The following is a 112464-nucleotide window of genomic DNA, read 5'->3' as shown; positions in this document are numbered from 1 at the left end:
TCCATCATGTCAGTCCCGCAGCAGTTGTTGGTGCGGTGTTGATCTATCTGCTGGTCACGGGTGCCATGACCAAGAACGATCTGCAAAAAAATGTGGACTGGCCGATGATTGTTTTTCTCATCAGCACCGACTGCTTGATCAAGGTCATGGATTATCTGGGCCTGACGGCTGAACTGGCTCAGTCGCTTCGGGGAATGTCAGCATTCATTCATGGCGACACTTACCGCTTCATTGGATTGGCCCTATTTGTGGTCCTGCTCCTTCGTCTTTTCTTTCCGATCCCTGCAGGTATGCTTTTGTCCGCAGTCATCTTGTTGCCAATTGCGCAGAGCCAAGGAATACACCTGTGGTTGTGCATATTCGTCATTACAGTCTTCTCAGATATCTGGTTTTTCCGATACCAGATAACTCCCTACATGATCGCCGTCAACGCTGGTGTGACTTCTGTGATGGACGAGCGAGCCTTTTTGCGCCATAACTTACTGATGAACGGTGCTCGTTTGCTTGCAGTGTTGGGCTCTCTTCCCTTGTGGAGCTGGATGGGGTTGGTATGACCCCTCACTCAAGTCGATTGCTTCGTCAAACCCTGGTCGCTGTTTTCTTGGTCACGAGTTTGCTGCTTCTGACCATTTTCAACGCCACTAAGCCCCGTATCCTTGTGCTTCACTCTCTCAGCCAGGCATCATCATGGACTTCAGCCATGGACGCAGGCTTCAACAAGGTCTTGGCATCCAACCGCATGCCAGTGTCCGTTACGCGTGACTACCTGAACCTAGACATCCTCGCCGACGGGGTGGACACCCAGGTTCTGACTGCTGCAGTTGGTCGAAAAATCGAACAGTTTGATCCACATGTGCTGATTGCGGTGGATGATGAAACCAGTGAACTTGTGGCGCGGCATTACGTGGGCCGCAGGGACATGAAAATCCTTTACACCGGTCTAATGGATGAGCCCGTAAGCTACGGTTATAGCGCCAGCAGCGGCGTCGGGGGCATTCGCGAACAATTGCCCTTGCAGGCTATCAACAGGCTGCTCGAACAGACGAATCCCACAAAATCCCTAAATATTGCGGTAGTTGGTGTGGATGATCTGACGGGCCGCGCTGAAATGGAGCAGGTGTTGCGTTACGACTGGGGACGCCACCGCATCAGGGCACAGGCGCTGGTTGGTAACTTTGAGGCCTGGAGAGCCTTTGTGTCAGGACCTGCACGCGGCGCTGACATTCTATTGGTGCTGACGACAGACAAAATACCAGCTGTACCAGGGAGTCGGCGCATGGCACCAGAGGCTGATGTGACCGCTTGGACGGAACAGCACGCCGTGCCCTTGCCTATTGGTGTGCGTGCTTCGTACGTGCGCTTCGGTGGCGGATTGGCCGTTTCATCATCGCCAACTGAACTGGGAGCGAAGGCCATGGAAATGGCCCTCAGGCAACTCGCCAATCCCGAACAGCGGCCCTCTGCATCAAGTCAGGTTAACTCTTCATATGACATATCAATGCGCCGCTCCGCTTGGGTAAGACGTGGCTTTAAACCGCCAGAAATCTACCTTGAGGCGGCACGGGCTGCAGGACAACTGTATCCTTGAAGACCAGAGGTCATAAGACTGGGATTTCGCAAGCTTTACCGGTGACTTTTTCGACACAGCGAATCCGCGATGGGGGTGGTGTCAGAGGTGAGTTGGCGGTGAAGCGGGAGAGATAGGCCTGTAAGGCATCCATATCTGTGGCTGCAATATTCTGCAGGGAAATGCGCTGGTTGGTAAAAGCAGTGAAGTAGTCGCCGCCATAGACGGCCAAAAATTCCACTGTTACGACTTTGTAAATGGCATCGAGTACCAACGGTTTGCCATGAATTCGAACCGAATCAAGGTCGATCATCTTGCCTGTACCGCTCGCTTTGCCTTGGCCTTCTGGGCTAAAAGTCCACGTGTAGGTCAGGCTGTTGCTGGGTTGCAGTACCCGCCCGCAGATGCCCTTGTATCGCTTGCCAGTGCAGTTGGGCGCCTCCCATTGCTGTTCGAGCAATCGGATCAGGGATTCGCCAGTCATCTCGACCCTGTAAAGGGCATCCCCGAAGGGCGCGACACCGAACAGGGTTTCATAGTCGACCTTGCCACCTTCTAGCATGGGCAGGTAGTTTCGCAGCCCCCCGGGGTTGATGAAAGCCACATCCGCTGTTTGACCATCGGGTACGGGCATGGCAAGGAGTGCGTCGGCAAAGACCCGGCCAATGGGGTGGTCGGCTACATCTATCCTGGTTCCGCTGCTCACCACCTGCCCGGCGCCGTCGATGTCGGTACGCAAAATATTGCTGTTAATGAAGCCCAAAGCACGGGTTCTTAGCGGCCGGGTGAGTTGGTCGTAGAACTCCACCAAGCGAGAAACTTGCGGATCCGGTGAGAGGATGGAGTAGCCCTTCGGAGCGGTCGCAGTAAGGTCGTTGATGATGGGCACTGTTTTGCCTGATTTGGACGTCACGCCGCGACCTGGTCTGATGCTTAAGTTGATCTCGGTTGCCATGCGACCATAGGAGCCAGCCTGACTCAGCAAAATACCGTTGATCTCGCACAAGTAATCGAAGTGGGTGTGCGCACTGAGCACCACATCCACGGTTGGTGGTAGTGAAGAGACAATGGATTTGATTGGTCCAGCAAGATCAGCACAAGTCTGATCTCTTAGCGATGAGGTGCTGGTGGAGCCTCCTTCGTGGAGTAGCACCACCACAGCTTCCACCCCCTCTTGTTTGAGCCGTGCAGCATGTTCTCGTATCGTACTGACTTCATCGAGAAAGGTCAGGCCTTGCGCGCCCCGTGTGGACTGTGGTGTATCGCGAAGGGTCAGGCCAATAAAGCCGATGGATACTGACCCTACCCGACGCACGAATGTTGCTGGGAACAGGCTCTTTCCTGTGTCATGGTCGATCACATTAGCTGCCAGGTAGGGAAACCGCGCTCCTTCAAAAGCACCTGTGCGGGCGCAACTGAACTCCTGCGCACTGCTTGTCGGTACCCCTGTGGCGCAGCCGCCGTTCTGCAGTCTTTTGAGCTCGGCCTTGCCCCGGTCGAATTCGTGATTACCAACCGCACTGACCTCCAGTCCGATCAGGTTCATGGCTTCAATGGTGGCCTCGCCTGTTGTCCAAGTGGACAGTGCCGGTGAGCCTCCGACAAAATCGCCAACCCCGACAAAAAGAGTGTTCGGCGATTGCGCACGTGTTTGTCGGACAAGGCTGGCAAGGTAAGCAGCGCCTCCGACATTGACACGCACATCTGCACCGCCGTCGGGATCGGGTAGGCTCATGACCAGTTGCTTTTCTGGGAGCAGATAGCCGTGAAAGTCGTTCACAGCGAGTATTTTTACACTCACGGGAGCCTCATGACTGCTGCCACAACCTTGCAACAGCCAGACTGACAGCATGGCCAGCACGACGATTGATACATATCTCCCGATACGTGTTTTGTAGCCCAGTAAGGGTTCTGATTCAAATTGATGTATTGGTTTTCTCATACGCGATAGACATGAATATGACCCATTAGCGGAGTAACTCAATCTCAGCACTACTGCACCAAGACCTTGCGTCCGCCAAACCAAGGTTTTCTGAAATCCTCGCCAACGCCTCTTATGAAACATCCAAAATTGCTAGAAGTGACCGACTCATAAAGTAAAAGCTTCATGGATTCACGCTGTCACTGATCAATCGACGTTCAAGGGCAAGAGGAAAACTTAGGTGAATTGTGAGCCCCATGATTGATCGGCACCAGACGGCGTTGTCCAAAATTAAGTATTTAAGTGACTAAAAAAATCCAATGTCGGTATTTGTCGAATTTGTATTTTCAGAGTCGTGTACAGCTTGAGCTAGGATTTGATGGTCATTAGTGGGACCCTCGTTCCTCTTGGTGCAGGAGCAATCGTATGACCGGAAAATTGACAGAAAAAATGATGGGTCTACTGGCCATGACAGCTTTGCTTGTTGCGTGTGGCGGCAACACTCAGCCTGAGCCAGTAACTCCGCAATCTCCGTACATAGGTAAATGGGGCACCTGCGATGGCAAGGGTCGAATGGATTGGCTGCAGATCAGACCAGGGGCGGCTCAAGAGCAGATGCTGCTAGAGGTTGAAACTACTTTTCATACAAAACCCGATTGCTCTGGGAGTCCCGGCGCATATCTGACGCACTCTCAATCCAGCATCGTGGCTGAGAAAACCGGGCAGGTTATCGCGACGATTATGTTGTCCGATATCGCGCGCACCGTACAAGCAGCCGCTTTCAACACAACCACTAAAGCTGGCACCCTGCGTGTGCTCTCCAGCGGCATGACAGTTGACTACTCCCGACTCAATAATGCACCTGGCATTTGGTGTGTAAAAGGGGTGGGTGGATCGGAATACTGTTTCCAGGAAGACGACGAAACTTTGATTGAGGGCGACGCCCAATTGGCCTTTTACCGGGAAAATGACCTGCTTTATGCCTTTGTTCGCAACGACAAGGATGGAACCTATAAACGTCCAGAAGTTTTCCAGCGGTATTGACGCTTAGCTCGCCTAGGGCCGGAAATAAATGAAAACGCAAACAGATGACGCGCCAAGTGTGCTGTTGGTGGAAGACGAGCCGGACCTCCGCGACGCTGTGGTTAATTTCTTACGCCTCGACGGAATCGAGGTGGTAGGTGTGGGTAGTTTAGGGGAAGCACTTTCTTTCCTTGAGCAGCAACAATTCGACGTCATCCTTCTTGATCTGGGCCTACCCGATGGCGATGGCTTGGACTTACTCCAACAGCGTAAAGATTTGAAGGAAACTGGCCTCATTATTACGAGCGCTCGCATTTCTAAGGAACACCGGCTCAAGGGCATCCGATGTGGTGCCGATGCCTACTTCGTTAAGCCCTTTGATCTCGAAGAGCTTTCTCTGCAGGTGCGTAACCTCACTCGCCGTGTGCGACGACAACAATCGGGTGACTGGCGACTTGATGAAGTGCAATGGTCATTGGTCACACCTATGGGGCTGGCGGTCAAACTCACCCAATCCGAAATTAGATTTCTTAAGCCTCTCATGCGTGCTGCTGGCGTTCCAGTCGACAGGCAGGAGTTGGTAACGAGTCTGGGCCATAAACCTGACTATTACGATGCTCGCCGAATGGAAATCATGGTCCGCCGATTGCGAAAGAAAATTGATCAGATTGGTAGCGAAGCGTTGCCGTTGCAGACGGTTTATGGCTTTGGCTTTGCCTTCACAGGGTCGGCGACCGTGCAGTCTGAGCCAGATTAAGGTCTGCCGTAACCTATGATTTTGTACGATTGACTATGTCTGTTTTTATCAAATTGCTAATGGTGTTCGCGCTGCTGTTGAGCGGATTGTCAACATCGGCGGCCACCTTGACTACGACAGTTTTGAAGTTCAATCCACTTGCAGATGCCACCTTTCTGGAAGACCCAGCTGGTCAACTTACCTTCGAGCAGGTCAGAGCAGCAGACGCACAATTTAAACATTGGGCGGGGCCTGGGAAATTGTTAAATTTCGGATTTACCCCGTCGGCCTACTGGATCAAGCTGCCTCTTGCACGAGAGGCGGACGCGCCGCAGGACTGGCTGCTCGAGATCGACTACACCAAGCTGCAGGACCTGGACTTTTATGCGCCCGATGGAACTGTGGTGCAGACCGGTAGCGCTCGTGCTTTCTTAAGCAGGCCTGTCTTTGACCGCTTTTTCATTTTTCCATTGAAGCTGACACCGCAGACGCAACCTTATTACTTGCGGGTGACCTCACGCTACGCGTTGACCGTCCCCTTGACGGTTTGGACCCCCAATGCCTACCAGGCTTCCCAGCAACGGTTTCATGCGTTGCAGTTCATGTATTACGGTGTACTGGCGGTACTGGCCATTTATGGTTTGGTTATTTTTCTGTCGATTGGCGATGGCCTCTTTGCAATCTACAGCGCGTACATCATCTCGGCTGCACTGGGGGTGTTTGCCAGCAATGGTTATGGCCGTCTTTTTGTCTGGAACGACTTCATAAAATTTGACGAAATCTCGCAAAGCCTCTTTTTGAGTCTGACGGCTTTTTTTGCAGTCATGTTTGCGCGCAGGTTAGTCCGTCTGGATTCGCGCAGCTGGTTGGATCGTTCTTTATCGCTGAGTCAGTGGATGTTTGCTCTAGCCTTCTTGATGTCTCTGGGGCATTTGGTCTATTCACACCTGCTGTTCTTGACCAATCAGATGCTCATGCTTAACTCAATGCTGATGGGTTTACTGGTCACACTGGCAGGCTTCAAAGCCTATCGACTGGACCGAAGCGGCATACGGTATTTTCTGCTGGGGTGGGTGGTTTTGTGGCTGGGTGTCTGTGGTGCTGCCTTGCGTGCTTTTGGCCTGATCCCTACTAACGGATTGACTTCTTATTTGGTGCAGATCACAACGGCAGTGGAAATGCTGTTGGTGGCGCTTGCACTCGGTGAAATATTGCGCCAGAAGCATCTCGCCCATGTTGCTACACAAGCACTGGCGCTGGAGGCCAACCAGGCCTTACTGGATCAGTCTAAGGCGTCTGAAGAAAAACTCACCCGGATGGTCCAAGAGCGAACTAACCAACTTGAGTCATCCTGGCGTGAAGAAAAGAATCTGCGTGAGCAGTATGTGAGGATTGGCTCCATGATCTCGCATGAATTTCGCACACCGCTCAGTATCATCTACAGCCAAGCCATGCTCATGCGCAAGGAGTACGCCAATGGTCTTGACGAGGTGGTTAAGCGGTTGAGTGCCATTGAAGGGGCCTCATTGCGGCTTAAGAGCATGTTCGACAAGTGGCTTCACAGTGATTCCCTGAATGAAACGCTAGCCACACTTGTACTTGGGCCTATCGATCTGGAAGCCTGGGTGCAACAGCAGCTTCAGGTTCAGCAACATTTATTGACCCGGCATAACGTGCACATGAACATGCCACTTCAAGCCTCAAAAGTCCTGGCTGATAAATATCAGCTGGAACTGGTTCTGAGTAACTTGCTCGACAATGCCGCCAAATATTCTCCTGTCGGGTCCACCATCACGGTTGGTTTACAAGAAAAATCGGGCTTAGTCGGTGTGTCTGTCACAGATCAAGGGCCTGGCATTCCATTAATGGACCAGGACAAAATATTCCGAGAATTTTTCAGGGGCTCCGTCGATAGCCAAGTTCGGGGGATGGGGTTGGGCCTTTCGATAGTTCAGCGGATTGTCCAAGCACATGAGGGCCATATTGAACTTGTCAGCACGCTTGGCGCTGGTGCCACCTTCATTATCTGGCTCCCTTGCGTGTCCTGAACTTCAGTAGCCGAGATTGAATTGGAATAAATACATTCAGCTTTGTCTACGCGTGCCTTTAGGGCGACCACTTGAAGGTCTTTACGAAGCCTGGCGAGATCGTATTCTCGAGCTAGTCATGATGGTTGTTAAGTTCTGAGTGTCGGCGAGAGTAGGCAAAATAGAACACCATTCCCAATGTCATCCATACAAGGAATGCAAGCCAGGTTGCTGCGTCCAGGCCGGCAAGAATCACTGCAATCAGCACAAGTGCCAGCAGCGGTATGAGGGGATACAGTGGCATGCGAAACCCGATCTGCGTTCCCGAGCGTTGACGTCGTAACACCATCACGCCTACGTTGACTACTGCAAAGGCCCCCAGTGTGCCTATGCTCGTTGCTTCGGCCAGTTGCCCCATGGGTACCAGAGCAGCCGGAAGAGCAATCAGCAGTGTCACGATGAGAGTGTTGGTCACCGGTGTTTGTGTTCGTGCATGTACCTTGGCAAATATCTTCGGCAACAAACCATCGCGGGCCATCGCCATGAGAATGCGAGTCTGTCCGTACATCACGACCAGAACAACGCTGAAGATTGAGACAACAGCCCCTAGTGCAATGATATTTCCTGCCCAAGTTCCGCCGACGGCGCTATTAGCCACACTGGCCAGCGCCGCCTCAGCGCCCTTTGATGCAAAGCCTTCCCAGCCGTATGTTCCCACCGCTGCGAGTGCCACCAACAGATAGAGAATGGTTACTAGCAATACGCTGCCCACAATTGCAAACGGTAGGTCACGCTGGGGGTCATGGGCTTCTTCGGCCGCAGTCGATGCGGCATCAAAGCCAATGTATGAGAAAAATACTTGTCCGGCGGCAGCGACAATTCCGGCCACTCCCAAGGGCGCAAAAGGCGTAAGCTTGTTTGCATCAAAAGCCGTAGCGGCAACGCAGCAGAAAAAAATCAGGACGACGATCTTGAGAAACACCATGAGGGTGTTGATCATGGCTGACTCAGAGGCTCCTCTGATCAGCAACAGTCCACAGGCCAGTACGACTATGAAAGCTGGGGCATTGAAGACCCCCCCCTGACCTGGCGGATTCGCAAAGTCGGGCGGTATGGCCATGTTCACCGAAGCCAGCAGTACGTTCAGATACTCACCCCAGCCTACCGCCACCGCAGCAACGGCAACACCGTATTCCAACATCAGCATCCATCCGACGCTCCAGGCCACGATTTCACCTAATGTGACGTAGGCATAAGAATAAGAGGAGCCACTAGAAGGTATTTTGCTGGCCAGTTCCGCGTATGACAGGGCCGACAAAAGCGCTGCAAGAGCTGCTACGGCAAAAGAGACCAATACGGCAGGCCCAGCTTTCTCGATTGCTGCACCCAATATGACAAAGATGCCTGAGCCAATGATTGAGCCTGTGCTGAAGCACAGCAGAGTCCAGCGGCCCATAGACCTCTTGAGCCCAATTGGATGTTTGTTTGAATGAAGGGTTTGCGGCGAAATAGAGAGTTCATATTGGGGATCCTGTCGAGACAGCGAGTGGTGGGATCAGAGGTGTGTGCATCACATTTAGGCGTACATGCGCGGGTATCGATTCAAGCCGCTGGTACGCCTCGGCTTTATGGGTCGATCAGTACCGCCCCTCGTGTCCAATTGACGCTTTGGCCTTTGTCGATCTGAACTCCAAATTGCCAAGGTAGAAGGCCTAAACCTTGTGGTCCAAACACCAGGGCCTGCATAAAGGTTCCATTGGCGCAGGCGTTTTGAGCAAAGCGATTGCCCGGTGCCGTGCGTCCTAGAAAAGGAAGAACCTGATTCCCGTAAGCGTCAGGGCCCGTGCAATTGGCCTGTAGATGTGAGCCCAGCTTGCCCACATCGTCGGTCGCGCGCCAGTCCGTTAGTGCAAAGCTCACGGACGAGGCGCCCACCAGGGTTGATGCGGAAAAGCCAGGAACTGTTGTGACCTCCCTGACCCGCATGCCGCGCAGCTGTGCGTCATACAGCTCGCTACAGGCCGCGAAATCATAGCGACCAGAGTCGATGAACAAACCCTCGATGCCCACGTCAAAGGCCTGCAGGCCGCCGGCTTGGCCAGTGTTATCCGGGTAGCAAACGTTGTTTGTCAGGCCCGATCCTGACTGGTTTAGGCGGATCATCGACAGCCTGGCCTGGTCCTGACCAAGTCCAAGCCAGCTTTGGCTGAAGACTCTGTGGCTTTTTCCTTTGACTGACACGGATACCGCCCGATTGTCTTGTGCGGTGGTGGCAAAGGCTATTTGAGCAGATGCGCCGCCGACTTCAAGCAGACCCAAAGTGGCTTCTCGACCAGTCTTGAAATTGCCAGCGATTTCGTTCAGATCGATCCAGGCAAAAAGGCCTTCTTCGATTCCACTGAGAGTCCCGATACGGCCGAGTTTCAATCCTGAGCGAGCCAACGTTGAACGGACACTGTCATAAATAGCGGTAGCTGCGGCGGGGTTTCGGCCCTCCACCAGTCGCATACCGGCAGTGGCCAAAAAATGAACTTCGACCAACGCTGGCGACACCCCACTTACTTGCAAATTGGCAACAAGTTTGTCGAGCAGCGGCTTTACGCCCAATGGGCCTGCATCACCAGGGGTGCTTTCGAAACCAGATAACGCCAAGCCGCCACTGTCCGCAAAACGCTGTTCAACCTGTAACGCATCACCTCGGAACATGCGTTCATAAAGTACAACCCGCGAACCGCTGCTCCCCGCATCGATAACTGCGACATGTTGGATGTGAGGATTAGGGCTTGGGGAGCCGCCGCAACCCGAAAGTAGGAAGTTGGCAGTCAACATGATGACTGCTACCGCGGCTTTCAGCCATGACCGTTCAAGGGTCAAATGAGATTCTTTAAACCCTTGCAAGAAACCCAAAGGGGTTGAAGAAGTTGACATGATTGTTTTTTTGAAGCGGGATTTTTGTAGACAAAGTTTGATCTTTTGCAATTGGCGAACATCAAAAAATTCTTTAGATGCAGACCTGTATTAACTTTAAATTGAATATGCCATTCGAGGGGCAGCCTTGTGGCTCAGGCCTTCATCTGTCGGAATTTGTCGTCAGCTGATGACGCTTTTTCAATCCTAATCGCGCTAGTCTGAAAGCCAATCTAATCGCTTGGTTTTCAGTCGGTGACGAGCAATTGATGAACGAAGAAAGTGACTCTAAGATGATCAAATTGTTGTGTCTGATGGTGGGTGCATGCCTGATGGCAGGCTGCCATTTTTCTTCCGCTCGCCCCTCGGTGGCCACATCCTTAGGGGTTGTAGAAGGTGTTTTCAGAAACGGCGCCATTGAATACCGCGGAATTCCCTACAGCCAGCCCCTCTCAGCAAAAGACCGTTGGACGTCGGCCACCCCGGTGCAAGCCTGGTCGGATCGCCTGGATGGTGCAGCTTTTGGCGGAGCCTGTCCTCAAACCGCTCGATTTGACTTGACTGAAGAAAGTCTCGAAGAAAATTGCCTGACGCTCAATGTGTCATCGCCTGCAAATGCAAGTTCGAATGAGCGTTTGCCAGTCCTCGTTTGGCTCCCGGGAGGTGGCTTTGTCGGAGGAGGTTCAAATCTTTACCGACTGGACAAACTTTCCCGCGAAGGCCGCATGTTGGTGGTCTCAGTGAACTACCGCGTTGGTGCGCTCGGGTTCATGTCTCATCCGTCACAGAAAGATCAACCTTGGAACGGCAATATTGGTCTCGAGGACCAGCGGCTCGCCTTGAAATGGGTACAACAACACATTGCCAAATTTGGCGGCGATCCGCAACGCGTAACGCTGGCAGGTGAATCTGCTGGCGCTGCGTCGGTATGCTTGCACTTGTTAAGCGGCAAACAAACCAGCGGTCTTTTCCGTCAGGCCATGGCTGCCAGCTATGGTTGTTTGTACCAATGGCCAACGGTAGCCAAGACGATTGTTTATGACGCCGCAACTACCGTCGACTTCTTCAAACCCAGCTGGCAGTTAATGGCTGAAAAGACTGGTTGCTTTGACCCTTCGCAGCCAGGCAGTAGTGCTGAGCTCAACTGCATGCGTGCCAAACCGCTCAAGCAGATCCTGCAAGCGCAGGAGGCCGTTGCAGCCATCAAGCCCGTGTTTCCTTTTGGCCCCAAGATCGACAACGGTCCCAACGGTACAGTGCCCTTGCCTGGGTATTCCAATGCCTTGCTGGCTGAGCACTTCAACCGTGTGCCTTTGTTGTACGGTGGCACCCAAGAAGAGCTTCGTTTGTATGTGGCCTACGATGTCCTTGGGCCACACAAGTTGATCAAGGATCCAGGCAGGATCACACCGCAGGAGCTCAAGGCCTACTTCGGTATTTATTACGGCCTTGATCCCCAGCGGCCCCTTGGCAGTCCACAAGCATGGGGAGATGCCGATTATCAGAAAATCATCGACGAATATTTTCCGGGTCGCGATGCAACCGCAGACGAGGTCGGATCCCTTTTTTCAGACTACATCCCTATAGCAGGCCTTAACAATTGCGCAGCTTTGGCCGCAGGCTCCAAATTCAGCCAGTGGTCTGCCACGGTCTATCAGTGGGAGTTCGCGGATCCTGATGCCAGGGTGCTCGGTGTGGGGATAGCCCCTGGCAAAGACCCTGGCATGGCCTTGGGGGCCGTGCACTCTTCCGAGTTGAACTACTTGTTTCCGAATCTTTCAAATACATCATCAATCAACGCGCAAGATTTACCGCCAAAGTCACAGTTGTTGGCCAACACATTGGTGCGTGCCGTATCTGAATTTGTAAGGACAGGCAATCCGAATATCCCAGACATTCCTCTATGGTCTGCCTACCGGAGCGACGCCCCCGAGAGGGTCATGCGCTTTTCAAGCGATGGCATTGCCAGCTACAACGCACGGGCTCATCATCGTTGCGCCTTCTGGGAAAAATTGGACCCCAAACTGAAGATGGAGAATTGAATATGGGCTGATTCAAGTACGAGGTGCAACAAAGATGAACCCGATAATGAGTGGCTGCGGATGTCAAGGCAGCTTGGCCACTCAAACCACCAAGTCCAAGTTACCAGATGTACAAGCTCATCAGCCGCGAAGAGCGATATCAAATTCACAGCCTATTGAAAGCCAAACAGGCCATCAGCGAGATACCAAACCAAATTGAAGATCGCAAGCAAGTGGGCCACTGGGAAGGTGATACCGTCATTGGCGTGACTCACAAACAAGCCATCGTGACGATGGTGGGGCGCAAAAGCAGCTTTGCATTGTTGGTTAAGCCGTCTAACAAATCTGCTTATTTGGTGAGCCAGGCCAACCAAGCCAAGCTCAAGCCCTTGAACTCAGGGGTGAAGACCTTGACGGTGGACCACGGCAAGGAGTTTGCCGATCACCAAGCCATCGATCAAACCCTAGGTGTAGCATCCCGACTTACTTTGCCGATCCGTATTGCAGCTGGCAGCGCTGCAGAAAAGAGAATTTCAACGGACTGCTGCGTCAGTACACTTCAATAAAGCGGCGAATGGAAACTGTCACCGATGCGGAGTTGAGGAGGTATTTCACGCCCCATTAACCCGTGTTTCAGTTCGTAATTAAATCTGTCATTGGAAAAACGCGCCGAAATTGAAAGGTAGAGGTTTTTCAATTTGGAAGTGCGCCCCGAACAATCGTCATGTTCGGGGTTTCAGCGAATTTATAAGCAACGATCATCTGAAAGATCTACAACTGTTTTTAATCGCTGATCCTCTGTCCGGATCTTGTTCAGCTGGATAAACATGTCTACGTAGCTGCCACTGTAACTATTTACCCATTGACCAGAAACGTAATCGGGCAAGATCCAATCGTGTTGTGCGCGCGGATCTGCTCGGCCGGGTGCGTAATTGTCAACAATAACGATATTGGGACGGTTCCATTGCGATGAGTCTCCCTCCAGTCCCATCCTCAATCGCTTACCCAGCCACCCAGATGGACATGCCGGTGATATTTGTAAGAACTTGTTGAAGCTCTCGACATTGGATTTCAAGGTATGTGACCACTTCTCGGCATCGTCTTCGTTGTAGTTGTAGTTGAGCCTGCCGTTGATGCGAAGACTGGTCATGGTCAGGAGGTCAAACCCAAATCCCAACTTATTGTTATAAGCATTGCCCCAGCTCCCGACGAACCAGTTATTGGAGGGGCGAACGACCAGTTGCAGAACGCGCAATTTGCTGTTTTCCGTGGCGCTGCGGTAGGCATCGAAATACTCTTTGTCTTTCGCGTTGCCGCTGTTCATGGCGGCTACTAAGTTGAGTTGGGCATCCACAATCCTCGATTTGATGTCACGCGCCCAATCAAACTCCTCGTAGGCACTGATCAGAGAATCTCCGCGCAATGTGAAGTTTTGACGGTCAAAGTTTCCGCACGGACTCTGCTGATAGTTCGGGTCCAGATTACTGCTGGCACTGCTACCCAAGACAACCACCACACGTTGACCGTCATCGAACAATTGACTTAAGGTTTTCTTCTGCCATCCCGTCTTAGCCAAATAAGACCCAAGGCGCCGCTCGATCATGGATAGGAGGTTATCGCGGGCCCGTCCATCATCGTAATTTAGGGTGATGTCCTGAAAATCCAGTATCAGGAATTCCTTGGCGTTGGCAGGTTGTCCCAGGAATGCACTTATTTCGTCAAGCGCAGTCATCAGACGTGTCTCGCTCCGATACATTCCGTGATTGAACCACCAGACACTGTCATCGGCACAACCACGGTGTGTAGCTTCCTCGACACGGAAATCGAGATACCTAATGCCGTCACTCAGCTGAGTGCCAATACTGCCTGATTGCGTTCGTGCCGTATTCATGCCATAGCGACTGTCCATGAAGGCAGTGCCTGAATCATGCGTACCTGGGATGACCAATTGATCGAGTCTCTTATCTTTGATGGTGCCCCAAGTCCGAGCCATCCAACCTGAACCAATTGCGGTTGCAGGCGCAGTAAGTGCTGGCGAGTCTGTGGACTGCGTCAGCGTATCCTGCCCACCACCGCAACCAGAAAGCATGATTGCGGCGATGCCAAGTACAAATAAGTTGAGTTTTCTCATGGTAATTGTGTGAATTTAAATTTTGCCGAAATTACAGAATGATCGCAGCCATGTCTGGACCCGAAAAGAAGCATGTGTTGTTGGCTTACTGATCGTAAAAATCACCGATTCAAGCTTGCCCAGAAAAGGGCTCGCCGAGTAGATGCTGACAATCCATCTTTACATCCAAGTGTTTTTGGGTCGATGCGGCCACTCACTAGAACATTGAAGAATTGCTTTTTCTAACCGAGGTGTCTGACTGAAATAAATGATACGGTCCGTACGGTCATGGCACAACACTTCGCGGGTGGCGAAGTTGATGTGTCGCTATTCGTCGGTTTTGACCTGCCGATTTGAATTCTTGTTGATTAAAAATTTAACTGCGTCGCGATTGCAGGGCAGAGGCGTTTGTTGTCGGCACTAGCGCAATTGGAAGAAGACGGGGTGGAGACGGTTCAGAAAAGATCTTGACCCGCAGCCATTACGTGTGGGAACGGCTGCAGGGCATCTCAGGGGGCAATTGCATCAGCACAGTTGCAGCTCTGCACGGCTTGGTGTCATTAAATGTTGTGGGTCAAGCTGCTTCAGCAGTAAGGCAGCGACCGACCACAGCTCTTTATAGAAGTCGTATAGTTCGACACAGTAACGAACACACCCCATCGTGCTCAAGATCCATTCTCACGATGTACGATCTTTTTTCCCAAATATTCAGATCAAAATGACCATGAACCACATGTTTTTTCCCAAAATTTGCGGGCCTTTCACAATAAACTTGGCCGACAAGGCCTAACGCCCACACCCCCCGATCTCACCAACCAGAACCGCCAACACCATGACCGACGCCAGCACTTACACCCCACCCTCCGTCTGGACCTGGAACAAGGCCAGCGGCGGACGCTTTGCCAACATCAACCGCCCCATCTCGGGTGCGACGCACGAACAAGACCTGCCACGCGGCAAGCACCCGCTTCAGCTGTACTCGCTGGGCACGCCCAATGGCGTGAAGGTGACGGTGATGCTCGAAGAGTTGCTGGCTTTGGGGCACACGGGTGCCGAGTACGACGCTTGGCTGATCCGCATCCAAGAAGGCCAGCAGTTCAGCAGCGGCTTTGTGAGCGTGAACCCCAACTCCAAAATCCCTGCGCTGCTCGACTGCAGCAGCGAGCAGCCCGTGCGTGTGTTCGAGTCTGGTGCCATCTTGCTGTACTTGGCCGAAAAGTTTGGTACCTTGGTGCCCACCGATCCGGCCAAACGTGCCGAATGCATGTCATGGCTGTTTTGGCAAATGGGCAGCGCGCCTTATTTGGGCGGTGGCTTTGGCCATTTTTATGCCTATGCGCCCACCAAGATCGAATACGCCATCGACCGCTTTGCCATGGAAGTCAAACGCGAAATGGACGTATTGGACAAACGCTTGGCCCAGAGCCGCTTCATCGCGGGCGACGACTACACGATCGCCGACATTGCCATTTGGCCTTGGTACGGTGCACTGGCCAAAGGCCTGATGTACGAAGCGGGCGAATTTTTGCAGGTGCAGGAATACACCCATGTCCAGCGCTGGGCCGAAGAGCTGGCGCAACGACCCGCGGTGAAGCGCGGGCGCATGGTCAACCGCGTGATGGGTGCGCCAGAATCGCAATTGCACGAGCGCCACGACGCGGGTGACTTCGACACCCGCACGCAGGACAAACTGAACAAAGCTTAAGTTCAAGCTTTTATTGACGTTCTGGGGTCTAGCCCGCCGCCCACCGTGTTCAACGGGCCATGCAACTCGCTGGATCTTCGCTTTCAAGAACCTGGGCAGCCCACACGCCCAGCTTGGCGCAATCCGAGCGCAACACCTGTTGTTTGACCGACAAGATTTGCGAGGGGTGCATGGAAAAACTGCGCAGCCCCATGCCTAGCAGCAAACGGGTCATGGTCACATCACCCGCCATCTCACCACACACCGACACGCTTTTGCCTTGGCGGTGACCTTCGGCAATGGTGTCGGCAATCAGGCGCAACACGGCCGGGTGCATGGGGTCGTACAAATGGGCTACCGACTCGTCAGCGCGGTCAATGGCCAAGGTGTACTGGATCAAATCGTTGGTGCCAATCGACAAGAAGTCAAAGTATTTGAGAAACAGGCGCAAAGACAAAGCCGCTGCCGGAATCTCGATCATGGCCCCCAGGCGAACTGGGCCATAGGCCACGCCCCGGCGGTCCAGTTCGTGCCTGGCCTGATCGATCAGGGCGATGGTTTGGCGAATCTCGCTGCCATGCGCCAGCATGGGAATCAGCAAATTGACTTGGCCATGGGCTGCGGCACGCAAAATGGCCCGCAGTTGGGTCAAGAACATGGCCGGGTCGGCCAAGCACCAACGGATGGCCCGCAAGCCCAGTGCAGGGTTCAAGTGCGAGGCTTCGTGCCGTGAGTCGTCCAGCGGCTTGTCCGCCCCCACGTCCACGGTTCGGATGGTCACGGGCAAGCCGTTCATGCCATCCAAGGCGCGACGGTAGGCTTGGTATTGCGCCTCTTCGTCGGGCAAATGGCCCTGACGGCCCATGAACAAAAATTCGCTGCGAAACAAGCCCACACCCAATGCGCCTGCGGTGACCGCGGCCTGGGTGTCTTCGGGCATTTCAATGTTGGCGAGCAGCTCGATTTTTTGGCCGTCCAGCGTGACGGACGGCGTGTGGCGCAATCGGGCCAGGCGTTCGCGCTCCAAATCGCCCTGGCGCTGCTTGAAGCCGTAGTCGGCCAAGATGATGGGCGATGGGTCCACGATGACCACGCCCGCATCACCGTCGATGATGACCCAATCGTCTTGCTTGACAAGTTGGCTGGCGGTGCGTGCACCCACCACCGCCGGAATGTCCAAGCTGCGCGCCACGATGGCGGTGTGCGACGTCTTGCCGCCCACATCGGTCACAAAGCCCGTGAAAACACTTTGCTTGAACTGCAGCATGTCGGCGGGTGACAAATCGTGGGCCACCAGCACCAGTGGTACATCGATGTCGCCCAGTTGCAGCTCTTGCTGTGGGCGCTGGGGGCGTTTGGCCTGCGCCACCAAAGAGCCGGTGCCTTTGAGGCAATGCAAGACCCGCTCGCCAACTTGCTCCATGTCGGCTTTGCGCTCGCGAAGATAGGGGTCTTCCATTTCCTCAAACTGGCGAACAATAATCTCCAGCTGGCTGGTCAAAGCCCATTCGGCGTTGTACAGGCGCGTTTTGATCCAATGCACCACGCCCGACGTCAGTTCTTCGTCTTGCAACAGCATCAGGTGCACGTCCAGCAGTGCCGCCAGTTCATGTGGCGCATCTTTGGGCATGTCTTTTTGCAACCGCTGCAGCTCATCGACCACCGCGTCGCGGGCCACGCGCAAGCGCTGGATTTCAGCATTGACTTGGTCGGCCGCCACAAAGTAGTGCGCCACATCGACCCGACTGGAGGCCACCAGAACCGCACGGCCAATGGCGATGCCACGCGCCACCGCCAAGCCATGGATGCTGAAGGTCATGGCTTATTCACCTTCGCCAAATTTGTCGTTGATCAGCGCCAGCAGCGCTGTCAACGCCTCTTCGTCGCGCTCACCCGAGGTGTCAAGGACCACTTCGCTGCCCAAGCCTGCGGCCAACATCATCACGCCCATGATGCTTTTGGCATTGATGCGGCGCTCACCTTTGCTGAGCCAGACTTCGCACGGAAAACTGCCCGCCAGCTTGGTCAACTTGGCCGAAGCGCGGGCGTGCAAGCCCAATTTATTGCTGATGGTCACGGTGGCTTGGGGCATGTCTTTGTCCAGTTTGATTTTGGGGTGCGGTACTGCCCACGGGCATCACGCCTTGGGTGCCGCCCGCTTGGGCGCGTGCAGCCAAGGCCTCTAGGCTTTCGTGTCGGTAACACACACTGCGCAGCAGCATGGGCAAATTGGCACCCGCCACCAAGCGCGTGTTTTGACCATCACCCAGCTGCTGGGCCACGTTGCAAGGTGTGGCTCCAAACACATCGCTGAGCAGCAAGACCTCGGCCGTCCCGAGCGCGGCCATGGCTTCGCGTGCCAAGGCCAAGCTGTCTTCGGGCGCGTCGTCAGGCAGAACATCCAACGCTCGCACACCGTCTGCACAATCGGGGAAAACGTGCAAGGCACACTCGCGCAAGGCAGAGGCCAAAGGTGCGTGGGCAATGATGAAGATACCGATCATGATGGCTTTGATTATCGGGCTTGTACCGGCTTTTTCAGCATGAAAAAGACCCAGGAGGCCACCGAGCAGAGGCCAAAACAGGCCAAGGCCACCTGATAGGCTTGGGCGTTGACCAAGCCCAGGGCACGTCCGGCATCGACCAAGAGGCCAATGCCCCACTGCACCACAAAAATGCCCGCGAACACCACCAAGTTGTACGCCGACAGCGCCCGCCCTGCCAAATGCGATGGAAACGCCATGCCCACAGCGGGTTGCGCCAAGGCCACAAAACTGCTGGTCATGCACAGCAAGGCCAAGGCCACAGCAGCGCTGCCGCCTACGGCAGGGCCCGTCCAGACGAGCGTGCCCGTCACCACAAAACTCAATGGCAAGCCCCACGCGATCAGGCGTTCCACAGGAATGCCTTTGCGCGCCAGTCCCGGTGTGATCAAGCCCCACAACCAAAAGGTCACCAACATGGACAGATTGATCATGAACAGCCCGGACGCGGCTTCGGACGCTGTCCAACCGGCCACTTGGGTCATCCAAGGTCCTGCCCATAGGGTTTGAATGGCCACCATACCGCCGTAGCTGAAGAAGCCCATCGGGGTCATGCGCCAGAAATACGCGCTGCGCCAGATCTCGCGGTAGCTGCCATCGTCGTCGGGCGGCCGCTGCGGGGCGCCGAGTGCGGCTTTTTGCCAAACCGGGACCAGCAAAGCGATCAGCAGCATGGCGATGGCGATCATCGCGCCCAGCATGACAAAAATGGCGCGCCAACCCCAAATGGGCATGAGCCACTGCACCGGCAAGGTGGCGGCCAGCATGCCCAAAGAGCCCGTCATCAACATCCAAGAGTTGGTGCGCAGCTGGGTGCTGGCGTCAAACCAACGGCGGTAGCCCGTGAGCGGGGCCATCAGGCAGGCACTGACGCCCATGCCGCACAGCACGCGCGCGGCCAGCAGGCCCTGAAAACTGTCCGCCCAGGAAAAGGCCAAACAGCCCAGCACCGCCAAAGTCAAAAACGCCAAAATGACTTTTTTGGGGCCATGCTGGTCCAGCCAACGGCCCAAAGGCAACTGCGTGAGGGAAAAGCCCAAAAAGTAGCCCCCCGCCAACAGCCCCAAATCTTGCGCACTCAGGTTGAACTCGGTGGTCAGTGTGGGCGACAAAGTGGCGGTGATGGCCCGCACCAAGGCCGAAAAAAAGTAGGCCAGTGCAAAGGCCAGAAAGACCACGACCGCCATGCGGCGCGGCAAATGGTCGGCGTGCGGTGGCACAGTCGCACTCATGGCTTGATCCCGTCAAACAAGGTGTTGGCCATCTCTGGCTGAATTTTGGGGTCATACACCACGGCATGGACCACGCGAACACGGTCACCCTCGGCCACAGCGCCCCACACAGCGTCCATGCGCACGGGCTCTCCATTGGCGCGCAAACCCGGTGCCTGCAAGCGCACAGAAGCGCTCAGGGGCAACTGACCCGGACGGTGCCAAGCTGGCTGACCTGAAACCAAGGGTTGTTGCACTCGGGCGTTGTCCAAGGTGGCTTTTTGCCACCCGAGCAGGACCGTGTTGGCATCGGCGCCGGCAGGCAACAGCGCGGTCATCACCGCCACCATGGCCGTGCCACTCTCGCAGCCCACCACTTGCAAGTCAACCGGCACGCCACCCAGGGGCACGCTGCGGGTGGTTTTGTCGGGCTTGCAGGGCAATTGGGCTTTGAGAGGACTGCCCTCCAAACTGACATCGCGCCAGTTTTGGTCAGGACTACAAGCACTCAGATTCAAGGCGAATATCAAACTGGCCGATAGGGCCCAAAAATGGATTTGCATGGGGTGATTATCCTGATCAGCGGCGGCCTCTGGTTTTGGGGACAATGTGGCCCATGAATTCACTCGACGGCATCCGCGTTCTCGATCTCTCCCGCGTCTTGGCGGGCCCATGGTGTACACAGACTTTGGCCGACTTGGGGGCCGATGTCATCAAGATCGAGCGCCCGGGCACAGGCGACGACACCCGCACTTGGGGCCCCCCATTTTTGAAAGACGCTCAAGGCCAGGACACAGCCGAAGCGGCGTATTACCTCGGGGCCAACCGCAACAAACGTTCTTTGACCTGCGACATTGCCCAGCCCGAAGGCCAAGCCCTGATTCGCGAGTTGGTGCAACACTGCGACGTGTTTGTCGAAAACTTCAAGGTCGGTGACATGGCCCGCTATGGCCTGGACTACGCGAGCCTGAGCGCCCTGAACCCCAAACTGGTGTACTGCAGCGTGACCGGATTTGGGCAAACTGGACCTTACCGCGAACGCGCAGGTTACGACTATGCGGTGCAAGGCATTGGTGGCTTGATGAGCGTGACGGGCGAACGCGATGATTTGGGCGGCGGCCCCCAAAAAGTGGGCGTGGCCGTGGCCGATTTGTTCACCGGCATGTACGCCACGGTGGCGATTTTGGCGGCCTTGCGCCATGCCGAGCGCACTGGCCAAGGCCAACAGGTGGACATGGCCCTGCTCGACACCCAAGTCGCCATGCTGGCCAATTTGGGCTCGAACTACTTGGTCAGCGGCAAAGTACCTGGCCGGGCGGGCAATGCGCACCAGAACATCGTGCCTTACCAAGTGTTTGAGGTCATGCCACCCGAAGGCGCTGCGCCGGGCACCCGTGACCACCTGATTTTGGCCGTGGGCAATGACGGTCAGTTCGCCAAGTTCTGCGCCGTGGCTGGTCACCCCGAACTGGCCCAAGACCCTCGCTATGCACTCAACACCAACCGAGTCCGTCACCGCGCCGAGTTGGTGCCGCAATTGGAAGCCATCATGGCCACCCGGACCAAAGCCGTGTGGCTGAGTGCCTTGGAAGCGGCCAAGGTGCCTTGCGGGGCCATCAACACCCTGGGTGAAGTTTTTGCCGATCCGCACATCCAAGAGCGCGGCATGGTGAGCACTTGGTCACACCCGATTCAGTCCGAATTGAAACTGGTCTCCAGCCCCATCAAGATGAGCCTGACCCCTGTTCGCCAAGACCTGCCACCGCCCATGTTGGGCCAACACACGGCCGAGGTCTTGAGTGAAGTGTTGGGGTGGACGCCAGAACAACAAGGCTCCCTGCGTGGCAAAGGGGTGATCTGATGGCAAATTTTCTGCTCGTGCATGGGGCGTGGCACGGCGCTTGGTGCTGGCAGCGTGTGCTGCCCGGTTTGTTCAGCGCAGGACACCGCGCCCACGCTGTCACCCTCACAGGGGTGGGCGAGCGCGCCCATTTGCTCCAGCCGGGCATTGACTTGGAAACCCACATCCAGGATGTCATGGCCGCCATGGATGCCGAAGAGATGGACGATGTGGTTCTGGTGGTGCACTCTTACGCGGGCATGCTGGGCACCGCCGTCGCTGACCGCCGGCCAGAACGCCTGCGCCATTTGGTTTATTTGGATGCGGTGCTGCCCAAACCCGGCGAGAGCTGGAGCAGCACCCACGCCAGCGCCACCCGAAATGCCCGCATCGAGGGGGCCCAAGCCGATCCCTTGAATGCTTTTCCTGCGCCAGACCCCTCGGTTTTCGGCTTGAGCGATGCCGACCATGCCTGGGTGGCCCGCCGTCAAACACCGCACCCAGGCGGGCCTTATACCCAAGTGCTCAACTTTGACCCACAACGGGTGGCTTCTGTGCCCCGGACCTTCATCAACTGCACCCTGCCCCCACTGGGTACGATCGATGTCAGTCGAAGGCGCATGGTCGATCCTCAATTTTGGGATGGCGCTTGGCTGCCGGGCTCCAGCATTTTGGAAATGGCCACCGGTCATGATCCGATGGTCAGTGACCCCGATGGCCTTTTGAAGTGCTTGGTGTCCGTGCTTTAAGCCGCAGGGGCTTTGGTCAACGGATTAAACTTTCCCCAATGAACACACACCACCCTCGCTTTTGGCCTCAGCAGACCTTGGCCCATCGTTTTTGGATGTGCCTGACTGTGTTCGGCTTGTCATTCGCGCTTTGGGGTTGCGCTGGCGAACGCGCACCCGAATCGACTTTTGTACTGCTCGATGGGTCCAAGATCACGTCCAAGCAATTGCAAGGCAAGGTGTCTTTGGTCAATTTTTGGGCGACCAGCTGCACCACCTGTGTGGCCGAAATGCCTGAACTCATGGCCACGCACAACAAGTTCAAAGACCGTGGCTTTGAAACACTGGCCGTGGCCATGAGTTACGACCCACCCAGCTATGTCGTCAATTTCGCCCAATCGCGCCAATTGCCCTTCAAAGTGGCGATCGACAACACGGGCGCGGTGGCCCGCGAATGGGGCGACATCAAGCTCACGCCCACCACGTTTGTGGTGAACAAACAGGGCGTGATCGTGAAACGTTTTGTAGGGACGCCTGACTTTGTCGAACTGCACCAGTTGATCGACAAGCTTTTGGCCGAAACCTGATTTTTCAGGTCTTCACTGGCCATCGGCGGCTAACGCCAATCCGATGGTTGTGGACTGTCAGTCTTTGCGGAAGTTGTCGTGGCAAGCTTTACATGAAGCGGCTGCAGGGCCAAATGCGGCTTTCAGTGCATCCACATTGCCGGCTTTGGCTGCCGTGTTGAGCTTGGCGATTTCAGCCTGCATCTTGTCTGATGCTTCTTTGTATTTGGCCGCTTCTTTCCAAATTTCGGGTTTGGCTCGGGTTTCGCCCTTGTCGGTGCCCTCACCAAAAGCTGCCCATGGCAGTTTGCCCAAAGTGGCCACAATGTCTGCGTTTTCGGCTGCGGCCTTGGCATCGTAAGGTGCACGGCCGTTGGCCATGGCGCCCAGTCGCCCAAAGTGCGCCGCCATCACGGTGAAGCTGGCTTTGCGGTATTTGACCGCATCTTCGGGTTTGGCAAATTGGGCGTGTGCTGGCAGGCTCAAGGCCATAGCCACCAAAGCGGCCATCAGGCCGTAGTTTTGTTTCATGTTGGTCTCCGATCGGTTGAAACACAGGAAAAGATTTATCCTGTGACAGTCTGGCACAAGTTTTTGATTGCCGCAAAGCTGAAAGTGTTTATGTTCACCCTTCGCATCTGGGATTTGCCCACCCGACTGTTCCATTGGGCTTTGGCGGCCTGCGTGATGGGCTTGATCGTCACGGGCCTTTTGGGCGGCAACGCCATGTTCTGGCATTTTCGATTGGGGTATGTGGTTTTGGTTTTGGTGGTTTTTCGCCTGCTGTGGGGCTTTGTCGGCGGGTACTGGTCTCGCTGGTCGCAGCTGCCCTTGGCGCCTCGCCATGTGGGTGCCTATTTCAAAGGTGTTTCGGCTCACGTTTTTCCAGGTCACAACCCATTGGGGTCTTGGTCCATCTTGGCGATGTTGTTCATCTTGGGTTTTCAAGTGAGCACGGGCTTGGTCAGTGACGATGAAATTGCCAATGCTGGACCGCTCACTTCTTTGGTTTCTGGCAGTTGGGTGTCTTGGGCCACAAGCTGGCACAAGCTTTGGGGCAAATGGACCGTGATGTCCTTGGTGGCCTTGCACTTGCTGGCGCTGATTTGGTACCGCCTCAAGAAGCACCAATCCTTGGTGCCCGCCATGATCCATGGCGACAAGACCTTGTCCGTGGCCGTCACCGAAACCCAAGACCGAACCGCTCATCGTTTTTTGGCTTTGTTGTTGCTGGCCCTTTCCTCCATGGCTGTTTGGGCGCTTCTTTCTTTGGGCACCTGAGGCCGCATTAAACTGTTGCCCTACCCGTGCTTTTTGACTGATTTCCATGTCTGCTCATCCTCCCCTTGTTCAAATCACCCAAGTTGCCAGCTTGGCTGAGATGGACCAAACCCGTGCTATTTTTCAAGAGTACGCCGCTTCATTGACTGTGGACTTGTGCTTTCAGGGTTTTGAGCAGGAACTGCTAGATTTACCCGGTGAGTACGCGGGGCCTCGCGGCGCTCTTTTGTTGGCTTGGAAAGATGGCGTGGTGGCTGGCTGCTGCGCTTTACGCCCGCTGGATTCCTCTGACTATGCCAATGCCGCTGAGATGAAGCGCTTGTTTGTCCGGCCTGCTTGCCGAGGATTGGGTTTAGGCCGCTTGCTCACCGAGGCCATTTTGGATGCTGCCCGTGCGGCTGGTTTCAGATGCGTGTTGCTCGACACACTGGATGAGATGGAGTCGGCCCGGGCACTTTACGAAGACTTGGGCTTTGTGGAGATTCCACCCTACTATCACAACCCCCATGCTGGCGCGCATTACCTGAAAGTGGACATCGATTGACCATTGATCGTGATCGTGATCGTGATCGTGATCGTGATCGTGATCGTCATGTGTAACAAAAAAGGGACCCTCAGGTCCCTTTTTTGATGCGGCAAAGCGCAATCAGCCTTTCGCTTGTGCCAACAAGGTGGCTGCGTCGCTGACTTCAAATTTGCCAGGACCTTCCACGTTCAAGGTTGCCACTTTGCCGTCTTTGACTAGCATCGAGTAACGGTTGCTGCGAACACCCATGCCACGGCTGGTCAAGTCCAGAGTCAAGCCAGTGGCTTTGCTGAAATCGGCACTGCCATCGCCCAGCATGCGCACCTTGGCCTCTGTCTTCTGGTCACGGGCCCATGCGCCCATCACAAACGCGTCGTTCACGCTCACGCACCAGATTTCGTCGACGCCTGCTGCTTTGAATGCATCGAAATGCTCCACATAGCCGGGGACGTGTTTGGCTGAGCATGTCGGTGTGAAAGCACCCGGCAAAGCAAACAAGGCGATGGTTTTACCGGCTGTTGCTTTGGCGACGTCTACGGGGTTGGGGCCAATGCTGCAGCCGTTGCCTTCGACTTCAACGAATTCCATCAGCGTGGCTGCGGGCAGTGTGTCACCGACTTTGATCATGTTGTGCTCCTTGGGGTTTGTTTGGCGAATCAGGCCGAGGTAAAAAAAAACGACCCACCATTGTGGGTCGTTTTTAGAAAGTTTGCAGCAGTCTGGCTTTTGGGCTTAGACGGCAGCAGCTTTCTGAACCAGGCGCGTAGCGACCCAGTTTTTGGTCTTCGAAATCGGACGGCTTTCCGTGATTTCAATGGTGTCGCCCAGGTGGTATTCACCTGTTTCGTCGTGCGCGTGGTACTTGCTCGACTTGGCCACGATCTTGCCGTAAAGCGCGTGTTTCACACGGCGCTCCACCAGCACGGTCACGGTCTTGGCGCGTTTGTCGCTGACCACCTTGCCAATCAAGGTGCGCTTGAGGGATGTTTTAGCTTCCGTCATGGTCACTCCTTACTTGGCGGCTTGCTTTTGGGCAAGGATGGTTTTGGCACGGGCGATTGAGCGACGTGTTTCGCTCAAAGTTCCGGTGTTGCCGAGTTGTTGCGTGGCTTTTTGCATACGCAGACCAAAGTGGGCTTTTTGCAGCGCTTTGATCTCGTCTTTCACACCGGCAACGTCTTTTTGGCGCAATTCAGCAGCATTCATTTCTTATTTCTCCTGAATTATTGGCCAATCATGCGGGCCACAAAAGTGGTACGCAAGGGCAACTTGGCAGCGGCCAATTTGAAGGCTTCGCGGGCCAACTCTTCTGGCACGCCTACGATTTCGTAGAGCACCTTTCCGGGTTGGATCTCGGCCACGTAGTACTCGGGGTTACCTTTACCGTTACCCATACGCACTTCAGCAGGCTTGGTGGAAATCGGCTTGTCGGGGAACACACGAATCCAGATGCGACCACCACGTTTGACGTGACGGGAAATCGCACGGCGTGCGGCTTCGATCTGACGGGCCGTCAAACGGCCGCGGTCTGTGGACTTCAGGCCGAAGTCACCGAACGCTACCGTGTTGCCACGGGTAGCGACGCCGGTGTTGCGGCCTTTCTGTTCCTTGCGGAACTTTCTGCGAGCAGGTTGCAGCATGTAATTACTCCTTATTGACCGTCAGCTGCTGCAGCTGGCGCGGCGACTGTGCGTACGCGCTTAACGGCGGGTTTGGCATCACCACCTGCACCGGCGGGCTTGTCGCTACCGTCAGTGGGGGCTGTGTTGGTGCCTGCGGGACGACGTGGGCCACCACGGCGATCGCCTGCGGGGCGCTCACCAGGACGTGCATCACGGCGTGGACCACGTGGGCGGCGTTCTTCTTCGGCACGTGGCTCAGCCAGTGCAGGAGCGTCATTGCGACCCAAGGTGTCACCTTTGTAGACCCAGACCTTGACACCAATGATGCCGTAGGTGGTCTTGGCTTCGGAAGTGGCGTAGTCGATGTCAGCGCGCAGGGTGTGCAATGGCACACGGCCTTCGCGGTACCACTCGGTACGCGCAATTTCGATACCGTTCAAACGGCCAGCCGACATGATCTTGATGCCTTGGGCACCCAGACGCATGGCGTTTTGCATGGCGCGCTTCATGGCGCGGCGGAACATGATCCGCTTTTCGAGCTGTTGCGTGATGCTGTCAGCGATCAACTGAGCATCGATTTCAGGCTTGCGCACTTCTTCGATGTTCACGGCCACTGGCACGCCCAAGCGAGCAGAGAGTTCTTTCTTGAGCAACTCGATGTCTTCGCCTTTTTTGCCGATCACCACACCTGGACGAGCCGAGAAGATGGTGATGCGGGCGCTCTTGGCTGGACGCTCGATCAGCACGCGGGAAACCGCTGCGTTCTTGAGCTTGGCCTTGAGGTACTCACGCACCTTGATGTCTTCAGCCAGCATGCCGGCGAAGTCTTTGTTGCTGGCGTACCAACGGCTTGCCCAGTTACGGCTCACGGCCAAACGGAAGCCGGTAGGATGGATTTTTTGTCCCATGTTTCTTCCCTGGCTTAGTTGCCGACCGTCACATACACATGGCATGTGGGCTTGCTGATACGGTTGCCACGGCCTTTGGCGCGGGCGGTGAAACGCTTGAGCGTGGTGCCTTGCTCGACGTAGATGGTTTTCACCTTCAACTCGTCGATATCAGCACCGTCGTTGTGTTCAGCGTTGGCGATGGCGGACTCCAAAACTTTCTTGACGATGCCCGCAGCTTTTTTCTGCGTGAATGTCAGGATGTTCAGAGCTTGATCCACTTTTTTACCGCGAATCAAGTCGGCGACCAGGCGGCCTTTATCGACCGACAAACGGACGCCCCGGAGGACTGCACGTGTTTCCATGGTCTTTCCTTATTTCTTCTGGACTTTTTTGTCCGCAGGGTGACCCTTGAATGTCCGGGTCAATGCGAATTCGCCCAATTTGTGGCCAACCATTTGGTCGGTCACATAAACAGGAACGTGTTGCTTGCCGTTGTGAACGGCGATGGTCAGACCGATGAAATCGGGCAAAACCATGGAGCGACGCGACCATGTCTTGACGGGCTTTTTATCTTTGGTGGCAACGGCTTTTTCAACCTTGGCCAGCAAATGGTGGTCAACGAAGGGACCCTTTTTGAGAGAGCGTGTCATTGTCTAACCCTTACTTCTTGCGACGCGACACGATCATGACCTGTGTGCGCTTGTTGTTACGGGTACGGTAGCCCTTGGTGAGGTTGCCCCACGGGTCTACTGCATGACGGCCTTCGCCGGTACGGCCTTCGCCACCACCGTGCGGGTGATCCACAGGGTTCATGGCCACGCCACGAACTGTTGGGCGGATACCCATCCAGCGCTTGACACCGGCCTTGCCCAATTGGCGCAGGCTGTGTTCTTCGTTGGCGACTTCACCAATGGTTGCACGGCACTCGATGTGGATCTTGCGAACTTCACCGGAGCGCATACGCACCTGAGCGTAGATGCCTTCGCGAGCCAGCAAGGTTGCCGAAGCACCTGCCGAGCGAGCGATCTGAGCACCCGCACCGGGCTTGAGCTCGATGCAATGGATGGTCGAACCCACGGGGATGTTGCGGATCGGCAAGGTGTTACCAGCACGGATCGGGGCTTCTGCGCCCGACAACAGGGTTGCACCGGCTTCAATGCCACGGGGGGCAATGATGTAACGGCGCTCGCCATCGGCGTAGCACAGCAAAGCGATGTGCGCAGTACGGTTTGGATCGTACTCAATGCGCTCGACTTTCGCCGGGATCGCATCTTTGTTGCGCTTGAAATCGACCACGCGGTAGTGGTGCTTGTGACCACCGCCTTTGTGGCGCGTTGTGATGTGACCGTTGTTGTTACGGCCCGACTTCTGGTGCTGGGGTTCCAGCAACGGAGCGTAGCCTTCACCTTTGTGCAGGTGGTCACGGGTGACCTTCACCACGCCACGACGGCCTGGGGATGTCGGTTTGATCTTGATGACAGCCATGATTACGCGGCCTCCCCAGACAGGTTCAGCTCTTGACCTGGTTGCAGCGTGACATAAGCCTTGCGAATGTTGTCGCGACGGCCAATGGTCTTGCCAAAACGCTTGGTCTTGCCCTTGGTATTCACCACAGACACGCCTTTGACCTCAACCTTGAACATCAATTCCACAGCGGCTTTGATTTCAGGCTTGGTAGCGTCCTGCAGCACTTTGAAAGTCACAGCGTTGGATTTCTCAGCAACCATGGTGGCCTTTTCAGACACGATGGGAGCCACCAACACGGACATCAGACGACCTTCGTCGAACTTCACGGCGCTCATGCAAACATCTCCTTGAGTTTGTCCATAGCGCCTTTGGTCACGAGGACTTTCTTGAAGTTCACCAAAGACACGGGATCGGCGTAACGTGGCTCAACAATCAGGATGTTGATCAGGTTGCGCGATGCCAAGTACAGGTTTTCGTCGACTTCGTCAGCGATCACCAGCACATTGTCGAGACTCATGGCCTTGAACTTGGCAGCGAGCTGCTTTGTTTTAGGCGTCTCAACCTTGAAGGAGTCCACCACAGCCAGACGGCCTTCGCGGGCCAACTGGGAGAAGATCGAAGCCATACCAGCACGGTACATCTTCTTGTTGATCTTCTGCGTGAAGTTTTCGTCGGGCATGTTCGGGAAAATCCGACCACCGCCACGCCACAAAGGCGAGGAAGTCATACCAGCACGAGCGCGGCCAGTGCCTTTTTGTTTAAAAGGCTTCTTGGTGGAGTGGTGAACTTGTTCACGGTCCTTTTGAGCGCGGGTGCCTTGACGGGCGTTTGCCTGGTATGCCACCACGATTTGGTGGATCAGGGCTTCGTTGTATTCACGACCGAACACAGTCTCAGGCGCATCCACTTTGGAAGCGGCTTGACCTTGGTCATTCAGGAGTTCGAGCTGCATCAGATCGCTCCTTTAGCTTTGATGGCGGGACGCACTGTCACGAAACCACCCTTGGAACCAGGAATGGCACCCTTGACCATCAACAGGCCACGGGCTTCGTCAACGCGGATGACGGCCAGGTTCTGCGTGGTGCAAGTCACATCACCGAGGTGACCCGACATTTTTTTGCCTGGGAACACGCGGCCTGGATCTTGGGCCATCGAAATCGAACCGGGCACGTTGTGCGAACGGCTGTTACCGTGCGATGCGCGCTGCGATTTGAAGTTGTGACGCTTGATCGTGCCGGTGAAGCCTTTACCGATGGAGGTGCCTTGCACGTCCACTTTCTGGCCCACAGCAAACACGGCAGCCACGGGCACAGTGGCGCCTGCGGCGTACTGGGCAGCCGTGTCGGCGGTCACGCGGAATTCTTGAATGATTTCACCGGCTTCAACACCGGCTTTGGCCAGGTGACCAGCGATGGGCTTGGTCACGCGCGATGCCTTGCGGGCACCAAATGTCACTTGCAAAGCGACATAGCCATCGTTCTCTTGGGTTTTGACCTGGGATACACGGTTGTTAGACACATCTAACACTGTGACAGGAACTGAATCCCCATCATCAGTGAACAGACGCATCATGCCCACCTTGCGACCCAGCAACCCGAGGGAGTTGCTAAGACTCATTGTTTTTCTCCAAAACTTTCACCGAGGCCACTTCAATTGGCAGCCCCGTTTGGTGTGTGAAAGAGGGTTAATAATTCTCACCTCATTGAGATGAGCCTGAAATTATAGCCCGACTTGCCATTGCTGGCAAATCGGACCCCATTTCAAGTTTTTGGATGGCTTTTCAGCCACCCCAAACCGCATTACTGCAGCTTGATTTCGACGTCCACGCCTGCGGGCAGATCGAGTTTCATCAGGGCGTCAACGGTTTTGTCCGTTGGGTCCACGATGTCCATCAAACGCTGGTGCGTGCGGATTTCCAACTGGTCACGGCTGGTCTTGTTGACGTGCGGTGAACGCAAGATGTCAAAACGCTTCATGCGTGTTGGCAAAGGCACGGGGCCTTTGACAATCGCGCCTGTGCGCTTGGCGGTGTCAACGATCTCGGCAGCGGACTGGTCGATCAATTTGTAGTCAAACGCCTTCAGGCGAATGCGGATTTTTTGCTTGGATGACATGTCAATTCCTTGTGGTGAGTGTTCTGCTTGCTGCAGCGCAAAGGCTTGGCCTTTGCGCCACCGATCCACAAAGAATTAAGCAATGATCTTGGCAACAACGCCAGCGCCAACGGTACGACCGCCTTCGCGGATGGCGAAGCGCAAGCCTTCTTCCATCGCAATGGGGTTGATCAACTTCACAGTGATCGACACGTTGTCACCAGGCATCACCATCTCTTTGCCTTCTGGCAATTCGATCGCGCCGGTCACGTCAGTCGTACGGAAGTAGAACTGAGGACGGTAGTTGTTGAAGAAAGGCGTGTGACGGCCACCTTCGTCTTTGGACAAGACATAGATCTCGCCCGTGAAGTGGGTGTGCGGCTTGATCGAACCTGGCTTGCACAGCACTTGGCCGCGCTCGACGTCTTCGCGCTTGGTGCCGCGCAGCAAAATGCCGACGTTGTCGCCAGCTTGACCTTGGTCGAGCAACTTGCGGAACATCTCAACGCCTGTGCAAGTGGTCTTGACGGTGTCTTTGATACCCACGATTTCGATTTCTTCGCCGACTTTGACGATACCGCGCTCGATACGGCCAGTCACCACAGTGCCGCGACCGGAGATGGAGAACACGTCTTCCACGGGCATCAAGAATGCGCCGTCCACTGCACGCTCAGGTGTAGGGATGTAGTTGTCGAGTGCATCAGCCAACTTCATGATGGCTTCTTCGCCCAATGGGCCTTTGTCGCCTTCGAGGGCCAGCTTGGCTGAACCTTGAATGATCGGTGTGTCGTCGCCTGGGAAGTCGTACTTGGACAACAACTCGCGCACTTCCATCTCGACCAGTTCCAACAACTCAGCGTCGTCAACCATGTCGCACTTGTTCAAGAACACGATGATGTAAGGCACGCCAACCTGGCGGGCCAACAAGATGTGCTCGCGGGTCTGGGGCATAGGGCCGTCAGCAGCGGAGCAAACCAAGATAGCGCCATCCATCTGGGCAGCACCCGTGATCATGTTCTTCACATAGTCAGCGTGGCCTGGGCAGTCCACGTGGGCGTAGTGACGGTTTTCTGTTTCGTACTCGACGTGAGCGGTGTTGATCGTGATACCACGAGCCTTCTCTTCGGGAGCCGCGTCGATCTGGTCGTACGCTTTGGCCGAACCGCCGAACTTTTGAGCCAACACAGTCGTGATGGCAGCAGTCAGGGTGGTTTTGCCGTGGTCAACGTGACCGATCGTGCCCACGTTCACGTGGGGTTTGGTCCGTTCGAATTTTTCTTTAGCCATTTTTCAATCCTTAAAAAGAGCAATGCCCGTGTGTTGGTTTAATGTTTGCATCAGGTTGCTTGATCACTCCGCACGGGCACAGAGTGGCACTTGATCGCAGACAAGTTTTATTTTGCGCGCGAAGCGACAATGGCTTCAGCCACGTTACGTGGAGCCTCAGCGTAATGCTTGAATTCCATCGTGTAGGTAGCGCGACCTTGCGACATGGAGCGCAGGGTGGTCGAGTAACCGAACATTTCGGACAATGGCACTTCGGCCTTGATGGCTTTACCGCCACCGACCATGTCGTCCATGCCTTGAACCATACCGCGGCGTGAGGACAGATCGCCCATCACGTTACCGGCGTAGTCTTCTGGCGTTTCGACTTCCACAGCCATCATCGGCTCCAGAATCACGGGCTGGGCTTTGCGGCAACCTTCTTTGAAACCAAAGATGGCAGCCATCTTGAAAGCCATTTCGTTCGAGTCCACGTCGTGGTACGAACCGAAGTGCAGAGTGACTTTGACGTCAACGACTGGGTATCCAGCCAACACGCCTTGGCCCAGCGCTTCGATCACGCCTTTTTCCACTGCAGGGATGTATTCGCGAGGAACCACACCGCCCTTGATGGCGTCAACGAACTCAAAGCCTTTGCCTGGCTCTTGGGGCTCAACCTTCAGAACCACGTGGCCGTACTGACCCTTACCACCGGACTGACGCACAAACTTGCCTTCGGCTTCTTCGACGGTCTTGCGGATGGTTTCGCGGTAAGCCACTTGAGGCTTGCCCACGTTGGCTTCCACACCGAATTCGCGCTTCATGCGGTCAACGATGATTTCCAGGTGCAATTCGCCCTGACCACCAATGATGGTCTGGCCCGATTCTTCGTCGGTTTGAACGCGGAAAGATGGATCTTCAGCAGCCAAACGGGACAATGCGATGCCCATTTTTTCCTGGTCGGCTTTGGTCTTTGGCTCAACGGCTTGGCGGATCACGGAGTCAGGGAACACCATGCGCTCCAAAGTGATCACGTCGTTGGGATCGCACAAGGTTTCGCCGGTGGTCACGTCTTTCAAGCCCACGCAAGCGGCGATGTCGCCCGCACGGATCTCGTCGACTTCTTCACGGTTGTTGGCGTGCATCTGAACGATACGGCCAATGCGCTCTTTCTTACCGCGCACCGAGTTGAACACGGTGTCGCCTTTTTTCAGCACGCCGGAGTAAACACGCACGAAAGTCAGCTGACCCACAAACGGATCGGTCATCAACTTGAATGCCAATGCCGAGAACTTCTCGTTGTCATCGGCCTTGCGGGTGATTTCTTTTTCGTCTTCGTCAAAGCCCTTGATGGCTTTCACATCCAAAGGCGAAGGCATCAATTCGAGAACCGCGTCCAGCATGCGCTGCACGCCTTTGTTCTTGAACGCAGTACCGCACAACATGGGCTGGATTTCGCTGTTGATGGTGCGAACGCGCAGGCCGTGTGTGATTTCTTCTTCGGTCAAGTCACCTTCTTCGAGGTACTTGTTCATCAGCTCTTCAGAGGCTTCAGCAGCGGCTTCGACCATCTTCTCGCGCCACTCTTTGGCCACTTCGACCAAGTCGGCTGGAATTTCTTCGAAGGTGAACTTCATGCCCTGAGAAGCTTCGTCCCAGATGATGGCTTTCATCTTGCGCAGATCGACCACGCCAGTGAAGTTTTCTTCAGCGCCGATTGGGATCACGATTGGCACAGGGTTGGCCTTCAGGCGCAACTTCATTTGCTCCACGACTTTGAAGAAGTTGGCACCGGTACGGTCCATCTTGTTCACAAAAGCCAAACGTGGCACTTTGTACTTGTTCGCCTGACGCCACACGGTTTCAGACTGAGGCTGCACGCCGCCCACAGCACAGTAAACCATGCAAGCGCCGTCCAGAACACGCATGGAACGCTCAACTTCAATCGTGAAGTCAACGTGGCCGGGGGTGTCAATAATGTTGATGCGGTGGTCTTCGAAAGAGCCGTCCATGCCCTTCCAGAAGCAGGTGGTGGCAGCAGAGGTGATCGTGATGCCACGCTCTTGCTCTTGCTCCATCCAGTCCATGGTGGCTGCGCCGTCATGGACTTCACCAATTTTGTGGTTCACGCCCGTGTAAAACAGAATACGTTCGGTCGTGGTGGTCTTGCCAGCGTCAATGTGCGCCGAAATACCAATGTTGCGGTAACGCTCGATGGGGGTGATGCGAGCCATATATTTCTCCAATGATTAAGTACCAAAGCCCGCCACCCCTTTTGGGGCCAGCGGGCTGGCTTCTGACAGTGTCGGGCTTCTTTGTGAAACCCTTGTGAATCAGAAGCGGAAGTGCGAGAACGCCTTGTTGGCTTCGGCCATGCGGTGAACTTCGTCACGCTTTTTCATAGCACCACCACGGCCTTCGTTGGCCTCGAGCAATTCGTTGGCCAAACGCAGGGCCATCGACTTCTCACCGCGCTTGCGTGCGGCTTCTTTGATCCAGCGCATCGACAGAGCCAAGCGACGAACAGGGCGCACTTCAACAGGCACCTGGTAGTTCGCACCACCCACTCGGCGGGATTTCACTTCCACCATGGGCTTGACGTTGTTGATGGCGATAGAGAACAGCTCGACAGGGTCTTTGCCTGTTTTCTTTTCCATGTTTTCGAGGGCACCGTAAATGATGCGCTCGGCCACAGCTTTTTTGCCGCCTTCCATGATCACGTTCATGAACTTGGACAACTCGACATTACCGAACTTGGGATCCGGCAGGATTTCACGTTTAGGGACTTCGCGACGACGTGGCATATTTCACCTCATATTGCTTCAGTTGGCATCTTTTCAGACACCGCGAGCGTTATTCAAAACGACTCACTTACTCGACCCACCTGGACAATTCCAAGCTTCGGGTCACTTCGCTGGATCACCGCGCCACGCGGGAAACAGCACCGAAAAATTTCAACCCGCGAGGGCTTACTTGGCCTTTGGCTTCTTCGCGCCGTACTTGGAGCGAGACTGCTTGCGGTCTTTCACGCCTTGCAGGTCCAAAGAACCGCGGACGATGTGGTAACGCACACCTGGCAAGTCTTTGACACGACCACCGCGCACCAGAACAACAGAGTGCTCCTGCAGGTTGTGGCCTTCACCGCCGATGTAAGAGATGACCTCAAAACCGTTGGTCAAGCGCACTTTGGCAACTTTACGCAGAGCGGAGTTAGGCTTTTTAGGCGTTGTGGTGTACACACGGGTGCAGACACCACGACGCTGTGGAGAGTTTTGCATCGCAGGGCTTTTGGACTTGATCGTTTCGACCTCGCGCCCCTGACGCACCAATTGATTGATGGTTGGCATTGTTTGTAACGTCCCTAAACGTTGAATTTTGACAAAAGAAACTTCCCCGCCCCAAAAGCGGAAAAGCCCGCCAGTATAACCGCCTGGTGAGCCGAGGGCAAGTTATCCACAAATCAAGGGCGTTTGCGGAGCCAGAATCACTTGATCCACAGGCGCAAAGCATCCCAAGCGCGACCCAGAACGCCCGCTTGTTCAACGGGCTCCAAGGCGACCAAGGGCACCTCGAACAACAATTTGTCTGCGCGCATCACCTTCAAGCTGCCCACAGTTTGACCTTTGGCAAAAGGGGCAACCAGCGGATCGGGGCGAGCCACTTCGGTTTTGATCTGGGCTGCGGTGCCAGAAGGCACGGCCACCACCAAGGGCTGAAACGAGCCCAATTTCACAACAGGCGTCTTGCCTTGCCAAACGCTGGGGCTCAAAACGGGCTGGCCCGCTTCAAACAACTTGACCGCATCGAATGCGCTGTAACCCCAATTGAGCAACTTTTGGCTCTCGTTGGCCCTGGCGTTTTCACTGTCAGCCCCCAAAACCACCGACAGCAGGCGACGGGCGCCTACATTGGGGAAATCCCGCTTGGCAGTGGCCACCAGGCAATAACCCGCGGCTTTGGTCTGACCGGTACTCAAGCCGTCCACCGTGGCATCGCGAAACAACAAGAGGTTGCGGTTGCTGTCATTGGCCGCGGGCGTGCCTTCGTAGCGGTATTTTTTGATCGCGTAATAAGAGGCGTATTCAGGAAAGTCGCGCATCAAGCGGGTGGCCAACACACCAAGATCCCGCGCCGTGGTGGTATGGCCGGACTCGGTCAAACCATCTGGATTGCGGTAACTGGAGTTTTTCATGCCCAAGACTTTGGCCTGGTCGTTCATCATCTGAACAAAACGCTCGACACTGCCGGCCACCCCTTCGGCCAGTGCCACCGTGGCGTCGTTGCCCGATTGCACGACCATGCCTTTGATCAAATCCTCCACCGGCACCCGCATTTTGGGGTCAATGAACATGCGCGAGCCCGGCATCTTTGAGGCCCGTTCCGACACGGGCAAGGTTTGTTTCAGCTCGATTTTTCGGGATTTGAGGGCGTCAAACACCAAATAGGCCGTCATCAGCTTGGTCAAAGAGGCCGGCTCCACGGGCATGTCCGGGTCTTTGGCGGCCAAGACCTGGTTGGCGGTGACATCGATCAGCAGATAAGCCTTGGCAGCCATCTCTGGCGGTTGGGGCATTTGCGCCTGGACACCCCAGGTCAGCACCGCAAGAAAGGCCGCTACAAGGTTTTTCAAAAGTGGGTGCATGGGGTTTGAGGGTTGGGACCATGAGCCGCCCTTGCCGAGCGACTCGGAGAATCAGGCTCGAAGGTGGCGCGCCACCAAGCTTTTGAGCAGGGGCAATTGTCCGTGAAAGAAGTGCTCCACCCCTGGAATCACCGTGATAGGCAAGGACTGTGGGCGGGCCCAATCCATCACGCTGGCCAGTGGCACCGTGTCATCTTGCTCACCGTGCAACACCAATGTCCGGTCATGCAACTCTGGGGCAATGGGCGCGACCGCAAAACGTGAGGCGGCCGTGCCCACCAGCACCAATTTATCCAGTCGGCGCTCGGGCGGCAAAGCCTGGACCACATGGCTGGTGACAAAGGCCCCGAAGGAAAAACCCGCCAAGGCCAAGGGACCGGTGGGCGCAACCTGCTCAATCAGTGCCAACATGTCTGCGGCCTCGCCTTGGCCTTCGTCATAGACGCCTGCACTGGCACCCACGCCGCGAAAATTAAAACGAATGGCTCGCCAGCCACACTGCACAAAGGCCCGAGCCACGGTTTGCACCACCTTGTTTTGCATGGTGCCACCAAACAAAGGATGCGGGTGGGCAATCACGGCCGTGCCCAGAAGCGCCAAATCAACAGGGGTATCGCACACAACCTCCATGGCTCCGGCCTGCCCCTGAAAGCTCAAGGACTGGGTGGCGGCGTTCATCAGCGCCCCAAATGCTCGGGCGTGACCAAGCGCTCCACCACTCGACCGTTCTTCAGGTGGGACTCCACAATCTCATCGATGTCGGCTTTGTCCACATAGGTGTACCAAACTCCTTCGGGATAAACAACGGCCACCGGCCCTCCCGAACAGCGGTCAAGGCAACCCGCTTTGTTGACGCGGACCTCTCCGGGACCGGCCAACCCCAAAGCTTTCACCTGGGCTTTGCAGTGGTCAAAGGCCTCTTGCGCGCCTTGCTGGGCGCAGCAAGCCTCGTTGTTCTTGCGCTCGTTCAAGCAAAAGAAGATGTGGCGCTTGAAATAGGGGTTGGTGTTTTCAATGGTCATGGTGGAATTTTAGGTCGAACCCCCATCAAGCCTGACTCGCTTGGGGATTTGAAGACAGGCGGCTGACCAAATAAAAGAGCAAGGCATAAGGCCACAACCAACCCAGCCACTGGCTCAAACCATGAAAACGAATGAAACGGCCTTGCTCCCAAGTTTGCAAGGTCAGGGCAAAGTAGGCATCGGCCGAGGCATTGTTGAGCAGGCTCAGCTGCCAGACCAATGCGGCCAGCGCCAACACCCAGCACACCCGGGCAGTGCAAAAGGACAGGCTTGCCATGCCCAACACCGCCATGGCCAATCCCACCCAGACTTCGGGGGTGACCCAATCCCAGGTGTGGGCAGGGCCGTAGGTGAGCGCGGCCGACAAGGCGCTGGCCAAGAACCCGATCAGCACCAACAGCACGGCCATCGCCATGCGCTGACGCCTCCGGCGCAAAACACCGAAGGCCAACAAGCACGGCAGCAACAAGCCGATGGCCACGCACAGCACCTCGCTGACAGGCAACAAAGGCTGCAACTCCACCTCGCGCAAAGGGAGCCATTCGAGCATGGGGGAGTCTTCCAGCAAATAGGCCAAAAAAGCCTCGAACCGCTCCAGCACCTGCCCTAGGCCAAACGTGACCGGAGCGGGAAACAGCAGCGCCAGGGGCCAAACCGCCAATAAAGCCAGCGCACCACTCGAGTCGGGCACAAACCAGCGGTCACGAAAGCGGCTCCAACGGTCCATCAGACCTGCCCAGGCCAAGGCACGCGCCATCGAAGCCCCAGCCAAGGCCCCCATAATGTTCAAGGCGGCGTCCACATTCGAGGGCACGCGCACGGGCAAAAACATTTGGATGGCTTCCAAAGTCAAAGACAAGGCCGCAGCGGCCAAAGTCGCGACCCAAACCGTCGGCCATTCGGGTCGCGTGCGGTGCAGCGCCAAAGCCAACAAAAACCCCAATGGTGCGTAGCCCAGCACATTGGACAGCACATCGAAAGCGGTCCAATAACGAGGCAAAGGGGCTGTCAGGTACAGCCAGGGCGCAATGCCTTGCAAGCGCCATTGGTCAAACGGATAAAGACTGGCGTAAACAATCAGGATGGCATACACCCAAACCAGTGGCCAAGCCGCCGTTTTGCGCTGAGGGTCGGTGCGCATGCCCAGGCCTTAAAACGGCTTGACCACCACCAAAATGACCGCTGCAAGCATCATCAGCACGGGCGCCTCATTGAACCAACGGAACCAGACGTGGCTGCGCTGCATTTGGCCGTTTTCAAATTTGCGCAACAAAGCACCGCAGCTGTGGTGGTAGCCCAGCAAAGCCAACACGATCAACAACTTGGCATGCATCCAGCCTTGGCCAGGTCCCATGCCAATCCCGTAGTAAGCCCACAGCAACAGTCCAAAAGCCAAAGCCGGGATGGCCAAAATGGTCATGAAACGGTAAAGCTTGCGCGACATCAACAACAAGCGCTCGCGCTCGGCCACAGAACCGGGCTCCACCATCGCCAAATTGACAAAAATTCGGGGCAGGTAAAACAGACCGGCAAACCAGCTGGCGATGAACACGATGTGAAGGGCTTTGATCCAGAGCATGGCTCAAGTGTAGTCAGAGATGAGGGGCACCGCCGACCTCGGCTGCGCGGGCAAAAAAAACCCCCGGCCATGGGCCGAGGGTGGGAAGCCTGTCGGCGTGAGCGTCCAGGCCCCGCTCAGGGAGGAAAAGCGGGAGGCAGCAAGCTGCCCGGCGCTAATTTATCAAATAACAAAACTGCAAACAAGTTTAAATTTGTGTTTTGTGATGTTTTTGACAGTTGATGGCTTTTCTCAAGCGCTCAAGACCCATTGCGGACACCCGAGGCTTGGGCTTGGCACCGACTTCAGGCACAATTTTCAACATGAACCCTGTCGCCCCTTTCCCCTCCAACCGCCCACGGCGCCTGCGTCGTGACGACTTCACCCGCAACCTGGTACGCGAAAACCAAGTCACGCCGCATGACCTGATCTACCCCGTCTTCGTGTTGGACGGCCAGAACCAGCGCCAGCAAGTGGGCTCCATGCCCGGCGTTGAGCGCCTGTCGCTCGACCTGCTGCTGCCAGTGGCCGAAGACTGCGTCAAGCTCGGCATCCCGGTCATGGCGCTGTTCCCAGTGATCGACGCCAGCCTCAAGGACCCGACAGGCAGCGAAGCCATGAACCCGAACGGCCTGGTGCCCCGCGTGGTGCGCGAGCTGAAAAAACGCTTTCCTGAGCTGGGCGTGATGACCGATGTGGCGCTGGACCCTTTCACCAGCCACGGCCAGGACGGCCTGCTGGACGAGACCGGTTACATCTTGAACGACGACACCACCGCCGTGCTGGTGCAACAAGCCCTGACACAAGCCGAAGCCGGCGTGGACATGGTGGCCCCCAGCGACATGATGGACGGGCGTATCGGCGCGATCCGCAACGCGCTCGAAGCGCGTGGCCTGATTCACACCCGCATCATGGCCTACAGCGCCAAGTACGCCAGCGCGTTTTACGGCCCCTTCCGCGACGCGGTGGGCTCGGCAGGCAACTTGGGCAAGAGCAACAAAAAGGTCTACCAAATGGACCCCGGCAACAGCGACGAAGCCCTGCGCGAAGTCGCCATGGACCTGGCTGAAGGCGCCGACATGGTGATGGTCAAGCCCGGCATGCCTTACTTGGACATCGTGCGCCGCGTCAAAGACGAGTTCAAGGTGCCCACCTTTGCTTACCAGGTGTCGGGCGAATACGCCATGCTCAAAGCCGCTGCACAAAACGGCTGGCTGGACCACGACTTGGTCATGATGGAAAGCCTGTTGGCCTTCAAGCGCGCGGGCGCCGACGGCGTGTTGACCTACTTTGCACGAGACGCAGCACGGCTGATTCGCCAAGCCTGAAGGCCATGCGCGTCTTCACGGTTTCAGGCCAACACGTCCAAGCCGGGCTGGCGCTGCCCCGGCAATTGCCCGAGCATGGCTACGTTTGGATCGCTTGTTCTCGCGAGCGGTTTCAAGACGAATTGGCTTTGATTCAGGACAGCCTGCAACAACTCACTGGGCAAACCTTGGTCGACCTGCATGTGTCAGACCTTCTGAACGCCCAATTGCCCTCACGCTTTGACTACAGCTCGCATTACGACCTGATGGTGTTTCGCAGGCTGGCACAACGCCCAGGCAGCAGCGCCGCCGATCCGAACAACGGCCTGAAACTTCAAGGCGGCAAACGCTCTGGACCGCCGGTGTTGCAACGCATCGACACCAGCCCGGTGGGCTTTGCCGTGTTTGACCGGGTGCTGCTCAGCGTGCACCCCGCCGATTGCGCCGTGCGTGAAGCTTATGCCAGCCGACTGCTGGCCAGCACACAAGCCCTGGACGACCAGGAGCTGCGGCCCACAGCCGCACGCGGAGTGCCCAGCAGCCCGGCCGACATGATGCTGCGCATCGTCAGCCAGATGGTGGACAGCTACCTCGATTTGCGCCGCGAATTGAGCCGGCAACTGGACCACTGGCAAGCCGAATTGCTCAGCCCTCGCACCCGCTTCAACCGCTGGGACGCCTTGCTGCAAGCCCGGCTGGCTTTGCACCAGATCGAATCGCTCTGCGACGACCAACGCACCGCCGTTCAGGCTTGGACCGAATCGCTCAACAGCTGGGGCGTGAGCACCGACCACGACGCTGAGCACGAACACGAGTTGCTGAAAATCCGCAGCCGAGATGTGCTCGAGCACATTGATCGGGTGGTGCAACACGTCCGCCGACTGGAGCACAACACCGAGACCGCGGTGCAAATGCACTTCAGCGTCCAAGGCAACCGCACCAACGACACCATGCGCACTTTGACGGCCTTGACCGCCATCTTTTTGCCCTTGAACCTGATCGCGGGCATTTTTGGCATGAACTTTGAGTTCATGCCCTGGCTGCACAGGGCCAGTGGTTTTTGGTGGACGATGGGCGGTATGGGCCTGATTGCAGGCGGCATGGCGCTGTTTTTCTGGCGCAAACGTTACTTGGCCCACTCGGGCGAGTGACATCACCCCGTGGGCGCAAGCCCTATAAACGCGCTTTAGCCCAGGTGTTTGGCAAAAAACGCCAATGTGCGCTCCCGTGCCAACTGAGCCGAGGGCGCGTGCCAAGTACCGCGCTGGTCGCAGTTGAAGCCATGGTGCGCGGCGTAGGTGTGCACCTCGACTTCGGGGTGCGCCTTCTTGAATGCATCCACAGAATCCAGAGAAATCCATTTGTCTTCGTCGGCAAAATGGGCCAGCACAGGCACTGTCGGGTGGCGAGCCATTTCGGCTTCGGTCGTCACACCGCCGCCGTAATAAGGTGCGGCCGCGCTCAGGCCCGTCAAGGTGCAAGCGGCACGCCAGGTCAGCAAACCGCCCCAGCAATAACCCACAATCCCAACCTTGCCGCCTGAAGCCTTGGCAGCGTGGTCAATCGCGGCTTGAATGTCGGGCATCACCCCGGGGGCAGGCAAAGCCTCTACCGCCGTTTTGTAGCCAAAACCTTCGCCCATGTCGGCTTCGGCATAGCCCAGCTCCACGCCCGGTTTGGCGCGGTGAAACGCCGCAGGCGCCACGGCCAGGTAACCTTCGGCTGCATAGCCATCGGCTACGCTGCGGATGTGGCTGTTGACGCCAAAAATTTCCTGAATCACCACCACGGCGCCCTTGGGCGTGCCGGTAGGGCGGGCCTCATAAGCAGGCACCAGGGTGCCGTCTGCGCTTTTCAGTTCAATCATCGTTCCCATGTTCATTCCTTCATTGGTTTCAAAACATCAACGGGCCAATGCTCGCTCAACAAAGTCGAGACGGTCCTGGCCCCAAAAAATTTCGCCATCGATCACGTAACTCGGCGCGCCGAACACACCCGCGTCAATCGCCGCTTGGGTGTAACTCTCGTAACGCTCTTGCGCGGCCTGACTGTGCGATTGTTCCAGCAAAGCGGCGGGCAAATTCTGCTCTGCCAACAACGCCGCCAAGACTTTTTCATCGGCGATGTTGCGCTCTTGCGCCCAGCAAGCGCCCAAAATGGCGCCGGCCACCTTCATGGCCGCTGGGGCACCTTGTGCAAGATCGGCCGCAATGATCAGACGCGCCGCATCGTCACCGCCCACCGGAAAGTATTTGGGTTTGAGGTTGAGCGGCGCATTCAGGTGCTGGCTAAAGCGTTGCAGCTCCACCAAGCGGTACGCCTGGCGCTGCGGTGCGCGCTGTCCCAAAGGCAAGCCGCCCGAAATCGGAAACACCTTGCCGCCCAAGTCGATGGGCATGACACGAACGGTGGCCCCTGACTGCTGCACGATCTCGGCCAAACGCTGGTGACCCAAATAAGCCCAGGGGCTCTGGGGGGCGAGGTAATAGTCCACTGTGCGACCCATGCTGTCTCCTTGTGTGTTGTGTAATCTTTTCATCTGCGGTTGTAACCGCAACAAACCATTTTTGCAGGAGACACACGATGAACAAGGTCTTGTTGGTGACCGGCGGCAGCCGGGGAATCGGGGCCGCTACGGCCCTTTTGGCAGCCCAGCAGGGCTGGACGGTGGCGGTGAACTACACCGCCAACTCGCTCGCCGCCGACGAAGTGGTGCGGCAGATCCGCGCATCGGGCGGCAATGCTATCGCGGTGCAGGCCGATGTGGCCGACGAAACGCAGGTCCTGCGCATGTACGAGCACATCGACGCCAAACTGGGCCGACTGTCAGGCTTGGTGAACAACGCGGGCGTGGTGGATGTGTATGCCCGGGTGGCCGACATGAGTGTGGCCCGCTTGAAACGCATGTTCGACATCAACGTGATTGGCAGCCTGGTCTGCGCCCGCGAGGCCGTGCGCCGCATGAGCACCCGCTACGGAGGTGAAGGCGGCAGCATCGTCAACGTGTCGAGTGCCGCGTCCCGCCTGGGCTCGCCCGGCCAGTACGTGGACTACGCCTCGGCCAAAGGGGCGATTGACGCCTTCACACTGGGTCTGGCCAAAGAAGTCGCGGCTGAAGGCGTGCGCGTCAACGCCGTGCGCCCTGGCCTGATCGACACCGAAATCCACGCCTCGGGCGGCCTGCCAGACCGCGTCAAGGACCTGCAGCACCTGGTACCCATGCAGCGTGGCGGCACCGCCGACGAGGTGGCGCAAAGCATCGTCTGGCTCTTGTCCGACGCCGCGAGCTACACCACCATGAGTTTGATCGACGTCTCCGGAGGCCGCTGATGGCTGAGTTCAAGTATTACTGGGAAGACTTTGCCCCCGGCCAGGTCCGCGACCTGGGCACCATCACGCCCACCCGCGAAGAAATCCTCGCCTTTGCCCAACAGTTTGACCCGCAACCCTTTCACCTGAACGACGAGGCGGCCAAGGCCTCGGTCTTTGGGGCCCTGTCGGCCAGCGGCTGGCACACCTGCTCCATGGCCATGCGGCTGATGGTGACGAACTTTCTGAACGACACCTCCAGCCTCGGCTCGCCGGGCCTGGAAGGCATCAAGTGGCTCAAGCCCGTCTACCCCGGCGATACCCTGCGGCTGCAAAGCACCATGCTCGAGACCAAACCCATGAGCAAGCGGCCGGACGTGGGCATGACGCGCAACCTGTGGGAAATGTTCAACCAGCACGGCGACAAGGTGCTGCACATGGAAGGCTGGGGCATGTTCAGAAGGCGTACGCCGGCAACTTGATGCGGCGCACAATCGGGTGATGGACTTCAAACCACTCATCACCCTGCTGGCTATCGTCAACCCTTTGGCCATCGTTCCTTTTTTCATCCACTACACCCAAGGCTTCAGCCCGGCCCAGCGCAAGAAAACGATTTGGGTGTCGTCCTTTTCTGCCTTTGTGGTGATCGCAGCCAGCGCCCTGCTCGGTTTGCAAATCTTGGAGTTTTTCGGCATCTCGCTGGCGAGCTTTCAAGTGGGCGGCGGCATGCTGCTGCTCACCGCCGCGCTGTCGATGCTGAACGCTCAACCCGCTGAAGCCCGCGCCAATGCCGATGAGGTGCATGACGCTGAGGCCAAAGCCGCCATGGGCGCCAGCATCGCCGTGGTGCCGCTGACCATCCCGCTGCTGACCGGACCGGCCACCATGTCCACCGTGGTGATTTACGCCGAAAAAGCCAAGAACTTCGCCCAACTGGGCACCTTGGTCGGCTATGGCGTGGTCATTGCACTGGCCACAGCGCTGTGTTTCTCGCTGGCCACCCCGATTGCCCGCATTTTGGGCAAAACCGGTATCAACGTCATGACGCGGCTGATGGGTTTGATCCTGGCTGCGCTGGCTGTGGAAGTGATGGCGGACGGGCTGCACAAGCTGTTTCCGGTGCTCGCCGGTCGCTGAACTGCGCCTTCGCTGCGAGGTTCAGACGCCGAACCCGCCCTCCAACCTTGTCCTCAAATGCGCCACCAACGCCGTCACCGCCCTGGGCACATGCGGTGCATACGGGCGGATGGCGTAAATGGTTTCGGCAAAAGCGCCCACCGGCTTCCAGCCCGGCAGCACGCGCACCAACTGGCCCTTGCGCAGTTCGGCCTGGGCGCTGAAGTCGGGCATCAGGGCAATGCCTGCACCCGTGAGCGCGGCTTCACGCAGGGCTTCGCTGTTGTTGGCGGCGAAATTGCCGCTCACCGGCACCGTGATCCGTTCGCCCCCGTCTGAAGGCTGGCGCGGCTCGAAGGTCCACGCCGGGGTGTCTTGCGAGCGGGGGTAATGCAAGCAGTTGTGGGCTTGCAGGTCACCAGGGACTTGTGGTTCACCCTGTTTGCGCAAATAAGCGCGGGTGGCCACCAGCACCGATTCGGTGGGGCACAGTGCCCAAGCCACATGGGTGTCGGGGGGACGGGCAGTGTGTCGGATCGCCAGATCGAAGCCTTCGGTGGCCAGTGCGCTCAGCCGGTCAGACAGGTCCAGCTCGATCCGCACGTCGGGGTAGTCCTTCAGAAATTCGGCCAACAAAGGCACGAGTTGCTGGCGCGCAAAGGCGACCGGCGCGGTCAGGCGCAGCAAGCCGCTGGGCTGCTCGGCCAAATCACGCACCTGGGCAAAACTTTGCTCAATCTGCTCAAACGAGGCGCGGGTTTCATCGACCAGCCGCTGCCCGGCCTCGGTCAAGCGAAGACTGCGGGTGGTGCGCTGCACCAGGGTGACTTTGGCCGCACGCTCCAACTCGGCAATGCGCTGGCTCATGGCGGCCTTGCTCACGCCCAGCCGGGCGGCAGCGGCCGTGTAACTGCCTTGCTGGGCGAGCACGCTCAGCCAATGCAGGTGCGTCCAAAGGGTGTTGATTTTTTGCTCTTCCATGAATGTATTGTTCATTATTTTGAACAATCAATTCAGTTTTAGGGGCTTGTAGGGCATGGCGAGGGTGCCTAAACTGCCCACACTGCACAAAACATTCGCGCGCAGGAGCGCGCACCCACATTCCAAAAGAAAGTCCCACATGAGCATTTCCAACATCGGCCATTTCATTGGTGGCCAAGCCGCCGCAGGCACTTCGGGCCGCAGCCAGCCCGTGACCAACCCCGCCACCGGCGCTGTGACCGGCAACGTGGCCCTGGCCAACAGCGCCGAAGTGGCCAAGGCCGTGGCCGCTGCGCAAGCGGCCTTCCCCGCTTGGGCAGACACGCCCCCCCTGCGCCGCGCCCGCGTGATGTTCAAGTTCCTCGAACTGCTGAACACCCACAAAGACGAACTGGCCCACATGATCACCGCCGAGCACGGCAAGGTGTTCACCGACGCGCAGGGCGAAGTGAGCCGTGGCATCGACATCGTCGAATTTGCCACCGGCATCCCGCAGTTGCTCAAGGGCGACTTCACCGACCAAGTCTCTACAGGCATCGACAACTGGACCTTGCGCCAGCCGCTGGGTGTGGTCGCGGGCATCACGCCCTTCAACTTCCCGGTCATGGTGCCCATGTGGATGTTCCCCGTCGCCATTGCGGCGGGCAACACCTTCATCTTGAAACCCAGCCCGACCGATCCGACACCGTCACTGTTCATGGCCGAGTTGCTCAAAAAAGCCGGTTTGCCCGACGGTGTGTTCAACGTGGTGCAAGGTGACAAAGAAGCCGTGGACGCACTGCTGGAGCACCCGGACGTGAAAGCCATCAGCTTTGTGGGCTCCACACCGATCGCCAATTACATCTACGAAACGGGTGCCCACCACGGCAAGCGCGTGCAAGCCCTGGGTGGTGCGAAGAACCACTTGGTGGTCATGCCCGACGCCGACATCGACCAGACTGTGGACGCGCTGATTGGCGCAGGCTACGGCTCGGCAGGCGAGCGTTGCATGGCGATCTCGGTCGCTGTGCTGGTGGGCGATGTGGCAGACAAAATTTTGCCAAAGTTGATCGAACGCACCAAGGCGCTGCAAGTGCTCAACGGCGAAAACCTGGCCGCCGAGATGGGCCCCATCGTGACCGACGCGGCGCGTCAGCGCATCAAGGGTTACATCGACGCGGGCGTGGCCGAAGGCGCACAGCTGCTGGTGGACGGCCGCGAGTTTGACGGCGCGAAAGCCGGTGCCGGTTGCGAGCAAGGCTTCTGGCTGGGCGGCACGCTGTTCGACAACGTGACCACCGACATGAAGATCTACAAAGAGGAAATCTTTGGCCCGGTCTTGAGCTGCGTGCGCGTGCCCGACTTTGCCACCGCCGTGCAAATCATCAACGACCACGAGTTCGGCAACGGCGTGAGCTGCTTCACCCGCGACGGCAACGTGGCACGCGAATTCAGCCGCCGCATTCAGGTGGGCATGGTCGGCATCAACGTGCCAATCCCTGTGCCCATGGCCTGGCACGGCTTTGGCGGCTGGAAGCGTTCGCTGTTTGGCGACATGCACGCCTACGGCGAAGAGGGTGTGCGCTTCTATACGAAGCAAAAATCCATCATGCAGCGCTGGCCCGAGAGCATTGGCAAGGGTGCTGAGTTTGTGATGCCAACCGCCAAATAATCGAAGGCTCAGGCTCAGACCCAGAACGGGTCAAGCTGACGGGCAAAGGCCGGCAGGTCTTCAAAATAGGGGAGCGCGCCGCCCTCTATAGCGTGGAATTGCCAGTTGCTGCGGTCGGCCACCGTCGTCCGGCCCTGGTAGTCGGTGAAGTCGCCGCGGGTGGCCATCGACACCCAGACAGGGACAGTCAGTGCTTCGAACAGGCTGTTGATGTCGGCGCTGAACATTTGGGCTGACACAAAATACAGGGGTGCGAAGCGGGCTCCGGGCTGCCGCGTGGTCAGCTGGTCGTAGCGCCACAAGGCTTCGTCAATCGCGTCAGAACCCCAGGTGCGCACCAGAAAATAGCGGATCACGGCCGGCAAGGTCAGCGTGCGGTACACGCCCTCTGACCAACGCGGCCAACGCAGCAGCCGAAGCAGCCACGGTGGACCGACAACCGAGCCCGCTGGCCCATAACGGCGCTTCTTGCCGCTGAAACCGGTGGGGCTGACCATGGCGAGGCGTCGGATCAGCTGCGGCGTTTCACCACTGACGCGGGCCGCGAATTCGCATGACAGGGACACCGCCACCACATCGGCAGCAACGCCACCCGACTCCGCCTGAATGGCCGTCAAGGCCAACTGAAGGGCATCCGTCATCAGACGCACGGTGTAGGGCCGGTCACTGCGGTCCGAAAAACCGAAACCCGGCAATTCCAGCGCATACACGACCCGCTGCTGACGGTAATGGGCAAACAGGGGCGCCACTTCGGCGGCCGATGCGGACGCGTTGATGCTGTGCAGCAAGAGCAAGGGTGGCAAGGATGCGCTCGAATCTGAGCTCCCGCGGTCATCCTCAGGCCCGGCACGGTACAGGCTGAGCGAGCCACACGGCGTGGCCAGGTCGCGACGTTCGGCCGGTAAGGCCAGTGGCAGCGGCACTGTTGGGGGCAATAGGGAGGTCATGCCCCATGGTAAGGGCAATTGGGGGCACTCACTCTGACCCGAGGGGGGAGGGATTTACCCCCGAATCGGGAAATCCCTGAGTACAAGTGCGCTGCCAGTCCCTTATATTTCACCCACTCGATGCAAAGCAGTATCTGCATCCCGAGGGCCGAGGAGACACTCAAGCCTAAAAACTCGAACAGCATCGAACATCCAAACGAGGTGTGATTTTTCTAAGCGTCGCGCAAGCGGCGCTTTTTTTTGCCTGTTTTTGCGCCACAGCGTGACAGGTCCAAGGCCCAGCGGGTGCCACAATCAACTGCATGGAATTACTGATTGTTTCGCTGGCCTCGCTGCTGGCCGGCCTGATCGACGCGATCGTTGGGGGCGGTGGCCTGATCTTGTTGCCGGCGCTGTTTGCCACCTTCCCCGGTGCAGCACCCGCCACTTTGTTTGGCACCAACAAAAGCGCGTCCATTTGGGGCACCGCGTTTGCCACCGTGCAATACAGCCGCAAAGTGGTCATGCCTTGGCGCTCACTGATCCCAGCGGCGGGTGCGGGGTTGGTCGGCTCTTTGGCTGGTGCTTGGGTGGTGACGCATGTGGACCCCACCCTGTTTCGAAAAGCCCTGCCGATCATGTTGACAGTGCTGCTGGTCTACACCGTGGCCAAAAAAGACCTAGGCCGCAGCCATGCACCTCGGTTTACCGGTCGCCAAGAGGCCTGGATGGCCGCAGGGATTGGCCTGGTGATCGGGTTTTACGACGGTTTTTTTGGGCCAGGCACGGGCAGCTTTTTGGTGTTTGCCTATGTGCGGCTCATGGGCTATGACTTCTTGAACGCTTCGGCCTCGGCCAAACTGATCAACGTGGCCACCAACTTTTCAGCATTGGTGCTGTTTGCCGTGCAAGGGCATGTCTGGTGGCACTTGGCTTTGGCCATGGCGGTTTCCAACATTGTGGGCAGCCTGATCGGCACGCGCTTGGCCCTGAAACACGGCTCGGGTTTTGTGCGCCACGTTTTCATTGTGGTCGTGTTGGCCCTGATCTGCAAAACCGCTTACGACACTTGGCTGCGTTAGCCCTTCAGCGCAAACGCCATTTGATTTGCCCGGCATACTGCGCCAGCGCCACGCCCAACAAGGTTACGCCAGCTCCGGCAATTTTGATCCAGGTGTAGTGCTCACCCGACAGCGCCCAAGCAAACAGGCCTGCCATGGGGGGCATCAAGTACATCAAAGGGGCTGTGCGGGCCACCCCGCGCACATTGTTGATCCAGCCCCAAGCCAACCAGCCCACAAAAGCCGAAACCAGGATCGACCAGAACAAGCCCACCCAAGCCCAAAAGTCGAGTACCGACCAGTTGGCAGCCATGCCGGCAGGCACCGACAAGAGCATCACCGGCAAACCACCGAGCAATGTGGCGTAACCCATGGTCAGCACCGGACCATGCTTTTGCATCACGGGTTTGACCGCCACGGTGTAGTAAGAAAAGAATCCTGCCGCCACCAACAACACCAGGTCACCTCCGCCCGCACGCCAGTTGCCACCCAGCAATTTGTCAGACAGGAACATCAACACGCCGCAAAAGGCCACCGACACCCCTGCAATTTGAGGCCAACTGAGGCGCTCCAAGCCCTGCTTGTGCAAGATCAGCAAGGTAAAAATGGGCCCACACGCCAAAATGACCGAACTGGAAAACGCCGTGGACCAATGGATGCCATAGGTCACCAAGCCCACATGCAATGAATGCCCAATGAAGCCCAACCAGGCCATCTGCATCCAGTCTTGACGCGGCAACGGCGGCAGCCAGCGGCCAAAACGCCAGCGCATCAACAGCAATGCACAAGCCGGCATGAGCAGGTAACGCGCCCACAAGAAGCCACCCGGTGTGATCAGGTCAAACAGGTACTTTTGCAGCGTGAAGTTGCCACCCCAAATGACCACCAGCACCAGAGCGATGAGCAAAGCATGCTGGTCATGGCGGTGTAAGTGAGTCTGGTGGGGCATGCAGCGATTGTGGTGCCAGCTGGCAGCATCCTCTGTCTCGCTCGCAGCAAGAAGGCCACAGGGACAGATTCAAGCGCCCCAAGTCGGGGTCATGGGCTGAACAAAGAACACAAACGCCTGGCCAACGAAGGGCGTTGGCCAGGTAATTACTTCACTTCTTGCGAGCAGCGACAGCGGCTTCGGCCTCTTTCACCAGGGCAGGGCCCACAGTGTTTTTCCACTTGTCGTACACCGGACGGGTGGCTTTGACGAAGGCCTCGCGCTCTTCGGCGGAGAGCGATGTCACCGTCACGCCCATGGCGGCGATGTCCTTGAGCACAGGCTTGTCGGCTTCGACCAGGCCTTTACGGGCGATGGCGATTTCGGCTTTGCCAGCGTCCACAGCCGCCTGGCGCACGATGGCCTGGTCAGCGGGTGTCCACGATGCCCAGATGTCCTTGTTGACCACAAAGATCAGCGGATCGGCCACGTAGCCCCAAGTGGTCACGAATTTCTGGCCCACGGTGTGCATTTTCAGCACAGTGAACAGAAACAAGGGGTTTTCCTGGCCATCCACAGCACCGCTGGACAGCGCAGGCTGTGCATCGGCCCAGCTCATTTGTGTGGGGTTGGCGCCCATGGCCGAGAACATGTCTGAGTAAATGGGTGAGCCCACCACACGGATTTTCATGCCCTTCAGGTCGGCGGGGGACTTGATAGGGCGCTTGGAGTTGGTCAGTTCACGGAAGCCGTTCTCGCCCCAGGCCAGAGGCACCACGCCCGATTTGTCCAGGGTCTGGAAAATCTTCTGACCCACGCCGCCTTGCGTCAGCGCGTCAATGGCCGCGTAGTCGGGCATCAAAAAGGGCAGCGAGAACAGGTTCAGTTCCTTGACCTGAGGTGACCAGTTGATGGTCGAGCCCACGGCCATGTCAATCACGCCTTGACGCAGTGCGCTGAATTCGCGGGTCTGATCGCCCTGAATCAAGGACACGCCGGGGTACAACTTGATGTTGATGCGCCCCTGGGTGCGTTCCTTGACCATGTCGGCCCACATCTTGCCGGCCTGTCCCCAAGGTGTGGGCGGTCCCAACACCAGCGACATGCGGTATTCGGCCTTGTAATCGGCAGCCAGGGTCGGTGCGGTGAAAGCGCTCAAACCAGCCGCAACAGCCAGCAGGCTGAGCAAATGACGACGAAGTTTCATGGTTGTCTCCTTGTTGAAAAATGAAAATCAGTAACCCAGATAACGCGGCAGCCACAAGGCCAACTCGGGCCAAGCGATGACGGCCAGCATGACCAAGAACATCGAAAACAGCATCCAGCCGACCCAGCGCACGGTCTCTTCCATGCGCACCCCGGCGATGCGGCAAGACACCATCAAGTTCACGGCCAGCGGCGGGGTGAACTGGCCCAGCGCCACTTTGAGCGTGAGGATCACCCCAAACCAGACCGGGTCCCATTTGTAGTACTGAACGATGGGCCAGAGGAGTGGCACAAAGATCAAGAAGATGGACACGCCATCCAGGAACATGCCTACGGTGATCAGCATCAAGATGAGCAGCGCCAGCACGCCGTATTCACCCAGGCCCGAGTTGACGATGGCGTTGGTCACCGGGTCGATCACCCCCAGTGTGGACAGCGAAAAGGCAAAAATGCCCGCCAGCGACACCACCAGCAAAATCACGGCCGACAACTCGCCCGACTCGCGCAAGATAAGAAACAGATCACGCACCTTGATCGTGCGGTAAATGACCATGCCCACAAACAAGCCATAGAACACCGCCACCACCGCCGCCTCGGTCGGCGTGAACCAACCGGCGCGCATGCCACCCAAAATCAAAATGGGCGCGGCCAGGCCCCAGGTGGCCTCCACAAAACTTTTCCACAACTCGGGACGCGGCAAGCTCGCTTCGAGCGCACCCATCTTGTGCTTACGGGCCATCCACACGGTGGGCACGATCAGGGCGATGCCCGCCAAAATGCCCGGAATCATCCCCGCCGCAAACAGCGCAGGCACCGAGGCCCCGGGCACCAGCACCGAATACACGATGAAGGCCACCGAAGGCGGAATCAAGATATCCGTGGCCGCTGCTGCCCCGACCACGCTGGCAGAAAACGCCGCGGGGTAACCAGCACGCGACATAGCTGCGATCATCACCGCACCCACAGCCGCCGCATTGGCCGGGCCTGAGCCGGAAATACCACCCAAAAACATGGCCACCACAATAGCCACCAACGGCAGCATGCCGGGACCACGGCCCACGATGGCGACTGCAAAGTTGACCAACCGCAGCGCCACACCCGAGCGGTCAAAAATGGAGCCCACCAACACGAACATGGGAATGGCCAGCAACGGGTATTTGCCCAGACCGGCATAAAAGTTTTGCGGCACAGCCAAAAGGCCAAACCACTGCGCATCCGAATTGGCCAAGGCAATGCAAGCGGCACCAGCCAAACCCAAAGCGGCGCCGATGGGCACGCCCATGAGCATCATGACCACAAAGGCCACAAACAGGAGGGTCGGGATCATGGCTGACGCCCCCGACGGATGAACAAGCCCAATGCGCGGCCAGCAATGGCCACCGACAAGACCGGCAGCCAGATGGTGTACCACCACTGCGGCACGCCAATGCCCGGCGAGGTTTCGCCAAAGCGGAAATCGTCCCAAACCACGCGCACGCTCAGCACCGCGATCAAAGCAAACAGCACAAACACCATCAGGGCACCAAAACGGGCCAGCGCCCGCTGGCGCTTTTCTGAGCCGCTGTCGGCAAAGTATTCAATGCGGATTTGCCGGTTGCGGGCGACCGATGCTGAACCCGCCACCAGCGCCAGCACAATCATCAAAAACACCGAAAACTCTTCCGTCCAGGCAAAGGACTGGTCGGTGAAATAGCGCACCAGCACGTTGGCAAACGTGATGAGCGAGAGCAGCCCCATCACGATGACCGTGAGCCAGTCTTCAATTTTCAGAGGAACGGCGGTTTCTTCATCGGGTTCAGCAGCAGCCACCTCAGGTGGCTCTTGCTCGTGCAAATGGGTCATAGGTCTCAAGCCAAATTTAAAATTCACTTTACCATGGCGCTCTTGGCCACAAGCCTCACGAACGGGCTCCAAAGCGCCCCGGAGACACAGGGATTACCCCATGAAAAAGCCAGCAGCGTGCAAGTGCAAGCTGATCGCAAACATGAGGACAACATCACTCACCGAGTGACGGGCTTCAGGCAGTTCTGGGCTGCGGCCACGATTTGATCAGCCGACACGCGGGCCACCGCTTCCAACACGGGGGCGTAACCCACCGGGATGCGCGGTGCACCCAGGCGCTTGACGCGGACACCCAAAGTTTCGGCCACGGTGGCGGCGATTTCAGCGCCAAAGCCTGCGGCCTGAATCGCTTCGTGCACCACCAGCAGATGGCCTGTTTTGGCCGCAGACTTGAGCACAGTTTCCCGATCCCAAGGCCACAGAGTGCGCAAATCAATCAGCTCGACCTGAACGCCCAAAGCCGCCAATTGATCGCAAGCCGTTTGGCACACCTGCACCTGACGGCTCCAGCTGACCATCGTCAGGTGGTCACCCGGACGCAGCACAGCCGCTTGGCCCAAGGGCACTTGCACGCTCTCGTCTACCGCACCCTCCAGGCCCCACAGGGTCTTGTGCTCCATATAGACCACAGGGTCGCCGCACTGCATGGCCGCGCGCAGCAAGGAATAGTTGTCTTGCACCGAGCCCGGACACACGACCACCAAGCCGGGCATGTGGGCAAACCAGGCTTCGAGGGACTGAGAATGTTGCGCGGCCGAGGCATCCCAAATGCCAATGGGCATGCGGGCCACCAAGGGCACACGGCCCTGACCGCCAAACATGTAACGGTTCTTGGCGGCCTGGTTGATGATTTCGTCCATGCCGCACAGGGCAAAGTCGACCACGCGCATCTCCACCAACGGGCGCATGCCCGCCAGTGCCATGCCCACACCGCCGCCCATGATGGCCGCTTCGCTGATGGGTGTGTCGATGATGCGGTGTGCGCCAAAGGTTTGTTGCAGGCCTTTGTACTGGCCAAAGATACCTCCCCGGCCCACGTCTTCGCCCAAGACCACCACGCGCTCGTCGGCTTCCATTTCGCGCTGCACGGCCAGCACAGCGGCCTGGCTGTAACTCATCGTGTTCAAAACCATTGACCTTCTCCTGTGGTCTGGATGTCGGTGTAAGCGGCGGACACATCGGGCCAAGGTGCCTGATCGGCCGCCTGCATGGCCGCCTGCACTTCGGCTTGGGCTTGCTGGTCCAGCTGGTCGCATGCGGCATCGGTGCTGCCCAACGCCAGCAGGGCACGGCGGGCGTTCTGGATCGGATCGTTTTTGAGGGCTTCTTCAACTTCGCGGGGGTCGCGGTAAGCGGCCAAATCCACCGACACATGGCCTTTGACGCGGTAAGTGCTGGCATGCAACAGTCGCGGCCCTTGGCCGGAACGAATGGCCCGCACCAGCTCAGCCGCCTTCTCGTACACGGCCCACACATCGTTGCCATCGACCTGGTGCGCTGCAATACCCAGGCTTTCACTGCGGGCCGAAGCACCGGGCCCGGCGATCATGGGACCACTGGCCGTGGTGGCGCTCCAGCGGTTGTCTTCGCACACAAAAAGAACCGGCAAGCGGTGCACCTGCGCCCAGTTGAGGGCTTCCAGAAACGGCCCCCGGTTGGTGGCGCCGTCGCCAAAAAAGCAGACGGTGATGTCGCTGCGACCCTGCAGTTTTTGCGCGTGTGCAGCGCCCACGGCAATGGGCAGACCCGCGGCCACCACGCCGTTGGCTCCCAACATGCCGACCGAAAAATCAGCGATGTGCATGGAGCCGCCTTTGCCGCCGTTAAAACCTGTGGCTTTGCCATACAGCTCGCACATCATGCGGCCCAGGTCTGCCCCCTTGGCAAGGGTGTGGCCGTGGCCACGGTGGGTGGAGGTGAGGTAGTCGCTGGGCGTGAGGTGGGCGCACACGCCAGCAGCCACGCCTTCTTGCCCGGTGGACAGGTGCAAGGGGCCGCGCACTTTGGCGCTGCCGTCGGCGGTTTTGTTGTAAGCGCTGACGCCGCCTTGGCTCAGGATTTCTGCGGCATTTTCAAACGCCCTAATGCGGGCCATGCACAGGTACAAAGCGGCCAAAGTCGCTTGAGAGGAAGGATTGGGCAATCGAAGTCTCCTGTCATGAGGTTGCCCCGGACAGCAACTTCTCCTAGGGCCATGCCACTCTAATGACATTCAACTTTTGCGCCTGCACGCAGGTGACAGCGCCTGTTGGACTTTTGGGTGGGGTTTTTTGGGGTGAGGGTTTAGACCGCCACCACGGGCACGCGCTGCGCCAACGCACACATGAGCTCATAGCCCACAGTGCCCGCGGCTTGGGCCACCTCGTCGATGCCTAGCACTGCGCCGTTGGCCGATTGGCCCCACAGCGTGACCGTGCTGCCCACCTCCGCTTGCGGGAAGGGGTCCAGGTCCACCGTCAACATGTCCATGCTGACGCGGCCCACCGTGCGGCCGCGAACGCCGTCCACCAGTACCGGCGTGCCCGTGGGGCAAATGCGCGGGTAACCGTCGGCATAACCGCAAGCCACAACGCCGATCCGCATGGGGTGTTCTGCCACAAAACTGGAGCCATAACCCACGCTGTCGCCCGCCTGCAGGTGCTGCACCGCAATGATCTGCGCGTTCAGGCTCATGGCGGGCTGCAATTGCCAATCGGCGGCCGAGTTCGAGGGGAAATCTGGCGAACTGCCATACAAAGCAATGCCGGGGCGAATCCAGTCGGCTTTCACAGCCGCATCTTGGGCGTGGCGCAAACTGGCAGCGCTGTTGCTCAAGGTGCGCTCGCCAGGCAAGTCGCGGGTGGCTTCTTCAAAGCGGGCCATTTGCTCGGTGATGCCTTTGGGGCCATCGGCATCGCTGAAATGGGTCATGAGCGAAATCTCGTCCACCTGGGGCAAGGCATTGAGCCGTGTCCAGACCGATCGAAAGCGCTGCGGCGCAAAGCCCAGCCGGTTCATGCCCGAGTTCATTTTCAGAAACACCCGGTGAGGCTCGTTGGTCTTGTGCAGCGCCAACATGTCAATTTGCTCATCGCAATGGACCGTGTGCCACAGGTGCAGGCGCGAACACAGCTCCAAGTCACGCGCCTCAAACGCGCCTTCCAGCAGCAAAATCGGGCCGCGCCAGCCCAAAGCGCGCACGCGTTCGGCTTCCGTCAGATCCAGCAATGCAAAGCCATCGGCACCGCGCAAACCCTCAAACACCCGCTCGATGCCGTGGCCATAGGCATTGGCTTTGACCACCGCCCAAGCCTGGGCATCGGGCGCGGCCTGCCGGACGCGGGCCAGATTGTGGCGCAAAGCAGTGGTGTGGATGGTGGCTTGTAGGGGGCGGGGCATGGGATTCAAGTGCAACAAAAGGCTGAACGAGTATGCCAGCATCATTCCGCCTGAACGGCTTATCAGAGCAAGTCTGTCGATGCCCAATTTTGGGCGCAAAGGTTCGGGTCCACACAGGCTTTCCCCTGTACGGAAGGGGCTTACAAATGCTTTACACTGGCCCGCTGCCTGTTAACCCCGCGCATTCCGCCTGAAACGCTCAGGCGTTGGCTGAACCTTGTAATCCATGGACGTTTTTCAGTTTTTGATGCCCATCTTCACCGAATACGGTTATCTGGCCGTGTTTGTGATGCTCTTGATTTGCGGATTTGGCGTTCCAGTTCCAGAAGACGTGACCCTGGTCACGGGCGGTGTGATTGCTGGCCTGGGTCATGCCGATGTGAACACCATGTTCGCTGTGGGCATGGCGGGTGTCTTGGTGGGTGACGGACTCATGTTCACCTTGGGCCGTTTGTATGGCCAACGCATTTCGCAACTGCCCGGTTTTCGCAAAATCCTCACGCCCGAACGCTTTGCCAGCGCGCAAGACGCTTTTGAAAAATACGGCAAGTGGGTCATGTTTGTGGCCCGCTTTTTGCCCGGTCTTCGCACCCCGGTGTTTTTCTCGGCTGGCATGAGCCATCGTGTCAGCTTTGCCACTTGGTTTTTCATGGACGGCTTTGCCGCCTTGATCAGCGTGCCCATCTGGGTTTACCTGGGTTACTTTGGCGCCCAAAACTGGGACTGGATGTTTGCAGTTCTGCGCCAGTTTCAGCATGGTATTTTTGCCTTGCTGGGCATGGGTGTGGCCTGGCTGGGTTGGCGCTGGTGGCGCAAGCGCCAAGCCACTGCAGCCGCCAAAGCCTCCGGCGACGCCTCCTGATCCGCCCTCGCATGGGCCACACCTCCCCCAAAAGCCTGGCGGTTGCCGGGCTCCTGTTCAACGCATTGGTCTGGGGCGTCTGCTGGTGGCCCTTCAAACAACTCGAGGCCCTTGGCCTGCACCCGCTCTGGGCCACGGCTTTGGTTTATGCCTTTGTCTTTGCTTCTATCGCCTTGTGGCTGTGGCGCAGCGGGCAACTTCAGGGCTGGCGCGGCCACCCCGGGCTGTGGCTCTTGTTGCTGGCCTCGGGCCTGACCAACGTGGGCTTCAACTGGGCTGTCACGGTGGGCGACGTGGTGCGCGTGGTGCTGCTGTTTTACCTGATGCCCGCATGGTCGGTGCTGGTGGCCTGGTGCTTGCTGGGTGACAAGCCCACCCCCATGGCTTTGCTGCGCCTGTTGCTGGCGCTGGTCGGCTTGTTCATCGTGCTCAAAACCCCCGAGACCCCTTGGCCTGTGCCCGAGAGTTTGGCCGACGTGCTGGCCCTGATGGGTGGCCTGACCTTTGCCATCACCAACGCTCTGCTGCTCAAACTCAAAGACGCCCCCAGCGCGTCGCGCACCCTGGCCATGTTTGGCGGCGGCGCTGTCATGGCCACATTGGCGGCCGTAGTGGGTTTGGCCACGGGCGTGGTGGCGGTCGGTGATGCCCCCGCTTGGACTTGGTTGCCCTTGGTGGCGCTGCTGGCCATCTCGTTTTTGTTGGGCAACCTGGCGCTGCAATACGGCGCGGCGCGCCTGGCCGCCCACACCACGGCACTGGTCATGTTGTCCGAAGTGCTGTTTGCCAGCGTATCTTCCGTTTTGCTGGGTGCTGCACAATGGGAAAACCGAACGCTGTGGGGTGGTTCGCTGATTTTGCTGGCGGCACTGCTGTCGGTGACGGACACCTCACGAAAAGACTGAACCACGCCAACGGAGCCCATCCATGAGCCTTTATGACTTTGAAGCCCAAAGCATCGACAACCAACCCGTGGCCCTTTCACGTTACAAAGGCCAAGTGATGCTGATCGTCAACACCGCCAGCGCCTGCGGCTTTACGCCTCAGTTCACGGGGCTGGAAAAGTTGCACAAAGCCTACGGCGATCAAGGCCTGGCCGTGCTGGGCTTTCCTTGTAACCAATTTGCCAGCCAAGACCCGGGCGACGACGTACAAATCGCCAACTTCTGCCAAAAGAACTACGGCGTGAGCTTTCAGATGATGAGCAAGATCAAGGTCAACGGCGACGGCGCTCACCCGCTGTACCAATGGCTCACAGCGGAGGCCCCCGGCATTTTGGGCAGCAAGGGCATCAAATGGAACTTCACCAAGTTTTTGGTGGGGCGCGACGGTCGCGTGGTCAAGCGCTATGCGCCACAAGACTCGCCTGAGAAGATCGCCAAGGACATTGAAGCGGCGCTGGCAGCCTGAAAGTTGAGGTCTATGGAGCCGTGCTTGACAGGGGGTGCAAGCCGGCTCAAGTCTTCCAAGTCAGCACAGCCAACCACAACAACATCGCCGCGCCACCCCAAACCAACACTCTCGTGCGCAGGCGCAGCACTTCCACAGCGCTGACCAAGCGCGCATTTTGTTCAGCCAACTCGGCCAATGTTTCCGTCAGCTCGCGCTGAGTCTGAGCTTGGCGTTCGATCTGACCTTGAGCGGCGATCAAGGCGTTTTTGAGTTCACCCAGGCTGGGCACCGCACTGACGGGCTCCGTCGTGGCAGGTGGGCCTGCTTGGCCAGGTGGCTGACGGTCCATCAACTTGCGGGCAGCTTTGAGCACCGAAGGCGCGTGCTCGATCACATCCCCCCAGGGAATCACTTTCAGAGCAGCCAACCAAGGTATGGCCATCGCAGGATCCTTTATTTGCAGTGTGACATCACGTTGGCCAATGCTACCCCGTTGAACCGTTTGGCGTGTCCTGCCTCAGGCCTTTTCAGATTGGCAAAAGGACTTTGTTTGGGTTGTTGAGATGGGACGCATTGGCCGTGTCCATCACATCACGACCGTAAAACATTCTGTTTTTTACGAACTTAAAGTATTTAATAATCTGCTTTTTCCATAAGTTGACTGCCCCTACCATCGGATTTCTTGTTGATTCACGGAATCCCTCATGCGCCAAACATCATCTGCAAAAAGGCCGACCTCAAGCCGCAGCCAATTCAGGCTCACCCAAACGTCCGCCGCTTTGGGTGGGTGCCTGATCCTGTTGTCATGCGCCGCCACAGCACAAATCACCACGTCGAACTCAGGCCAACCAGCAACGGCTTCCATCCAAAGTGACAGCTCACAACATGCGGCACCCGAGTTGAGCGCAGAACAACTTATCCCTGTCATATTGACCCACAACCCACAGCTGCGCGCAGCGCAAAGTGCCCGCAACGCAGCCCGCGCGGGCACCAAGTCAGCGCAAGCTCTGCCCAACCCTCGAATCGATTGGAACCAAGGACGCAACACCGCCCGCATCGCGGGTGTAACGCCAGGGAGTGTGCAAAGCTGGAGCATCAGCCAACCGATCGACAATCCTGGCGTTCGCAAGGCACGCATGGATGCGGCCAGTGCCACAGAACTGGAAAGCACCCACCTGATCGGTATGACCCGCAACGAACTGGTGAGTCAGACTCGCGTGCGCATTTATCAGGGCTTGCTTTACCAAGCCAAGGCAGACGCAGCGGCAGAAGATGTGCAACTGCTGGAACAAGTGCGAGAACGTGTGCGTCTAAGGGTCGAAAGCGGAGAGGCCGCACGCTATGAAATCATCAAAGCCGATGCCGAAATCATCACCGCACGCGAACGGCTGCAAACCAACCGCTTGATGGTCGAGCAAAGCAAGGTCCAGCTCAACCAGCTGGCCGCAGGTCAACTGCCCACACAGTGGAAACTTCTGGGCGATCTGAAAGAGGCACATGAGTTGCTGGATCTGAACCAGCTGCATGAGCTGGTCACCAAGAACAACCCTGAGTTGAGGCTGCTTCAAGCCGAAGTGAACAAAGCTCAAGCCCAGCTGCGCGGGGCTGAATCCAGCCGATGGCCTGGTTTGGAGTTGCGATACAGCCAAAGCCAAGACCCCGAATTTCGCCAGGGTCAGTGGGGCGTCGGGATTCAAATTCCTCTGTTGGACAACCGCAGCGGCCCCATTGCTCAAGCCAACGCCGAGTTGGAGCGTGCCCAAATTCGTCTGGAGGGACGACAAGCAGAGCTCCAACAGGAGATTTTGCAAACTTGGAAATCCCTGGAAATGGCACGCCTGCGGATTGAGGCGTTGAGTCTGGGCTCGGTGCGAGAAGCCGAGGCCGCCTTGCGTGTCGCACAAGCGGCCTACCGCTTTGGCGAGCGCGGCATTCTGGATGTGCTGGATGCACAACGCGTTTTGCGCAGCGTACGTGCCGACCTGATCGAGGCTCGCTACCAGCTGCAAGAGGCCCGCGTGCTGCTGGATCGCTTGACCGGCCAGCACATCGAACCGTCCACTTATTGATCTTTTGCAGGACCATGCAATGACATCCCAAACTCTGACTTTTAAACGTACCACGCTGGCCCTTTTGGTGGGCTCTTGCGCGCTGCTTTTGCCCGCTTGTGGTGACAAGAAATCCACGCCGCCTTCTGCTGCCGAAGCCGTTGCTGCTGACCCGATGGAAGTGGTGATCAAGCCCGACATGGCAGCCCAGTTCAAGGTCAGCAAGCTGACGGTGCAAGACATCACACCCTGGCTGGAGATATCGGGTCGGATTGAGGCCAATGACCGCCTGGTCACGCGCATCGGCGCCGCAGTAACAGGACGGGTGACCGAAGTGCTTGCAGAAGTGGGCGACCGGGTTCAACTCGGACAGTCTCTGGCCCGAGTGGCCAGTAGCGAACTGACCACCGCACAAATGGGTTACCTCAAAGCACACTCCGCCGCATCGCAAGCAGAGCGGGCGGTTGAAAGAGCACGGCAACTCATCTTGGCGGATGTGATCGGCTCGGCAGAAATGCAGCGGCGTGAATCCGAATTGACCATCGCGCGGGCCGAGTTTCGCGCCGCGGGCGACCAGCTGCGACTGATGGGATTGCCCAATTTCGCCATCGAACGCTTGAAAGACCAAGGCACACTGCACCCGGTCACTTCGGTCAGTGCCACGCTGGCTGGTGTGGTCATCGAGCGCAATATCAGCCAAGGACAGGTGGCGCAACCGGGCGACCCCTTGTTCACGGTAGCAGATCTGGGCAACGTCTGGGTGGTGGGCGCACTGCCCGAACAAGTCGCGCGGTCTGTGCAGGTCGGCCAAACGGTCAACATCGACGTTCCTGCACTGGGCAACCGTTCCTTGTCAGGCAAGATCGTTTTCGTCGGCGACACTGTCTCGCCAGAAACCCGAAGCGTCACCATCCGAACCCAGGTGGACAACGTCCAACGGGATCTGAAGCCTCAAATGCTGGCGACCATGCGTGTGCGATCGGCCACACAACAAACTCTGGCCTTGCCTGCACAAGCTGTGGTGCGCGAAAACGACCGCGACCATGTGTTCATCAAGAACGCCAATTTGCGCTTCAAGCTCACCCCTGTTGAACTGGGCCCCGCTCAGGACGATCTGCGTCCGGTCCTCAAAGGGTTGTCAGAGGGCACTGAAGTGGTCACACAAGGCGCCTTCCACATGAACAACGAGCGCAAACGCGCAGAGCTGGAGTAAAGCATGCTCACCTCCTTGATCCGCACAGCGCTGAGCCAGCGACTCATCGTTGTGGTCCTTGCATTGGTGCTGTGTGCTTTCGGTCTGCGCGAAGCCACGCGCTTGTCGGTTGATGCTTTTCCGGACGTGACCAACGTCCAGGTTCAAATCGCGACAGAAGCGCCGGGGCGTTCACCCGAAGAAATCGAACGCTTTGTGACTGTGCCGCTGGAAATTTCCATGACCGGCCTGCCTGGTTTGGTGGAGATGCGCTCGCTCAACAAAAGCGGTCTGTCCATCATCACCTTGGTCTTCACCGACAAGACCGACGTTTATTTCGCCAGACAACTGGTCACCGAGCGCCTGATCGAAGTCACCCCGCGCATGCCAGCAGGTATTGCGCCGGTGCTGGGGCCTGTCTCCACAGGTTTGGGCGAGGTCTACCAGTACACGCTGGAGCGGCCAGATGATGGGCAACGCGCACTCACCCCGCAAGAGCTGACCGAACGCCGCACCGTGCAGGACTGGGTGGTTCGCCCGCTGCTGCGCTCCATTCCAGGGGTGGCCGAGATCAACTCACAAGGCGGTTACGTCAAGCAATACCAGGCTCTGGTCGACCCAGGGCGCCTGCGGCATTACAACCTGTCTGTTCAGCAAATCGTGCAAGCCATTGCGGCCAACAACTCCAACGCCAGCGGCGGCATCTTGCCCCAGGTCAATGAGCAATATTTGATCCGAGGCGTGGGTCTGATCCGATCACTGGAGGACATCGGCAACATCGTGATCAAGGAGCAAGCCGGCGTGCCCGTTTTTGTGCGCGATGTGGCACAAGTCGAAATCGGCAGCGAAGTGCGCCAAGGCGCCATCATCAAAGGTGGTTACACAGAAGGTGTTTCCGGCATTGTGCTGATGATGCGTGGCGGCAACGCCAAGGAGGTTGTCTCCCGCATCAAAAAACGCGTCGAAGAGATCAACAGTCAGAACATGCTGCCCGATGGCCTGAAGATCGTCCCGTTCTACGATCGCACCGAGCTGGTCGACTCCGCTCTGTGGACGGTCGGCAAAGTGCTGATTGAAGGCATCTTCCTGGTTGTGGTCGTGCTGTTTGTCTTTTTGGGTGATGTGCGCTCGAGCCTGATCGTGGTCGCCACGCTGATCATCGTGCCGTTGTGCACTTTTATCATGATGAACCGTTATGGCATCTCTGCCAATCTGATGTCTTTGGGAGGACTGGCCATCGCCATCGGCCTGATGGTCGACGCCACCGTGGTGGTGGTTGAGAACGTGTACCACCGACTGGGGCATGCAGGTCAAAGCATTGGCGAGCGTGTGCGCACAGTTCTGGCCGCCACCATCGAAGTGGCCACGCCCACCATCTTTGGCATCGCCATCATCATCCTCGTGTTCCTGCCTTTGATGACTTTGCAAGGCATTGAAGGCAAGATGTTCGCGCCCCTGGCCCTGACCATCGCCATTTCCTTGGCCTTGTCACTGCTCGTCTCGCTGTTCCTGTCGCCCGTGCTGTGCTCTTACTTTCTCAAGGGTGGATCGGGCGAAGACACGCGCTTGATCGCTTTCCTCAAGAGCCGCTATTTGCGCTTGTTAGATGCCGCTACAGCCAAAAACCGACTGACCTTGGGCGTTGCCGTTGGCCTGTTATTGGGCTCTTTGGCGCTGTTCCCCATGCTGGGAAAGTCTTTCATGCCCACCATGAAAGAAGGTGCCCTCACGCCTCAGATCAATCGGGTCCCCAGCATTTCGCTGGACGAGTCCATTCGCATGGAAATGGCGGCCATGAAAACCATCGCCGAGGTGCCAGGTGTGCGAATGGTGGTGTCCAAATTAGGCCGTGGTGAATCGCCAGCCGACCCTGCTGGCCCGAACGAATCGGACCCGATCGTCCTGCTCGATCCCAAATCCGACAGGACACAAGATGAGATCGACGAAGACATCCGCCAGCGCTTGTCGAGCATTCCGGGCGTTCAGATCGTCTTGTCGCAGCCCATCTCAGAGCGCGTCGACGAGATGGTCACAGGTGTGAGATCACAAGTGGCCATCAAGATTTTTGGCGATGAACTGAACGAGCTCAAAGATCTTTCAGAAAAAGTCGCACGCATCCTCAAAAGCGTATTGGGCAGCCGAGACATCCGCATCGAACGTTTGTCAGGTCAGCAAGCCTTGACCGTGGACATTGACCGCAAAGCCATTGCCCGCCATGGCCTGAACGTGTCCGATGTGCAAAGCATCATCGAAACCGCCATCGGTGGCAAGGACGTCACCACACTTTATGAAGGCGAACGCCGCTACAGCGTTGTGGTGCGTTTCCCGCCTCAAGTGCGCCAGTCGGCCGAAGCCATTGGCAACACCTTGCTGCCCACCCCCGGTGGTGCTCAGGTCTCTTTGTCAAGTCTGGCCAGCATTCAACTGGTGGATGGCCCGGCACAAATCAGCCGCGAAAGTGGCAAACGCCGCGTGGTGGTAGGGGCCAACGTAGAGGGCCGCGATCTGGCGGGCTTTGTGACCGAAGTACAGCAACGCATTGACCAGGAAGTGAAGTTGCCCGAAGGCTATTACTTTGTGTACGGTGGCCAGTTCGAAAACATGGAGCGCGCGATGGGCACGCTGGCCATCATCGTCCCGCTGACCATTGCCGCGATCTTCTTCTTGCTGTTCATCCTGTTCCGCTCGGTAAAGCTGGCCGCACTGATCATTTTGGTGCTGCCATTCGCATCCATCGGGGGTCTGGTCGGTCTGTTTGTGTCCGGTGAATACGTGAGCGTGCCGGCATCTGTGGGCTTCATTGCCTTGTGGGGCATCGCTGTGCTCAACGGCGTGGTGTTGGTCACCTGCATCCGTCGCCTGCGCGAAGACGGCATGGACGTCGCCAGCGCCGTCAGAGAAGGCTGCGTGCAGCGTTTCCGACCCGTGATGATGACCGCCACCGTGGCCTTGCTCGGCCTGGTGCCCTTCCTGTTTGCCACAGGTCCGGGCTCGGAAGTTCAGCGCCCCTTGGCCATCGTGGTCATCGGCGGCCTGATCTCTTCAACCCTGCTCACGCTCGTGGTACTGCCCACTCTGTACCGCTGGTTTGACGACAACCCCAGCGAAGCCTGAACCCCAAGGATTAACCATGAAAGAAATTCGCGCCATTGTTCGCCCCAACCGACTGCCTCGCTTGCGTGATGCTTTGCGTGCCATTCCCAATTTTCCGGGTGTAACCATCTTCAAAGCTGAGGGCTTCACGGCCCCAGCATCCGTGACGAAACGAACGGTCAAAGATGAACTGACTGACTTCACAGACAAATTGATGGTTTGCGTGTTGGTCGAATCGGACATGGTCGAGCCTGTTCGCCGTGCCATTCTGGAGGCCAGTTACACCGGGCAGATCGGCGACGGCTTGGTGTGGGTGGTCGACATCGAAAGCATGCACCGCATCCGCGATCAGCAATTGATGAAATGAGCCAGCGAAAACACTACAACAGCGACGCGTCCAGCAACTCCACCCAATGCCGCACCGGCAGACCACTGCCGCTTTGCAGGTGGGTGATGCAGCCGATGTTGGCGCTGATCACGCCTTGTGGCTCCAGCGCGTTCAGGTGGCCCAGCTTGCGGTCACGCAGTTGCTTGGACAACTCGGGATTGAGCACGCTGTAAGTGCCCGCCGAGCCGCAGCACAAGTGGGACTCGTTGGCTGTGACCTTGATCTGAAAGCCCAGATCGCCCAAGTGCTTTTCCACGCCGCCTTTGAGTTGCTGGCCGTGTTGCAGCGTGCAAGGCGGGTGGTAAGCCTGCAGGCCTGCCGCTTGCAGGGCTTCAGGGTTCAGCTTAGCCTTGAGCAGCGGCACCAACTCGGGCAGCAACTCGCTCAGGTCGCGCGTCAGCGCGCCGATACGAGCAGCTTTGTCGGCGTACTGCGGGTCGTCTTTGAGCACATGGCCGTAGTCCTTGACCATGACACCGCAGCCTGAAGCGTTCATGACGATGGCTTCGACCTCGCCGCTTTCGATCAGCGGCCACCAAGCATCGATGTTGGCGCGCATGTGGTCTTTGCCGCCATCGTGGTCGTTCAGGTGGAACTTGACCGCGCCGCAGCAACCGGCCTTGGGGGCGGTCACGGCCTGGATGCCTGCGGCGTCCAGTACACGGGCGGTGGCGGTGTTGATGTTGGGGCTCATGCTGGGCTGCACGCAACCGGCCAGCATCAGCACCTTGCGGGCGTGCTGGCGGGTGGGCCAAGCGCCGGCGTTTTGCGGCGCAGGCACTTTGGCCTTGAGGCTTTCGGGCAGCAGGCCGCGCACCATCTGGCCCACCTTCATGGCAGGCGCAAACAAGGGCGACGGCAGGCCTTCTTTCAGTGCCCAGCGCACCAGCTTTTCGCTGGCGGGGCGCTCGACTTTGGCGTCGACCAGCTTGCGGCCAATGTCCACCAGGTGGCCGTATTGCACGCCGCTCGGGCATGTGCTTTCGCAATTGCGGCAGGTCAGGCACCGGTCCAGGTGCATCTGGGTTTTGCGGGTGGGCGTTTCGCCCTCCAGCACCTGCTTCATCAGGTAAATGCGGCCACGCGGGCCGTCCAGCTCGTCGCCCAGCAGTTGGTAGGTGGGGCAAGTGGCGGTGCAAAAACCGCAGTGCACACACTTGCGCAAAATGGCTTCTGCTTCCAGGCCTTCGGGCGTGTTTTGGTATTCGGGGGCGAGGTTGGTTTGCATGAAGGTTCGTCCCGAGATCAGACGGCTGGCGTGAGGGGATGCAAACGACCTGTGGCGAACACGCCTTTCGGGTCAAACTGCTTTTGCAATTGCTGTTGTATGCGTTGCTGCACGGCGGCGAGCGGGGTGTTCACACCGACCACTTTGTCCACGAGGGCATGGCCCGCACTGGTGCGGAACAAAGTGGCGTGGCCACCCAAAGACTGCGCCAACTCGCGCAAGGCCACTGCTGCCGAGGCGGGCGCCCACAGCCAGCGCTGGGCACCCTGCCATTCAATATAAGGGGAGGGATGGGCCAGGCCAGGTATTTCCAATTCCGGTGCGGTTTGTGGCAATGACAAACGCCACAGGCACACATCGGGGCTGGGTGCATCAAAAAATTGCAGGGTTTGCTCACCACTGGCAAGCCAGTCTTGCGCAGCCTCCACGTTGTCCATGGCCAGCACTTGCGCGCCCAGTGCCGCGGCATCAGCGCTCATTTTGGCGATGGCAGATTGCACCGCCGCCACCGCACCACGCAGACGCACAAACAAGTAGTCAGACACCGGTTGGGCGGTGGGGTCACGCACCCAAGCACTGGCATTGAGCGGCAAGGGTTGCCCGCCCCAACGGTGCAACAAACTCAATGCCGGACCTTGGGCCAATCCAGCGATCATCAAGGTCGCCTCGGCCGGGGCCACCGGCAAGACCTTGAGGCTGACCTCGGTGATCAAACCCAGTGTGCCCCAACTGCCAGCCATCAAACGGCTCACGTCGTAACCGGCCACGTTTTTCATGACCTGGCCGCCGAACGTCAAGTGCTCGCCCAGACCGTTGATGAAACGCGCACCCAAAACGTAGTCGCGCACAGCGCCAGCAGTCGCGCGCGCCGGGCCGCTCAGCCCTGCGGCCACCATGCCGCCCACTGTTGCGCCTTGGCCAAAGTGCGGCGGCTCGAAAGCCAGGCACTGGCCTTTTTCGGCCAATACAGCTTCCAACTCGGCCAATGGCGTGCCGCAGCGCACCGTGACCACCAACTCACTGGGCTCGTAGCTGACGATGCCCCGGTAAGCGCGGGTGTCGAGCACATCGCCCGAGAGGCTTTGGCCCCAAAAGTCTTTGGTGCCGCCGCCGCGCAGCCGCAGCACGCGGCCATCCGAACCGGCTTGGCGCACGGCATCGATCAGGTCATTGAGTTGAGCTTCCATGGGTCAAGATGGTAACCCCCGGCCTCAGGGGGAAGCGTGAATTTTTTGAATCAAAACCGTGTTGAAAATGAGGCCCCTCAGGATCGGTGATGGTTCACCGGCAAACCCGGCACATCCACCCGTATGCCAAAAATGCAACCTGATGGAGGGTACAAAGCCAACTCTGCTGCACTTCGGCCTTGACGGGCGGTCGTGATGAACAGGGTTTTCAGATCCGCACCGCCAAAACAGGGCATGGTGGGGCAAAACGCGGGAGTGGACACTTCGGCCAGCACCTCCCCTTTTGGCGACATGCGCAGCAAACGCCCGCCTTCGTATTGGGCGCTCCAATAGCAGCCCTCGGCGTCGACGGCCGCGCCGTCGGGCCGTCCGCCGTAAGGCGCATCGCTGCCCCAGGCCCAGCCTGCAGGTTTGGGGGTGGCTTGGTAGAACACGCGGCTGTTGGTGAGTTGGCCGCTGACGGCGTCAAAGTCAAAAGAGCGCACCTGATGCGCGGCGGTGTCAGCCCAGTAGGCGGTGCGGCTATCGGGTGACCAGGCGAGGCCATTGGCGGTCACAACACCATGCTCCACGCCATCCTTCACACCGCCCACCATGGCGTGCAGGCCTTGGTCGTCCAGCATGTACAACACACCTTGCGCCTGGCCTTTGGGTTCGTAAAGGCTACCGGCCCAAAAGCGGCCTTGGGCGTCGCACTTGCCGTCGTTGAAGCGCAGCTTGCTGGTGTCGTAAGGCGCTGCGGCCAGCTGTTGCAGGTCGCCGCCCCAAGTGCGTGCCCGATAAATGCCATCTCGCAAAGCCACGATCAAGCCGCCGCCTTGCACCGGGGCGATGCAGCCGGGTTCTTGCGTCAAGGGCCAATACTCAAGAGGGCCTCGGGCTTGCATGCCATCAACGGCCAAACGCCCAAGTCGCTGCCCGGGGATGTCCACCCAATACAGGCGCTGCTCCTGCGGGTGCCAAAACGGCGACTCACCCAGGCCGTCGGGCTCGGTGGTGATGGGGGTCCAAGTGGGTTTCAACAAGGCGGGTGCATTCATGAAATCCATTGTGCCCGAGCACTCGCACAGACCGTTGGGCGCACTTCCCCAAAAAGAAACAGCCCGCAGGGCCAAAGCACTGCGGGCTGAAAAGGGGGTGGCTTGCGCCACCATTTGCAATGAAACTTGTTTTACTGGCTATTAGCCGTGATATGCCGACTCACCGTGTGAAGAGATGTCCAGACCTTCGCGCTCTTCTTCTTCGGTGACACGCAGACCAATGGTCAGGTCAACGATCTTGAAGGCGACCAGAGAAACCACACCCGACCAGACAATGGTCAGCAGCACGGCCTTGGCCTGGATCCACACTTGTGCAGCGATGGAGTAAACGTCGGGTGTGACCATGGTCATCGTAACCCAGTCGCCCATGGCGCTCGGGCCACCCAAAGCTGGCGAGTTGAAAACACCGGTCAACAAGGCACCGACGATACCGCCGACACCGTGCACGCCGAACACGTCCAAGGAGTCGTCTGCACCCAGCATCTTCTTCAGACCGTTCACACCCCACAGGCAAGCGAAGCCGCCGATGAAGCCGATGATCAAAGCACCACCCAGACCCACGTTACCTGCTGCTGGCGTAATCGCCACCAAACCGGCGACAGCACCCGAAGCGGCACCCAACATGGAGGCTTTGCCGCGCATCAGCGCTTCACCCACACACCAAGCCAACACAGCACCGGCTGTGGCGATCAAGGTGTTGATGAAGGCCAAAGCTGCGAAACCGTTGGCTTCCAGAGCAGAGCCGGCGTTGAAACCGAACCAACCCACCCACAGCAAGGAGGCGCCCACCATGGTCAATGTCAGGCTGTGAGGGGCCATCGATTCACGGCCATAACCCACACGCTTGCCCACCATGAAGGCACCGACCAAGCCTGCGACAGCGGCGTTGATGTGCACCACAGTGCCACCAGCGAAGTCCAGAGCACCCCACTGCCACAACAGACCGGCTTTGGATGTCATTTCGTCGGCCACTTCTTTAGAAGCGTAAGCGTCAGGACCCATCCAGAACCAGACCATGTGTGCCACAGGCAGGTAGCTGAAGGTGAACCACAGCACCATGAAAGCCAGCACCGCAGAGAACTTGATACGCTCAGCGAATGCACCGACGATCAAGGCGCAAGTGATGCCTGCGAACGTAGCCTGGAAGGCTGCGAACGAAATTTCAGGAATCACAACACCTTTGCTGAAAGTGGCGGCGTTGGCAAAAGTGCCGGCGACGTTGTCCCAGATGCCCTTCATGAACAGGCGGTCAAAACCACCGATGTAGGCATTGCCTTCGGTGAAGGCCAAGCTGTAGCCGTAGATGAACCACAACACGGTGATGAGCGAGAAGGTAACCACGACCTGCATCAGCACGGACAGCATGTTTTTGCTGCGCACCAAGCCGCCGTAGAACAGGGCCAAGCCCGGAATCACCATCAAAATCACCAAAATGGTGGACAGCATCATCCAGCCGGTGTCGCCCTTGTTGGGCACCAAAACAGGAGCGGCTTCGGCTGCAGCGGGGGCTGCGGCCGCTGGCGCGGCAGGTGCAGGGGCTGCATCGGCCTTCGCATCAGCTGCAGGTGCCGTGACGGCGGCAGGTGCGGTCTGAGCGGTGGCGACAGAAGCCGTACCGAACACACCGAAACCCAAACTCAGGCCTAAGGCCAGGGTAGCGAGTAGTTTTTTCATTTCTTGACTCTCTTTCTGGTCGATCAAAGGGCTTCAGCGCCGGTTTCACCGGTGCGGATGCGAACCACTTGTTCGAGGTCGTACACAAAAACCTTGCCGTCTCCAATCTTGCCGGTGCGAGCACCCGCTTCGATGGCTTCGATCACGCGCTCGACGAGTTCGTCAGAGACAGCGGCTTCGATCTTCACTTTGGGCAAAAAGTCGACCACGTATTCCGCGCCGCGGTACAGCTCAGTGTGGCCCTTTTGACGGCCGAAGCCTTTGACTTCGGTCACGGTGATGCCTTGCACGCCGATGCCCGAAAGTGCTTCACGCACTTCGTCCAGCTTGAAGGGTTTGATGATGGCGGTCACCAGTTTCATGATGCTTCCTTGGTTGGAATGAGGGAAATCAGAAGGCGTATTTCAGGCCGAGAACCGCACCGGACTTGCCGTTGTACTTGTTGAGCAAGGTGTAGAAAGGCTCGTTGGCGTTGGTGCCCACCAAAGCAGCGCTGGCCGTCAGACCGTTGCCCAGGTCTTTGTTCAGGGTAAGTGCGTAATCGCTGTAAGAAGCATTGACCACGTTTTTGACTTTCTGGTAGCCGTAGTGCGGCACCAAGGTGAAGCCGTTGCCCAAGTCAAAGTTGGCGCTCAGGTCCACGTAGTAGCTGTTCTTGCTGTTGGGGTTGCCAAACAGGTTGGAGATCGCGTGCGAGTACTTGGCCGTGACCAAACCGTAGGTCACCGCACCGTACACCTCGTTGGTGTTGGCGTTGGCAAAGCCACTGACCTTGGCCAAGTTGTTGCCCGAGTACTCATAACGCAGGAAACCCACGTCGTAGGCCGCATCGCCCACAGCGCCTTTGTAACCACCGTACAGGTCGATTTCAACCGGGCCCTTGATGCCGCCCACGCCCACGGTGGTGCCTGTGTCCTTGATCCACTGGATGGTGGAACCCCAAGCACCCACATAAAAACCACTCTTGTCCGCGTAATCCACACCGCCTTGCAGTGCTGGCTTCAGACGCGACTGCGAAATACCGCGGTAACGGTAGTCAGTCACAACGCCCACGTTGTAGGACAAAGTGCTTTCTGGCTCAGCAGGTGCTGTCTGGGCTTGGGCCACAGAAGTCAAAGAACCGATGGCCAAAGCGATCAATGAAGGAACGAGGATTTTTTTCATGAGGGACTCCAATAAAAATGAACGATGACCTTAAGTTCAAGCAGGGAGCGTGCCAACCTCTAGATCCTTGTCGACTCGGGCAATTACCAGTGCTTTATAGCTCTTTATGTGTTTGAATCGTTTTCAAATCAATTCGGTGTACCCATAACGGGCATCACCACACACGCCATGCACCAGCATGGGGCATGGAGGGGTTATGAGTCTCAGTTTGGTGCACAGCCGTGCATTGGTGGGTCTTCAGGCACCAGCAGTGACCGTTGAGGTGCATTTGGTCAACGGTTTGCCCAGCTTCACGCTGGTGGGCTTGGCCGATGTCGAAGTCAAAGAGGCGCGAGAACGGGTGCGCTCAGCGCTGCAAAACAGCGGCCTCGAGTTTCCACACAACAAACGGATCACCGTCAACCTGGCTCCAGCCGATCTGCCCAAAGATTCGGGGAGGCTCGATTTGCCGATTGCGCTGGGCATCTTGGCGGCCAGTGGACAAATTGACGCCAGCAAACTGGCGGGGCATGAATTCGCGGGCGAGTTGTCGCTTTCTGGCGAGTTGCGCCCCGTGCGCGGCGCATTGGCCATGGGCCTGGTGCTGCGCCAGCAGCAAGTTCACACGCGCTTGGTGCTGCCGCCGGGCAGCGCCGAAGAAGCGGCCTTGGTGCCCGGCGCAGAAGTCTTCCGGGCCAAACATTTGCTGGATGTGGTGCAGCAGTTTTTACCGCCGTCTAACGAGCCGCCGCCCGAGCCCAGCGACGGCTGGGCACGCATGGTGGCCACTACACCCAGCGCACCACCACGTTACGCTGACTTGTCGGATGTGAAGGGCCAAGCGGGCGTGAAGCGGGTGCTGGAAATCGCCGCAGCTGGAGGCCATTCGCTGCTGATGGTGGGTCCGCCCGGTTCGGGCAAATCCATGTTGGCACAACGCTTTGCAGGTTTGCTACCGCCCATGTCGGTGGAGGACGCGCTCGAATCGGCTGCCCTCGCCAGCCTGGCCGGGCGTTTCGACTTGGCGCGCTGGGCACAGCGGCCAACGGGCCAGCCACACCACTCGGCCAGTGCGGTGGCCTTGGTGGGGGGTGGCTCACCTCCAAGACCTGGTGAAATTTCTCTCGCCCACCACGGCGTTTTGTTTTTAGACGAGTTACCGGAATTCCCAAGGGCGGCATTAGAGGCCCTGCGCGAACCCCTGGAGACCGGCACCATCACCATCGCCCGCGCTGCCAGGCGAGCCGAGTTTCCGGCCCGGTTTCAGTTGATCGCGGCCATGAACCCCTGTCCTTGTGGCTATTTGGGCAGCACCACGCGAACTTGCCGATGCTCCCCCGACCAGGTCAGCCGCTACCAAGGCAAACTCAGCGGTCCCTTGCTCGACCGCATCGATTTGCACATTGAAGTGCCCAGCCTGCCCGCCATGGACTTGTTGAACTCAAACCCTGGCGAAAACACCGAAACCATTGCCGCGCGCAGTTTGGTCGCCCGTGAGCGTGCCCTGGCTCGCCAAGGCTGCGCCAACGCCGACCTGCAAGGTCAAACCATCGATGCGCAGGCGCAATTGACAGAGGCGGCCACCCGCTTGCTGCAAAAAGCCGCCGCCCAACTCGGCTGGAGCGGCCGCAGCATCCACCGCAGCCTGAAAGTGGCCCGCACCATCGCCGACTTGGCCGGCAGCGACACCATTGAAGCCGCGCATGTGGCCGAAGCGGTGCAGTACCGGCGGGTGCTCAAGGAGCATTGAAGCGATCTGATCAAGAGGGACGACCTGCCCAGACCCATGCCTCACACCAAAGACAAACCACCGTCCATCATCAAGGTGTGCCCGGTGACCAAGCCCGAGGCCGATGAAGCCAGAAACATCACCGCGTGCACGATGTCTTCTTCGGTGCCTGTGCGTTGGAGTGGAATGCTTTGCGTCTTGTTGCGAACGTAATCCGGGTTGGCAAACAGGTCTTTCGTCATGCCAGACGGAATGGCCGTGGGGGCCAGCGCGTTCACGCGCACCAACGGTGCCCACTCCACCGCCAGCACCTTGGTCATGTGAGAGACGGCAGCCTTCTGAATACCGTAAGGCGTGCCCTTGCCTGACACCACCACCCCATTGACACTGCCGATGTTCACAATCGCCCCACCGCGCATGCGCATGGGCTCACCAAACACCTGACAGCTGCGGTAAACGCCATTCAGGTTCACATCGGTCAAGGTCATCCAAGTCTCTTCATCGCAACCCGCAAAATCCGAACGGATCTGCAGGCCGTGCGCATTCACCAGAACATCCAGGCCTTCGGTCTGTGCCACTTCAGCCTGCACCGCATGAAGCGAGGCCCGGTCACGCACATCGGCCACCCGATGCGCAATGTGCGGGTGCTGCTCGCCACCTTCAACGGGAGACTGGTCCACACTCCAAACCTGCGCGCCCAAAGACGCAAAGCCCCTGCAAATTGCTGCGCCCAAGGTGCCGCGTCCGCCGGTTACCAGCACGCGTGCACCCACCAGATCCCGATAGGGAAACGCGTAATCGCCAATTGGCGCAAAGTTGCCCAAAGCGGCCATGGCTCAGTCCACCATCGCACCGGAGATCTTCACACCCTCAGCCCACATCTCGATCTGGCGGGTCACAAACTGGCGAAACTCGTCAGGCTTGTTGCCCACCACAGTACTGCCCAATTCATTCATCTTTTGCACGACATCAGGCTGTTTGAGGGCGTCGGCCAAGTCCTGAGCCAGCTTGTCCACCACTGGCTTGGGTGTGCCCTTGGGCGCAAAAAACCCAGCCCATGGCGCAGCGTTGAAGTTGGCAAAGCCTTGCTCGGCCACCGTTTTGTAATCGGGTGTACCGGGGGCTCTTTGGAGCGTGGTGATGGCGATCATCTTGAGCTTACCCGCCTTCAAATGCTGTTGTACCGCAGGCAAACCGGTCACGCCTACCATCAAGGTACCACCCAGCAAATCAGTGATCATGGGGGTGCTGCCCTTGTAAGGGATATGGGTCAGCTGCACATTGGCTTTGGCTTTCAGGACTTCCATGCCCAGGTGCGAAGCGGTGCCATTGCCGTCCGAGCCGTATGAAAATTTACCCGGCTCTTTTTTGAGCAAGGCGATCAGCTCGGGCAGGCTGTTGGCAGGCACCTGCGGGTTCACCACAATCGCGTTCGGGTAAATCGTGGCCTGCGTCAAGGGCTCGAAATCATTCAGCGGGTGGTATGGCATCTTTTTGTACAAGGAGATGTTGATCGCATGTGATCCGGTCACGCCCAGAACGATGTTGTGGCCGTCCGGTGCCGATTTGGCCACCAGGTCCGAACCCACGTTGCCGCCTGCGCCCGCCTTGTTGTCGATGACCACCGGTTGACCCCATTTGGTGCTGAGTTTTTCGGCCACCACGCGGGCTGTGATGTCGGTGGCGCCACCCGGCGGGAAAGGCACCACGATGCGCACCGGCTTGTTCGGAAAATCGGTGGTCTGCGCTGCCAAAGGTCCGGCCAGCCAAGTCGTGGCCAGCACAGCGGTAATGGCAAGGGTTTTCTTCAACATGGTGTGTTCTCCTGAGGTGCATTCCAAAATGGAAAAGGATGCGCATCGGCTGAAGCCGACAACAATTGATGGGCCCAATTTTGGGCCGCGGCAGAGGACATACTGCCTTCGCAATAGCCTAAAAATTTATCCAGCAAGGCGTTTTCAGTGAAAGGCATTTGCGCATCTCCGGGCACGGCCGTCACTTCATGTTCGTGCCGACTGCCGTCTTTGCAAACAATCAACAGCCTTGCGCCGCGCTGGCCCTGCTGCGTCCACAGTGCATCAACTTGCACCTGCACCTTGGCCTCCAGTGCACGCAGCGCAGGGTCCTGAAACTGAGGTTCGCGGTAAATCCAAGGGTCCAGTCGACCCCAGCGCAACATGGCGGCCAGCCCAAAGCTGAGTGAAAACTGCGCCTGCAAAGGCGTTTGGGGTGAGCGGTTGCCACAGTAAATGGTGGCCTCTTCATAAATCTGGAGCACCACACTGTCCACCATGTCCAGATTGATCGCGGCCCGCAACGTATCGGCTGCCAAGGCTCCGTAATGGACATGTCGCACCGCTGCATAGGGCTTGAAATAGGCCTTCAACAATTGAAAGTCCTCCGCATCGTCAAAGACCAAAGGCGGCTTGCCCAAACCAACACGCGCGTATTCCGCCACCGATCCGGTGGGTGCAGTGATACCGCTGGCCACAGCCAGCGCAGCACTTTGTCCCAGTTGCGCCGAATGCCCCAAGTAGGTGTTGCGTGCGGTGTCACCCGAACGCACCGGCCAATACAAGCTCATGGGCAATTGGCAAGCGACCACATTCACTGCTTGAACGATTTGGGCGGGTGTCAAGCCCAGTGCATGGGCCACCGCAGCTGCCGCGCCCAAAGCAGGCCAGTTGCCGTCCACATGCATGCCGGGGTTGATGCGCAGGCTGGCCCCCATGCGGGCACCGATTTCGTAACCCACCACAAATGATTTCAGGAACTGCCCGTAGGTCAGCCTGGACGCCATGGGCAACAGCGCTGCCAAAGCCGCCACACCCGGTCGGCCGTGCGCGCCTGCATGGCCCTCACAGGCTTCGTCCCAGCATGCCGCCATGGCGAGCACCAGCGCAGCATTGCCCGCAGACAAGCCGGCGGCATCGGGGATCAGGCGAAAGCTGCCTGGATCGATCGCCGCTGCCCGATGCGCCAATTCGGCCACGGGCGCGGCGCGCAATCCCGCCATGATGCAGCCCAAAGTGTCCACGACCAACCAGCGGGCATGGGTTTGCAAGGCAGGGTGTGTATCCAGATCGACCGCGTGCAAACGCTGCAAAACCGAGAGCAATTGAGCATCCATATTTTGTCCACTTTTGACGCACTCTAATGCGTGTTGAACCTCGAACGCTGCACCGAAGCGACAGCTTTTTGACCTGATGCACGCAAGCTGACGACCCGGCGTGTGACCAGTTCACGATAATGAGCCCATGCGGTATTCACCTCGCGACTCGATGAGAACTTTAGATTTGGGCCCCTTCAGCTTCTGGCTGTCGCTGCCCCAGCTCATCACTTGGGGCAGTGTTTTCTACACCTTCTCGCTGCTGATGACACCGCTCGAGGCCGAGTTGGGCATGACGCGCGCCGAGTCGTCTTTGGCCTTCAGCATGGCGCTGCTGGCCGAGGGTTTGATGGCCTATGGGGTGGGGCGCTGGATCGATGCGGGGCGCGAGCGCTGGGTCATGACGGCGGGCTCCTTGTGGATTGGCGTGGGCCTGGTGGGGCACAGTTTTGTCACCACGGTCGCGGGGTTTTATGTCGCCTGGATCTGGCTGGGCCTGGGCACGGCAGCCACTTTTTACACGCCAGCTTTTGCCGTGGTCACGCGTCGTTTTCCGCAAGACTTTCGGCGGGCCATCATCACGCTGACTTTTTTGGGCGGGCTGGCCAGCACGGTTTTCATTCCGCTGTTCGCCTGGTGGATGGATCTGTGGGGTTGGCGTCAAGCCCTTTGGGCGCTGGCAGCGCTGCAATTTTTGATTTGTGCGCCCTTGCACGCCTGGTTGCTGCAAGGCGCGCCGCGCACCGTGCGCGAGCCCTCGGCTTCGACCGACATGCCCCCACTGACCTCCGTGCGCGAACACCTGCGCCACGCGCCGTTTTGGCTGTTGGCCCTGTTCATGGTGCTGATGATGTCGGTCACCTCGGCTCTGCCTGCGCACATGATCGCCTTGCTGCAAGAGTCGGGCTTGTCACCCGCCTGGGTGATCGCCATTCCGGCGGCCATTGGGGTGATCCAGGTGCTGGGGCGCTTGGTTCTGTTTGTGTTTGAGCGTTACTGGGACGTGCACGCCGCCAACCGCTGGATTCCCACGCTGATCCCGGCGGGCGTGCTGGCCTTGCTGATCGGTGGGCTCAGCCCTGTCGCCTCGCTGGTGTTTGTGCTGTTGTATGGCCTGGGCAATGGCATGAACACCATCGTCAAGGGCACTGCCATGGCGCAATACGTCAGCCGCGTCCACGTCGGGCGGCTCAACGGCCTGCTGGGCTTGCCCATCGCGCTGGCCCGCGCCGCCGCGCCTTTGACGCTGGGCCTGCTGTGGTCTCCCCAACACGGCTACACCCTGGCCTTGTGGTGGTTGTTGTTGGCCAGCTTGCTGGGCACAGCCGCGCTGTGGGGGGCGCAAAGCTACGCCCGCGCTGCACGGCACTGAACGCTCACATCAACACATCAACGCTTCAGCGGGTGAGCCAACGCCGCGCCGCAAAACTCAGCGCGTCCACGCAGGCCACCATCAGCAGCATGGCCGCCAAAATGGTGGCGGTCTTGTTCATGTGGAACAGGCCCATGTGGAATGACAGCAACTGCCCCAAACCACCCGCGCCCACCACGCCCAACACGGCGGCGGCGCGGATGTTGTTTTCCCAGCGGTACAGCGTGTAGCTCATCAACTGCGGCAAGACCTGGGGCAAGGTAGAATAAAAGAACACACGCAGCGGCCCCACACCTTGGGTGCGCAAAGCGTCACCGGGGCCAGTAGGCACGTTTTCCATGGCCTCGGCAAACAAGCGGCCCAGCACGCCACTGGTGTGCAGCGCCAGCGCCAACGTGCCCGCCATGGGCCCTAGCCCAGCCGAGATCAACAACAACGCAGCCCACACCAGTTCAGGAATGGCGCGCAGCGCATTGAGCAACCAACGCGTGGGGGTGCGAGCCCATGCGGGGTCTTGGCTTGACATGCGGCTGGCCGGTACGGCCAGCGCCAAGCCCAGCACCGCCGCAATGGCGGTGCCCAGCGCCGACATGGCCAGGGTTTCCCAAGCGGCCCAGGCCACTTTGCGCACAAACACGGACGACAAATCGGGCGGAAAAAATTCGGCCACAAAGCGGCCCATGCTGCGCGCCGCTTCCATCGATGCAAAAGCGGCCCAATCGAGCTCCAGCGACACAAAGCTGGCCACCACCAACACCAGCAAGCCTGCTGTGAACCAGCAGGCGCGGCAGCGGGCATTGAACAGGGGCGGCGGCAGTTTCCAGGGTGGGTTGGCCGCTTCGCGTGAAAAAGACTTCATGCCAAAGCCTTTCGAAGCCAAGCACTCACGCGATCGGCCAAGGCCACCAGCGCAATGAACACCAGCAACAAAGTGGCCACTTCGCCGCCGTTGAACATCTTCATCGAGTTGTCCAGTTGCTGGCCCAAGCCCCCCGCGCCCACAAAGCCCAGCACCACCGAAGAGCGGATCGCGCATTCCCAGCGGTACACGGTGTACGAAGCCAGCTCGGCCGCATGGCTGGGCAGTAGCGCGTAAACAAAGGCTTGCAGCCGGCCACTGCCATTGCGCATCAGGCTCTGGGTGGCGTGGCTTTCACCGCTCTCCAAAATCTCGGCGTACACCTTGCCCAGCATGCCGCCATAGGTCAGCGCAATCGCCAGCACGCCCGCGGTGGGGCCCAGGCCGACCACTCGGACAAACACCAGTGCCCAGATCAATTCAGGAATGCTGCGCAACACAATCAATGTGGCCCGCACGCACCAGCGCATAACGGCTGGCCAGCGGTCCATGCGGCCGGACAAAGCCGAGAGTGACAACACCCGCGTGGCCAACAAACTCAAAGGCACGGCCAGTACCAGCGCCAGCGTGACGCCAGCGGTGGCCATGGCCACGGTGCGCCAGGTTTCGCGCACCACCATCTGCAGAAATTCGGCGTTGTGCACCAAGGGCCAAAAGCTGCGCAGAAAGTTGGCAGTGACTTTGCGGTTCTCGGGTTCCCAGAGCACCCACAAACGGAATTCGGTGGCCACACCCAGAGGCCACAAAAGGACCAGCGCGAGACTCAACCAGAACACGCGTGCGGCAAAAGCCGGGTCGCGTGCAGGTGCTTGCATGTTCGGACGAACAGGCGGCAAACCGGATGAACGGTCTGCAGACGAAGGGGAGACAGCGAGCGACATCTGCGGGGCCAGTGACTTCAAGGAACTGACCGCGTCAGCGGCAGTGCATCACCACGGGCGCGGGCGCTTCGGGTGTGGCCTCTTGCAACGCCACGGGCAGCGCCTCACCACGCAACTCGTGTTCATACTGGTCGTACAAATGCGCCAGACGCTCGGGCGTGACCTGCTCTGCGGGCAAATCAAATACCACCTGCCCGTCGCGCAGCCCGATGATGCGTGGAAAGTGCGCCAACGCCATGTCCACCTGGTGCAGCGTGGCCACCAGTGTGGTCTGCCGTTCACGCGCCAGACCCACCAACGCGGACATGGCCATGCGGGAGCGCATCGGGTCGAGCGCTGACAAAGGCTCATCGATCAGCCACAGGCTGGCCGGGGCCAACAAGGCGCGGGCCAGGCCCACGCGCTGGCGTTCGCCACCTGACAAGCGGTCGACGCGTTCAAACAACTTGTCGCCCAAGTCAAAGTGCACCAGCGCGGCATAAGCGGCCGGAATGTCGGACGGGTAAAACAGCGAGCGCAAACTGGCCCACAACCCCATGGCGGGCAAACGCCCGGCCAGCACCGAGGTGACCACGCGTTGGCGGGGGGGAAGTGGTGGCACCTGTGGGGCCAGAAACAACTGACCACGCAAACGGCGCAGGGCCCGTGCGGGCAAAGTCCAAGGGTTCACACCAGCCAACTGCAGCTGACCTTTTGTGGGCGGCTGTGCGCAGGCCAGCACCTGCAACAAGGTGGTCTTGCCCGCGCCAGAAGGGCCAATGATGGCCACTTGCTCCCCCGCGGCGAGCTGCAGGTTCAATGCACGCAAGGCCGCAGGAGCACCCGGCAGCGCTGCCGGATGCCTGGCTTCCAGGGCTTGAAGGTCGATGTTCACCGCGCTGCCGCTCAGGTTTTAGAGCAAGTTGGCACTGCGAGCGGCCGACTCCAGGCCTTTGTAGTTCTCAGGCGTGGTGGGCACGTAGCGTGTGGCACGGTTGAGCTTCAAAATTTCGGCTTGCTCGGCGTTGGCGGGGTTCAGCGCCAACAAAGCGGCTTTGATTTTTTCGCGCAAGTCGGCAGGCATGTCAGCGTGCACCGACCAGTTGTAATTGAAATAAGGCGGCGTGGTGTAGAACACGTTCACATCCTTGGTGTCGACCTTGTTCTCGGCCACAAACTTTTTCCAAACGGTGATGTCGAGCGCGGCGGCATCGACCTTGCCGCTGACCACCGAAGCGATGGTTGCATCGTGTGCGCCGCTGTAGGCGATGCGCTTGAAGTCTTTTTCAGGTTCGATGTTGGCTTGCAACAAGAAGCTGCGCGGCATCAGGTGGCCCGAGGTGCTGCTTTGCGAACCGAAAGAGACTTGCTTGCCCTTCATGTCGGCCAAGGTCTTGATGCCCGAATCGGTCTTGGCAATAAAAACCGACTGGAAACGCGTGTCTTCTTCGCGCTGCGCCAATGGCACGATCTTGCCGCCCGAGCGGATGCTGGCTTGCACAAAGGTGAAGCCCCCAAACCAGACCAGGTCAACCTTCTTGTTGACCAAGGACTCCACGGCGGCCGGGTAATCGGTCACGGGGGTGAATTGCACCTTCATGCCCAGCTGCTTTTCCAAATATGTGGCCAAAGGCGTGAACTTGCGCACCTGCTCGGTGGCGGCCTCTTCAGGGATGGTGGTCACGCGCAGCGTGGTTTGGACTTGGGCTGTCGACGCAAAAGTGGCCGACAGGGCGAGCAGACCTATGCAAGCACTGGACAGGATTTTCGATAAAAAGGCGTTAGACATTGAGGGCTTCCGATAAAAACAAACAACCGAGATTAAAACCTGAATTCAAGACACCAAGCCTCAAAGGAAAAAAAGAGCACCCAATCGAAGTGTCCGTGCGGCAAATCCAAGGTCTTGCCCACACGGGTCCACGCGCCATGAGCGCCTGCCCTAACATGCCGCATGTCCACGCCCCAATTCATCCAGCTGTACCAGCACAACGCCGCCGCCGTAGCGCAAGAACTCTTGGCGGGCCTGAGCGCCCCGCAGGCCTTCACATCGCCTAAATACCTGTACGACGCTCTAGGCTCACGCCTGTTCGAGGCCATCACCGAACTGCCTGAATACGATCTGACCCGAACCGAGGCCCAATTGATGCAGTTGCACAGCGCCGACATGGCGCGGCACTTGCCGACAGGCGCTTGTTGGATCGACTTGGGTGCAGGCAACTGCGAAAAAGCCGGGCGGCTGCTTGGCCCCATGGCCGCCGGGCGCTACGTGGCCGTGGACATTTCGGTGGACTTTGTGCGGCAAGCCCTGGATGTGCTGCAACGACAGCACCCCGGCTTGCCCATGGCCGGCTTGGGCACCGACTTTTCGGGTGGCCTCGATTTGCCCGACGCGTTGGACTTGGACCCGGCACAGCCGCGCGTGCTGTTTTACCCGGGTTCGAGCATCGGCAATTTCACACCCGAGCAAGCGCTGGGCTTTTTGCGAAGCTTGCACCAAGCGTGTGGAACGGCAGCCGGCAGTGGCTTGCTGATCGGGGTGGACTTGCTCAAAGAACCCGCCGAACTGGAAGCCGCTTACGACGACGCGTTGGGCGTGACCGCCGCTTTTGACCTGAACCTGCTGCTGCACATCAACCGGCTGGTGGGCAGTGACTTTGCCGTGCGCGATTGGCAGCACCTGTCACGCTTCAACAAGCAGGCATCGCGTGTGGAAATGCACTTGAAAGCACGCCAAGCGGTTCGCGTGCAATGGCCGGGTGGCGAGCGGCTTTTTGCCGCAGGCGAGACCATCCACACCGAAAACGCATGCAAATGGGTGGTGCCAAATTTTGAGGCTTTGCTTCGTTCTGCGGGCTTTGCCTCCACCCGCGTTTGGACCGATCCGGAAAAGCGTTTTGCAGTGGTGTGGGCTGTGGCCTGAACGTGCTTTAAAGGGCCACAGAGCGAAAGCCCGCAAAAATATCGCGCCGTTCGGGCACAAAGAAGTTGCGGTAGCGCACGTCCACCACATGCGCTGAAGTGGCAGCGCTGGCCCCGCGCAATACGCGGTGGCCGCCCCACCATGGCGCTGAGTAGTCACGGTAGGGGTGCACCTCAAAGCCCGGGTACGGCAAAAAGTCGCTGGACATCCACTCCCACACCTGGCCCCAAGCAAAGTCGGGGTGCTGCGCCGCACCCTCCCATTCGGCCTCCGTGGGCAAACGCCTTCCGGCCCACTGGCACCAAGCCTGGGCATCGTGCGCATTCAGGTGCACTGCAGGCGCCTGCAGGTCCAGCGCTTGCCACTGGCCAAACTTCTGGACTTGCCAAACGCCCTGTTCACACCGCACATGCGGTGGCAGGGCATGGCCCGTGGCCTGCACAAACGGTAAGTAGCGCGCCCAAGACACGGCGGCAGCATCTATCTCAAAAGCCTCCAGCGCCACTGGATGGGCCAAACGTTCGTTGTCAAAAGCAAAACCCGGCCCCGTGTGGCCCAGGGTGTGAACTTGAGCGGGCACCCAGATGGACGGGCTCAAATCTGTTGTCACTTCATGGCCATCGGGGTGGCCAAGGGCCTCTGCGCGCGCGCAAAGCCTTTCTGGCAAAACCAGACCCAAGGCTTGCGCCATGTAAACCGAGGCCTCGTTGTGCATGTCTTCGTGCTGGAGCACCAAGCGCCAGAAATACAAGGCTTCGTCGCTCACCCCAGCCGGGTTGTCTTGCAAAACCTGCAAGTGGGCCAAACTGCGCTGCAGCACCTGCGCCAAATAGGCCTGCGTCCCCGAAAAATCGGGCAAAGGCAAATCCCAACGGCTGTCGTGCGCGACTTCGCTGGAGTTGTAAAGGGCATCGGCATCGGGAAGCAAAGAGGCATCAAACGACTCAGCGCTGCTGGCACTGCGCGTGCCCCAATGGCGCTGGCGGTTGCGCACGGTCCACCACTCCTGAAACCAAGCGATGTGACCCCACTCCCACAAAGGGGGGTTCATGCCGGGCAAGGGCGTGACCGACAAGTCGGGCATGGCGTTTTGCCAAGCCTGTATCAGGCCCAGTGTGCGGGCGCGGGTGGTTTGCAGGGCTTGGGCCAAAGCCTCTGGACCAGCGGTGCGTACGGCGCTGACAACCGGCCCACGGCAGTCGGTGGGGAAAGCGCTGAAAGGGCCAGCCCAAGCCGCTTCTGAAGGGGTCTGCCCTGCCCCCACCGTGTTACTGCCATTCATGTATAAACCGCCCATGCAAAAACTTCGTGTGGTCATTGTCAGCCCTGCTTTGGCCGATGCCAACAACGGCAACTGGCAAACAGCACGACGCTGGCAGCGTTTGTTATTGGGGCATGACGTGCGCATCGTACGGCAATGGCCTGATCCCCAAGCCCACCAAGACGATGTCATGCTGGCCCTGCACGCCCGACGCTCAGCCGAGTCTGTTCAAGCCTGGCACGCCCAACACGGCCAGCGCGGCTTGGGCGTGGTACTCACTGGCACCGACCTCTACCGCGACATCGGGCACGACCCCTTGGCGCAACAGTCTTTGTCGCTGGCCCATTCACTGGTGGTGCTGCAAGAATTGGGTATCAAGGCTTTGCCTCCCGCACACAACGCCAAGGCGCGGGTCGTCTTTCAGTCCACCGGCACGCGCCAGACTTTGCCCAAGACCACTCGGCATGTGCGCGCCGTGATGGTGGGCCATTTGCGCCAAGAAAAAGACCCTCTGACGTTGATGGCCGCTGCGCGCCTGTTACCCGAAGGCGCTGGCGTTTTCATTGACCACATCGGTGCCGCGCTCGACCCGGCTCTGGGCCAAGCCGCACAAGACACACAGGCGCAGTGTCCACATTACCGCTGGCTGGGGGCTGTGCCCCACGCGCAAACCCTGCAGCGCATTCAACGCGCCCACCTGCTGGTGCACTGCAGCCGCATGGAAGGCGGCGCACATGTGCTGATGGAGGCGATGTGCAGCGGCACGCCAGTGTTGGCCTCGCGCATCGACGGCAATATGGGCCTGTTGGGCGAAGATTACGCCGGTCTGTTTGAGCCGGGCAACGCCCAAGCTTTGGCCGATTTGCTGCTGGCATGCCGATCGCCACAAACCGGTCATGCCCTGGTGGCACACTTGCAGCATCAGTGCGCTTTGCGTGCACCTTTGTTTGAACCGAGCGCCGAGCGCGCTGCCTTGCACCGCTGGGTGCAAGACCTCTGGACCCTTTGAATGCAATCTTCCCATCAACCCGTGCTGCGCGACTTGGTGCTGGTCGGCGGCGGCCACAGCCATGTGGGCGTGCTGCGCATGTTCGCCATGAAGCCAGAGCCCGGTGTGCGCATCACCGTGATCTGCACCGACATCGACACGCCATATTCGGGCATGTTGCCCGGTTACATCGCGGGCCACTACAGCTTTGACGAAGTGCACATCGACCTGGGCCGACTGTGCGCCTTTGCAGGGGCACGCCTTTACCAAGACGCAGCCGTCGGCATCGACCGACAAAACCAAAGGGTCATTTGCAAAAACCGCCCCCCTGTGCCTTACGACCTGTTGTCGGTCAACATTGGTTCAACCCCGCAGGTGCAAAACGTGAAAGGTGCACAAGCGTTGGCGGTGCCGGTCAAGCCGATTGCGCAGTTCAACCAACGCTGGCTGGCACTGATGGACAAAGCGCGCCAGTGGCCCACTTACCGGGGGGGCATGACCGTTGCCGTTATCGGTGGGGGAGCGGGCGGCGTGGAGTTGGTGCTGTCCATGCAACACCGATTGCGCAACGAATTCAAAGCCATGGGGCGCAACCCCGAAGACCTGAAGTTTGTTCTCCTGACCTCCGGCGATTCGGTCTTGCCCACCCACAACCCTGGCGTGCGCCAGCGTTTCGCCCAAGTGCTGCAAGAGCGCAACGTGGAGGTGCATACCCATGCCGAGGTGGTGCAGGTTTCGCCAGGCTGCCTGCACACACGCGACGGCCGCACCTTTGATGCCGACGAAACGATGTGGGTCACGCAAGCGGGTGGTCCGGCTTGGCTGCAAAGCTCGGGCCTGACACTCGACGACAAAGGCTTCATTTTGGTGAATCCCCAGTTGCAAAGTCTGAACGATCCACTGGTTTTTGCGGCCGGCGATATCGCCTCCTTTGCCGAGCGCCCGCTGGAAAAAGCAGGTGTATTTGCCGTGCGCATGGGCAAGCCACTGGCCGACAATTTGCGCCGCAGCCTGCGCGGTCAAAAACTCGTGGCCTACAAGCCGCAACGTCACTGGTTGGCTTTGATCTCAACTGGCAACCGCTACGCTGTGGGCTCACGCGGGTCTTGGGGCTTTGGTGGCGATTGGGTTTGGCGTTGGAAAGACCGGATTGACCGTGAATTCATGCGCCGCTTCACAGAACTGCCCACCATGGACGCCAACGCACCGGGCACGCATTTGCGCACCGCCATTCGGGCGATGGGCCAGCTGCTGAGAGACATTCTGGTCCAAGGCAAAGCGCCCACCACGCGTTTGAGTTTGAGCTCTGAAGAGTCTCTGCAAGCCATCTCGGCCATCGCCATGCGCTGCGGTGGTTGCGGTGCCAAAGTGGGCGCCAATGTGTTGTCGCGTGCCTTGGGTCAATTGCAACCGGTGGAGCGTGCCGATGTGTTGATCGGCCTGCATTCTCCGGACGATGCGGCCGTGGTGCGCGTGCCGCCAGGCATGGCCGTGGTCCAGACGGTGGATTTTTTCCGCGCCTTCATCGACGACCCTTATTTGTTCGGCAAAGTGGCCGCCAACCACGCGCTGGGCGATATTTTCGCCATGGGGGCCGAGCCCCAAACGGCCACCGCCGTCGTCACCGTACCGCCGGGGCTGGAGAGCAAAGTCGAAGACCTGCTGACCCAAATGATGGGCGGTGCGATCGAGGTGCTCAACGCCGCAGGTTGCGCCTTGGTGGGTGGCCACACCGGAGAGGGTGCGGAACTGGCTCTGGGCTTTGCCATCAACGGTTTGATCGACGAGAAAATGGACGGCGTGATGCGCAAGGGCGGCATGCAAGCGGGCGATGTGCTGCTGCTGACCAAGCCGATGGGCACTGGGACCTTGTTCGCCGCGCACGCACGCCATGCGGCCAAGGGCCGCTGGATCGCGGCGGCCTTGCAGTCGATGGTGCAGTCCAACCAAACAGGTGCCAAAATTTTGCACAGCCATGGGGCCACCGCCTGCACCGACCTGACCGGCTTTGGCCTGCTGGGCCACTTGGTCGAGATGACGCGACCATCCGGCGTGGATGCCGAACTGACCATGAGCACCCTGCCCCTGCTGGACGGCGCGGTGGACTGCGTCAAGGCGGGCATTGTGAGCTCTTTGCAACCCGCCAATGTGCGCCTGCGCCGCGCGCTGCGCAACGCCGACGAGTTTGTGAACGACCCCCGCTACCCCTTGCTGTTTGACCCGCAAACCGCAGGCGGCCTGCTGGCCAGCGTGCCTGCTGTGCAAGCTGCGGCTTGTGTGCAAGCCCTGAAAACGGCAGGCTATGCGCACACCGCCATCATTGGCCGCATCACCGCGCAAGGTGATGCGATCGAGCCTGTGCTGCTCAAAACCTAAACACTCCCCCTACCGTATGCTCGCTGACCACATCACTCTCAACGCCGACCTGACCCAACGCTGCGTCGTGCACAGCCCATCCCTCGATTGGGTGAACTCCCCCGCCTCAGGCGTGTCACGCCGATTGCTTGAGCGCGATGGCGGCGAAGTGGCGCGGGCCACGTCCATCGTGCGCTATGCGCCCGGCTCGGCCTTTGCCAGCCACTCACACGGCGAAGGCGAAGAAATTTTGGTGCTCGAAGGCACGCTGCAAGACGAACAAGGCGTGTACGGCCCCGGCACCTACATCCAAAACCCGGTGGGCTCATCGCATGCGCCCGCATCACCCGAGGGCTGCACTTTGTTCGTCAAGCTGCGCCATCTGGACGCGCGCGACGAGGAACGTGTGGTCATCGACACGCACCGCAGCACATGGCGTCAGGGCATGGCGGAGGGCCTGAAGGTCTTGCCGCTGCACACCTTCGAAACCCAAAACACCGCCTTGGTGCGCTGGGCACCCGAGACCTATTTCAGTCCACACCGGCATTGGGGCGGCGAAGAAATTTTTGTGGTCGAAGGCGTTTTCTCGGACGAGCACGGCGACTACCCCGCCGGCAGCTGGCTGCGCAGCCCGCACATGAGCCAGCACCAACCCTTCAGCCGCGAAGGCTGTTTGATTCTGGTGAAAACCGGGCACCTGACCTGAACACGCCCAACGGGGTGCCAAGGTCCGGTGGTAAATTGATGTTTGATTTTTCAACCCATAAGACAAGCCGATGACCTCCAGCAAAACCGACCGTCTGCCCGAAATGCCCCGCGAACAAATGACCGATGCACAACGTGCAGCGGTCGACGAACTGGTCAGCGGACCACGCGGAAAACTCTCTGGTCCCTTTGTGCCCTTGATGCGCAGCCCCGAGTTGATGCGCCGCCTGCAAAAAGTGGGGGAATACCTGCGCTACGACAACACCGTGGGTTTGCACAATTCAGAATTTGCGGTGCTGGTGGTAGCGCGCCACTGGTCCCAACCAGTGGAGTGGCACATCCACAAACCCATCGCCATGAAAGCTGGCGTGAGCGAAGAGACTTGTGACGCGATTGCCGAAGGCCGCCGCCCGCCGAACATGACGGCCGAAGAAACCGTGGTGTACGACTTCTTGCAAGAACTGCTGCACAACCAGTCGGTGAGCGACGTGACTTGGGCAGCTGCGCAAAAGATGTTTGGCGATCAGGGCGTTATCGACATGACGGCACACTGCGGCTACTACAGCTTGCTGGCCATGGTCATGAACACCACGCGCCGCGGCTTGCCAGACAACGCCGCACCGGGCATTGCACCGTTTCCACACTGATCCCGGATTTCAGGCGTCGGTGAGCGGCAATCCGATCAACGCTGACAGCTCTTCAAGCCCCAGACCCTCCACGGTATCGATCACCACCAAACCGTTGGGCGTGCAAGCCAACGTGGCCAAGTCGGTGTAGACCCGCTTGACACAAGCAATGCCCGTCAGCGGATAAGTGCAAGCCTGAACCAGTTTGCTTTGGCCTTGCTTGGTCAGCAGGTCCATCATCACCCAGGTTTGCTTGGCCCCAATGGCCAAGTCCATGGCACCGCCAACAGCCGGAATGGCATCGGCCTCTCCGGTGTGCCAGTTGGCCAGGTCACCTTTGGCGCTGACCTGAAAAGCACCCAACACGCAGATGTCCAGGTGCCCACCGCGCATCATGGCGAAACTGTCGGCATGGTGGAAATAAGCGCCACCGGGCAGCAAAGTCACTGGCTGCTTGCCTGCGTTGATCAGGTCGTAATCTTCGAGGCCCTTGGCCGGGGCAGGGCCCATGCCCAAGATGCCGTTTTCACTGTGCAAGAGCACCTCGCGCGAAGCGGGAATGTGGTTGGCCACCAAGGTGGGTTGGCCAATGCCCAAGTTCACGGTCGCGCCTTCGGGGATGTCTTGGGCCACTCGGGCGGCCAGCTCGTCTTTGGTGCGTCGGGTGTAGCTCATGCCTTGATGCCTCCGGCCTGCGTGGCCACACGGTCAATCTTGACCACTGCTTGAACAAAAATGCCGGGGGTGACTACGGTCTCGGGGTCCAGCTCGCCCAGGGTCACTTGCTCGTGCACGGTGGCCACCGTTTTGCGGGCCGCCATCGCCATGATGGGGCCAAAGTTGCGCGCCGCTTTGCGGTAAGTGAGGTTGCCCCAGCGGTCGCCGCGCTCGGCCTTGATGAGGGCCAGATCGGCATGGATGGGCGTTTCGTAAACGTACATGCGCCCATCGATTTCGCGGGTTTCTTTAAGTGAGCCATCCGGGTTTTTGGCCAACTCGGTGCCAAAGCCGGTGGGGGTGAAAAACCCACCAATGCCTGCACCCGCTGCGCGGATGCGCTCGGCCAAATTGCCCTGCGGCACCAACTCCAGCTCGAGCTTGCCCGAGCGGTACAAACCATCGAACACTTGGGAGTCGGCCTGTCTTGGGAAACTGCAAATGATTTTGCGCACTCGCCCTGTTTTGAGCAAAGCCGCCAGGCCCTGCTCACCATTGCCCGCGTTGTTGTTGACCAGCGTGAGGTCACGCGCACCTTGCGCGATCAAGCCCTCGATCAGCTCTTCAGGAATACCCGCTGTGCCGAAGCCGCCGATCAGGACGGTGGAGCCATCGGCGGTATCGGCCAGCGCTTGGCTGACCGTGTCCACAAACTTGTTGATCATGCTGTTTTACTTTTGTGAATTGGCAAACATTTTTTACTTGTTGAGATTGTCGCCATCCATGGGCGGCAGAGTTGGAACATCGGTGACGATCCAACCTTCCAACGGTCGGTGAATACCCTGTGGCACTTCTGACCGTGAAGTGCTTCAATCCCACAATCTTGACAATTTCACCCATCTTAAGGAGTGTTGCCCCATGACCACCCGTCGCCAACTGATGCAAGGCGCTGCCGCCAGCATGCTGGGCTTGGCCCATCTGCCCAACTTTGCGCAAACTCGCCTCGAAAATCTGCGCATCATTGTGGGCTTTCCGCCCGGTGGCACGACCGATGCATTTGCCCGCCGAATCGCTGAGAAGATGCGTGGCACCTATGCCAACAACGTCATCGTGGACAACAAACCCGGCGCTGGTGGCCAAATCGGCGTCACCACCCTAAAGTCTGCAGCGGCTGACGGCGCGCACATCCTGTATTCGCCAGCCTCCATGCTGACGATTTACCCGCACTCTTACACCCGGCTCAGTTACGCTCAGTCCGATGTGACCCCCATCGGCATTGGGCACTCGACTGACCACGCTTTTGTGGTCGGACCTGCTGTGCCCGACTCGGTCAAGAACATCAAAGACTTCGTTGAATGGGCCAAGGCCAATCCAGGCAGAGCCAGCATCGGCAACCCTGCTGCGGGCTCCATGCCTCACTTGCTGGCAGGTCGCTTGGCCATGCTGGGCGGCTTTCAAATCACCAACATCCCTTTCGCAGGCTCTGGCCCCGCCATTCCGCAAGTCATGGGCGGGCAGCTCGCGGGCATGTCATCGCCACTGGGCGATTGGGTGCAGCACCACAAAGGCGGCAAGATCCGAATTTTGGCCACCTCAGGCCCCGATCGGGCAGTTTTCACGCCCGATGTGGCCACTTACCGCGAGCAAGGCTTTGGCGAATTGCTGGTGCGCGAGTGGTTTGGTTTCTTCGCTCCTGCAGGGGTCAGCGAAGCGGTCAAGCAAAACCTGAATGCGGCGCTGCGCCAGGCCATGGGCCAACAAGACATCCGCGATTTTGTGACGCCATTGGCCGCCAACTTGGAAGCCAGCACCACGGCCGAACACACACGCCGCTTGGCAGATGACTCGGAAATGGCGCGTCGTTTGGTGACAGCCCTCGCCTTCAAAGCCGACTCTTGATGGGCCGGGTCAAGCGCGACGTTTCCAGTCGTGGTACTTCTTGACCCAAGCCAATAACTTTTCGGGCGCGTGCGCCCGCTTCCACTCACCCGCCGCATATTTGTTGGCCTCGGACATCGTGGGGTAGGTGTGGATGGTGCCCAAAATCTTGTTCAAGCCCAGGCCATGCTTCATGGCCAGCACGTATTCGGCCAGCAAGTCACCCGCGTGGGCGCCCACGATGGTCACGCCCAAAATGCGGTCTTTGCCTGGCACGGTTAGCACCTTCACAAAGCCATGCGCCTCACTGTCTGCAATGGCCCGGTCCAGGTCGTCGATGCCGTACTTCGTGACCTCGTACGCGATGCCTTGGGCTTTGGCCTCTTGTTCGTTCAGACCTACACGCGCCACCTCGGGGTCGATGAAGGTGGCCCAAGGGATCACGCGGTAATCGACCTTGAAGGATTTGAAGTCGCCAAACAGCGCGTTGACTGCCGCATACCAAGCCTGGTGCGCGGCCGTGTGGGTGAACTGGTAAGGCCCGGCCACATCGCCTGCGGCGTAGATGTTGGGGTAGAGCGTTTGCAAATACTCGTTGGTCTCGACGGTGCGGTGCGTGGGCACGCCAATATCTTCGAGGCCATAACCTTGCAGGCGTGCCACACGACCCACGGCGCAGACCAGCGCGTCAAACACGATCTCCACTTCTTGCCCCTGTGTGGAGGCCACCAAAATTTTGTCCTTACCCCGGCGCTCACAGCGCAGCGCCTTGTGTCCTGTGAGCACCTGCACGCCGTCGGCCTTCAATGCGTCGCGTGCCAGCGCAGACACCTCTTCGTCCTCGCGCACCATGATGCGCTCGCCCATCTCGACCTGCGTGACCTGCGCACCCAGGCGGGCAAAACTTTGTGACAGCTCGCAGCCAATCGGCCCGCCGCCCAGCACCACGATGCGCTTCGGAATGTCGTCGAGCTTGGCAAACTCGTCCCACAGCGTGTCGCTGGTGACGTAGCCCACGTCATCGAGGCCCGGCAAAGGCGGCACCATGGGGCGTGCGCCCGCCGCAATCACGATGCTCCGCGCGGTCAGGCGCTGCACCTGGCCATCGTTCAAAGTCACTTCCACGGTCCACGGGTTCAGCAACTTGCCGTAGCCCTGCAACACCTCCACGCCCAAGCCGGTGTAACGCTCGATGCTGTCGTGCGGCTCGATGGCTTTGATCACGTCGTGCACGCGCTGCATCACCGCTTTGAAGCTGAAGCTCGGTGCCGCATCGCTCAGGCCGTAGTTCGACGCGTGGCGCATTTGGTGTGCCAGCTTGGCGCTTTTGATCAGCGCCTTGCTTGGTACACAGCCATAGTTCAAGCAGTCGCCGCCCATCTTGTGCGCCTCTATCAGCGTGACCTTGGCCTTCACGGCTGCCGCGATGTAGGCGCTGACCAAACCGCCCGCGCCGCCGCCGATGACGATCAGGTTGCGATCAAAAGTCTTGGGGCGCTGGTCGGCCCAGCGGGCGTAGACCTTGCGCTTTTGCACAGCGGCCACAATGCGGCGAGCGATCAGCGGAAAGATGCCCAGCAGCACAAAGCTGCCCAAAAGTGCAGGGCTCAAGATGCCCTTCACCGAATCGAGTTGCGCCAACTGCGTGCCCGCATTCACATACACCGCCGTGCCCGCCAGCATGCCCAGCTGGCTCACCCAGCAATACGTCCAGGTCTTCATGCGCGTCAGGCCCATGAGCAGGTTGATCAGGAAAAACGGCACCACCGGAATCAGGCGCAAAGTGAAGAGGTAAAACGCGCCCTCTTTGTCCACACCCGCGTTGATGTCGGCCAAGCGCTGCCCAAAACGCGCTTCGACCCATTCGCGCAGCACAAAGCGCGAAGCCAAAAAAGCCAAAGTGGCACCAAGCGTGGAAGCAAACGACACCAGCAGCAAGCCCTGCCACAGGCCAAACACGGCACCGCCGCCCAAAGTGATGATGACCGCGCCCGGAATCGACAGCGCCGTGGCCAAGACGTACATCCCAAAGTAAGCGGCGGCCACCATCAAAGGCTGCTGTGCATAGAGCTGGTCAAAACTGGCTTGGCTGGCCTTGAGCTGCTCAAAGCTGAGATAACGCCCCAAGTCCAGCGCCACAAATGCACCGATGGCCAGCGCCAGCAAGAGCAGCAAAACAATTTGACGAAGACGCATTTAAGGGGAACTCCTGATGGGGCGATCACTTGGTAGATGGTGCGAGATGTGCACTGCCCAAGACCGTGAACGATAACGCTGATGAACTGACAGTTCGGTGCTGCTGGGCAAAAAGTTACAGTTGATCGCCACCACCCGAGCAAACCAACTGCCAAGCCAGGTATTCAGAGCGGCGCAGCCGGTAGCGGGCCACGCTGCCTTCGTGCAACTGGTGCAGCGCCTCGGCCAACATGCGGGTGAACGCATCTTGGTCTGCTGCGGGCACCTTCATGCGCGCCGCCACAGGGGCCAGCGCGTCTGGGCTGGGCGCTTGCAGGCCCTTGACCACCGCCTGCACGGCCTGAATCAACGCTTCGCGGTATTTGATTTTGAAGGGGTCCGGCTCGACCATGGTTTGGGTGATGGCCAGATAACGCTGGCACGAACGTTCATACGCCCACACAAACACGTCGCGCAACAAATCGACCTCATTGAGCTCATACACCCCCAAAGTGCCTTCGATGTAAGCCCGCACGGGCACGTCGATGAACGACAAGGGGCACAGCTTGTGCTGGATCTGCGGCATGTTGGCGGCAATACGCGACACGCGTTTGTTCACATCTTCAAACGGCTGCAAATACGGCAGCTGCACCATGAGGAAAAACGCCTGCTCAAACGGATCGGGAATGGCGGCAGCTTTGCCAAGCAGCAGCTCAAAACAGTCCTCAATCACCTGGGGCATGGCGACGGGGTGAAACACCGTGCCCGAAATCTCCACCACGCGCCGACGCAGACGGCCACTGGCCTGCGGGTCGCGCATCAGGTCTTGCGACAAGACGGCATGCAGATTTTTGAACGTGAAGGCATCAAAGCCCACCTCGTCCGTGTCCTCAATGAGCATTTCGATGGCGGCTTTGTGATTCAGGATCATCTGCGTTTCGATGGCGTCCTTGCCCTGCGCGGCCTGACCATGCTCGATCAGGTTTTGTGTGTCCAAGCGGCTGTAAGTGTTGCCCTCCAGCCTCGATGAAGCCCACGACAAATCCACCAGCAACCGGCTCAAGATGTCCCGGGCGTAGGTGCCTGCGGGCCGTTCATGGGCAGGCGTGCGGCCCATCTCGTGCAGCTGGCTGCGCAGCTCGGCTGGTAAATAAAACGTGACACCCGGCTGATACGCCTCTAAAAACTCACGCCGATAACCGACCGGCCGGCGATGCATCAGCGGCTGCCGGACCCGATCACGGATGCTGGCACCTGCGGGTGAGACCGGCAGATCGGGTTCCGGCTCGGCCACACCCACTGTGGCAGTGACGCCCCGGTCACCGCCCCCGCCCGCAAGCTGCGCCCAAGCCAGCGCCTCCGGCTTGTAGACCAGCGCAATGCTCTGCCCCTCAGACGCGATCCGCTGCGCATCGATCAGTTTGAGCAAGCGGCGTTGCAAAGTGCGACGGTTCAGCGCCCCGCCCTGACGCTGCACCATGGCCGCCTCAATCTCGGCAATGCCGATCCCGCCTGGGTGAGCGGCCACGATGGATTCGATCAGTTGCAATTCGTCGGCGGGGGTGATGCGGGGCATGGGGTGGCCTTTTAGGGCAATTTGTCGCGCTTAAGGGCCAAAGCACAACTTAGAGCGACAGTATTGATGGCCATTATGTCGCTCAATGTGTCGCGCTTGCAAGCGATAGTGTCGTTCAATCAGCTTATGAAGGCGCTGAGGCGTCATTTTTCACCGCAAAAAATGCTGCGAATAAGCCGCATATTCGCCGCAATCGCACATACCAGTTTGTGCTTGGGGTGGGTTTGAGGGTCTTATGGGGGTTTACACGTAAACGTGTTTTGTAGTTAATTTTTCGTATTTATTTGGGTATAGTTGGGCTTTTCATGCTTGCTGCGCTGGATGGTGCGGGAAGGAAGTTGCAAGGGGTTGAATGACGGGTTTGGTCTTCAAATTTATACCTGCATGTACATACAGCATCTGGCCCGAAACCCATGGCGGAAGCAACTTGCAACGATTTCAACAAAAGGATGTAACGACACGAGCCGGGTGTCTCAACCTGGTTTTGTGGTCTACATCACGTTAGAGCAAAAGAAGTGAATATTTTTTAACTACCTAAGGGGTATCACAGTGAAAGTCAGCATTAAAGATCTAGCCGTCAACATGGATCTCGGAAACAACGGCGTCACATTCGACGTTTATGACAACGAAGGAAAGTTTCTAGGAGACCTGCGCCTGGGAAAAGGCACTGTGGAGTGGTGCAAGGGAAAAACCCAAGCTGGCAACGGCGTCAAAGTAAAGTGGACTGAACTAATCAACCATTTTGAAGAAGACAAAGCTCCTAAAAAGCCAGCTAAAAAGGCGCCGAAAAAGAAGCCCGTGCCCTAACTGGTTGCTCGTCACGGACACGCAGCCGCATGTTGCCGCTTCGCGGCACGGGCTGCGCGCCGGACAGCGCCAACGTTATACCCAATCACCCAATGGAGAACTTCTAATGTCATTCGTCGGCGAAACAACCGCGCTTAATATAAAAACTTCCATCGGCAAGACATTCAGAATATTTATAACAGAACAAGTTGGTGGCTATTGGATAGCAACAATTCTGTATGCAGCCAATAGTGTAATTAGCGCCCAGAATGAGCTTGCAAATAGCCGTGAAGAGGCATACAGAAAAGCCTCCGAATGGACTCGTAATAATATTGATGCCAAAGCCGATATAGATTCCCTTTAAACATCAGTTCTCGGCATAACAATTCGTTCAAGGCTGCGAATGGAATCGGTGTGGCGCTCGATCAAGAGCCCAATCATTCAGTCTGAAATTTACAAAACATTTATTGATGCCGACGCTCGAATACCATCTTATCGAACCAAGTTCATCAAGCCCTCACAGGTTGACCTTTTTCAACCTGAGCTATCAGCGAGGGAAATGCTTGAAAAAGGTCTTGCTGAGCGTCCGTCTATAGAAATGCGGCAAAACAATGTTTGGCACGTTGGCAACGTTGAATATTTCAGTGACGGAGGCGGAAGATTTGCCATTGGTCGCACAACACTCACAACTGTTGAAAAATTCGATGAAACGACCGGGAATTTCACTGAACTAATTGATGATTCAGGCCCATATACCTTAGTCTATTTCGACAGCAAATTGGGCCTGCTTGGCATTGGAAAAAAGACCAAAGTTGCTGCAGATGTCAGATCAATAGCAAGAAAAGTTCAGAAACTGCTTTCATCAACTGTATTGGTAAAACGCAACAAAATTGAAGTACGAGTTGAATTCATACGTGACCCCGAAGGTTTCCTGCAAAAGCTCTTTGCGGCTTATACAATTAAACGATTCAAGGCTACATTTACTGGCCCAAACCCAATTGATGCAGACGATCTCTTTCAAAAGCCCATGTCATATTACTGCCAACAGTTAGAAGCTGAACAGGGCAGCGTAACAGTTACTGGAGAATCTCTGAATGAAAATGCCGTTGCAGCTGTTGCAAAATCTACCGCGGCAACAGCAAACGATGCTATGGCAGTTATACAAAACGCCAAAGGGGAACGACCAGTAAGTATTTCATTCAAAGGTGACGCAAAAAAAGTTATTGTCGAGCAAGATACTAAAAAGGAGGAAGTGCTTCGGATAATAAAAAACACTTACAAAGAGGTGCGGCAATGATCTATGACCTGTTAGTCAACTCAATAGATGAGTTAATTCGATCACTAAATAGTCTACCAAATAACTTTGTATTTCGTGGTCAGTCGGATGCGTCTTGGGGTCTTCAATCAACTCTAGAGCGAACCATCGGTACGAAATGGAATGCCCGAAATGCGCGGAAATTCGAGGACTACTCGCTAGATGTATTTAAGTCTAAGTATCACATTTATAGCGGTACTGAACACATTCCAAAATCTAAACTGTCATGGTTGTCTGTGATGCAGCATTACGGTGTTCCAACAAGACTCATTGACTTTACAACAAGCCCATACATAGCACTATATTTTGCCTTAGAAACTTACGATCCACAGTCCAAGAAAGACTTGTCTATTTATTGCCTAGATTATTCCGCGATAATGGAAAAATCTATTGAGTACATCAAAGAAAAGGACAAATTGTTTAATGAGACCAGATTCTCAATCCAAGGAAAACAAGACTTGGTATTTGAAAGCACAGTGGACCGCTACTCATACGACATTGCATGGATCACAGAGCCTATTGAACTAAACGCCAGAATAGATCGACAATCCGGCACATTTCTTATATCTGGGAACCTTGAGAGCACAATCGACTCTGTAATAAATTCGCCGCTTTACGACTCAAGCAAACTCAAAAAAATAATAATCCCAGCAAGCCTCTACGAAGGTATATATGTAGCACTAAGGAAGATGAGTATCAACTCAAAATCCATATACGGCGATCTGACTGGCTTGGCAAAGTCAATTCGAATGGAGCTGCAAGCTTACACACAATAAATGAATTTCTAACTGACGTTTTAAAACGAACGTCAATTCTTCGCATTGATTTAGGATAAAGTGGATTTTTGAAATTACTAAGAGGCATGCTGAATTCAAACCATATAAACAAAAATAGTGCTTCGATTTAGCTACACCCCAACCGCCAATACCCCCACCCAATCCGCATACCCGTCGTCACCGCACACAACACCGCAAACCCATAAGCCAACACCCCAAAGTGTTCAGGCCAGATGCACATGACAGCAAACACAGTGATGGTCTCGGTGGCTTCGGTAAGCCCCCCCAAGAAGTAAAAGCTTTTGCCCGGTAAGGCGGTGTCCGTCAGGCCGCGTTTTTCGGCCAGCGCGGCGAATGCCAAAAAGCTGCTGCCGGTACCGATGAAGCTGGCCAGCAGGGCTGCGGCGGGCAGGGCGTTGGTGGCGGGGTTGGCCACCGCAAAGGCAAAGGGGATCGCCGCGTAAAACACGAAGTCCAGCGCGATGTCCAGGAAGCCGCCCGCGTCGGTGGGTTGGGTCAGGCGGGCCACGCTGCCGTCCAGGCCGTCGAGCAAGCGCGAGGCCAGCAGCAGCGCCAAGCCCCACCACCACGCTTGCAGCGCAATGGCCACGGCGGCGGCCATGCCGATGGCAAAGCCCAGCCAGGTCAGCGCGTCGGCGCTGATGCCTGCGCGCACCAAGCCGCGTGCGGCGGCGTTCAGCGCGGGGCGCAAAAGGGTTTGGGCGTGACGGTCAAACATGGCTTGGGCTTTCTTCGGTGGCGCGCAAGTGCACCACGCGCTGCGGGTCGGCCACGTCTTGTTCGTCGTGCGTGACCAGCACCACCGGGATGCGCCGCTCGCGCACATGCGCAAACACCCACGGGCGCAGCTGGGCGCGCAAGGCGGCGTCGAGTTTGGAAAACGGCTCGTCCAGCAGCAGCGCTTGCGGCTCGGCCAGCAAGGCGCGCATGAGCGCCACACGCGCACGTTGCCCGCCCGAGAGCGTGGACGGGTCGCGCTCGCCCATGCCAGTCAGCTCGGCTTCTTGCAGCGCTTGCTGCACACGCGCCTGGCGCTGTGCAGGCGGCAAGGCGCGGGGGACCGCAAACAGCAGGTTTTCGGCCACCGTCATGTGGGCAAACAGCAAAGCATCCTGAAACACCAAGCCGATACCGCGCTGGTGCGTGGGCAAGGTGGTGAGGTCACGGCCGTTCAGCTGCACGCGGCCGTCAAACTGCAAAGGCTGCAAACCTTCGGACACGCTGGCCAGCGTGCCCGCAGTGGCGGCCAGCACCGAGCTTTTTCCGCAACCACTCGGCCCCATGAGCGTGAGGATCTCGCCTGCGGGCACCTGAAGGTGCAGGTCTTGCACCAAGGTCTGCGCCGCAGTGCCCAAGCGTTCGATGTCGATCTGAAGTCCCGCGTTCATGTGTTGTCTTTCATCGACCCGATCTTCTCAAATTGGCGTGGCCTGCCCAAGTAAGCGGCCAAAGCAAAGGCCAACACGGGCAAGAGCATCTGCAAAGCCGCATAAGCGCTCATGAGCGAGCGCTGCGCGCCAGACGCCAGCGTCACGGCCTCGGTGGTCACGGTGGCAAAGCGCCCCGCCCCCACATACAAGGTGGGCAAATACTGCGCCACACTGACCGCAAAACCCACCGCCCAGGCCGAGGCGATGGTACGCTTGAGCAGTGGCCATTTGATGTGCAGCAATTCAGTCCATCGGCCCTGACCCAAGCTGGCCACCACAGCCGATTGACGCGGATCGACCGCCAAATAGGCGGGCTCCAAGGCCAGCAGCACATAAGGCAGCACCATTACCGCATGCGCCAAAAGCAGGCCCAGCCACTGCCCCTCCAGTCGCCACTGCAGCGCCACGCTGTAGAGGCCCACCACCCACAGCACCGAGGGCAACACCAGCGGCAGCAACCACCAGGGCCGCAAAGCCTGTTGCCAGCGGCGCGTTGTCAGCTCCAACCAGGCCACCGACCAAACCAGGCACACACTGGCAGAGGCCGCCGCCAAACCCAAGGTGGTCCACACCGTGGGGGCACTGGCGACTACCTGCAACCAAGCATCACCCGTCCACAGCGATGGCCAAATCTGCGGAAAAGGCCAGACGCCCGACACACTGCCCACCGCCAAGGCCCACCAAACGGCCAGATAAGCCCCGCCGATGGCCCAACCCACCCAGGGCGAATCACCCTGCATCAACAGAGTGCTGCTCGCGCCTCTGCGCAGACGCGCCCATGCGCGCAGCACCATGACGGTCACCGCCGCCAAGATGGCCACACTGACCGTGAGACAACCTGCCGCTGCCGCGCCTTGCGCCTGCATGGCCGCATCGGCATCACCCAGCCATTGCCAGGCCAGCACCGCCAAAGTAGGTGGCGTCGCAGGTCCGATGATGAGCGCCATGTCCACCACCGTGAGGCCATAGGCCAACACCGCCAGCAGCGGCCAGCGCAAACGCGGGGCCAGCTGCGGCCAGACCACTTGGGCAAAGGCGGTGGCGGGCGTGTGGCCCAAAGTTTGGGCCAGTGCAAATTCAGCTTGCCATCGTCGGCGCAGGTCTTCGCGTTGCAGTTGCGTAGCCGCCACCCAGAGCAAAAACGGCACTTCTTTGAGCCAAAGTGCCAAAATCAATCCCAAACCCCACGGGTCTTGTGTGGTCAACCAAGGCGGTGGTGCATCAAAACCCGACAGGCCCGGCGACACCAGGCGCAAAGCCCAGCCGCTGGGTGCGAGCCACAGCACCAAACCAATGGCCATGGCCGCGTGCGGCGTGGCCAGCAAGGCAGGCACATGGGTGAGCCAGCGGGCCAATTGCTGCCGAATGAAACCATGGGCCAACAAACGCGCCACAGTCCACCACACCAGCACCGTGGAGGCCAGCCCGGTCCACAGCGTCATGCCCCAAGCACGCAGCGTTTGCGGATCGGCCCACAAGGCCTGCCAAGCGCTGACGTCCAGCGCTTGCGAAGCAGCCGCCCACAGCGCCCAGCCCATGGGCACGGCAGCGATCAAGGCCAGCAAGAAAGCGGGCAAGAAGCTCACACGCCGTAACGGCGAGTCCACTCTTTTTCGATTGCATCCACCCAAGACGCATGCGGCTCGGGCAGCACGGGGGCCGTCACGGCCACTTGCCCGGGTCGCGATGCCGATTGAAACCGCGCACGCTCAGCCGCAGGCAAGCGGGCCACATCCAGCACCGTCGGGTCGCCCCAGACATCGATGTCGGCCTTGCGCGCTTGGGCGGCGGGCGAGAGCAAAAAGTTGGCGACCAGCTGCGCACCCGCTTTGCTGGGCGCGTTGTACGGGATGGCCACAAAGTGGGTGTTGCCAATCGTGCCCTTGGCGAACTGCCAGCTCTGCACCGTAGCGGGCAGGCGCTTGGCGGCGATTTCGTTGGCCGCTTCATTGGGGTTGAACGTCAAAGCCATCACCAATTCACCGTCGGCCATCATCTGGCGCACAGCGGCAGAGTTTTGCGGGAACTGTTTGCCGCCGCGCCACAAGTGCGGGTGCAGCGCATCCAAAAAGCGCCACAGCGGCGCGGTTTGCGCCGCCAAAGCCGCAGGCGTCACAGGCAGGGCCAACGCTTTCACGTCCGGCGCGTGTTCGATCAAGGCCTGCTTGATGAAGGTGGTGCCATGGAACTCGGGCGGGCGCGGGTAGGTGATGCGCCCCGGCTGGCTGCGGGCCAAGGCCAGCAGCTCGGCCATGCTTTGCGGGGGCTTGGCCAGACGCTTGGCATCGGCAAAAAACGTCAGCTGCGCCATGCCCCAAGGTGATTCCAGTCCGTCGGTGGGCACCGAAAAATCCACCAGCGTGGTGGGCTTGCCCACCGTGTCCACCCACTGGAAATTCGGCAATGTTTCTGCGAAGGGCGCAGACAACAAGCCATCATGTTTCATGGCGGCAAAGTTTTCACCGTTGATCCAGACCAAGTCCACCGTGCCTTCGGTGTCTTTGCGCCCGGCTTGCTTTTCGGCACGCACACGCTTGATCACATCGGCCGCATCGCTGATCTTGACGTGCTGCAGCTTGACGCCAAAGTCGCGCTGCAACTCGCCCGCCGCCCATTGCAAATAAGCGTTGATGCGTTCGCTGCCTGCCCAAGCATTGAAGTACACGGTTTGGCCGCGTGCGGCGCGCAGAGTATCAGCCCAAGCAGTGCTTGCAACTTGCGCCGCCGCAGGGCGCACAGCCAAAGTGGCGGGCAATACCGAAACCGCGCCCAAAGCAGCCAAGGTTTGACGTCGATTCCACCGCCGCTGCGGAGTTTCGCTTTGGGAAGATGTCTGGTGTGTCATGTCAGCTGTGGATTGATCGTCCCGTGAATGGCGCCTAAGGCATCACTTGCCTTGAATGCCCAGCAACTCCACTTCAAACAACAGCGTGGCGTTGGGCGGCACCGCGCTGCCCGCACCTCGCGCACCGTAAGCGATTTCAGGCGGACAGGTCAACTTGGCTTTGCCGCCCACTTTCATGCGCTGCACGCCTTCGGTCCAACACGCAATGACGCGGTTGAGGGGAAAGTCGATGGGCTGGCCGCGTTTGTAAGAGCTGTCAAATTCGCGTCCGTCCGGGAAGGTGCCTTTGTAGTGCACCGTCACTTTGTCGCTGGCCGTGGGGCTGGCACCGCTGCCGTCTTTCAGGCTTCGGTAGATCAGTCCACTGGGCGTCGCCACAGCGCCTTCTTCTTTGGCTGCGGCTGTGGTCACCGCGTTTTGCGCCATGGCCACTTGGGCCAACAGAGTCAGGTTGAGGGCGAAGGCGAGACACGAAAGGCGAAGGGAAGTTTTCATGGTGCGCTGGTTAGTTTAGAGAGAACAAAACCTGAGCGAAACACGCTCAGGCAGAGAGGGTTAAGGGCAAATTGAGCAACAGGTTTTGCGGTTTGAGTTTGAGCAAGCCCTGCTCGTTCATGGCCAAGCCCAAATACACCGGCTTGCCCTGCACGTCGGCGCGCATGTCTTGCGGATTGTCAAAGCGCAACTTGAACAGGCTGATGAGTTGTTGTTGACGCCCAGCTTCCAACTCGACACCTTGGTACAAATCATTGAGCAAAGCGGTGGCCGTGACGTCCAGGCCCACATGCCAGCGCCAGGCGGGGTCGTCCACTTTTTGCACCGGCTCGATGCTGACCGACACCCCCAAGAAATGTTGCACCCAACCCGCCAGCACCACCGACAAGGCCTTGAGACCCGAGCGGGCGTTGACCATTTTCAAGATCAAACCGTGCGGCAGCTCGTTCTGGATTTCGTGCGTCATGTCGAGCAAGAAGGCGTAGCGCCCCAGGCCTTCGCGCTGCGACAGGTAACGCTCTTCGTTGTCTTTGTGCAGCACCTTCACATCAACCGCTTTGAGCGCAGCACCGCCCTCCATCAACAAGCGGCCCATCTCGCCCAAACCGCCTGTGGCTTGCAAGTTGTCGAGTGTGTCGCTGTCGCCTGACAGCACACGGCCATCGCGCACGGTGATGCGTTGGCGTCTGAACAGCAGCTCGGCCGCACGCCAGACCCAAGCGTCATCGATGCCTGTCAGCACATTGCACACGATGGCCTGCACCACCAAGTCGATAAACAGCGGCGGCAGCTGGATGTTGCCGCTCTGGATCCAGCCCATGTAGGCCGCTTCCAGAGAACCCGCGCTTTCCACTTCATCGCGAAAACGCAGAAACAGTTTGTAGTTTTCGCGGACATCGTCGTCCTTGAAATGTTTGCAGTCTGCAGGCGTGACCTGCATGTTGGGCGATTCGGTCAGGGCGGCATGCAAACGCTTTTCGGCTTTGCACGATTCGGGCACCAGCGCCATTTCGGGCCGCTGCAGCCACAGCCGCCAATAGTCTGGGCTCGCTACCAGCCAACCCCGCTCGTTGCGCGTCAGGTGTTGGTGGCCACAAGCCGTCCAGAAATTTGTCATTTGGTTCAAAGGTTGGGGGCCAACAAGCGCTGCAGGTCTTTGACTTGCACACCGCTGCGCTGCGCAAGGTCTTGCACTTGGTCGTCGCTTACTTTGCCCACGTTGAAATACTGCGCCTCGGGGTGCGCAATATAGAAACCGCTCACGCTGGCCGCAGGCGTCATGGCCAGGCTCTCGGTCAGGCCCATGCCAATGTCTTGGCATTGCAGCAAGTCAAACATCGCTTTTTTGGCGCTGTGGTCGGGGCAAGCGGGGTAGCCGGGTGCAGGGCGGATGCCCTGGTACTTTTCAGCAATCAACTCTTCGTTGCTCAGCGCCTCGGCGGCGGCGTAACCCCACAGGTCGGTGCGCACTTTTTTGTGCAGGCACTCGGCCAGCGCTTCGGCCAGGCGGTCGGCCAGTGACTTGAGAATGATGGCGCTGTAGTCGTCGTGCGCTGCTTCAAAAGCCTCTGCGCGCTTATCGGCCCCAATGCCTGCGGTGACGGCGAACACGCCCACATGGTCTGGCGCTGTGCCTTGCGGCGCGACGAAGTCGGCTAAGCAACGGCTGGGGCGCATCACGCCTTCAATGCGCTGCTTTTCGGTTTGTTGACGCAGGCCGCGCCATGTCATGGCCACTTGCTTTCGGGACTCGTCGGTGTACAGTGCGATGTCGTCGTCATTCACGCTGTTGGCGGGGTAAAGGCCCAGCACCGCATTGGCCGTGACCCAGCGGCCGTCGATGATTTTTTGCAACATGGCTTGGCCATCTGCCAAGACTTTGCGGGCTTGTTCGCCCACCACTTCGTCATCGAGGATGGCGGGGTAAGGTCCGGCCAAATCCCAAGTCTGGAAGAACGGGCCCCAGTCGATGTACTGGGCAATCTCGGCCAGGTCGTAGTTCTTGAACACGCGGCGGCCGATGAATTTCGGCGCGGCGTGCACACCATGCGACCAGTCGATCGGCGTCTTGTTGGCGCGGGCCTGCGCCAGCGTCCACATGGGGGTTTGCTTTTTGTTGGCGTGTTGCTCGCGCACCTTGTCGTAGTCGGTGTTCAAGTCGGCGATGAATTTGGCCGCTTGCTCAGACAGCAAGCCTTGCGCCACACCCACGCTGCGCGAGGCATCGGGCACATAGACCACGGGGCCTGAGTAATTGGGCGCGATTTTCACAGCCGTGTGCACACGGCTGCAGGTGGCGCCGCCAATGAGCAAGGGCATCTGGCGATCCCGGAAGTACGGGTCTTTTTCCATCTCGGCGGCCACGTACTGCATCTCTTCCAAGCTGGGCGTGATCAGGCCCGACAAGCCAATGATGTCGGCGTTTTCTTCTTTGGCCTTAGCCAAAATTTCGTGGCAGGGCACCATCACCCCCATGTTGACCACTTCGAAGTTGTTGCACTGCAAAACCACGGTGACGATGTTCTTGCCGATGTCGTGCACATCCCCCTTGACGGTGGCGATCACGATCTTTCCCTTGGCTTTCACGTCTTCGCCTGCGGCTTCTTGCGCCAATTTTTCGGCTTCGATGTAGGGCAGCAAATGCGCCACGGCCTGCTTCATCACGCGGGCGCTCTTGACCACTTGCGGCAAGAACATCTTGCCCTGGCCAAACAGGTCACCGACCACGTTCATGCCGTCCATCAGCGGGCCTTCGATCACATGCAAGGGGCGTCCGCCTTTGGCCAGAATCTCTTGGTAGGCCTCTTCGGTGTCGTCGCTGATGAAGTCGGTGATGCCGTGCACCAGCGAATGGCTCAGGCGCTGCGCCACGTTCACGGGCGCATCGGGCGTGCCGCGCCAGGCCAGCTTGGTGCTCTCGTCTTTGGCCGCGCCCTTGGCGCTGTCGGCCACTTCGACCAAACGCTCGCCTGCGTCCGGGCGGCGGTTCAGCACCACGTCTTCGACACGCTCGCGCAGCGTGGGCTCCAGGTCGTCATAGACGCCGACCATGCCCGCGTTGACGATGCCCATGTCCATGCCCGCCTGGATGGCGTGGTACAGGAACACGGTGTGGATCGCTTCGCGCACCGGGTCGTTGCCCCGGAATGAGAAACTCACGTTGGACACACCGCCCGACACTTTGGCACCCGGCAGGTTCTGCTTGATCCAGCGCGTGGCTTCGATGAAGTCCACCGCGTAGTTGTTGTGCTCTTCGATGCCGGTGGCGATCGCAAAAATGTTGGGGTCAAAAATGATGTCTTCGGGCGGAAAGTTCACCTCGTCGACCAGCACGCGGTAAGCGCGTTCGCAAATTTCGATCTTGCGTTCGTAGGTGTCGGCTTGGCCTTTTTCGTCGAACGCCATCACCACGGCCGCTGCGCCATAGCGCTTGACCAGCTTGGCCTGGCGCTTGAACTCTTCCACGCCCTCTTTCATGCTGATCGAATTGACGATCCCCTTGCCCTGGATGCAGCGCAGACCGGCTTCGATCACGGTCCACTTGCTCGAATCCACCATCACCGGCACGCGGGCGATGTCGGGCTCACCGGCCATCAGGTTCAAAAACCGCACCATGGCCGCCTGGCTGTCGAGCATGGCTTCATCCATGTTCACGTCGATGACCTGCGCGCCGTTTTCGACCTGCTGGCGCGCCACGGCCAGGGCCTGCTCGTACTCGCCATTCAAAATCATGCGGGCAAAGGCCTTGGAACCGGTCACGTTGGTGCGCTCACCCACGTTGACAAACAGCGCCCCCGTGCCGATGGAGACAGGCTCCAGACCGGACAACTTCATGGGGGGCACAGAAACAGTTTTAGATGCGACAACAGACACAGGCTCACCTTGGGCTTACAGGTGAGCGTCGTTGTGCAAGATCATTCAGACATTGAACGGCCCCAAGCCTGACCTGCTGCGCCTTGACGGCGGCGGGCTGCAACGCTCCTTGGGGAAGGGGGGATTTTAAGCCCTTCTAATTCTCAACTCTCAAATGACAAGGTAGAGTCGCTTGAAAGCAGCTATTCAGAGCCATTCGTTCATGACCACCAACACAAGCCCCAGCAAAGTGGCCTCACCGCCTCGCGGCAAATCCGTCGTCATCATGACGCCCGATGAACGCATTGCCGACATGCAAGCTTTTGGGGGTGAGATTCGTAAATCCCAAAAAACCGCTCAAGAATTCCTCATCCGAGCGGGCATCCTGAACAAGAAAGGTCAACTGGCCAAACCCTATCGCGGTTGATGACAACTCAAGATGAACAGCCTGAGACTTGCTGTTTTCTTGTCTAGTCATTTCAGATTTGAACGTTTAGACATCAATGAAATCAGTCACTTAGCCGCGAAAGACCCGCTTTCTTAGCTGAAGCCAAATCTAATTTTTCAGCCTTATACAAGCACCAGACGGTTGCTGAACGGGTGCGCAGTCAGGGCAATGTGAGATGTTGCGTTGGCATTCGCAACCCATTCAGCGCCAGCAATCTCGGCTGTTGGCCCAAATTCGGCATTCGCCACTCACAGTTCGCAGCCAGTAATAAGGCGTACCAGTATGCCCAAGGGCGTATGTCGTGGCTTTCAATTTCTTAAAGGCCGGTGTCTCAAGCTGGCATGTTGGATGGGCATGGGCTCTTTCAGATGGCGTCAAAGATAACAACTAATTACGCAAGTCATTGAATTATTTGGATTTTTCCCGGCTGGACGGGTTATTTTCTCATGCTCCAGATAACAAACAGAGGGCTTTTCAAAGGCCGATTTTGGATATCCACTGGCGGTTTTGGTAAACTACTCACAACACGGCCCCCTTCGGCAAAGCGCTTCGGCGTCATGCTGCTTGGGGGTTTTTCTTTGGCCGCTCACCAAGCTCGCTGTTCCCAAGAGGCATCGACGCCCATGCCGTTCAGCGTCAGTCCTACGTGACGCAAGTCCGGGAAATCTTGTTGCAGCAAGCTCACCAAACGCTGCCCCCAGCCTGACGATGGGTTGATCACCGTCATCAAATGTTGGCAAATGCAAAGCAACACAAACGGACGGGCACGCAAACTGGCGTTCGGGTTGCCCTGAAAACCATCCAGTGTTGGCACCTCGCCCACGGCAGGCAATTTGGGCTGGTCCACCACGTTGCGGTTCCATAAGCGGCTGTGGTGCGCACACACATTGCGCAAATAGTTCAAGCTGCGCAACCAGCTGGCAAACACCCGACCATCACTCACGCCATAAGCGGCTGCAATGTTGTCTTGCATCTCGGTGGTCAAGCCAGCAAACAAGGTAGACATGCAGCCGAAGTCCCACACCTCGCAAGCCACCCAAATGGGCAAAGGCAAGCCGTATTTCTGTTTGTTGTGTTTGATGAACTCTTCGCGAGACCGATTGATCAACTTCGCGTGTTTGACCAACCATTCGTGGTGCTTGGTCAAACCCGACTCCAGACTGACATCGCTGGCAAAGGTGTTGTGAAAAATCGCTGGGTTCATGTACGCAAAGCGGTCCACCTTGCCTAAACAATGCGACAAGTCCACCCGCAAAGCAATCTCGATGCGCTCCAGCGCGTCCATCGTCAGCAAGCGCAGCTTTTTGTCGAAAACATACAAGTCCACCGCATCCTGAAAGCGCGTGCCGGGTTTGAACGCATCCAACACGGGGCGCTCAATCACCACCTTTTTGGGCTTGCTGCCTGTCTTGGGGTCCAAGGGGGAAAACGGCACATCGCGCACCCGCATGTCATACCAATACCCGCTGAGCCGGTAATAACCAATGCGCTCCAAGTAATCGCGGGCTTTGGCTGGGTCGCTGATGGCCATGCCCCGATCCACCAACTGAACGAGTTGGTCGTCCACACTCAACCAAGGTTTTTCGTTGCGTGAAGCCATAGCTTGGTTGCGCGCCTTAACCAGTCACCAAGGCATCCGCCAAATGCGACTGCACGGTTTGCCCGGCTGCTAGGCGTTGGCGTAAATCAGCGCAAAGGCTGCGGAGTTCGTTGACATGGATGACGATGCGAGATTGTTCAGCGATCGGCGGAAGTGGAACTGGCAAATCATTGATGTTCTGCAAGTTAAGTCCCGGCTTTGCCCCATAGCTACTCATCAAAAGTAGTTTTCTGCCCTCGCCTTCACTCACAAGCCACAGATGCAAAAAGTCCACTAACCGAGTATCGCAAAGCCTTACAAGTGCAACATGCTGGCTTACATACGCTTCATCCATCGACTGAGCGACTACAGCTGCCTTGCCTACATTTGCACCAGTAATAGTGATCAATACATCGTGAAGGCGGACCTGTGTTCGGACGCCCTCAGTGCCAATTGGCAATTTCACATACGCACGCTCATCGAACTCTAGGCGGTCGTACTTGATATCTTGGGAGCGGATAAAAGTTGCCCCTTCAGCTGAATAAAAGTCTTTCCAGCTTCTAGATCCGCTTGTGACAAATGACGTCAACAAGCCCAACGAAACCCACTCCCACCCCTGCGGCAACTCAAACGGTTTTTCTTCGTCGGTGATGGGTAGCAAGGGTTTGTCGCGTTTGATCTTGCCTTGGGCGATGAGGTGGTCTTTTTCGGTGCGGATTTTTTGCAGTAGGACGCTGGCGGGTTCGTCGGTGGGGTCTTGGGGGACGAGGAGGCCGCGCACTGCGAGTTGGAGGATGGTTTGTTCGAGGGCGTCCACGGCTTCGGGGCGGTCGAGCAGCACGTCGAAGTGGGTGGCGATGCGTTGCCAGTTGTCGGCCAGTGCCTCGGGCGATTCGCTTTGGGTGAGCGTGCCAAGCAAGGTGTTGACGAGTTGGGTGTGTTGCTGCGCTTCGAGTCGGCCGCTGGCTTCGAGGGCGTCGCAGAGTTGCATCAACTCTTCGACGCGGGTGACTATGCGGGATTGCTCGGCCAGTGGTGGTAACGGAATATCAAGCCCGAGGAGTGATGTCCCCTTGAGGTTATTGATTCCAATGCCTGCTGAGGCTGCCGAAACAGTATCCCGATACAGCGGGCTTGAAAGGTAAATTGCGAGAAAGTCCATTTCAGATAACGGACGAATTACCCCGCAAAAAGCGCCAAACGTGCAAGCTACATCTGAGGTGAAAGGTGCAGCCTTACCTACAAGCTTTTTGCTGCCACTAGCCAAGCACACAAGGTAGTCACCTTTGCGTAAGCACTGGTCATCCGAGACCAAATGCCTTGGAACATATACAAGACCATCGAGGTTGATAGTTGCTTGAATATTATTGGCTCGCAGCAGTGGGAGGTGTTCTTCGACAAATGTTTCGCGTGCATCAGTTTTTTGATAAGTCACACCACGAATCACGTTGAATATTTCGCGACCTTTGCACCATGACCAATTTGTAGGCAACTCAAAGGGCTTTTCTTCATCAGTAATTTCGGCGAACGGCTTGTCCCGCTTGATCTTGCCTTCTGCAATCAGTCGGTCTTTCTCAACCCTGATTTTCTCGAGCAGTTCACTCGCCGGTTCATCGTTCGGGTCTTGCGGCACCAACTTGCCTTGCACGGCCAACGTCAAGATGAGTTCGCGCAGGCGGGCCACGCCGCCGGGGGCTTGGGCGATCAAGTCAAAATGCCGTACCAGTGGGGGCTGCAAATTCACCAGGTATTTGGCGCTGGGTTCTTGCGCCGTCAGCTCTGCGCTCACGCTGGGGCTCCCAGCGATTGGGCGAGGATGCTTTTGAGTTGGTCGCGCAGGCTTTGCGCCTCGGTTTGCAGGCGGGCGTAGTCGGCCAGCAGTTGCTCGGGGTCGTGGCTCACCACTTCGGCGGCATGCGGATTCTTTTGGTCGAGGTTGTAGTTGGCGGCTTTGATCTGGTCGATGCTCACCTTCCAAGCGCGTTCGTTTTCCACGCGGGCGGCAAAGCCATCGGCCTCGGTGCCCCACCAGGCTTTTTCAGCGTCGAATTCTTCGATGCGGATGGGCTTGGTTTTGTTGTAGTTCTTCACGCCCGCTGGGTAGGGGTGCTCGTAGTACCAAACGTGTTCGGTGGGCTTGCCCTTGGTGAAAAAGAGCAGGTTGGTTTTAATGCCTGTGTAGGGCGCAAACACGCCGTTGGGCAGGCGCACGATGGTGTGCAGGTTGCATTCGGCCAGCAGTTGTTCTTTGATGCGGGTCTTCACGCCTTCGCCAAACAGCGTGCCGTCGGGCAACACCAGTGCGGTGCGGCCGTTGGTTTTGAGGATGTGTTTGATGAGCACCAAAAACAAATCCGCCGTTTCTTTGGTGCGCACATCGGCCGGAAAGCCTTGCTCGATGCCCGGCTCTTCAATGCCGCCAAAAGGCGGGTTGGTCAAGATCACGTCCACGCGCTCAGCGGGTGTGTAGTCGCGCAGCGGGCGGCTCAGGGTGTTGTCGTGGCGGACCAGGCTGGGCACTTCGATGCCGTGCAGCATGAGGTTGGTCACGCAGAGCATGTGGGGCATTTGTTTTTTCTCAACGCCCAGGATGCTGTTTTGCAGCGTGGCTTCTTCGTCGGTGTTGTGCACTTGTTTGCGCAGGTGCTCGATGGCGCAGACCAAAAAGCCGCCCGTGCCGGTGGCCGGGTCCATCACGCGCTCGCCCAGCTGGGGGTTGACCATGTCCACCATGAACTGCGTCACGGCGCGGGGGGTGTAGAACTCGCCCGCGTTGCCTGCGCTTTGCAGGTCTTTGAGGATTTTCTCGTAGAGGTCGTTGAACTGGTGGCGCTCGGCCTGGCGGTTGAAGTCGATCGCGTTGAGTTTGTTGATGACCTGGCGCAGCAGCTGGCCGCTTTTCATGTAGTTGTAGGCATCTTCAAACACGCCGCGCACCACATAGCCACGGGGGTTGCGCTGGGCGTCACCGCTCAGGCTTTTGAGGGTGGCAAAGAGCTGGTTGTTCACAAAGTCCAGCAGGGCATCACCTGTGATGCCTTCGGCGTCGGTAGCCCAGTTGCGCCAGCGCATGGCCTCAGGAATGGGGCTTTTGTAGTCGTCGCGGGTCAGCTCCAGCTGTTCTTCGAGCGCGTCAAACACTTTGAGGAACAAGAGCCAAGTGAGCTGCGAGATGCGCTGCGCGTCGCCATCCACGCCACTGTCTTGGCGCATGATGTCTTGGATGGATTTGATGACGGAGGAGAGGTTGGACATTCGGATTCTTTAGGGTTTGGCGGCGTAAAGCTCGCGCTCCAGCGTTTGCAGTGCGCCCAGGTATTGGGGGCGACCGCCAAAGCTTTTGATGAGTTCCACGGGGCTGCCAAAGTCGGTGAAGGGTTGGACCTTCAGGACTTCGTTGCTCTCGATGGTGGCGATGCCTTCGTCGGCGTATTTGTCGATCAGTGCGTCGATCACCTTGCGTGCCACAGGGCCGTATTGGGTGAAGGCGTTCCGCTTTTTGACGCGGTTGGCGCGTTCACGGCGGGTCAGGGGCGGCATGTTGTAGGCCACATGCAAAAGCAAATCAAAGGGGTCAAGGTCTTTGCCAATTTCTTCGGCCAGTGCTTCGATCAGCACACCCTGTTTTTCCAGCTCTTCCACCAAAG

General features: G+C 58.2%; 112 protein-coding genes and 1 riboswitch (2 of these 113 cut by a window edge). Of the genes, 40 read left to right on the top strand and 72 right to left on the bottom strand.

Annotated features, from left to right (window positions below; all coding sequences use genetic code 11):
* Together B9Z40_RS08885 and B9Z40_RS08880 are read left to right on the top strand one after the other, a co-directional pair.
* Nucleotides 1-554: the 3' end of an SLC13 family permease gene (locus tag B9Z40_RS08885; protein ID WP_369823422.1), read on the top strand. It extends 658 nt beyond the left edge of the window; only the last 554 of its 1212 coding nucleotides appear in the window; the start codon falls outside the window, past its left edge; it ends in the stop codon at nt 552-554.
* Between the two features lie 146 nt (nt 555-700).
* Complete coding sequence (locus B9Z40_RS08880; protein ID WP_143473944.1) at nt 701-1588, top strand: hypothetical protein; 888 nt, start codon at nt 701-703, stop codon at nt 1586-1588.
* Nucleotides 1589-1598: 10 nt separating this feature from the next.
* On the opposite strand, the gene B9Z40_RS08875 is transcribed toward B9Z40_RS08880, so the two are convergent.
* Nucleotides 1599-3509, bottom strand: a complete 1911-nt coding sequence (locus B9Z40_RS08875; protein ID WP_158238071.1) for a bifunctional UDP-sugar hydrolase/5'-nucleotidase — start codon at nt 3507-3509, stop codon at nt 1599-1601.
* A 405-nt stretch (nt 3510-3914) separates the two neighbouring features.
* Here B9Z40_RS08875 and B9Z40_RS08870 point away from each other — a divergent pair, with 405 nt between their 5' ends.
* From B9Z40_RS08870 to B9Z40_RS08860, 3 genes are read left to right on the top strand one after another with little or no spacing between them, the layout of a single operon-like run.
* Entirely contained in the window at nt 3915-4532 is a 618-nt protein-coding gene (locus B9Z40_RS08870) for a hypothetical protein (RefSeq protein WP_100172813.1), read from the top strand.
* 28 nt (nt 4533-4560) lie between these two features.
* On the top strand, nt 4561-5268 hold the full coding sequence (locus tag B9Z40_RS08865; protein ID WP_100172812.1) for a response regulator transcription factor: 708 nt from the start codon (nt 4561-4563) through the stop codon (nt 5266-5268).
* A gap of 35 nt (nt 5269-5303) precedes the next feature.
* Complete coding sequence (locus tag B9Z40_RS08860) at nt 5304-7295, top strand: sensor histidine kinase (RefSeq protein WP_100172811.1); 1992 nt, start codon at nt 5304-5306, stop codon at nt 7293-7295.
* 112 nt (nt 7296-7407) lie between these two features.
* Here the strand turns inward: B9Z40_RS08860 and B9Z40_RS08855 are convergent, their stop codons facing one another.
* Nucleotides 7408-8730, bottom strand: a complete 1323-nt coding sequence (locus B9Z40_RS08855; protein WP_100172810.1) for an amino acid permease — start codon at nt 8728-8730, stop codon at nt 7408-7410.
* 170 nt (nt 8731-8900) lie between these two features.
* A complete protein-coding gene (locus tag B9Z40_RS08850) occupies nt 8901-10253 on the bottom strand; it encodes a hypothetical protein (protein WP_100172809.1) in 1353 nt (450 codons plus the stop codon).
* A 197-nt stretch (nt 10254-10450) separates the two neighbouring features.
* Here B9Z40_RS08850 and B9Z40_RS08845 point away from each other — a divergent pair, with 197 nt between their 5' ends.
* The gene (locus B9Z40_RS08845) at nt 10451-12223 is read left to right on the top strand and encodes a carboxylesterase family protein (protein ID WP_100172808.1); all 1773 of its coding nucleotides are present in this window, start codon (nt 10451-10453) and stop codon (nt 12221-12223) included.
* A gap of 107 nt (nt 12224-12330) precedes the next feature.
* Complete coding sequence (locus tag B9Z40_RS08840; RefSeq protein WP_100172807.1) at nt 12331-12768, top strand: IS30 family transposase; 438 nt, start codon at nt 12331-12333, stop codon at nt 12766-12768.
* A gap of 179 nt (nt 12769-12947) precedes the next feature.
* On the opposite strand, the gene B9Z40_RS08835 is transcribed toward B9Z40_RS08840, so the two are convergent.
* Nucleotides 12948-14333, bottom strand: coding sequence for a hypothetical protein (locus B9Z40_RS08835; protein WP_100172806.1), 1386 nt, complete (start codon nt 14331-14333; stop codon nt 12948-12950).
* Between the two features lie 811 nt (nt 14334-15144).
* On the opposite strand from B9Z40_RS08835, the gene yghU reads away from it, so the two are divergent.
* Nucleotides 15145-16017, top strand: a complete 873-nt coding sequence (yghU, locus tag B9Z40_RS08830) for a glutathione-dependent disulfide-bond oxidoreductase (RefSeq protein ID WP_100172805.1) — start codon at nt 15145-15147, stop codon at nt 16015-16017.
* A gap of 49 nt (nt 16018-16066) precedes the next feature.
* Here yghU and ptsP read toward each other — a convergent pair whose 3' ends face one another.
* Genes ptsP through B9Z40_RS08805 form a run of 5 tightly spaced genes read right to left on the bottom strand, consistent with a single transcriptional unit; the run spans nt 16067 to nt 20313 of the window.
* A complete protein-coding gene (ptsP, locus tag B9Z40_RS08825; protein WP_100172804.1) occupies nt 16067-17815 on the bottom strand; it encodes a phosphoenolpyruvate--protein phosphotransferase in 1749 nt (582 codons plus the stop codon).
* A 3-nt stretch (nt 17816-17818) separates the two neighbouring features.
* Nucleotides 17819-18088: an HPr family phosphocarrier protein gene (locus B9Z40_RS08820; RefSeq protein ID WP_100172803.1), complete on the bottom strand. Its 270-nt coding sequence runs from the start codon at nt 18086-18088 to the stop codon at nt 17819-17821.
* Nucleotides 18057-18500 carry a PTS sugar transporter subunit IIA gene (locus tag B9Z40_RS08815; protein ID WP_100173019.1) on the bottom strand — a complete coding sequence of 148 codons (444 nt, stop codon included), beginning with the start codon at nt 18498-18500 and terminating at the stop codon, nt 18057-18059. Before B9Z40_RS08815 ends, B9Z40_RS08820 begins: the two co-directional genes overlap by 32 nt.
* 11 nt (nt 18501-18511) lie before the next feature.
* Nucleotides 18512-19771, bottom strand: a complete 1260-nt coding sequence (locus B9Z40_RS08810) for an MFS transporter (protein ID WP_100172802.1) — start codon at nt 19769-19771, stop codon at nt 18512-18514.
* Entirely contained in the window at nt 19768-20313 is a 546-nt protein-coding gene (locus B9Z40_RS08805) for a hypothetical protein (protein ID WP_100172801.1), read from the bottom strand. Before B9Z40_RS08805 ends, B9Z40_RS08810 begins: the two co-directional genes overlap by 4 nt.
* Nucleotides 20314-20366: 53 nt before the next feature.
* Between B9Z40_RS08805 and B9Z40_RS08800 the strand changes: the two genes are divergently transcribed.
* The 3 genes from B9Z40_RS08800 to B9Z40_RS08790 all read left to right on the top strand — a co-directional run bounded on the left by B9Z40_RS08800 (nt 20367) and on the right by B9Z40_RS08790 (nt 22905).
* Nucleotides 20367-21611 carry a CaiB/BaiF CoA-transferase family protein gene (locus tag B9Z40_RS08800; protein ID WP_100173018.1) on the top strand — a complete coding sequence of 415 codons (1245 nt, stop codon included), beginning with the start codon at nt 20367-20369 and terminating at the stop codon, nt 21609-21611.
* On the top strand, nt 21611-22339 hold the full coding sequence (locus B9Z40_RS08795; RefSeq protein ID WP_100172800.1) for an alpha/beta hydrolase: 729 nt from the start codon (nt 21611-21613) through the stop codon (nt 22337-22339). The genes B9Z40_RS08800 and B9Z40_RS08795 overlap by 1 nt, the downstream gene beginning before the upstream one ends.
* 95 nt (nt 22340-22434) lie before the next feature.
* On the top strand, nt 22435-22905 hold the full coding sequence (locus B9Z40_RS08790) for a TlpA disulfide reductase family protein (RefSeq protein ID WP_100173017.1): 471 nt from the start codon (nt 22435-22437) through the stop codon (nt 22903-22905).
* Between the two features lie 57 nt (nt 22906-22962).
* Here the strand turns inward: B9Z40_RS08790 and B9Z40_RS08785 are convergent, their stop codons facing one another.
* The gene (locus B9Z40_RS08785; protein WP_100172799.1) at nt 22963-23415 is read right to left on the bottom strand and encodes a cytochrome c; all 453 of its coding nucleotides are present in this window, start codon (nt 23413-23415) and stop codon (nt 22963-22965) included.
* Nucleotides 23416-23505: 90 nt separating this feature from the next.
* On the opposite strand from B9Z40_RS08785, the gene B9Z40_RS08780 reads away from it, so the two are divergent.
* Both B9Z40_RS08780 and B9Z40_RS08775 read left to right on the top strand, forming a co-directional pair.
* A complete protein-coding gene (locus tag B9Z40_RS08780) occupies nt 23506-24165 on the top strand; it encodes a cytochrome b/b6 domain-containing protein (RefSeq protein ID WP_100173016.1) in 660 nt (219 codons plus the stop codon).
* Nucleotides 24166-24211: 46 nt separating this feature from the next.
* Nucleotides 24212-24709 carry a GNAT family N-acetyltransferase gene (locus B9Z40_RS08775; protein WP_100172798.1) on the top strand — a complete coding sequence of 166 codons (498 nt, stop codon included), beginning with the start codon at nt 24212-24214 and terminating at the stop codon, nt 24707-24709.
* A 102-nt stretch (nt 24710-24811) separates the two neighbouring features.
* On the opposite strand, the gene B9Z40_RS08770 is transcribed toward B9Z40_RS08775, so the two are convergent.
* The 21 genes from B9Z40_RS08770 to B9Z40_RS08670 form a co-directional block, all read right to left on the bottom strand.
* Nucleotides 24812-25318 (bottom strand): peroxiredoxin, encoded by a 507-nt coding sequence (locus tag B9Z40_RS08770; protein WP_100172797.1) that lies wholly within the window; start codon nt 25316-25318, stop codon nt 24812-24814.
* 105 nt (nt 25319-25423) lie between these two features.
* Entirely contained in the window at nt 25424-25693 is a 270-nt protein-coding gene (gene rpsQ / locus B9Z40_RS08765; protein ID WP_090044304.1) for a 30S ribosomal protein S17, read from the bottom strand.
* Between the two features lie 9 nt (nt 25694-25702).
* Nucleotides 25703-25897, bottom strand: coding sequence for a 50S ribosomal protein L29 (rpmC, locus tag B9Z40_RS08760; protein WP_100172796.1), 195 nt, complete (start codon nt 25895-25897; stop codon nt 25703-25705).
* 17 nt (nt 25898-25914) lie between these two features.
* Nucleotides 25915-26331 (bottom strand): 50S ribosomal protein L16, encoded by a 417-nt coding sequence (gene rplP / locus B9Z40_RS08755; RefSeq protein ID WP_019426900.1) that lies wholly within the window; start codon nt 26329-26331, stop codon nt 25915-25917.
* Nucleotides 26332-26342: 11 nt separating this feature from the next.
* Nucleotides 26343-27221 carry a 30S ribosomal protein S3 gene (rpsC, locus tag B9Z40_RS08750; RefSeq protein WP_100172795.1) on the bottom strand — a complete coding sequence of 293 codons (879 nt, stop codon included), beginning with the start codon at nt 27219-27221 and terminating at the stop codon, nt 26343-26345.
* Between the two features lie 14 nt (nt 27222-27235).
* Complete coding sequence (gene rplV / locus B9Z40_RS08745) at nt 27236-27565, bottom strand: 50S ribosomal protein L22 (protein WP_019426902.1); 330 nt, start codon at nt 27563-27565, stop codon at nt 27236-27238.
* 9 nt (nt 27566-27574) lie between these two features.
* Entirely contained in the window at nt 27575-27853 is a 279-nt protein-coding gene (gene rpsS, locus B9Z40_RS08740) for a 30S ribosomal protein S19 (RefSeq protein ID WP_007847809.1), read from the bottom strand.
* A gap of 10 nt (nt 27854-27863) precedes the next feature.
* The gene (gene rplB, locus B9Z40_RS08735; RefSeq protein ID WP_100172794.1) at nt 27864-28688 is read right to left on the bottom strand and encodes a 50S ribosomal protein L2; all 825 of its coding nucleotides are present in this window, start codon (nt 28686-28688) and stop codon (nt 27864-27866) included.
* 2 nt (nt 28689-28690) lie between these two features.
* On the bottom strand, nt 28691-29005 hold the full coding sequence (gene rplW, locus B9Z40_RS08730) for a 50S ribosomal protein L23 (protein WP_019429300.1): 315 nt from the start codon (nt 29003-29005) through the stop codon (nt 28691-28693).
* Entirely contained in the window at nt 29002-29622 is a 621-nt protein-coding gene (gene rplD, locus B9Z40_RS08725; protein WP_019426906.1) for a 50S ribosomal protein L4, read from the bottom strand. The genes rplW and rplD overlap by 4 nt, the downstream gene beginning before the upstream one ends.
* Nucleotides 29622-30287: a 50S ribosomal protein L3 gene (gene rplC, locus B9Z40_RS08720; protein ID WP_100172793.1), complete on the bottom strand. Its 666-nt coding sequence runs from the start codon at nt 30285-30287 to the stop codon at nt 29622-29624. Before rplC ends, rplD begins: the two co-directional genes overlap by 1 nt.
* Before the next feature lie 182 nt (nt 30288-30469).
* Nucleotides 30470-30784 carry a 30S ribosomal protein S10 gene (rpsJ, locus tag B9Z40_RS08715; protein WP_019426908.1) on the bottom strand — a complete coding sequence of 105 codons (315 nt, stop codon included), beginning with the start codon at nt 30782-30784 and terminating at the stop codon, nt 30470-30472.
* A 75-nt stretch (nt 30785-30859) separates the two neighbouring features.
* On the bottom strand, nt 30860-32050 hold the full coding sequence (gene tuf / locus B9Z40_RS08710) for an elongation factor Tu (RefSeq protein ID WP_100172792.1): 1191 nt from the start codon (nt 32048-32050) through the stop codon (nt 30860-30862).
* Nucleotides 32051-32157: 107 nt separating this feature from the next.
* Entirely contained in the window at nt 32158-34260 is a 2103-nt protein-coding gene (fusA, locus tag B9Z40_RS08705) for an elongation factor G (RefSeq protein WP_100172791.1), read from the bottom strand.
* 99 nt (nt 34261-34359) lie between these two features.
* Complete coding sequence (gene rpsG / locus B9Z40_RS08700; RefSeq protein WP_019426275.1) at nt 34360-34830, bottom strand: 30S ribosomal protein S7; 471 nt, start codon at nt 34828-34830, stop codon at nt 34360-34362.
* Nucleotides 34831-34995: 165 nt separating this feature from the next.
* Nucleotides 34996-35373: a 30S ribosomal protein S12 gene (gene rpsL / locus B9Z40_RS08695; RefSeq protein WP_011466063.1), complete on the bottom strand. Its 378-nt coding sequence runs from the start codon at nt 35371-35373 to the stop codon at nt 34996-34998.
* 137 nt (nt 35374-35510) lie between these two features.
* Entirely contained in the window at nt 35511-36668 is a 1158-nt protein-coding gene (locus tag B9Z40_RS08690; RefSeq protein WP_100172790.1) for a D-alanyl-D-alanine carboxypeptidase family protein, read from the bottom strand.
* Between the two features lie 51 nt (nt 36669-36719).
* Nucleotides 36720-37346 carry an alpha/beta hydrolase gene (locus B9Z40_RS08685; protein ID WP_100172789.1) on the bottom strand — a complete coding sequence of 209 codons (627 nt, stop codon included), beginning with the start codon at nt 37344-37346 and terminating at the stop codon, nt 36720-36722.
* The gene (locus B9Z40_RS08680) at nt 37346-37690 is read right to left on the bottom strand and encodes a ferredoxin (protein WP_100172788.1); all 345 of its coding nucleotides are present in this window, start codon (nt 37688-37690) and stop codon (nt 37346-37348) included. Before B9Z40_RS08680 ends, B9Z40_RS08685 begins: the two co-directional genes overlap by 1 nt.
* Nucleotides 37691-37715: 25 nt before the next feature.
* The gene (locus tag B9Z40_RS08675) at nt 37716-38831 is read right to left on the bottom strand and encodes a VanZ family protein (RefSeq protein ID WP_100172787.1); all 1116 of its coding nucleotides are present in this window, start codon (nt 38829-38831) and stop codon (nt 37716-37718) included.
* A 9-nt stretch (nt 38832-38840) separates the two neighbouring features.
* The gene (locus tag B9Z40_RS08670; RefSeq protein WP_100172786.1) at nt 38841-39269 is read right to left on the bottom strand and encodes a CopD family protein; all 429 of its coding nucleotides are present in this window, start codon (nt 39267-39269) and stop codon (nt 38841-38843) included.
* 302 nt (nt 39270-39571) lie between these two features.
* On the opposite strand from B9Z40_RS08670, the gene hemB reads away from it, so the two are divergent.
* The gene (hemB, locus tag B9Z40_RS08665) at nt 39572-40576 is read left to right on the top strand and encodes a porphobilinogen synthase (protein ID WP_100173015.1); all 1005 of its coding nucleotides are present in this window, start codon (nt 39572-39574) and stop codon (nt 40574-40576) included.
* Nucleotides 40577-40581: 5 nt separating this feature from the next.
* The gene (locus tag B9Z40_RS08660; RefSeq protein WP_100172785.1) at nt 40582-41706 is read left to right on the top strand and encodes a magnesium transporter CorA family protein; all 1125 of its coding nucleotides are present in this window, start codon (nt 40582-40584) and stop codon (nt 41704-41706) included.
* Nucleotides 41707-41741: 35 nt separating this feature from the next.
* Here B9Z40_RS08660 and B9Z40_RS08655 read toward each other — a convergent pair whose 3' ends face one another.
* Complete coding sequence (locus B9Z40_RS08655) at nt 41742-42431, bottom strand: dienelactone hydrolase family protein (RefSeq protein WP_100173014.1); 690 nt, start codon at nt 42429-42431, stop codon at nt 41742-41744.
* Between the two features lie 27 nt (nt 42432-42458).
* Nucleotides 42459-43061 carry a 2-hydroxychromene-2-carboxylate isomerase gene (locus B9Z40_RS08650; RefSeq protein WP_100173013.1) on the bottom strand — a complete coding sequence of 201 codons (603 nt, stop codon included), beginning with the start codon at nt 43059-43061 and terminating at the stop codon, nt 42459-42461.
* Between the two features lie 77 nt (nt 43062-43138).
* Between B9Z40_RS08650 and B9Z40_RS08645 the strand changes: the two genes are divergently transcribed.
* Genes B9Z40_RS08645 through B9Z40_RS08635 form a run of 3 tightly spaced genes read left to right on the top strand, consistent with a single transcriptional unit; the run spans nt 43139 to nt 45001 of the window.
* Nucleotides 43139-43885, top strand: coding sequence for an SDR family oxidoreductase (locus tag B9Z40_RS08645; RefSeq protein ID WP_100172784.1), 747 nt, complete (start codon nt 43139-43141; stop codon nt 43883-43885).
* Nucleotides 43885-44346: a MaoC family dehydratase gene (locus B9Z40_RS08640; protein ID WP_100172783.1), complete on the top strand. Its 462-nt coding sequence runs from the start codon at nt 43885-43887 to the stop codon at nt 44344-44346. Before B9Z40_RS08645 ends, B9Z40_RS08640 begins: the two co-directional genes overlap by 1 nt.
* 19 nt (nt 44347-44365) lie before the next feature.
* Nucleotides 44366-45001 carry a MarC family protein gene (locus tag B9Z40_RS08635; RefSeq protein ID WP_100172782.1) on the top strand — a complete coding sequence of 212 codons (636 nt, stop codon included), beginning with the start codon at nt 44366-44368 and terminating at the stop codon, nt 44999-45001.
* A gap of 21 nt (nt 45002-45022) precedes the next feature.
* On the opposite strand, the gene B9Z40_RS08630 is transcribed toward B9Z40_RS08635, so the two are convergent.
* Nucleotides 45023-45961, bottom strand: coding sequence for a LysR family transcriptional regulator (locus B9Z40_RS08630; RefSeq protein ID WP_100172781.1), 939 nt, complete (start codon nt 45959-45961; stop codon nt 45023-45025).
* A 139-nt stretch (nt 45962-46100) separates the two neighbouring features.
* On the opposite strand from B9Z40_RS08630, the gene B9Z40_RS08625 reads away from it, so the two are divergent.
* Nucleotides 46101-47612 (top strand): CoA-acylating methylmalonate-semialdehyde dehydrogenase, encoded by a 1512-nt coding sequence (locus B9Z40_RS08625; protein WP_100172780.1) that lies wholly within the window; start codon nt 46101-46103, stop codon nt 47610-47612.
* A gap of 14 nt (nt 47613-47626) precedes the next feature.
* Here the strand turns inward: B9Z40_RS08625 and B9Z40_RS08620 are convergent, their stop codons facing one another.
* Nucleotides 47627-48559, bottom strand: a complete 933-nt coding sequence (locus tag B9Z40_RS08620; RefSeq protein WP_100172779.1) for an alpha/beta fold hydrolase — start codon at nt 48557-48559, stop codon at nt 47627-47629.
* 302 nt (nt 48560-48861) lie between these two features.
* Between B9Z40_RS08620 and B9Z40_RS08615 the strand changes: the two genes are divergently transcribed.
* Nucleotides 48862-49620, top strand: a complete 759-nt coding sequence (locus B9Z40_RS08615) for a TSUP family transporter (RefSeq protein WP_100172778.1) — start codon at nt 48862-48864, stop codon at nt 49618-49620.
* Between the two features lie 4 nt (nt 49621-49624).
* Here B9Z40_RS08615 and B9Z40_RS08610 read toward each other — a convergent pair whose 3' ends face one another.
* From B9Z40_RS08610 to alr, 7 genes are all read right to left on the bottom strand, one after another.
* Nucleotides 49625-50548 carry a DMT family transporter gene (locus tag B9Z40_RS08610; protein WP_100172777.1) on the bottom strand — a complete coding sequence of 308 codons (924 nt, stop codon included), beginning with the start codon at nt 50546-50548 and terminating at the stop codon, nt 49625-49627.
* 151 nt (nt 50549-50699) lie between these two features.
* Nucleotides 50700-51734 carry a DctP family TRAP transporter solute-binding subunit gene (locus tag B9Z40_RS08605; protein ID WP_100172776.1) on the bottom strand — a complete coding sequence of 345 codons (1035 nt, stop codon included), beginning with the start codon at nt 51732-51734 and terminating at the stop codon, nt 50700-50702.
* 27 nt (nt 51735-51761) lie between these two features.
* A complete protein-coding gene (locus tag B9Z40_RS08600) occupies nt 51762-53060 on the bottom strand; it encodes a TRAP transporter large permease (protein WP_100172775.1) in 1299 nt (432 codons plus the stop codon).
* On the bottom strand, nt 53057-53575 hold the full coding sequence (locus B9Z40_RS08595; protein ID WP_100172774.1) for a TRAP transporter small permease: 519 nt from the start codon (nt 53573-53575) through the stop codon (nt 53057-53059). Before B9Z40_RS08595 ends, B9Z40_RS08600 begins: the two co-directional genes overlap by 4 nt.
* Before the next feature lie 158 nt (nt 53576-53733).
* Nucleotides 53734-54708 carry an alpha-ketoacid dehydrogenase subunit beta gene (locus B9Z40_RS08590; RefSeq protein ID WP_100172773.1) on the bottom strand — a complete coding sequence of 325 codons (975 nt, stop codon included), beginning with the start codon at nt 54706-54708 and terminating at the stop codon, nt 53734-53736.
* Entirely contained in the window at nt 54699-55670 is a 972-nt protein-coding gene (locus B9Z40_RS08585) for a thiamine pyrophosphate-dependent dehydrogenase E1 component subunit alpha (protein WP_100172772.1), read from the bottom strand. Before B9Z40_RS08585 ends, B9Z40_RS08590 begins: the two co-directional genes overlap by 10 nt.
* A 188-nt stretch (nt 55671-55858) precedes the next feature.
* Nucleotides 55859-56953 carry an alanine racemase gene (alr, locus tag B9Z40_RS08580; RefSeq protein WP_100173012.1) on the bottom strand — a complete coding sequence of 365 codons (1095 nt, stop codon included), beginning with the start codon at nt 56951-56953 and terminating at the stop codon, nt 55859-55861.
* A 226-nt stretch (nt 56954-57179) separates the two neighbouring features.
* Between alr and B9Z40_RS08575 the strand changes: the two genes are divergently transcribed.
* From B9Z40_RS08575 to B9Z40_RS08565, 3 genes are read left to right on the top strand one after another with little or no spacing between them, the layout of a single operon-like run.
* On the top strand, nt 57180-57815 hold the full coding sequence (locus B9Z40_RS08575; protein WP_100172771.1) for a DedA family protein: 636 nt from the start codon (nt 57180-57182) through the stop codon (nt 57813-57815).
* Nucleotides 57816-57826: 11 nt separating this feature from the next.
* Nucleotides 57827-58720: a DMT family transporter gene (locus B9Z40_RS08570; protein WP_100172770.1), complete on the top strand. Its 894-nt coding sequence runs from the start codon at nt 57827-57829 to the stop codon at nt 58718-58720.
* Nucleotides 58721-58742: 22 nt separating this feature from the next.
* Complete coding sequence (locus B9Z40_RS08565) at nt 58743-59225, top strand: glutathione peroxidase (RefSeq protein ID WP_100172769.1); 483 nt, start codon at nt 58743-58745, stop codon at nt 59223-59225.
* Nucleotides 59226-59271: 46 nt separating this feature from the next.
* Here B9Z40_RS08565 and B9Z40_RS08560 read toward each other — a convergent pair whose 3' ends face one another.
* Nucleotides 59272-59649, bottom strand: coding sequence for a hypothetical protein (locus B9Z40_RS08560; RefSeq protein WP_100172768.1), 378 nt, complete (start codon nt 59647-59649; stop codon nt 59272-59274).
* Nucleotides 59650-59911: 262 nt separating this feature from the next.
* On the opposite strand from B9Z40_RS08560, the gene B9Z40_RS08555 reads away from it, so the two are divergent.
* Genes B9Z40_RS08555 through B9Z40_RS08540 form a run of 4 tightly spaced genes read left to right on the top strand, consistent with a single transcriptional unit; the run spans nt 59912 to nt 65907 of the window.
* The gene (locus tag B9Z40_RS08555) at nt 59912-61276 is read left to right on the top strand and encodes a TolC family protein (protein ID WP_100172767.1); all 1365 of its coding nucleotides are present in this window, start codon (nt 59912-59914) and stop codon (nt 61274-61276) included.
* Between the two features lie 19 nt (nt 61277-61295).
* Nucleotides 61296-62468: an efflux RND transporter periplasmic adaptor subunit gene (locus B9Z40_RS08550; protein ID WP_100172766.1), complete on the top strand. Its 1173-nt coding sequence runs from the start codon at nt 61296-61298 to the stop codon at nt 62466-62468.
* 3 nt (nt 62469-62471) lie between these two features.
* Nucleotides 62472-65561, top strand: coding sequence for an efflux RND transporter permease subunit (locus B9Z40_RS08545; RefSeq protein WP_100172765.1), 3090 nt, complete (start codon nt 62472-62474; stop codon nt 65559-65561).
* A 16-nt stretch (nt 65562-65577) separates the two neighbouring features.
* Entirely contained in the window at nt 65578-65907 is a 330-nt protein-coding gene (locus B9Z40_RS08540; RefSeq protein WP_100172764.1) for a P-II family nitrogen regulator, read from the top strand.
* A gap of 13 nt (nt 65908-65920) precedes the next feature.
* On the opposite strand, the gene glcF is transcribed toward B9Z40_RS08540, so the two are convergent.
* The 6 genes from glcF to B9Z40_RS08510 form a co-directional block, all read right to left on the bottom strand.
* Nucleotides 65921-67156 (bottom strand): glycolate oxidase subunit GlcF, encoded by a 1236-nt coding sequence (gene glcF / locus B9Z40_RS08535; protein ID WP_100172763.1) that lies wholly within the window; start codon nt 67154-67156, stop codon nt 65921-65923.
* A 17-nt stretch (nt 67157-67173) separates the two neighbouring features.
* Nucleotides 67174-68343 carry a glycolate oxidase subunit GlcE gene (glcE, locus tag B9Z40_RS08530; RefSeq protein WP_100172762.1) on the bottom strand — a complete coding sequence of 390 codons (1170 nt, stop codon included), beginning with the start codon at nt 68341-68343 and terminating at the stop codon, nt 67174-67176.
* A 77-nt stretch (nt 68344-68420) separates the two neighbouring features.
* Complete coding sequence (locus tag B9Z40_RS08525; protein ID WP_233204838.1) at nt 68421-69383, bottom strand: SMP-30/gluconolactonase/LRE family protein; 963 nt, start codon at nt 69381-69383, stop codon at nt 68421-68423.
* Between the two features lie 141 nt (nt 69384-69524).
* Entirely contained in the window at nt 69525-71057 is a 1533-nt protein-coding gene (locus B9Z40_RS08520; RefSeq protein WP_100172760.1) for an ammonium transporter, read from the bottom strand.
* Nucleotides 71058-71080: 23 nt separating this feature from the next.
* Entirely contained in the window at nt 71081-71419 is a 339-nt protein-coding gene (glnK, locus tag B9Z40_RS08515) for a P-II family nitrogen regulator (protein WP_100172759.1), read from the bottom strand.
* A 28-nt stretch (nt 71420-71447) separates the two neighbouring features.
* The gene (locus B9Z40_RS08510) at nt 71448-72221 is read right to left on the bottom strand and encodes a TorF family putative porin (RefSeq protein ID WP_100172758.1); all 774 of its coding nucleotides are present in this window, start codon (nt 72219-72221) and stop codon (nt 71448-71450) included.
* 196 nt (nt 72222-72417) lie between these two features.
* Here B9Z40_RS08510 and B9Z40_RS08505 point away from each other — a divergent pair, with 196 nt between their 5' ends.
* The gene (locus B9Z40_RS08505) at nt 72418-73950 is read left to right on the top strand and encodes a YifB family Mg chelatase-like AAA ATPase (RefSeq protein WP_100172757.1); all 1533 of its coding nucleotides are present in this window, start codon (nt 72418-72420) and stop codon (nt 73948-73950) included.
* 41 nt (nt 73951-73991) lie between these two features.
* Here B9Z40_RS08505 and B9Z40_RS08500 read toward each other — a convergent pair whose 3' ends face one another.
* From B9Z40_RS08500 to B9Z40_RS08490, 3 genes are read right to left on the bottom strand one after another with little or no spacing between them, the layout of a single operon-like run.
* Nucleotides 73992-74762, bottom strand: a complete 771-nt coding sequence (locus B9Z40_RS08500) for an SDR family NAD(P)-dependent oxidoreductase (protein WP_100172756.1) — start codon at nt 74760-74762, stop codon at nt 73992-73994.
* A gap of 3 nt (nt 74763-74765) precedes the next feature.
* Nucleotides 74766-75743, bottom strand: coding sequence for a tripartite tricarboxylate transporter substrate binding protein (locus tag B9Z40_RS08495; RefSeq protein ID WP_100172755.1), 978 nt, complete (start codon nt 75741-75743; stop codon nt 74766-74768).
* On the bottom strand, nt 75737-77059 hold the full coding sequence (locus B9Z40_RS08490; protein WP_100172754.1) for an MmgE/PrpD family protein: 1323 nt from the start codon (nt 77057-77059) through the stop codon (nt 75737-75739). The genes B9Z40_RS08495 and B9Z40_RS08490 overlap by 7 nt, the downstream gene beginning before the upstream one ends.
* A gap of 151 nt (nt 77060-77210) precedes the next feature.
* On the opposite strand from B9Z40_RS08490, the gene B9Z40_RS08485 reads away from it, so the two are divergent.
* Nucleotides 77211-78410: an MFS transporter gene (locus B9Z40_RS08485; RefSeq protein ID WP_100172753.1), complete on the top strand. Its 1200-nt coding sequence runs from the start codon at nt 77211-77213 to the stop codon at nt 78408-78410.
* A gap of 25 nt (nt 78411-78435) precedes the next feature.
* Here the strand turns inward: B9Z40_RS08485 and phnE are convergent, their stop codons facing one another.
* From phnE to B9Z40_RS08465, 4 genes are all read right to left on the bottom strand, one after another.
* Nucleotides 78436-79269 carry a phosphonate ABC transporter, permease protein PhnE gene (phnE, locus tag B9Z40_RS08480; protein WP_100172752.1) on the bottom strand — a complete coding sequence of 278 codons (834 nt, stop codon included), beginning with the start codon at nt 79267-79269 and terminating at the stop codon, nt 78436-78438.
* Nucleotides 79266-80084 carry an ABC transporter permease gene (locus tag B9Z40_RS08475; RefSeq protein WP_100172751.1) on the bottom strand — a complete coding sequence of 273 codons (819 nt, stop codon included), beginning with the start codon at nt 80082-80084 and terminating at the stop codon, nt 79266-79268. Before B9Z40_RS08475 ends, phnE begins: the two co-directional genes overlap by 4 nt.
* Nucleotides 80085-80184: 100 nt before the next feature.
* Entirely contained in the window at nt 80185-81024 is an 840-nt protein-coding gene (locus tag B9Z40_RS08470) for a phosphonate ABC transporter ATP-binding protein (protein ID WP_100172750.1), read from the bottom strand.
* Nucleotides 81025-81042: 18 nt separating this feature from the next.
* Nucleotides 81043-81918 carry a putative selenate ABC transporter substrate-binding protein gene (locus B9Z40_RS08465; RefSeq protein ID WP_100172749.1) on the bottom strand — a complete coding sequence of 292 codons (876 nt, stop codon included), beginning with the start codon at nt 81916-81918 and terminating at the stop codon, nt 81043-81045.
* A 162-nt stretch (nt 81919-82080) separates the two neighbouring features.
* Between B9Z40_RS08465 and egtD the strand changes: the two genes are divergently transcribed.
* The gene (gene egtD / locus B9Z40_RS08460) at nt 82081-83049 is read left to right on the top strand and encodes an L-histidine N(alpha)-methyltransferase (RefSeq protein WP_100172748.1); all 969 of its coding nucleotides are present in this window, start codon (nt 82081-82083) and stop codon (nt 83047-83049) included.
* Nucleotides 83050-83056: 7 nt separating this feature from the next.
* Here the strand turns inward: egtD and senA are convergent, their stop codons facing one another.
* The gene (senA, locus tag B9Z40_RS08455) at nt 83057-84331 is read right to left on the bottom strand and encodes a selenoneine synthase SenA (RefSeq protein WP_100173011.1); all 1275 of its coding nucleotides are present in this window, start codon (nt 84329-84331) and stop codon (nt 83057-83059) included.
* A gap of 13 nt (nt 84332-84344) precedes the next feature.
* On the opposite strand from senA, the gene senB reads away from it, so the two are divergent.
* The 4 genes from senB to B9Z40_RS08435 all read left to right on the top strand — a co-directional run bounded on the left by senB (nt 84345) and on the right by B9Z40_RS08435 (nt 89005).
* Nucleotides 84345-85319, top strand: coding sequence for a selenoneine biosynthesis selenosugar synthase SenB (gene senB / locus B9Z40_RS08450; RefSeq protein ID WP_100172747.1), 975 nt, complete (start codon nt 84345-84347; stop codon nt 85317-85319).
* The gene (gene selD / locus B9Z40_RS08445) at nt 85320-87674 is read left to right on the top strand and encodes a selenide, water dikinase SelD (protein ID WP_100172746.1); all 2355 of its coding nucleotides are present in this window, start codon (nt 85320-85322) and stop codon (nt 87672-87674) included. It begins immediately after the preceding gene.
* Nucleotides 87675-87690: 16 nt separating this feature from the next.
* Nucleotides 87691-88359, top strand: a complete 669-nt coding sequence (locus B9Z40_RS08440; protein WP_233204837.1) for a cupin domain-containing protein — start codon at nt 87691-87693, stop codon at nt 88357-88359.
* A 70-nt stretch (nt 88360-88429) separates the two neighbouring features.
* Nucleotides 88430-89005, top strand: a complete 576-nt coding sequence (locus B9Z40_RS08435) for a carboxymuconolactone decarboxylase family protein (RefSeq protein ID WP_100172745.1) — start codon at nt 88430-88432, stop codon at nt 89003-89005.
* Between the two features lie 9 nt (nt 89006-89014).
* On the opposite strand, the gene B9Z40_RS08430 is transcribed toward B9Z40_RS08435, so the two are convergent.
* Nucleotides 89015-89659, bottom strand: coding sequence for a 3-oxoacid CoA-transferase subunit B (locus B9Z40_RS08430; protein WP_100172744.1), 645 nt, complete (start codon nt 89657-89659; stop codon nt 89015-89017).
* Nucleotides 89656-90366: a 3-oxoacid CoA-transferase subunit A gene (locus B9Z40_RS08425; RefSeq protein WP_100172743.1), complete on the bottom strand. Its 711-nt coding sequence runs from the start codon at nt 90364-90366 to the stop codon at nt 89656-89658. Before B9Z40_RS08425 ends, B9Z40_RS08430 begins: the two co-directional genes overlap by 4 nt.
* Nucleotides 90367-90559: 193 nt before the next feature.
* Here B9Z40_RS08425 and B9Z40_RS08420 point away from each other — a divergent pair, with 193 nt between their 5' ends.
* On the top strand, nt 90560-91540 hold the full coding sequence (locus tag B9Z40_RS08420) for a tripartite tricarboxylate transporter substrate-binding protein (RefSeq protein WP_100172742.1): 981 nt from the start codon (nt 90560-90562) through the stop codon (nt 91538-91540).
* A 9-nt stretch (nt 91541-91549) separates the two neighbouring features.
* On the opposite strand, the gene B9Z40_RS08415 is transcribed toward B9Z40_RS08420, so the two are convergent.
* Both B9Z40_RS08415 and B9Z40_RS08410 read right to left on the bottom strand, forming a co-directional pair.
* Nucleotides 91550-93715 (bottom strand): FAD-dependent oxidoreductase, encoded by a 2166-nt coding sequence (locus tag B9Z40_RS08415; protein WP_100172741.1) that lies wholly within the window; start codon nt 93713-93715, stop codon nt 91550-91552.
* A 115-nt stretch (nt 93716-93830) separates the two neighbouring features.
* Nucleotides 93831-95270: a Fic family protein gene (locus tag B9Z40_RS08410; RefSeq protein ID WP_100172740.1), complete on the bottom strand. Its 1440-nt coding sequence runs from the start codon at nt 95268-95270 to the stop codon at nt 93831-93833.
* A gap of 549 nt (nt 95271-95819) precedes the next feature.
* Between B9Z40_RS08410 and B9Z40_RS08405 the strand changes: the two genes are divergently transcribed.
* The 4 genes from B9Z40_RS08405 (at nt 95820) to B9Z40_RS08395 (ending at nt 98147) form a co-directional block, all read left to right on the top strand.
* A complete protein-coding gene (locus tag B9Z40_RS08405; protein ID WP_100172739.1) occupies nt 95820-96077 on the top strand; it encodes a hypothetical protein in 258 nt (85 codons plus the stop codon).
* A gap of 106 nt (nt 96078-96183) precedes the next feature.
* Nucleotides 96184-96420, top strand: a complete 237-nt coding sequence (locus B9Z40_RS17085; protein WP_143473943.1) for a hypothetical protein — start codon at nt 96184-96186, stop codon at nt 96418-96420.
* Nucleotides 96421-96459: 39 nt separating this feature from the next.
* Complete coding sequence (locus B9Z40_RS08400) at nt 96460-97353, top strand: hypothetical protein (RefSeq protein ID WP_199172508.1); 894 nt, start codon at nt 96460-96462, stop codon at nt 97351-97353.
* Nucleotides 97350-98147, top strand: a complete 798-nt coding sequence (locus B9Z40_RS08395) for an FRG domain-containing protein (protein WP_100172738.1) — start codon at nt 97350-97352, stop codon at nt 98145-98147. Before B9Z40_RS08400 ends, B9Z40_RS08395 begins: the two co-directional genes overlap by 4 nt.
* Before the next feature lie 127 nt (nt 98148-98274).
* Here the strand turns inward: B9Z40_RS08395 and B9Z40_RS08390 are convergent, their stop codons facing one another.
* From B9Z40_RS08390 to metH, 7 genes are all read right to left on the bottom strand, one after another.
* Nucleotides 98275-98886 carry a CDP-alcohol phosphatidyltransferase family protein gene (locus B9Z40_RS08390; protein ID WP_100172737.1) on the bottom strand — a complete coding sequence of 204 codons (612 nt, stop codon included), beginning with the start codon at nt 98884-98886 and terminating at the stop codon, nt 98275-98277.
* Nucleotides 98879-99556, bottom strand: a complete 678-nt coding sequence (locus B9Z40_RS08385) for an ATP-binding cassette domain-containing protein (protein WP_100172736.1) — start codon at nt 99554-99556, stop codon at nt 98879-98881. Before B9Z40_RS08385 ends, B9Z40_RS08390 begins: the two co-directional genes overlap by 8 nt.
* The gene (locus B9Z40_RS08380; protein ID WP_233204836.1) at nt 99553-101184 is read right to left on the bottom strand and encodes an ABC transporter permease; all 1632 of its coding nucleotides are present in this window, start codon (nt 101182-101184) and stop codon (nt 99553-99555) included. Before B9Z40_RS08380 ends, B9Z40_RS08385 begins: the two co-directional genes overlap by 4 nt.
* Nucleotides 101181-102380 carry an ABC transporter substrate-binding protein gene (locus B9Z40_RS08375; RefSeq protein WP_233204835.1) on the bottom strand — a complete coding sequence of 400 codons (1200 nt, stop codon included), beginning with the start codon at nt 102378-102380 and terminating at the stop codon, nt 101181-101183. The genes B9Z40_RS08380 and B9Z40_RS08375 overlap by 4 nt, the downstream gene beginning before the upstream one ends.
* Before the next feature lie 105 nt (nt 102381-102485).
* The gene (locus tag B9Z40_RS08370) at nt 102486-102938 is read right to left on the bottom strand and encodes an FKBP-type peptidyl-prolyl cis-trans isomerase (protein WP_100172734.1); all 453 of its coding nucleotides are present in this window, start codon (nt 102936-102938) and stop codon (nt 102486-102488) included.
* A 46-nt stretch (nt 102939-102984) separates the two neighbouring features.
* Nucleotides 102985-104055, bottom strand: a complete 1071-nt coding sequence (locus B9Z40_RS08365) for a DUF6352 family protein (protein ID WP_100172733.1) — start codon at nt 104053-104055, stop codon at nt 102985-102987.
* 5 nt (nt 104056-104060) lie between these two features.
* Nucleotides 104061-106772 carry a methionine synthase gene (metH, locus tag B9Z40_RS08360; RefSeq protein ID WP_100172732.1) on the bottom strand — a complete coding sequence of 904 codons (2712 nt, stop codon included), beginning with the start codon at nt 106770-106772 and terminating at the stop codon, nt 104061-104063.
* A gap of 55 nt (nt 106773-106827) precedes the next feature.
* A riboswitch (S-adenosyl-L-homocysteine riboswitch) is annotated at nt 106828-106928 on the bottom strand.
* Between the two features lie 85 nt (nt 106929-107013).
* Here metH and B9Z40_RS08355 point away from each other — a divergent pair.
* Nucleotides 107014-107217 (top strand): hypothetical protein, encoded by a 204-nt coding sequence (locus tag B9Z40_RS08355; protein WP_100172731.1) that lies wholly within the window; start codon nt 107014-107016, stop codon nt 107215-107217.
* Nucleotides 107218-107824: 607 nt separating this feature from the next.
* Here the strand turns inward: B9Z40_RS08355 and B9Z40_RS08350 are convergent.
* The 4 genes in view from B9Z40_RS08350 to hsdR are tightly spaced (at most 16 nt apart) and all read right to left on the bottom strand, a layout consistent with a single transcriptional unit that may run on beyond the window.
* Entirely contained in the window at nt 107825-108838 is a 1014-nt protein-coding gene (locus tag B9Z40_RS08350) for an Abi family protein (RefSeq protein WP_100172730.1), read from the bottom strand.
* Between the two features lie 16 nt (nt 108839-108854).
* Nucleotides 108855-110606 (bottom strand): restriction endonuclease subunit S, encoded by a 1752-nt coding sequence (locus tag B9Z40_RS08345; RefSeq protein WP_158238070.1) that lies wholly within the window; start codon nt 110604-110606, stop codon nt 108855-108857.
* Nucleotides 110603-112072, bottom strand: a complete 1470-nt coding sequence (locus B9Z40_RS08340) for a class I SAM-dependent DNA methyltransferase (RefSeq protein ID WP_100172728.1) — start codon at nt 112070-112072, stop codon at nt 110603-110605. Before B9Z40_RS08340 ends, B9Z40_RS08345 begins: the two co-directional genes overlap by 4 nt.
* Before the next feature lie 9 nt (nt 112073-112081).
* Nucleotides 112082-112464, bottom strand: partial view of an EcoAI/FtnUII family type I restriction enzme subunit R gene (gene hsdR, locus B9Z40_RS08335; RefSeq protein WP_100172727.1) — the 3' end only. Its footprint extends 2092 nt past the window's final position; 383 of the gene's 2475 nt are visible here — the last part of the coding sequence; the start codon falls outside the window, past its right edge — the gene reads right to left on this strand; the stop codon is at nt 112082-112084.

Origin of the sequence: Limnohabitans sp. 15K (genome assembly GCF_002778285.1) — a bacterium.
Classification (GTDB): Bacteria; Pseudomonadota; Gammaproteobacteria; order Burkholderiales; family Burkholderiaceae_C; genus Limnohabitans_A.
The sequence above is the reverse complement of the archived record's forward strand: the minus strand, read 5'-3'. Positions and strand labels throughout refer to the sequence as shown.

Coding starts and splice junctions, on each gene's coding strand:
- B9Z40_RS08880 (WP_143473944.1), top strand. CDS start 701: ATGGACGCAGGCTTCAACAAGGTCTTGGCATCCAACCGCATGCCAGTG.
- B9Z40_RS08875 (WP_158238071.1), bottom strand. CDS start 3,509: ATGAGAAAACCAATACATCAATTTGAATCAGAACCCTTACTGGGCTAC.
- B9Z40_RS08870 (WP_100172813.1), top strand. CDS start 3,915: ATGACCGGAAAATTGACAGAAAAAATGATGGGTCTACTGGCCATGACA.
- B9Z40_RS08865 (WP_100172812.1), top strand. CDS start 4,561: ATGAAAACGCAAACAGATGACGCGCCAAGTGTGCTGTTGGTGGAAGAC.
- B9Z40_RS08860 (WP_100172811.1), top strand. CDS start 5,304: ATGTCTGTTTTTATCAAATTGCTAATGGTGTTCGCGCTGCTGTTGAGC.
- B9Z40_RS08855 (WP_100172810.1), bottom strand. CDS start 8,730: ATGGGCCGCTGGACTCTGCTGTGCTTCAGCACAGGCTCAATCATTGGC.
- B9Z40_RS08845 (WP_100172808.1), top strand. CDS start 10,451: ATGAACGAAGAAAGTGACTCTAAGATGATCAAATTGTTGTGTCTGATG.
- B9Z40_RS08840 (WP_100172807.1), top strand. CDS start 12,331: ATGTACAAGCTCATCAGCCGCGAAGAGCGATATCAAATTCACAGCCTA.
- B9Z40_RS08835 (WP_100172806.1), bottom strand. CDS start 14,333: ATGAGAAAACTCAACTTATTTGTACTTGGCATCGCCGCAATCATGCTT.
- yghU (WP_100172805.1), top strand. CDS start 15,145: ATGACCGACGCCAGCACTTACACCCCACCCTCCGTCTGGACCTGGAAC.
- ptsP (WP_100172804.1), bottom strand. CDS start 17,815: ATGACCTTCAGCATCCATGGCTTGGCGGTGGCGCGTGGCATCGCCATT.
- B9Z40_RS08820 (WP_100172803.1), bottom strand. CDS start 18,088: ATGCCCCAAGCCACCGTGACCATCAGCAATAAATTGGGCTTGCACGCC.
- B9Z40_RS08815 (WP_100173019.1), bottom strand. CDS start 18,500: ATGATCGGTATCTTCATCATTGCCCACGCACCTTTGGCCTCTGCCTTG.
- B9Z40_RS08810 (WP_100172802.1), bottom strand. CDS start 19,771: ATGAGTGCGACTGTGCCACCGCACGCCGACCATTTGCCGCGCCGCATG.
- B9Z40_RS08805 (WP_100172801.1), bottom strand. CDS start 20,313: ATGCAAATCCATTTTTGGGCCCTATCGGCCAGTTTGATATTCGCCTTG.
- B9Z40_RS08800 (WP_100173018.1), top strand. CDS start 20,367: ATGAATTCACTCGACGGCATCCGCGTTCTCGATCTCTCCCGCGTCTTG.
- B9Z40_RS08795 (WP_100172800.1), top strand. CDS start 21,611: ATGGCAAATTTTCTGCTCGTGCATGGGGCGTGGCACGGCGCTTGGTGC.
- B9Z40_RS08790 (WP_100173017.1), top strand. CDS start 22,435: ATGTGCCTGACTGTGTTCGGCTTGTCATTCGCGCTTTGGGGTTGCGCT.
- B9Z40_RS08785 (WP_100172799.1), bottom strand. CDS start 23,415: ATGAAACAAAACTACGGCCTGATGGCCGCTTTGGTGGCTATGGCCTTG.
- B9Z40_RS08780 (WP_100173016.1), top strand. CDS start 23,506: ATGTTCACCCTTCGCATCTGGGATTTGCCCACCCGACTGTTCCATTGG.
- B9Z40_RS08775 (WP_100172798.1), top strand. CDS start 24,212: ATGTCTGCTCATCCTCCCCTTGTTCAAATCACCCAAGTTGCCAGCTTG.
- B9Z40_RS08770 (WP_100172797.1), bottom strand. CDS start 25,318: ATGATCAAAGTCGGTGACACACTGCCCGCAGCCACGCTGATGGAATTC.
- rpsQ (WP_090044304.1), bottom strand. CDS start 25,693: ATGACGGAAGCTAAAACATCCCTCAAGCGCACCTTGATTGGCAAGGTG.
- rpmC (WP_100172796.1), bottom strand. CDS start 25,897: ATGAATGCTGCTGAATTGCGCCAAAAAGACGTTGCCGGTGTGAAAGAC.
- rplP (WP_019426900.1), bottom strand. CDS start 26,331: ATGCTGCAACCTGCTCGCAGAAAGTTCCGCAAGGAACAGAAAGGCCGC.
- rpsC (WP_100172795.1), bottom strand. CDS start 27,221: ATGGGACAAAAAATCCATCCTACCGGCTTCCGTTTGGCCGTGAGCCGT.
- rplV (WP_019426902.1), bottom strand. CDS start 27,565: ATGGAAACACGTGCAGTCCTCCGGGGCGTCCGTTTGTCGGTCGATAAA.
- rpsS (WP_007847809.1), bottom strand. CDS start 27,853: ATGACACGCTCTCTCAAAAAGGGTCCCTTCGTTGACCACCATTTGCTG.
- rplB (WP_100172794.1), bottom strand. CDS start 28,688: ATGGCTGTCATCAAGATCAAACCGACATCCCCAGGCCGTCGTGGCGTG.
- rplW (WP_019429300.1), bottom strand. CDS start 29,005: ATGAGCGCCGTGAAGTTCGACGAAGGTCGTCTGATGTCCGTGTTGGTG.
- rplD (WP_019426906.1), bottom strand. CDS start 29,622: ATGCAGCTCGAACTCCTGAATGACCAAGGTCAAGCCGCTTCCAAAGTG.
- rplC (WP_100172793.1), bottom strand. CDS start 30,287: ATGAGTCTTAGCAACTCCCTCGGGTTGCTGGGTCGCAAGGTGGGCATG.
- rpsJ (WP_019426908.1), bottom strand. CDS start 30,784: ATGTCATCCAAGCAAAAAATCCGCATTCGCCTGAAGGCGTTTGACTAC.
- tuf (WP_100172792.1), bottom strand. CDS start 32,050: ATGGCTAAAGAAAAATTCGAACGGACCAAACCCCACGTGAACGTGGGC.
- fusA (WP_100172791.1), bottom strand. CDS start 34,260: ATGGCTCGCATCACCCCCATCGAGCGTTACCGCAACATTGGTATTTCG.
- rpsG (WP_019426275.1), bottom strand. CDS start 34,830: ATGCCACGTCGTCGCGAAGTCCCTAAACGTGAAATCCTGCCGGATCCC.
- rpsL (WP_011466063.1), bottom strand. CDS start 35,373: ATGCCAACCATCAATCAATTGGTGCGTCAGGGGCGCGAGGTCGAAACG.
- B9Z40_RS08690 (WP_100172790.1), bottom strand. CDS start 36,668: ATGCACCCACTTTTGAAAAACCTTGTAGCGGCCTTTCTTGCGGTGCTG.
- B9Z40_RS08685 (WP_100172789.1), bottom strand. CDS start 37,346: ATGAACGCCGCCACCCAGTCCTTGAGCTTTCAGGGGCAGGCCGGAGCC.
- B9Z40_RS08680 (WP_100172788.1), bottom strand. CDS start 37,690: ATGACCATTGAAAACACCAACCCCTATTTCAAGCGCCACATCTTCTTT.
- B9Z40_RS08675 (WP_100172787.1), bottom strand. CDS start 38,831: ATGCGCACCGACCCTCAGCGCAAAACGGCGGCTTGGCCACTGGTTTGG.
- B9Z40_RS08670 (WP_100172786.1), bottom strand. CDS start 39,269: ATGCTCTGGATCAAAGCCCTTCACATCGTGTTCATCGCCAGCTGGTTT.
- hemB (WP_100173015.1), top strand. CDS start 39,572: ATGAACCCTGTCGCCCCTTTCCCCTCCAACCGCCCACGGCGCCTGCGT.
- B9Z40_RS08660 (WP_100172785.1), top strand. CDS start 40,582: ATGCGCGTCTTCACGGTTTCAGGCCAACACGTCCAAGCCGGGCTGGCG.
- B9Z40_RS08655 (WP_100173014.1), bottom strand. CDS start 42,431: ATGGGAACGATGATTGAACTGAAAAGCGCAGACGGCACCCTGGTGCCT.
- B9Z40_RS08650 (WP_100173013.1), bottom strand. CDS start 43,061: ATGGGTCGCACAGTGGACTATTACCTCGCCCCCCAGAGCCCCTGGGCT.
- B9Z40_RS08645 (WP_100172784.1), top strand. CDS start 43,139: ATGAACAAGGTCTTGTTGGTGACCGGCGGCAGCCGGGGAATCGGGGCC.
- B9Z40_RS08640 (WP_100172783.1), top strand. CDS start 43,885: ATGGCTGAGTTCAAGTATTACTGGGAAGACTTTGCCCCCGGCCAGGTC.
- B9Z40_RS08635 (WP_100172782.1), top strand. CDS start 44,366: ATGGACTTCAAACCACTCATCACCCTGCTGGCTATCGTCAACCCTTTG.
- B9Z40_RS08630 (WP_100172781.1), bottom strand. CDS start 45,961: ATGGAAGAGCAAAAAATCAACACCCTTTGGACGCACCTGCATTGGCTG.
- B9Z40_RS08625 (WP_100172780.1), top strand. CDS start 46,101: ATGAGCATTTCCAACATCGGCCATTTCATTGGTGGCCAAGCCGCCGCA.
- B9Z40_RS08620 (WP_100172779.1), bottom strand. CDS start 48,559: ATGACCTCCCTATTGCCCCCAACAGTGCCGCTGCCACTGGCCTTACCG.
- B9Z40_RS08615 (WP_100172778.1), top strand. CDS start 48,862: ATGGAATTACTGATTGTTTCGCTGGCCTCGCTGCTGGCCGGCCTGATC.
- B9Z40_RS08610 (WP_100172777.1), bottom strand. CDS start 50,548: ATGCCCCACCAGACTCACTTACACCGCCATGACCAGCATGCTTTGCTC.
- B9Z40_RS08605 (WP_100172776.1), bottom strand. CDS start 51,734: ATGAAACTTCGTCGTCATTTGCTCAGCCTGCTGGCTGTTGCGGCTGGT.
- B9Z40_RS08600 (WP_100172775.1), bottom strand. CDS start 53,060: ATGATCCCGACCCTCCTGTTTGTGGCCTTTGTGGTCATGATGCTCATG.
- B9Z40_RS08595 (WP_100172774.1), bottom strand. CDS start 53,575: ATGACCCATTTGCACGAGCAAGAGCCACCTGAGGTGGCTGCTGCTGAA.
- B9Z40_RS08590 (WP_100172773.1), bottom strand. CDS start 54,708: ATGGTTTTGAACACGATGAGTTACAGCCAGGCCGCTGTGCTGGCCGTG.
- B9Z40_RS08585 (WP_100172772.1), bottom strand. CDS start 55,670: ATGGCCCGCATTAGGGCGTTTGAAAATGCCGCAGAAATCCTGAGCCAA.
- alr (WP_100173012.1), bottom strand. CDS start 56,953: ATGCCCCGCCCCCTACAAGCCACCATCCACACCACTGCTTTGCGCCAC.
- B9Z40_RS08575 (WP_100172771.1), top strand. CDS start 57,180: ATGGACGTTTTTCAGTTTTTGATGCCCATCTTCACCGAATACGGTTAT.
- B9Z40_RS08570 (WP_100172770.1), top strand. CDS start 57,827: ATGGGCCACACCTCCCCCAAAAGCCTGGCGGTTGCCGGGCTCCTGTTC.
- B9Z40_RS08565 (WP_100172769.1), top strand. CDS start 58,743: ATGAGCCTTTATGACTTTGAAGCCCAAAGCATCGACAACCAACCCGTG.
- B9Z40_RS08560 (WP_100172768.1), bottom strand. CDS start 59,649: ATGGCCATACCTTGGTTGGCTGCTCTGAAAGTGATTCCCTGGGGGGAT.
- B9Z40_RS08555 (WP_100172767.1), top strand. CDS start 59,912: ATGCGCCAAACATCATCTGCAAAAAGGCCGACCTCAAGCCGCAGCCAA.
- B9Z40_RS08550 (WP_100172766.1), top strand. CDS start 61,296: ATGACATCCCAAACTCTGACTTTTAAACGTACCACGCTGGCCCTTTTG.
- B9Z40_RS08545 (WP_100172765.1), top strand. CDS start 62,472: ATGCTCACCTCCTTGATCCGCACAGCGCTGAGCCAGCGACTCATCGTT.
- B9Z40_RS08540 (WP_100172764.1), top strand. CDS start 65,578: ATGAAAGAAATTCGCGCCATTGTTCGCCCCAACCGACTGCCTCGCTTG.
- glcF (WP_100172763.1), bottom strand. CDS start 67,156: ATGCAAACCAACCTCGCCCCCGAATACCAAAACACGCCCGAAGGCCTG.
- glcE (WP_100172762.1), bottom strand. CDS start 68,343: ATGGAAGCTCAACTCAATGACCTGATCGATGCCGTGCGCCAAGCCGGT.
- B9Z40_RS08525 (WP_233204838.1), bottom strand. CDS start 69,383: ATGAATGCACCCGCCTTGTTGAAACCCACTTGGACCCCCATCACCACC.
- B9Z40_RS08520 (WP_100172760.1), bottom strand. CDS start 71,057: ATGAAAAAACTACTCGCTACCCTGGCCTTAGGCCTGAGTTTGGGTTTC.
- glnK (WP_100172759.1), bottom strand. CDS start 71,419: ATGAAACTGGTGACCGCCATCATCAAACCCTTCAAGCTGGACGAAGTG.
- B9Z40_RS08510 (WP_100172758.1), bottom strand. CDS start 72,221: ATGAAAAAAATCCTCGTTCCTTCATTGATCGCTTTGGCCATCGGTTCT.
- B9Z40_RS08505 (WP_100172757.1), top strand. CDS start 72,418: ATGAGTCTCAGTTTGGTGCACAGCCGTGCATTGGTGGGTCTTCAGGCA.
- B9Z40_RS08500 (WP_100172756.1), bottom strand. CDS start 74,762: ATGGCCGCTTTGGGCAACTTTGCGCCAATTGGCGATTACGCGTTTCCC.
- B9Z40_RS08495 (WP_100172755.1), bottom strand. CDS start 75,743: ATGTTGAAGAAAACCCTTGCCATTACCGCTGTGCTGGCCACGACTTGG.
- B9Z40_RS08490 (WP_100172754.1), bottom strand. CDS start 77,059: ATGGATGCTCAATTGCTCTCGGTTTTGCAGCGTTTGCACGCGGTCGAT.
- B9Z40_RS08485 (WP_100172753.1), top strand. CDS start 77,211: ATGAGAACTTTAGATTTGGGCCCCTTCAGCTTCTGGCTGTCGCTGCCC.
- phnE (WP_100172752.1), bottom strand. CDS start 79,269: ATGAAGTCTTTTTCACGCGAAGCGGCCAACCCACCCTGGAAACTGCCG.
- B9Z40_RS08475 (WP_100172751.1), bottom strand. CDS start 80,084: ATGCAAGCACCTGCACGCGACCCGGCTTTTGCCGCACGCGTGTTCTGG.
- B9Z40_RS08465 (WP_100172749.1), bottom strand. CDS start 81,918: ATGTCTAACGCCTTTTTATCGAAAATCCTGTCCAGTGCTTGCATAGGT.
- egtD (WP_100172748.1), top strand. CDS start 82,081: ATGTCCACGCCCCAATTCATCCAGCTGTACCAGCACAACGCCGCCGCC.
- senA (WP_100173011.1), bottom strand. CDS start 84,331: ATGAATGGCAGTAACACGGTGGGGGCAGGGCAGACCCCTTCAGAAGCG.
- senB (WP_100172747.1), top strand. CDS start 84,345: ATGCAAAAACTTCGTGTGGTCATTGTCAGCCCTGCTTTGGCCGATGCC.
- selD (WP_100172746.1), top strand. CDS start 85,320: ATGCAATCTTCCCATCAACCCGTGCTGCGCGACTTGGTGCTGGTCGGC.
- B9Z40_RS08440 (WP_233204837.1), top strand. CDS start 87,691: ATGCTCGCTGACCACATCACTCTCAACGCCGACCTGACCCAACGCTGC.
- B9Z40_RS08435 (WP_100172745.1), top strand. CDS start 88,430: ATGACCTCCAGCAAAACCGACCGTCTGCCCGAAATGCCCCGCGAACAA.
- B9Z40_RS08430 (WP_100172744.1), bottom strand. CDS start 89,659: ATGAGCTACACCCGACGCACCAAAGACGAGCTGGCCGCCCGAGTGGCC.
- B9Z40_RS08425 (WP_100172743.1), bottom strand. CDS start 90,366: ATGATCAACAAGTTTGTGGACACGGTCAGCCAAGCGCTGGCCGATACC.
- B9Z40_RS08420 (WP_100172742.1), top strand. CDS start 90,560: ATGACCACCCGTCGCCAACTGATGCAAGGCGCTGCCGCCAGCATGCTG.
- B9Z40_RS08415 (WP_100172741.1), bottom strand. CDS start 93,715: ATGCGTCTTCGTCAAATTGTTTTGCTGCTCTTGCTGGCGCTGGCCATC.
- B9Z40_RS08410 (WP_100172740.1), bottom strand. CDS start 95,270: ATGCCCCGCATCACCCCCGCCGACGAATTGCAACTGATCGAATCCATC.
- B9Z40_RS17085 (WP_143473943.1), top strand. CDS start 96,184: ATGTCATTCGTCGGCGAAACAACCGCGCTTAATATAAAAACTTCCATC.
- B9Z40_RS08400 (WP_199172508.1), top strand. CDS start 96,460: ATGGAATCGGTGTGGCGCTCGATCAAGAGCCCAATCATTCAGTCTGAA.
- B9Z40_RS08395 (WP_100172738.1), top strand. CDS start 97,350: ATGATCTATGACCTGTTAGTCAACTCAATAGATGAGTTAATTCGATCA.
- B9Z40_RS08390 (WP_100172737.1), bottom strand. CDS start 98,886: ATGTTTGACCGTCACGCCCAAACCCTTTTGCGCCCCGCGCTGAACGCC.
- B9Z40_RS08385 (WP_100172736.1), bottom strand. CDS start 99,556: ATGAACGCGGGACTTCAGATCGACATCGAACGCTTGGGCACTGCGGCG.
- B9Z40_RS08370 (WP_100172734.1), bottom strand. CDS start 102,938: ATGAAAACTTCCCTTCGCCTTTCGTGTCTCGCCTTCGCCCTCAACCTG.
- B9Z40_RS08365 (WP_100172733.1), bottom strand. CDS start 104,055: ATGACAAATTTCTGGACGGCTTGTGGCCACCAACACCTGACGCGCAAC.
- metH (WP_100172732.1), bottom strand. CDS start 106,772: ATGAAGTTGTCCGGTCTGGAGCCTGTCTCCATCGGCACGGGGGCGCTG.
- B9Z40_RS08355 (WP_100172731.1), top strand. CDS start 107,014: ATGACCACCAACACAAGCCCCAGCAAAGTGGCCTCACCGCCTCGCGGC.
- B9Z40_RS08350 (WP_100172730.1), bottom strand. CDS start 108,838: ATGGCTTCACGCAACGAAAAACCTTGGTTGAGTGTGGACGACCAACTC.
- B9Z40_RS08340 (WP_100172728.1), bottom strand. CDS start 112,072: ATGTCCAACCTCTCCTCCGTCATCAAATCCATCCAAGACATCATGCGC.